This window comes from Variovorax boronicumulans (assembly GCF_030812215.1).
Lineage (GTDB): Bacteria > Pseudomonadota > Gammaproteobacteria > Burkholderiales > Burkholderiaceae_C > Variovorax > Variovorax boronicumulans_C.
Genome location: NZ_JAUSSG010000007.1, coordinates 57,672 through 171,092, shown reverse-complemented (window position 1 = coordinate 171,092; position 113,421 = coordinate 57,672). Strand labels below are relative to the sequence as shown.

Annotated in this window: 104 protein-coding genes (2 of these 104 running past the window's edge); 27 read left to right on the top strand and 77 right to left on the bottom strand. The window is 66.9% G+C overall.

The genetic code is table 11. From position 1 onward, the window contains the following. Positions 1-920: the 5' portion of a homoserine dehydrogenase gene (locus J2W23_RS19535; protein WP_307649907.1), read on the bottom strand. Its footprint begins 442 nt before the window's first position; 920 of the gene's 1,362 nt are visible here — the first part of the coding sequence; the start codon lies at positions 918-920; the stop codon falls past the left edge of the window. A gap of 299 nt (positions 921-1,219) precedes the next feature. Between J2W23_RS19535 and J2W23_RS19530 the strand changes: the two genes are divergently transcribed. After that, positions 1,220-3,919 carry a bifunctional acetate--CoA ligase family protein/GNAT family N-acetyltransferase gene (locus J2W23_RS19530; protein ID WP_307649906.1) on the top strand — a complete coding sequence of 900 codons (2,700 nt, stop codon included), beginning with the start codon at positions 1,220-1,222 and terminating at the stop codon, positions 3,917-3,919. Positions 3,920-3,937: 18 nt separating this feature from the next. Here the strand turns inward: J2W23_RS19530 and J2W23_RS19525 are convergent, their stop codons facing one another. Continuing rightward, positions 3,938-4,906, bottom strand: coding sequence for a hypothetical protein (locus J2W23_RS19525; protein WP_307649905.1), 969 nt, complete (start codon positions 4,904-4,906; stop codon positions 3,938-3,940). A 117-nt stretch (positions 4,907-5,023) separates the two neighbouring features. On the opposite strand from J2W23_RS19525, the gene J2W23_RS19520 reads away from it, so the two are divergent. From J2W23_RS19520 to J2W23_RS19510, 3 genes are read left to right on the top strand one after another with little or no spacing between them, the layout of a single operon-like run. Further along, positions 5,024-6,064, top strand: a complete 1,041-nt coding sequence (locus tag J2W23_RS19520) for an Lnb N-terminal periplasmic domain-containing protein (protein WP_307649904.1) — start codon at positions 5,024-5,026, stop codon at positions 6,062-6,064. Further along, positions 6,061-8,007: an esterase/lipase family protein gene (locus J2W23_RS19515; protein WP_307649903.1), complete on the top strand. Its 1,947-nt coding sequence runs from the start codon at positions 6,061-6,063 to the stop codon at positions 8,005-8,007. Before J2W23_RS19520 ends, J2W23_RS19515 begins: the two co-directional genes overlap by 4 nt. Positions 8,008-8,043: 36 nt before the next feature. Further along, positions 8,044-8,289 (top strand): hypothetical protein, encoded by a 246-nt coding sequence (locus J2W23_RS19510; protein WP_176657396.1) that lies wholly within the window; start codon positions 8,044-8,046, stop codon positions 8,287-8,289. Here the strand turns inward: J2W23_RS19510 and J2W23_RS19505 are convergent. The 11 genes from J2W23_RS19505 to J2W23_RS19455 all read right to left on the bottom strand — a co-directional run bounded on the left by J2W23_RS19505 (position 8,273) and on the right by J2W23_RS19455 (position 19,234). Then, positions 8,273-9,490: a YeeE/YedE family protein gene (locus J2W23_RS19505; RefSeq protein WP_307649902.1), complete on the bottom strand. Its 1,218-nt coding sequence runs from the start codon at positions 9,488-9,490 to the stop codon at positions 8,273-8,275. The two genes, J2W23_RS19510 and J2W23_RS19505, sit on opposite strands and share 17 nt — an antisense overlap. A 130-nt stretch (positions 9,491-9,620) precedes the next feature. Then, on the bottom strand, positions 9,621-10,571 hold the full coding sequence (locus J2W23_RS19500) for a sulfurtransferase (RefSeq protein WP_307649901.1): 951 nt from the start codon (positions 10,569-10,571) through the stop codon (positions 9,621-9,623). A 135-nt stretch (positions 10,572-10,706) separates the two neighbouring features. Then, entirely contained in the window at positions 10,707-11,750 is a 1,044-nt protein-coding gene (locus J2W23_RS19495) for an LLM class flavin-dependent oxidoreductase (protein ID WP_307649900.1), read from the bottom strand. Positions 11,751-11,770: 20 nt separating this feature from the next. Continuing rightward, the gene (locus tag J2W23_RS19490; RefSeq protein WP_307649899.1) at positions 11,771-12,697 is read right to left on the bottom strand and encodes an ABC transporter substrate-binding protein; all 927 of its coding nucleotides are present in this window, start codon (positions 12,695-12,697) and stop codon (positions 11,771-11,773) included. A gap of 13 nt (positions 12,698-12,710) precedes the next feature. Next, a complete protein-coding gene (locus tag J2W23_RS19485; protein WP_307649898.1) occupies positions 12,711-13,643 on the bottom strand; it encodes an ABC transporter substrate-binding protein in 933 nt (310 codons plus the stop codon). Positions 13,644-13,675: 32 nt separating this feature from the next. Beyond that, entirely contained in the window at positions 13,676-15,514 is a 1,839-nt protein-coding gene (locus J2W23_RS19480; RefSeq protein WP_307649897.1) for an amino acid ABC transporter permease/ATP-binding protein, read from the bottom strand. Further along, positions 15,511-16,047, bottom strand: coding sequence for a GNAT family N-acetyltransferase (locus J2W23_RS19475; RefSeq protein WP_307649896.1), 537 nt, complete (start codon positions 16,045-16,047; stop codon positions 15,511-15,513). The genes J2W23_RS19480 and J2W23_RS19475 overlap by 4 nt, the downstream gene beginning before the upstream one ends. Beyond that, positions 16,047-17,384, bottom strand: coding sequence for an LLM class flavin-dependent oxidoreductase (locus J2W23_RS19470; RefSeq protein WP_373423960.1), 1,338 nt, complete (start codon positions 17,382-17,384; stop codon positions 16,047-16,049). The genes J2W23_RS19475 and J2W23_RS19470 overlap by 1 nt, the downstream gene beginning before the upstream one ends. Positions 17,385-17,429: 45 nt before the next feature. Next, positions 17,430-18,434, bottom strand: a complete 1,005-nt coding sequence (locus tag J2W23_RS19465; protein WP_307649895.1) for an LLM class flavin-dependent oxidoreductase — start codon at positions 18,432-18,434, stop codon at positions 17,430-17,432. A 100-nt stretch (positions 18,435-18,534) separates the two neighbouring features. Further along, positions 18,535-19,035 carry an AAA family ATPase gene (locus J2W23_RS19460; RefSeq protein WP_307649894.1) on the bottom strand — a complete coding sequence of 167 codons (501 nt, stop codon included), beginning with the start codon at positions 19,033-19,035 and terminating at the stop codon, positions 18,535-18,537. Between the two features lies 1 nt (position 19,036). Beyond that, complete coding sequence (locus J2W23_RS19455; RefSeq protein WP_176657386.1) at positions 19,037-19,234, bottom strand: hypothetical protein; 198 nt, start codon at positions 19,232-19,234, stop codon at positions 19,037-19,039. 152 nt (positions 19,235-19,386) lie between these two features. Between J2W23_RS19455 and J2W23_RS19450 the strand changes: the two genes are divergently transcribed. After that, positions 19,387-19,593 carry a dodecin gene (locus J2W23_RS19450; protein WP_176657385.1) on the top strand — a complete coding sequence of 69 codons (207 nt, stop codon included), beginning with the start codon at positions 19,387-19,389 and terminating at the stop codon, positions 19,591-19,593. Between the two features lie 21 nt (positions 19,594-19,614). Here J2W23_RS19450 and mgrA read toward each other — a convergent pair whose 3' ends face one another. From mgrA to J2W23_RS19425, 5 genes are all read right to left on the bottom strand, one after another. Continuing rightward, on the bottom strand, positions 19,615-20,655 hold the full coding sequence (gene mgrA / locus J2W23_RS19445; RefSeq protein ID WP_307650072.1) for an L-glyceraldehyde 3-phosphate reductase: 1,041 nt from the start codon (positions 20,653-20,655) through the stop codon (positions 19,615-19,617). A 155-nt stretch (positions 20,656-20,810) separates the two neighbouring features. Beyond that, entirely contained in the window at positions 20,811-22,298 is a 1,488-nt protein-coding gene (locus J2W23_RS19440; RefSeq protein WP_176657378.1) for an MFS transporter, read from the bottom strand. A 251-nt stretch (positions 22,299-22,549) separates the two neighbouring features. Continuing rightward, positions 22,550-23,782: an SAM-dependent methyltransferase gene (locus J2W23_RS19435; protein WP_307649893.1), complete on the bottom strand. Its 1,233-nt coding sequence runs from the start codon at positions 23,780-23,782 to the stop codon at positions 22,550-22,552. Positions 23,783-23,905: 123 nt separating this feature from the next. Continuing rightward, positions 23,906-24,847: a cation diffusion facilitator family transporter gene (locus J2W23_RS19430; RefSeq protein ID WP_307649892.1), complete on the bottom strand. Its 942-nt coding sequence runs from the start codon at positions 24,845-24,847 to the stop codon at positions 23,906-23,908. Between the two features lie 22 nt (positions 24,848-24,869). Further along, entirely contained in the window at positions 24,870-25,862 is a 993-nt protein-coding gene (locus J2W23_RS19425) for an AraC family transcriptional regulator (protein ID WP_176657376.1), read from the bottom strand. Between the two features lie 236 nt (positions 25,863-26,098). Between J2W23_RS19425 and J2W23_RS19420 the strand changes: the two genes are divergently transcribed. After that, positions 26,099-27,133, top strand: a complete 1,035-nt coding sequence (locus J2W23_RS19420; RefSeq protein WP_307649891.1) for an aldo/keto reductase — start codon at positions 26,099-26,101, stop codon at positions 27,131-27,133. Positions 27,134-27,161: 28 nt separating this feature from the next. Here the strand turns inward: J2W23_RS19420 and bioD are convergent, their stop codons facing one another. From bioD to J2W23_RS19350, 14 genes are all read right to left on the bottom strand, one after another. After that, positions 27,162-27,893: a dethiobiotin synthase gene (gene bioD, locus J2W23_RS19415; RefSeq protein WP_307649890.1), complete on the bottom strand. Its 732-nt coding sequence runs from the start codon at positions 27,891-27,893 to the stop codon at positions 27,162-27,164. Next, entirely contained in the window at positions 27,890-29,122 is a 1,233-nt protein-coding gene (bioF, locus tag J2W23_RS19410; protein WP_307649889.1) for an 8-amino-7-oxononanoate synthase, read from the bottom strand. The genes bioD and bioF overlap by 4 nt, the downstream gene beginning before the upstream one ends. After that, positions 29,106-30,488 carry an adenosylmethionine--8-amino-7-oxononanoate transaminase gene (bioA, locus tag J2W23_RS19405; protein WP_307649888.1) on the bottom strand — a complete coding sequence of 461 codons (1,383 nt, stop codon included), beginning with the start codon at positions 30,486-30,488 and terminating at the stop codon, positions 29,106-29,108. The genes bioF and bioA overlap by 17 nt, the downstream gene beginning before the upstream one ends. A 306-nt stretch (positions 30,489-30,794) precedes the next feature. Beyond that, complete coding sequence (locus J2W23_RS19400; protein ID WP_307649887.1) at positions 30,795-31,661, bottom strand: NmrA family NAD(P)-binding protein; 867 nt, start codon at positions 31,659-31,661, stop codon at positions 30,795-30,797. A 10-nt stretch (positions 31,662-31,671) separates the two neighbouring features. After that, a complete protein-coding gene (locus J2W23_RS19395; RefSeq protein WP_176657371.1) occupies positions 31,672-31,983 on the bottom strand; it encodes a plasmid stabilization protein in 312 nt (103 codons plus the stop codon). A 156-nt stretch (positions 31,984-32,139) separates the two neighbouring features. Further along, complete coding sequence (locus J2W23_RS19390; RefSeq protein WP_176657370.1) at positions 32,140-32,775, bottom strand: ANTAR domain-containing response regulator; 636 nt, start codon at positions 32,773-32,775, stop codon at positions 32,140-32,142. A 4-nt stretch (positions 32,776-32,779) separates the two neighbouring features. Then, entirely contained in the window at positions 32,780-33,928 is a 1,149-nt protein-coding gene (locus J2W23_RS19385) for a transporter substrate-binding domain-containing protein (protein WP_307649886.1), read from the bottom strand. A gap of 98 nt (positions 33,929-34,026) precedes the next feature. After that, positions 34,027-34,746, bottom strand: a complete 720-nt coding sequence (locus J2W23_RS19380) for a branched-chain amino acid ABC transporter ATP-binding protein (RefSeq protein WP_307649885.1) — start codon at positions 34,744-34,746, stop codon at positions 34,027-34,029. Beyond that, complete coding sequence (locus J2W23_RS19375) at positions 34,743-36,536, bottom strand: branched-chain amino acid ABC transporter ATP-binding protein/permease (RefSeq protein WP_307649884.1); 1,794 nt, start codon at positions 36,534-36,536, stop codon at positions 34,743-34,745. The genes J2W23_RS19380 and J2W23_RS19375 overlap by 4 nt, the downstream gene beginning before the upstream one ends. 10 nt (positions 36,537-36,546) lie before the next feature. Next, positions 36,547-37,380, bottom strand: a complete 834-nt coding sequence (locus J2W23_RS19370) for a branched-chain amino acid ABC transporter permease (protein WP_307649883.1) — start codon at positions 37,378-37,380, stop codon at positions 36,547-36,549. Positions 37,381-37,416: 36 nt separating this feature from the next. Next, positions 37,417-38,577, bottom strand: a complete 1,161-nt coding sequence (locus J2W23_RS19365) for a substrate-binding protein (protein WP_373423957.1) — start codon at positions 38,575-38,577, stop codon at positions 37,417-37,419. 66 nt (positions 38,578-38,643) lie between these two features. Further along, positions 38,644-39,534: a nitrilase family protein gene (locus J2W23_RS19360; RefSeq protein WP_307649882.1), complete on the bottom strand. Its 891-nt coding sequence runs from the start codon at positions 39,532-39,534 to the stop codon at positions 38,644-38,646. A 201-nt stretch (positions 39,535-39,735) separates the two neighbouring features. Continuing rightward, positions 39,736-40,374 carry an alpha-ketoglutarate-dependent dioxygenase AlkB gene (locus J2W23_RS19355; protein WP_307649881.1) on the bottom strand — a complete coding sequence of 213 codons (639 nt, stop codon included), beginning with the start codon at positions 40,372-40,374 and terminating at the stop codon, positions 39,736-39,738. Beyond that, complete coding sequence (locus J2W23_RS19350) at positions 40,361-42,685, bottom strand: ATP-dependent DNA helicase (protein ID WP_307649880.1); 2,325 nt, start codon at positions 42,683-42,685, stop codon at positions 40,361-40,363. The genes J2W23_RS19355 and J2W23_RS19350 overlap by 14 nt, the downstream gene beginning before the upstream one ends. Before the next feature lie 145 nt (positions 42,686-42,830). Here J2W23_RS19350 and J2W23_RS19345 point away from each other — a divergent pair, with 145 nt between their 5' ends. The 6 genes from J2W23_RS19345 to J2W23_RS19320 all read left to right on the top strand — a co-directional run bounded on the left by J2W23_RS19345 (position 42,831) and on the right by J2W23_RS19320 (position 49,989). Beyond that, a complete protein-coding gene (locus tag J2W23_RS19345; protein ID WP_307649879.1) occupies positions 42,831-46,331 on the top strand; it encodes a response regulator in 3,501 nt (1,166 codons plus the stop codon). 86 nt (positions 46,332-46,417) lie between these two features. After that, complete coding sequence (locus tag J2W23_RS19340; RefSeq protein WP_176657683.1) at positions 46,418-47,200, top strand: CheR family methyltransferase; 783 nt, start codon at positions 46,418-46,420, stop codon at positions 47,198-47,200. After that, on the top strand, positions 47,197-47,805 hold the full coding sequence (locus tag J2W23_RS19335) for a chemotaxis protein CheB (protein ID WP_176657362.1): 609 nt from the start codon (positions 47,197-47,199) through the stop codon (positions 47,803-47,805). The genes J2W23_RS19340 and J2W23_RS19335 overlap by 4 nt, the downstream gene beginning before the upstream one ends. Beyond that, positions 47,795-49,012 (top strand): hybrid sensor histidine kinase/response regulator, encoded by a 1,218-nt coding sequence (locus tag J2W23_RS19330; protein ID WP_176657361.1) that lies wholly within the window; start codon positions 47,795-47,797, stop codon positions 49,010-49,012. The genes J2W23_RS19335 and J2W23_RS19330 overlap by 11 nt, the downstream gene beginning before the upstream one ends. Positions 49,013-49,085: 73 nt before the next feature. Continuing rightward, positions 49,086-49,448 (top strand): response regulator, encoded by a 363-nt coding sequence (locus J2W23_RS19325; RefSeq protein ID WP_307649877.1) that lies wholly within the window; start codon positions 49,086-49,088, stop codon positions 49,446-49,448. A 55-nt stretch (positions 49,449-49,503) separates the two neighbouring features. After that, positions 49,504-49,989, top strand: coding sequence for a hypothetical protein (locus J2W23_RS19320; protein WP_176657359.1), 486 nt, complete (start codon positions 49,504-49,506; stop codon positions 49,987-49,989). Positions 49,990-50,011: 22 nt separating this feature from the next. Here J2W23_RS19320 and J2W23_RS19315 read toward each other — a convergent pair whose 3' ends face one another. The 6 genes from J2W23_RS19315 to J2W23_RS19290 all read right to left on the bottom strand — a co-directional run bounded on the left by J2W23_RS19315 (position 50,012) and on the right by J2W23_RS19290 (position 55,976). Further along, positions 50,012-50,656: a CAP domain-containing protein gene (locus tag J2W23_RS19315; protein ID WP_307649876.1), complete on the bottom strand. Its 645-nt coding sequence runs from the start codon at positions 50,654-50,656 to the stop codon at positions 50,012-50,014. A gap of 52 nt (positions 50,657-50,708) precedes the next feature. Further along, entirely contained in the window at positions 50,709-51,044 is a 336-nt protein-coding gene (locus J2W23_RS19310; RefSeq protein WP_307649875.1) for a hypothetical protein, read from the bottom strand. Between the two features lie 23 nt (positions 51,045-51,067). Next, a complete protein-coding gene (locus J2W23_RS19305; RefSeq protein WP_307649874.1) occupies positions 51,068-52,543 on the bottom strand; it encodes a DUF1501 domain-containing protein in 1,476 nt (491 codons plus the stop codon). 21 nt (positions 52,544-52,564) lie between these two features. Further along, a complete protein-coding gene (locus J2W23_RS19300; protein ID WP_307649873.1) occupies positions 52,565-54,391 on the bottom strand; it encodes a DUF1800 domain-containing protein in 1,827 nt (608 codons plus the stop codon). Positions 54,392-54,602: 211 nt separating this feature from the next. Further along, on the bottom strand, positions 54,603-54,953 hold the full coding sequence (locus tag J2W23_RS19295) for a hypothetical protein (protein ID WP_176657355.1): 351 nt from the start codon (positions 54,951-54,953) through the stop codon (positions 54,603-54,605). A gap of 75 nt (positions 54,954-55,028) precedes the next feature. After that, entirely contained in the window at positions 55,029-55,976 is a 948-nt protein-coding gene (locus J2W23_RS19290) for an adenylate/guanylate cyclase domain-containing protein (RefSeq protein ID WP_176657354.1), read from the bottom strand. Between the two features lie 264 nt (positions 55,977-56,240). Here J2W23_RS19290 and J2W23_RS19285 point away from each other — a divergent pair, with 264 nt between their 5' ends. Then, positions 56,241-56,582, top strand: coding sequence for a hypothetical protein (locus J2W23_RS19285; RefSeq protein ID WP_176657353.1), 342 nt, complete (start codon positions 56,241-56,243; stop codon positions 56,580-56,582). Positions 56,583-56,625: 43 nt separating this feature from the next. Here the strand turns inward: J2W23_RS19285 and J2W23_RS19280 are convergent, their stop codons facing one another. The 8 genes from J2W23_RS19280 to J2W23_RS19245 form a co-directional block, all read right to left on the bottom strand. After that, positions 56,626-57,585, bottom strand: a complete 960-nt coding sequence (locus tag J2W23_RS19280) for an LD-carboxypeptidase (protein WP_307649872.1) — start codon at positions 57,583-57,585, stop codon at positions 56,626-56,628. After that, positions 57,582-58,661 carry a tRNA adenosine(34) deaminase TadA gene (gene tadA / locus J2W23_RS19275; RefSeq protein ID WP_444875749.1) on the bottom strand — a complete coding sequence of 360 codons (1,080 nt, stop codon included), beginning with the start codon at positions 58,659-58,661 and terminating at the stop codon, positions 57,582-57,584. Before tadA ends, J2W23_RS19280 begins: the two co-directional genes overlap by 4 nt. 31 nt (positions 58,662-58,692) lie before the next feature. Beyond that, positions 58,693-58,929, bottom strand: a complete 237-nt coding sequence (locus J2W23_RS19270; RefSeq protein WP_176657350.1) for a hypothetical protein — start codon at positions 58,927-58,929, stop codon at positions 58,693-58,695. Between the two features lies 1 nt (position 58,930). Further along, positions 58,931-59,575 (bottom strand): FMN-binding negative transcriptional regulator, encoded by a 645-nt coding sequence (locus J2W23_RS19265; RefSeq protein ID WP_176657349.1) that lies wholly within the window; start codon positions 59,573-59,575, stop codon positions 58,931-58,933. 45 nt (positions 59,576-59,620) lie between these two features. Next, entirely contained in the window at positions 59,621-60,316 is a 696-nt protein-coding gene (locus J2W23_RS19260; protein ID WP_176657681.1) for an ankyrin repeat domain-containing protein, read from the bottom strand. A gap of 5 nt (positions 60,317-60,321) precedes the next feature. Further along, complete coding sequence (locus J2W23_RS19255) at positions 60,322-60,816, bottom strand: GlcG/HbpS family heme-binding protein (RefSeq protein ID WP_176657348.1); 495 nt, start codon at positions 60,814-60,816, stop codon at positions 60,322-60,324. Positions 60,817-60,960: 144 nt separating this feature from the next. Continuing rightward, on the bottom strand, positions 60,961-61,599 hold the full coding sequence (locus J2W23_RS19250; protein WP_176657347.1) for a response regulator transcription factor: 639 nt from the start codon (positions 61,597-61,599) through the stop codon (positions 60,961-60,963). Further along, complete coding sequence (locus tag J2W23_RS19245) at positions 61,596-63,074, bottom strand: sensor histidine kinase (RefSeq protein ID WP_307649870.1); 1,479 nt, start codon at positions 63,072-63,074, stop codon at positions 61,596-61,598. The genes J2W23_RS19250 and J2W23_RS19245 overlap by 4 nt, the downstream gene beginning before the upstream one ends. A 61-nt stretch (positions 63,075-63,135) precedes the next feature. Between J2W23_RS19245 and J2W23_RS19240 the strand changes: the two genes are divergently transcribed. Continuing rightward, positions 63,136-64,215 (top strand): DUF72 domain-containing protein, encoded by a 1,080-nt coding sequence (locus tag J2W23_RS19240; RefSeq protein ID WP_307649869.1) that lies wholly within the window; start codon positions 63,136-63,138, stop codon positions 64,213-64,215. A 56-nt stretch (positions 64,216-64,271) separates the two neighbouring features. Then, positions 64,272-64,802, top strand: a complete 531-nt coding sequence (locus J2W23_RS19235; RefSeq protein WP_307649868.1) for a DinB family protein — start codon at positions 64,272-64,274, stop codon at positions 64,800-64,802. Positions 64,803-64,805: 3 nt separating this feature from the next. On the opposite strand, the gene J2W23_RS19230 is transcribed toward J2W23_RS19235, so the two are convergent. The 5 genes from J2W23_RS19230 to J2W23_RS19210 form a co-directional block, all read right to left on the bottom strand. Beyond that, positions 64,806-65,300 (bottom strand): RidA family protein, encoded by a 495-nt coding sequence (locus tag J2W23_RS19230; protein ID WP_176657343.1) that lies wholly within the window; start codon positions 65,298-65,300, stop codon positions 64,806-64,808. 92 nt (positions 65,301-65,392) lie between these two features. Beyond that, positions 65,393-65,713, bottom strand: coding sequence for a non-heme iron oxygenase ferredoxin subunit (locus tag J2W23_RS19225; protein WP_176657342.1), 321 nt, complete (start codon positions 65,711-65,713; stop codon positions 65,393-65,395). Between the two features lie 19 nt (positions 65,714-65,732). Further along, entirely contained in the window at positions 65,733-66,218 is a 486-nt protein-coding gene (locus tag J2W23_RS19220) for an aromatic-ring-hydroxylating dioxygenase subunit beta (protein WP_307649867.1), read from the bottom strand. Then, on the bottom strand, positions 66,215-67,474 hold the full coding sequence (locus J2W23_RS19215; RefSeq protein WP_307649866.1) for an aromatic ring-hydroxylating dioxygenase subunit alpha: 1,260 nt from the start codon (positions 67,472-67,474) through the stop codon (positions 66,215-66,217). Before J2W23_RS19215 ends, J2W23_RS19220 begins: the two co-directional genes overlap by 4 nt. 27 nt (positions 67,475-67,501) lie before the next feature. Further along, positions 67,502-68,491 (bottom strand): 2Fe-2S iron-sulfur cluster-binding protein, encoded by a 990-nt coding sequence (locus J2W23_RS19210; RefSeq protein ID WP_307649865.1) that lies wholly within the window; start codon positions 68,489-68,491, stop codon positions 67,502-67,504. 136 nt (positions 68,492-68,627) lie between these two features. Between J2W23_RS19210 and J2W23_RS19205 the strand changes: the two genes are divergently transcribed. Next, entirely contained in the window at positions 68,628-69,542 is a 915-nt protein-coding gene (locus J2W23_RS19205) for a LysR family transcriptional regulator (RefSeq protein WP_307649864.1), read from the top strand. Positions 69,543-69,572: 30 nt separating this feature from the next. Here the strand turns inward: J2W23_RS19205 and J2W23_RS19200 are convergent, their stop codons facing one another. From J2W23_RS19200 to J2W23_RS19170, 7 genes are all read right to left on the bottom strand, one after another. Beyond that, positions 69,573-70,073, bottom strand: coding sequence for a pentapeptide repeat-containing protein (locus J2W23_RS19200; RefSeq protein WP_176657337.1), 501 nt, complete (start codon positions 70,071-70,073; stop codon positions 69,573-69,575). Between the two features lie 95 nt (positions 70,074-70,168). Next, complete coding sequence (locus tag J2W23_RS19195; protein ID WP_307649863.1) at positions 70,169-70,831, bottom strand: Imm43 family immunity protein; 663 nt, start codon at positions 70,829-70,831, stop codon at positions 70,169-70,171. A 4-nt stretch (positions 70,832-70,835) separates the two neighbouring features. After that, the gene (locus J2W23_RS19190; RefSeq protein ID WP_307649862.1) at positions 70,836-75,713 is read right to left on the bottom strand and encodes an RHS repeat-associated core domain-containing protein; all 4,878 of its coding nucleotides are present in this window, start codon (positions 75,711-75,713) and stop codon (positions 70,836-70,838) included. A 52-nt stretch (positions 75,714-75,765) separates the two neighbouring features. Then, positions 75,766-78,864: a type VI secretion system Vgr family protein gene (locus tag J2W23_RS19185; protein ID WP_307649861.1), complete on the bottom strand. Its 3,099-nt coding sequence runs from the start codon at positions 78,862-78,864 to the stop codon at positions 75,766-75,768. A 221-nt stretch (positions 78,865-79,085) separates the two neighbouring features. Further along, positions 79,086-79,619: an endonuclease V gene (locus tag J2W23_RS19180; RefSeq protein ID WP_307649860.1), complete on the bottom strand. Its 534-nt coding sequence runs from the start codon at positions 79,617-79,619 to the stop codon at positions 79,086-79,088. Further along, entirely contained in the window at positions 79,616-80,221 is a 606-nt protein-coding gene (locus J2W23_RS19175) for a 2'-5' RNA ligase family protein (protein ID WP_307649859.1), read from the bottom strand. Before J2W23_RS19175 ends, J2W23_RS19180 begins: the two co-directional genes overlap by 4 nt. An 82-nt stretch (positions 80,222-80,303) precedes the next feature. After that, positions 80,304-81,206, bottom strand: coding sequence for a LysR family transcriptional regulator (locus J2W23_RS19170; RefSeq protein ID WP_307649858.1), 903 nt, complete (start codon positions 81,204-81,206; stop codon positions 80,304-80,306). Positions 81,207-81,337: 131 nt separating this feature from the next. On the opposite strand from J2W23_RS19170, the gene J2W23_RS19165 reads away from it, so the two are divergent. Next, positions 81,338-82,204: a pirin family protein gene (locus J2W23_RS19165; RefSeq protein ID WP_307649857.1), complete on the top strand. Its 867-nt coding sequence runs from the start codon at positions 81,338-81,340 to the stop codon at positions 82,202-82,204. Between the two features lie 139 nt (positions 82,205-82,343). Further along, a complete protein-coding gene (locus tag J2W23_RS19160) occupies positions 82,344-83,033 on the top strand; it encodes a hydrolase (protein ID WP_307649856.1) in 690 nt (229 codons plus the stop codon). A 172-nt stretch (positions 83,034-83,205) separates the two neighbouring features. Here the strand turns inward: J2W23_RS19160 and guaA are convergent, their stop codons facing one another. The 4 genes from guaA to guaB all read right to left on the bottom strand — a co-directional run bounded on the left by guaA (position 83,206) and on the right by guaB (position 87,150). After that, a complete protein-coding gene (gene guaA / locus J2W23_RS19155) occupies positions 83,206-84,822 on the bottom strand; it encodes a glutamine-hydrolyzing GMP synthase (protein WP_176657325.1) in 1,617 nt (538 codons plus the stop codon). 11 nt (positions 84,823-84,833) lie between these two features. Beyond that, complete coding sequence (locus J2W23_RS19150; RefSeq protein WP_176657679.1) at positions 84,834-85,253, bottom strand: type II toxin-antitoxin system VapC family toxin; 420 nt, start codon at positions 85,251-85,253, stop codon at positions 84,834-84,836. A gap of 11 nt (positions 85,254-85,264) precedes the next feature. Beyond that, positions 85,265-85,513 (bottom strand): type II toxin-antitoxin system Phd/YefM family antitoxin, encoded by a 249-nt coding sequence (locus J2W23_RS19145; protein ID WP_176657324.1) that lies wholly within the window; start codon positions 85,511-85,513, stop codon positions 85,265-85,267. A 167-nt stretch (positions 85,514-85,680) separates the two neighbouring features. Continuing rightward, on the bottom strand, positions 85,681-87,150 hold the full coding sequence (gene guaB / locus J2W23_RS19140; RefSeq protein WP_176657323.1) for an IMP dehydrogenase: 1,470 nt from the start codon (positions 87,148-87,150) through the stop codon (positions 85,681-85,683). A 128-nt stretch (positions 87,151-87,278) separates the two neighbouring features. On the opposite strand from guaB, the gene J2W23_RS19135 reads away from it, so the two are divergent. Continuing rightward, positions 87,279-87,800 (top strand): DUF4124 domain-containing protein, encoded by a 522-nt coding sequence (locus tag J2W23_RS19135; RefSeq protein ID WP_307649855.1) that lies wholly within the window; start codon positions 87,279-87,281, stop codon positions 87,798-87,800. A gap of 23 nt (positions 87,801-87,823) precedes the next feature. On the opposite strand, the gene J2W23_RS19130 is transcribed toward J2W23_RS19135, so the two are convergent. Both J2W23_RS19130 and J2W23_RS19125 read right to left on the bottom strand, forming a co-directional pair. Then, complete coding sequence (locus J2W23_RS19130) at positions 87,824-88,159, bottom strand: RnfH family protein (RefSeq protein WP_307649854.1); 336 nt, start codon at positions 88,157-88,159, stop codon at positions 87,824-87,826. Next, positions 88,160-88,606, bottom strand: coding sequence for a type II toxin-antitoxin system RatA family toxin (locus tag J2W23_RS19125; RefSeq protein ID WP_176657320.1), 447 nt, complete (start codon positions 88,604-88,606; stop codon positions 88,160-88,162). A gap of 62 nt (positions 88,607-88,668) precedes the next feature. Between J2W23_RS19125 and smpB the strand changes: the two genes are divergently transcribed. The 6 genes from smpB (at position 88,669) to J2W23_RS19095 (ending at position 93,052) form a co-directional block, all read left to right on the top strand. Further along, complete coding sequence (gene smpB, locus J2W23_RS19120) at positions 88,669-89,145, top strand: SsrA-binding protein SmpB (RefSeq protein WP_012747861.1); 477 nt, start codon at positions 88,669-88,671, stop codon at positions 89,143-89,145. Positions 89,146-89,242: 97 nt separating this feature from the next. Beyond that, the gene (locus J2W23_RS19115; protein ID WP_307649853.1) at positions 89,243-89,641 is read left to right on the top strand and encodes a COG4315 family predicted lipoprotein; all 399 of its coding nucleotides are present in this window, start codon (positions 89,243-89,245) and stop codon (positions 89,639-89,641) included. A 33-nt stretch (positions 89,642-89,674) separates the two neighbouring features. Next, complete coding sequence (locus J2W23_RS19110) at positions 89,675-90,190, top strand: sigma-70 family RNA polymerase sigma factor (protein WP_176657318.1); 516 nt, start codon at positions 89,675-89,677, stop codon at positions 90,188-90,190. Between the two features lie 16 nt (positions 90,191-90,206). Beyond that, positions 90,207-91,043 (top strand): anti-sigma factor family protein, encoded by an 837-nt coding sequence (locus J2W23_RS19105; RefSeq protein WP_176657317.1) that lies wholly within the window; start codon positions 90,207-90,209, stop codon positions 91,041-91,043. 81 nt (positions 91,044-91,124) lie between these two features. Beyond that, positions 91,125-91,517 (top strand): COG4315 family predicted lipoprotein, encoded by a 393-nt coding sequence (locus J2W23_RS19100; protein WP_176657316.1) that lies wholly within the window; start codon positions 91,125-91,127, stop codon positions 91,515-91,517. 86 nt (positions 91,518-91,603) lie between these two features. Continuing rightward, positions 91,604-93,052, top strand: a complete 1,449-nt coding sequence (locus J2W23_RS19095; protein ID WP_307649852.1) for a hypothetical protein — start codon at positions 91,604-91,606, stop codon at positions 93,050-93,052. 12 nt (positions 93,053-93,064) lie between these two features. Here J2W23_RS19095 and J2W23_RS19090 read toward each other — a convergent pair whose 3' ends face one another. The 12 genes from J2W23_RS19090 to J2W23_RS19035 all read right to left on the bottom strand — a co-directional run bounded on the left by J2W23_RS19090 (position 93,065) and on the right by J2W23_RS19035 (position 109,376). Continuing rightward, the gene (locus J2W23_RS19090; protein WP_176657314.1) at positions 93,065-93,988 is read right to left on the bottom strand and encodes a DMT family transporter; all 924 of its coding nucleotides are present in this window, start codon (positions 93,986-93,988) and stop codon (positions 93,065-93,067) included. Between the two features lie 85 nt (positions 93,989-94,073). Beyond that, complete coding sequence (gene typA / locus J2W23_RS19085) at positions 94,074-95,912, bottom strand: translational GTPase TypA (RefSeq protein WP_307649851.1); 1,839 nt, start codon at positions 95,910-95,912, stop codon at positions 94,074-94,076. Continuing rightward, positions 95,909-96,877, bottom strand: coding sequence for a tRNA pseudouridine(55) synthase TruB (truB, locus tag J2W23_RS19080; RefSeq protein ID WP_176657312.1), 969 nt, complete (start codon positions 96,875-96,877; stop codon positions 95,909-95,911). Before truB ends, typA begins: the two co-directional genes overlap by 4 nt. Before the next feature lie 2 nt (positions 96,878-96,879). Then, a complete protein-coding gene (rbfA, locus tag J2W23_RS19075; RefSeq protein WP_176657311.1) occupies positions 96,880-97,251 on the bottom strand; it encodes a 30S ribosome-binding factor RbfA in 372 nt (123 codons plus the stop codon). 21 nt (positions 97,252-97,272) lie between these two features. Further along, complete coding sequence (infB, locus tag J2W23_RS19070; protein WP_307649850.1) at positions 97,273-100,224, bottom strand: translation initiation factor IF-2; 2,952 nt, start codon at positions 100,222-100,224, stop codon at positions 97,273-97,275. A gap of 24 nt (positions 100,225-100,248) precedes the next feature. Then, positions 100,249-101,742, bottom strand: coding sequence for a transcription termination factor NusA (nusA, locus tag J2W23_RS19065; protein WP_176657309.1), 1,494 nt, complete (start codon positions 101,740-101,742; stop codon positions 100,249-100,251). A gap of 16 nt (positions 101,743-101,758) precedes the next feature. Continuing rightward, positions 101,759-102,406: a ribosome maturation factor RimP gene (gene rimP, locus J2W23_RS19060; RefSeq protein ID WP_307649849.1), complete on the bottom strand. Its 648-nt coding sequence runs from the start codon at positions 102,404-102,406 to the stop codon at positions 101,759-101,761. Between the two features lie 207 nt (positions 102,407-102,613). Beyond that, positions 102,614-103,810, bottom strand: coding sequence for a YbfB/YjiJ family MFS transporter (locus J2W23_RS19055; protein WP_307649848.1), 1,197 nt, complete (start codon positions 103,808-103,810; stop codon positions 102,614-102,616). Between the two features lie 19 nt (positions 103,811-103,829). Continuing rightward, positions 103,830-105,461, bottom strand: coding sequence for an ABC transporter ATP-binding protein (locus tag J2W23_RS19050; protein ID WP_307649847.1), 1,632 nt, complete (start codon positions 105,459-105,461; stop codon positions 103,830-103,832). A gap of 5 nt (positions 105,462-105,466) precedes the next feature. Then, positions 105,467-106,516: an ABC transporter permease gene (locus J2W23_RS19045; protein WP_307649846.1), complete on the bottom strand. Its 1,050-nt coding sequence runs from the start codon at positions 106,514-106,516 to the stop codon at positions 105,467-105,469. Beyond that, positions 106,500-107,540 (bottom strand): microcin C ABC transporter permease YejB, encoded by a 1,041-nt coding sequence (locus J2W23_RS19040; protein ID WP_176657304.1) that lies wholly within the window; start codon positions 107,538-107,540, stop codon positions 106,500-106,502. Before J2W23_RS19040 ends, J2W23_RS19045 begins: the two co-directional genes overlap by 17 nt. Before the next feature lie 24 nt (positions 107,541-107,564). After that, positions 107,565-109,376: an extracellular solute-binding protein gene (locus J2W23_RS19035; RefSeq protein WP_176657303.1), complete on the bottom strand. Its 1,812-nt coding sequence runs from the start codon at positions 109,374-109,376 to the stop codon at positions 107,565-107,567. A 37-nt stretch (positions 109,377-109,413) separates the two neighbouring features. Between J2W23_RS19035 and fabI the strand changes: the two genes are divergently transcribed. Together fabI and J2W23_RS19025 are read left to right on the top strand one after the other, a co-directional pair. Next, the gene (fabI, locus tag J2W23_RS19030; protein WP_176657302.1) at positions 109,414-110,196 is read left to right on the top strand and encodes an enoyl-ACP reductase FabI; all 783 of its coding nucleotides are present in this window, start codon (positions 109,414-109,416) and stop codon (positions 110,194-110,196) included. A gap of 63 nt (positions 110,197-110,259) precedes the next feature. Next, the gene (locus J2W23_RS19025) at positions 110,260-111,114 is read left to right on the top strand and encodes a DNA ligase (protein ID WP_307649844.1); all 855 of its coding nucleotides are present in this window, start codon (positions 110,260-110,262) and stop codon (positions 111,112-111,114) included. Between the two features lie 12 nt (positions 111,115-111,126). Here the strand turns inward: J2W23_RS19025 and J2W23_RS19020 are convergent, their stop codons facing one another. Further along, on the bottom strand, positions 111,127-113,421 hold the 3' portion of the coding sequence (locus tag J2W23_RS19020; RefSeq protein WP_176657300.1) for an arginine/lysine/ornithine decarboxylase. 3 nt of this gene lie beyond the right edge of the window; only the last 2,295 of its 2,298 coding nucleotides appear in the window; its start codon lies beyond the right edge, outside the window; the stop codon is at positions 111,127-111,129.

Genomic DNA, 113,421 nt, shown 5'->3' with positions numbered 1-113,421 from the left:
TCGCCCTTCACCATGACCGCGTTCATCGAGCCGTTCACATGCGCCATCAGGTGCGCGGCGGGCACGAGCGCGGGTTGCACGCGCAGCTCGACGCCCTCTTCCCGGCGGCGCGCGATGCCCAGCAGCTTGATGCGCAAGCCCAGCTGCTCGGCGCAAGCCACGTCCTCGCCCTGCAGCGCGGTGATGCCCTCTACCTGCACATCGGCAAAGCGCACCGGCGAGCCGAATGCATTGGCGGCAAGCAGCGTCAGCTTGTGCGCGGCGTCGATGCCCTCGATGTCGAAGGCCGGATCGGCTTCGGCATAACCCAGGGTCTGCGCCTGTGCGAGCGCCGCGGCGAAGTCCAGGCCCTCGTCGCGCATCTTGCTCAGGATGAAATTGGTGGTGCCGTTGATGATGCCCGCCACCCACTCGATGCGGTTCGCGGTGAGCCCTTCGCGCAGCGCCTTCACGATGGGGATGCTGACCGCCACCGCGCCTTCGTACGCCACCGCCACGCCATGCTGGCGCGCCGCGGCGAAGATATCGGCGCCGTGTTCCGCCAGCAGCGCCTTGTTGGCCGTGACCACGTGCTTGCCATGCGCGATGGCCGCCAGCACCCAGTCGCGCGCCGGGCCGGTGCCGCCGGCCACTTCGACCAGCACATCGACATCGGGGTGCGTGGCGACGTGCATCGGGTCATCGGTCAGCGGGACGCCGTCGCCCACGATGCCGGCCGCCCGCGGCAGGTTGCGCGCGGCCACCATCACCACCTCGATGCCCCGCCCGGCCCGGCCGGCAATCTCGGCCTGGTTGCGCGCCAGCACGCGGAAGGTGCCCGAGCCCACGGTGCCGATGCCGATCATGCCCACGCGCAGCGGGCGCATGGCCACGGGAACACCGTGAAGGGGCTGAAGGGACAGGACTGGATCGCGGTACATGGGACTTCTCCGAACAACTGACGAACAAACAAAAAACCCAGCTGCCAGAGCTGGGTTTCATTCGTTCGGGGAGAAGAGCGATTCACCAGGTGGCTGCCGGAACGGCCACCTGCGCGTGCTCAGGTGGCCGCGGTGGTAATGGAGGTAATCATTCGTGCACCCATTGCCTGCGGGAATGCAGGCGGCATCATCCGGCCCGTGCGGGCGGCGGCGAATGCGGTGTGGAGTGGGAGGCACGACATGGAGGCCGGAGTGTACAGGAGCTCCCACATCCCCCGGTGATCGGGGCACACTAAGCCATGGACAAGCACTTCCTGACCCCACTTTTTGCGCCTGCTTCCGCCGTGGCCTTCGTCGGCAACGCCAGCGACCCCGGCGGCCAGGCCGCATCGGGCCGCACGCTGCGCGAAGCCTTCCGCGCCGACCGCTTCGACGGCACGCTGCGCTTCCTGGACGTGCGCACCAAGGGCACGCTCGAAGAACTCGCGCAGACGCATGCCGACCTCGCCCTCATCGCGCTCGCACCGCAGGACGTGGCGGCCGCCCTCGAGATCGCCGGGCGCATCGGCTGCAAGGCCGCGGTGGTCATCTCCAACGGCATCACCTCGGAGCAGGCTGCCCAGTGGCGCAAGATCGCGCGCCGCGAAGGCGTGCACCTGCTCGGGCCCAACTCGCTGGGCTTCCAGCGCCCGCTGCTGCACCTGAACGCCAGCGTCGCGGGGCCGCTGGCCAAGGCCGGCCCGCTCGCGCTGGTGTCGCAATCGGGCGCGCTCACCGCCTCGATGCTCGACTGGGCACGGCAGAACGGCGTCGGCTTCTCGAGCGTGGTGTCGCTGGGCCCGCACACCTCGGTCGACATTCCCCAGGTGCTCGACTTCCTCGCGAATGACCAGGCGACGCACAGCATCATCGTGTACCTTGAAGGCATCTCGGACGCCCGCCGCTTCATGAGCGCACTGCGTTCGGCCTCGCATGCCAAGCCGGTAGTGGTGCTCAAGGCCGGTCGCAAGCCCGCCGGCAATGCGGCGGCGCAAACGCACAGCGCTTCCATCGTCGGCAGCGACGACGTGTTCGATGCCGCACTGCGCCGCGCGGGCGCCGTACGGGTGCGTTCTTTTGTCGAACTGTTCTCCGCCGCCAAATGCCTGGCCTCGCGCTACCGCCCCGTGGGCAAGCGGCTCGCCGTGGTCACCAACGGCGGCGGCCCGGGTGTGCTGGCGGCCGACTGGATCAACGAGATTGGCCTGGACCTCGGCAAGCTCTCCGCCCCCGCGCAGAAGCTGCTGCACCCCACGCTGCCGTCCCTCGCGACACTCACGGACCTGATCGACCTTTCCGAAGACGCCACCCCCGCCCACTACCGCGCCGCCATCGACACCGCGTCGGCCGACAGCCAGGTCGATGGCGTGCTGGCCATCTTTTCCCCGAAGGCCGGCGTCGATGCCGCGGCCACGGCCCGCGCCCTCGCCGACATCCCGCGTCCCATGAACAAGCCGCTGCTCGCCTGCTGGATGGGCGACTCTTCCGTCGGCAATGCGCGCGCGGTGCTGGCCGAGGCCACGATCCCGAGCTTTCGCACGCCGGAGGCGGCCGTGGGCGCGTTCGGCAACATCGCGGCTTTCTATCAGAACCAGCAGTTGCTGCAGCAGACGCCGCCGCCGCTCTCCGCGCTCGCCAAGCCCGACATCGAAGGCGCGCGCCTCTTGATCGAGAGCGTGCTGGCCGAGCGGCGCAAGGTGCTGACGGAAATGGAGTCGAAGTCGCTGCTGTCGTGCTTCCACATTCCGATCACCCGTACGCTGCTCGCGCGCAGCGCCAATGAGGCCATGATGATCGCCACGCAGCTGGGTTTTCCGGTGGCGCTGAAGATCGATTCGCCCGACATCAGCCACAAGTCCGACGTCGAGGGCGTGGCGCTCAATGTGCTCAACGGCACCAGCGCGCGCGACACCTACGTCGAGATGATGGAGCGCGTCGCCCGCCTGGCGCCCGAGGCGCGCATCAACGGCGTGACGGTGCAGAAGATGGTGAAGGCGCGGCGCGGCCGCGAAATCTACGTCGGCCTCGTGACCGACGAGCCCTTCGGCCCGGTCATCGTCTTCGGCGCGGGCGGCACCATGATCGAGCTCATGAACGACCGCGCGATGGAGCTGCCGCCGCTCAACCAGTTTCTCGCGCACCGCCTCATCGAACGCTCGCGCGTGGCCGAGACGCTGGGCGAATGGCGCGGCGCGAATCCGGTGAACATGGAGGCGCTCGAAGACGTGCTGCTGCGCGTGTCGGAGATGGTGTGCGAGCTGCCCGAGCTGCGCGAGATGGACATCAACCCGATCATTGTGGACGAGCACGGCGCGGTGTCGGTCGATGCGCGCATCGTGGTCGACAGCAGCCCGCAGGCGGTGGCGGGCCATGTGGGCAGCGGCTACCAGCACCTGGCCATCATGCCGTACCCCGCGCGCTACCGGCGCGAATGGCCGTTGCCCGGCACGGGCGGCGACCTCTACACCGTGCGGCCGGTGCACCCCAACGACGCGCAGATGCTGCAGGCGCTGGTGCAGGGCCTCTCGCCCGAGAGCCGGTGGTTCCGTTTCGTCTCGCGCTTCCGCGAGCTGCCGCCCTCGATGCTCTCGCGCTTCACGCTCATCGACTACGACCGCGAGATGGCGCTGGTGGCCGTGGTGATGGAGCGCAGCAATGCACCCGACGGCACGATTCTCGACAGCGAACGCATCGTGGGCGTGTCGCGCTATGTCACCAATCCCGACCAGACCAGTTGCGAGTTCTCGCTGGTGGTGGCCGACGAGTTCAGCGGCAAGGGCATCGGCTCGCGGCTGCTCGAAAGCATCATCGACGTGGCGCGCGACCGGGGCCTGGCGGAAGTCGACGGCCTCGTGCTCGCCAACAACCCCGACATGCTCAAGCTCGTGCGCCGGCTGGGCTTCACCGTGAAGTCGTTCCCCGAGGACCCCGACTTCAAGCTCGTGACCTACATGCTGTAGCCGGCCGCGTCGGTTCGCTCAGTTCGAATCGACCATGTAGAACCAGATCGGCTCCAGCCGCGCGGTGGCCGTGGGCCGGTGCAGGTAGATGTCGTAGATCAGCGTGCGGTCTTGCCTGAACTTCTTGTATGGCACCCGCAGCACGCCTTCGCCGAGGTTGGGCGCATCGGTCCGCTTCAGGCGAACCAGCTTGTTGCCCGACAGGGTCTCGACGGCGTAGTTCTCCAGCGGCGCCAGCGTCATGCCGCCGTCGTCCACAGAGTTCACCCACTGGTCGAAGCGGCGCCGCGCTTCATCGGGCGTCATGTAGTTGGCCTCGTAGGCCATGAACTCGGCCTTGGCCAGCGCCCCCATGAAGGCCGCGCCTTTCTTCTTTCGGAAGTCGTCCATCAGCCGTTCATAGGCCGCGACCACCTCGGTCTTGAGTTGCGCATCGCCCGCATCCAGCGGCACGCTGTGGTGCCAACCGGCGAGCGCATAGGGCACCGACGCATCGAAGCCGAGCGACTTCGAGGCCTCGCCGCCCTGCTTGAATTCGGGCTGCCTGCCGTCGACAAGCTTGGGCAATTCGTAGGCGGCCAGCGTCTTCGCCGGCTCGCGGCCGCCGCCCTTCATCCAGCCGCTCGCGATCACCTCGAGCTTGAATGCGTCGGTGTCGGGAAGACGCGCCTGGCCGGGCCCGGGCGCGAAGCGCACCGTCACCGTCTGCGGCCCGCTTTGCAGGATCGCCTGATTGACGAAGAACCTGAAGGTGCCGGCCCGCTTGAGCGGACCCTTGTAGAGCGGCAGTTCGTTGACGAACACCTGGTAGGCCAGCGTGCCGTCGCCGGTGACCGCCACCTCGTAGGTCGGCTTGCGGTCGTACTGCAGGAGGTTCTTGAACGCCTCTGCGGAGGGTGGGCGCGGCGCGGGGGGCATGGGTTGCGCGAATGATGCAAGTGCCTGCAACAGCGACAGCGAAACGGCGACACGAACGATCCTCTTCATCCCATGGCTCCTTTTTTTCTTCGAGGAGGATACAGCCGCCGCATCGTAAGCTCCGGCGTCGCGTTGCGCGCGCCGCGTAATGAATTCGTTGCAAGTCCCTGGTTTCCCTCTCCTTCCATGATTCGAACCTTCCTGCGTATCTCCGGCTGCCTCGTGGCCTCGCTCGCCGTGCTGCTCTCGGCGGCATGGGCCTGTGCGGCCCTGTGGTACCAGCTGCCGGCAACGCCCGCCATCAAGATCGCGGCCGGCGTGCTCTGGGCCGGCTTCGGCCTCGCGACGATCGCGCTGCTGTGGCGCGGCAGGGCCGCGCGCGCCCTGCTCTCGTATGTTGTGGGGTTCGCCATGGTGCTCGCGTGGTGGGGCACCATCCCGCCCTCGCAAAACCGGGTCTGGGCCGACGACGTGGCACGGCAGCTCATTGCGCGCGTCGAGGGAAACGTGGTGACCATGGAGAACGTGCGCAACTTCGACTGGCGCACCGACACCGACTACACCCCGCGCTGGGAAACCCGCCGCTACGACCTCGACCGCCTTCGCTCGGTCGACGTGTCGCTCTCCTACTGGACCGGCCCGGCCATCGCCCACACGCTCGTGTCCTTCGGCTTCGACGACGGCCAGTTCGTCACCTTCTCCATCGAGATCCGGAAGGAACGCGGCGAAAGCTTCTCGTCCATCGGGGGCTTCTTCAAGGAATTCGAGATGAGCCTCGTCGCGGCCGACGAGCACGACATCCTGCGGGTGCGCACCAACGTGCGCGGCGAAGACGTCTACATGTACCGCGTGCGCCTGCCCGAAGCCGAGATGCGCTCGCTCTTCCTCGGCTACCTCGGCGAAGGCGCGGCGCTGGTGCGCGCGCCGAGCTTCTACAACACGCTCACCGCCAACTGCACGACCATCGTCTACGCGCTCGCCAAACACGTCGTGCCCGGCCTGCCGATGGACTGGCGGCTGCTGGCCTCGGGCTACCTGCCCGAGTACCTTCACGACGTCGGTGCGCTCACGCCGGGCCTCGGCATGGCGGACTTGCGCGCGGCCGGACGCATCACCGAACGTGCGCGTGCATTCGACCGCAGCCCCGGCACGGAAAGCTTCTCGCGAGCCATCCGGAACGATTTGCCGGGTGTGGAAATGGCAGTCGATGCCGGGGCCAGGCCATGACGGTTTCGCGCTTCCTCGCACTGCAGTCCCTGCTCTGCGCCGCGCTGCTTCTGACCGGCTGCGCGGGCGTCACGGTCGGCTCGATCTCGCCCTCCGAGTACCTGGCGCAACGCCGCGGCGACGTGCTCATCACCGGCAAGCTCAGCACCTCTGCGGAGGAGGTGCTTCGCGTGATCGGCTCGGACGCCGACCAATGCACGGCGAACGGACCAGCCTGTCGCAAGGCCCTGGCCGACTCCACCGGCCTCAGCGACGAACAGCGCCTCTCCGCTCTCTCGGAAGTCTGGCTGCAGGTGGCGCTTGCAACGGGCAAGGCCAGCGGCGGCGCCGCCGGGCCTTCCGCGCCCGAAACCATCGAGGCGTACCTGGAGACCGCGCGCCATGCCTATGCCTACCTGTTCTTCACCGCGCGCAAGCCACGCGACCGGGCCTTCGAAGACCGCCAGACGCAGGTGCGCGACTACTACAACTACGCGGTGCAGCAGGCGATCACCGGCCTGTTCAGCCGCTACCGCCAGAGCGGCCGTGTGGGTGACGACGCGATGCCGCGCGTGCCGCAAGTGGGCGCCTGGCGCATCGACACCGATCTGTCCGCGCTCGAACTGCGTCCCGACGACCCGGTGCCGCAGGAACTGATTCCCGCCGCCTCGCTCACCTTCTCCGGCTTGCGCAACACCTACCGGCGCGACGGCTTCGGCGCCGAACTGGTGGTGGCGACCAACCAGCCGGCGCCCTCGCCCCCTTCGCCCCTCACCGCGGACAGCAAGACCGGGGACGACACGCCGCCCTACAGCGAAATGCCCTTCCCCGGCCTCACCGCGCTCCTGCGCTTCGAAGGCGCGGACCTGCGCCAGGTGCTCGCCACGCACACCGCCCGCATCGTGGTGTTCGACCCCTATCGCACCTCGACCACGCGGCTGGCCGAACAGGACGTTCCGCTCGCCGCCAACTTCACCTCCGGCTACGGCCTCTGGCTCGCGCGCTCCGACTTCGCGCGCCAGGCGCTGCGCAGCCTGTTCGGCAGCGCCGAGGGGCTCACCAAGCCGCGCATCTACCTGATGCAGCCCTACGACCCGAACCGGCGCACGGTCATCATGCTGCACGGCCTCGCAAGCAGTCCCGAGGCGTGGATCAACGTGGCCAACGAGGTGCTGGGCGACGAAACGCTGCGCCGCCGCTACCAGATCTGGCAGGTCTACTACCCGACGAACGCGCCGCTCGCGATCAACAACTTCGCGATCCGGCAGGCCATCACCGAGACGCTCGCGCACTTCGACCCGACGGGCAAGGCCGAGGCCTCGCGCAATATCACGTTGATCGGGCACAGCATGGGCGGCGTGCTCTCGCGCCTCCTGGTGTCCTCGTCGGGCGACAAGCTGTGGGACACGCTCCTTGCCAGCTACCCCATGCAAGGTGCGCAGCAGCAGCGCATGGAGCAGCGGCTTGCGCCTTACCTGCGCTTCGAGCCGCTGCCGCAGGTGAGCGACGCGATCTTCATCGCCTCGCCGCACAAAGGCACGCCCTTTGCCAACAACCGCATCGCACGCTGGGTGGCCAACCTCATCACGCTGCCGGTGGCGATGCTGGGGCAGCTGAACGATGTTTCGCGCGAGCTGATGCGCATCGCGCCCGGCAAGCAGGACATCGGGCCGCTGCGCATTCCCAACAGCATCGACAACCTGAGCGACCGCGACGCCTTCGTGCAGATGTCCTCGGGCCTGCCGATGAACCCGCGCGTGCGCTTCCACTCGATCATCGGCAACGACACGCCGGGCGTCGCGCAGGCGCTCTCGAGCGACGGCATCGTGCCTTACGAGAGCGCGCACCTGGAGGGCGCTGCGTCGGAGCTTGTCATACCGTCGGCACACAGCGTGCAGGAGAATCCGCTGGCCATCCTGGAAATCAGGCGAATACTCCGGGAACAATTGCAGCCTGTCCGGTAGTCAGAGCAGGCCCGTCCCACACCACCCCCACCCGCCATGGACAACTTGCAAGCACTGCAATCGCTCGGCATCACCCTGCCGAGCCCGGCCTACATCCTCGGTGCCGTGCTGTTCGGCCTCGCCGGCATCGCGGCGTACAGGTATGGCAAGCGTTCCGGCCGGCGGCGCAGCAAATGGCTCGGCGTGGCGCTGATGTTCTACCCCTATGCGGTGCCGTGGACCTGGTTGCTCTACGTCGTCGGCATCGCGCTGTGCGCGGGCGTCTTCATCGACCGCGATTGAGTGCACCCGCCGCGGCCCGGACCCGGCGTACGCGCAGTCCCGCCCACACCGCGAACAGCACGCTCGCACCGAACACCCAGCCCGACAGCGCACCGGCCATGGTGCCGGAAAGCAGGTTGCCGACCGTGCAGCCAAGGCCGGTCATCGCACCCCACCCCAACAGCACGCCACCGCCCAGGCCGCGCGCGACCTGGCCCGGCTTCGGCCATGCGGGCTTGAACTGTCCGCTTGCGAGCGCCGCAGCCAGTGCGCCGGCCACAATGCCGCCGATCAGCAATGCATTGGGCGTCTGCCAGAGGCTCTCGACCACGGCGGTGACGCAGCCGCCGAAGCCGTCGAGCCCGTCCAGCCGCTGCGGCAGCAGGCCTTGTGCATTTCCGAGATCACGCGCGGCGCTGCCCAGCGCGGCCGTCACGCCCAGCGGGCGCAGCCGCAGCACCACGATCACCGCGATGGCGCCGACCACGATGCCGCCCCATCCATAGGCCCAGCGTCCTTGCAGCAGGCCGCGCAGCGCCGCGGCAAAGCTGCGAGGCGTCGTTGCCGGTGCTTCGGGCGTGGGCAACCGTCGCCAGAGCACGGCGCTTAGTACGCCAAGCAACGCGAGCTGCAGCACCGCCGACCCCGCGTAGCCCAGGTGATGCGGCAGCCACACCACCGGCGCAGTGGCGATGGTGGCGCTGTAGAGCCAGTTCCAGCTGTTGAAGCCCAGCAGAAAACCACCGGCGGCCCCCAGCAGCGCGAACGGCGCGGTCGGCGAGCCTTCGCCCAACCGGTACCAGTGCGCGCTGATGCACGAGCCCGAAACCACCATGCCCGCGCCGAAGGCCAGGCCCGCGAGCACCAGCGCCCAGCTCACCGGTCCGATGTGCGCATCGGGCGGCAGGCGCCCCGGCTGCGGCACCGGCAGCCAGCCCGTCATGACGACGTGCATGCCCACCGTGCCGACCGCGAGCGCGGCCACGATGGCGAGCAGCCCGCGTGCATCGCCGCCCTCGAAGTAGTCGCGCGCATGGCAATAGAAGCAGAAGCGTGAACGCTGCAGCACCACGCCGAGCACGGCGCCCAGCCCGAGTGCGAACGCGAGCGCCCGGCCGCCGCTGCGTTCGCCGAGCAGGTGCACGCCGGCAGCGACGAGCAGCAGCGTCGCGGTTGCCGCGACGAGGCCGGCGCGGGAAAGTGAAAGCGATGAAGTAGTCATGTCCCCTCCGGCACATCCATAAAAAAAGCGAGCCCGAAGGCCCGCCCAAAAGTCGTCCGTCAAGTTGGCGATGAAGACAACCCGACTCCGACTCACCTCGAACTCATCCGTCAACCCACCTCGAAATCCATCACTTGGAAGCCCAGACCGTGCCGCTCGGGTTGTTGACCGGCACGCCGACGGCGTTGCCGTATTCGGTCCACGAGCCGTCGTAGTTGCGCACGTTCTTGTAGCCAAGGATCCTGTTGAGCGCGAACCAGGTGTGGCTCGAACGCTCGCCGATGCGGCAGTAGGTGATGGCCGGCTTGCTGCCGTCGATGCCCACGCCGGCATACAGCGCCTTCAGCTCGGCAACCGACTTGAAGGTGCCGTCTTCATTCACCGCGCGGCCCCACGGCACGTTGGCCGCACCGGGGATGTGGCCCGCGCGCACCGCCAGTTCGGCGGCTCCGGAGGGCGCGAAGATCTTGCCGCTGTACTCGTCGGCCGAGCGGATGTCGACCAGCTTCGTGTCGCTCTTGCCCTCGGCCACGGCCAGCACGTCGGCCAGCCGCGCGCGAATCTGCGGGTTGGGTTGCGTCACCTTGAAGCGGGTGGCGGCGTACTCGGGCGCGCGGTTGTCCAGGCCGCGGTTCTCGGCCTCCCATTTCTTGCGGCCGCCATCGAGCAGCTTCACGTTCGACAGGCCGTACTGGTCGAACACCCAGGCGCCCCATGCGGCGAACCAGTTGTTGTTGTCGCCGTACAGGACGATGGTGGTGTCCTTGTCCACGCCGGCGGTGGACAGCAGCTTCTCGAAATCGGCCTGGCTCACGATGTCGCGCCGCACGCGGTCGTTCAGGTCGTTGTGCCACGAGAAATTGACGGCGCCGGGGATGTGGCCGCGCTCGTAGAGGCCGGGGTTCACGCTGACCTCGATCACGCGCAGCTTCGGGTTCTTGAGATTCTTCTCGAGCCATTCGGTCGACACGAGCGGGCCGCTGCCGTCGGCCGATGCCTGCGCGAACGCAACGGGCGAGGTGGCCAGGAAGGTCAGCGTGGCGAAGGACGCGGCTCGCCACCATCTGCTGAGAATCGACATGCGGAACTCCTTGTAAATGAACATGAAAAACGAGACTGGACTCTAGGCAAGCGCGCGCCGATCACCAACGAAGCGTTTGCGATAAGTCCATAACCAATTCAGCGAATGCACCCAGCACAAAAAGGGGCAACGGCATCAATCGGCCAGCAGTGCGGGATCGCGCACCGGCTCGGACCTTGCATGCCATCCCAGCTCCGGCGCGATGCGGCGCGCGAGGTCGTCCAATATCTGCTCGTACTCTTCGCTCGCGAAGTTGTAGGGCAGCTCCACGCGCAGTTCGCGCACCTGCGGCAGCACCGGGTCCTTGCGCAGCCGCTCCAGGATTTCGTCGGACGAGCCTACGAGGTCCGTGGCGAAGAGCGTGCGCCGCTCGCCCTGCGGCGTGAGCGTGCGTTCGACGCGGCCCGCTGCGAACTCGCGGTAGCGCCTTCGCGTGGCCCCATCAGCGCCATCGAGCGGCACGATCACGCGGCCCAGCGCCACCCTGCCCGCGCGCAGCCCGGCCTCGCTCGCGCGGTAGCGCTCGATGAGGGCCGACTGCGCCTGCAGGAAATCGTCCGTGTGCTCGCCCGAGAGCACGTTGCCCAGCAGCAGGTTGAAGCCGTTGCGCCCCGCCCATTCGGCCGAGCGCGGCGATCCGCCGCCGTACCAGAGCCGGTCGATCAGCCCTGGTGCATAGGGCTGCACGCGCGGACGCACGCGACCGCCGGCCGACTCGACAAACGTGTTCTCGTCGCCGAGCAGCACGTCTTCGAGGTTGGCCCGCAGGCGCGCCACGCGCTTGTGCGTGAAGTCGATGGTGTTCGGCGCCGCGTCGTAGAGGCGGCTCCCCAGCAGCGCGCCATGTGGCGGCACGCCCGCGCTCAGGCCCACCTGCAGTCGGCCGCGCGAGAGCACGTCGACGGTGGCCAGGTCCTCGGCGAGGCGGAACGGGTTTTCATAGCCCATCTGGATCACCGCGGCGCCCAGTTCGACGCGGCGCGTGCGCTGCGTCGCGGCCGCCAGGATGGTCGTGGCCGACGACACGCCGCGCTCCAGGTGCCGCTGCCGCACCCAGGCGCTGTCGAAGCCGCGCCGCTCGCCGAACTCGAAGAGCTTCAGCGCCGCCTCGAGGCCGGCCAGCGGGTCGGCCTCGGCGTAGTTGCCGGGCGTCAGAAAACCGATGTGATGGATGGCCACGGTGCCGCCCTCCTTCTTCTTCAGAACTTGGGCAAGCCCGGGGGATTGATCTCGGACTTGGGCAGCGCCTCTTCCGTGAGGCTCCAGCGCGCGAGCGCCTTGCCGTAGGTGCCGCTGCGGATCAGGTTGTTGGCCGCAACGCTCAGCGCCGCCGCAAGGCCGCTGCCCTTGCGCGTGGCAATCGCCACGTCGGACTTCAGCGGCCAGCCCGCATTCACCGTGCCGACCAGCCGCAGCTGCCCGTTCTTCGCCGCCTCGTAGGCCTGCGGCGCGTTGGGGTTGAAGTTGGCATCGACGCGTTTCGTGGTCACCGCCAGCCAGCGGGTCACGTCGTCGTCGAAGTACTGGATCGCGACCGGCTTCAGGCCTGCGGCCACGTTCTGGCGGTCCCATTCGAGCAGGATGCGCTCCTGGTTCGTGCCGGCGCCGGTCGTGAGCTTCAGGCCCGCCACGTCCTTCGGCTCCCTGATGGACTTGATGGCGCTGTCGGTGCGCACATAGAAGCCGTGCAGGCCGAGCCGGTAGGTGGAGAAGTCGAACTTCTCCTTGCGCTGCTCGGTCACGCCCACGTTGGAGATCACCGCGTCGTACTTGCCTGAGGCGAGACCCAGCGGCCAGTCGGGCCAGGCGACGGGCTGCAGTTCGAGCTTCAGGCCCAGCGATTCGGCAATGAGGTGCGCGAAGTCGGGGTCGAAGCCGACGACGGTTTTCGCATCGGTGGCGTAGGTGGAGATGGGCGGTGCGAACGGCGCGATCGCGATGGTCAGCACGCCCTCCTTCATGAACTTGAAGCCCGGCGGAATGGCGCCGACCGCCTCGGCGTCCTTGGTCGTGTGCAGGCGGCCCTTCTGCTCGGGGCTGAAGTCGAACTTGTCGGCGGCATGCACCGTCGTTGCGGCGATCAGGCCGAAGGCGACCAGCGCGCCCACTTGGGTCTTGAAAGACATGGTCGCTTCGGCCTCAGTTCTTGGGCAGGCCCGGCGGATTGGTGCGGGCCACCTCGATGGCCTCGGAGCTCAGGTTCCAGCGCGACAGGGCCTTGGCGTAGTTGCCGTTCTTGATCTGCGCATTCAGCGCCACCGTGATGGCCTCGGCAATGCCCGAGCCCTTGCGGGAGGTGACCGCGATCTCGGCATTCAGCGGCCAACCACCGGAGACCAGGCCGGCAAGCCGCGTCTTGCCGTCGCGCGCCTCGTAGGCCGCCAGGGCGTTGGGGCCGACGTACGCATCGGCGCGGCCCGACTGGAGCGCGAGGCGCTGCACCACATCGTCGTCGTAGTACTGGATTTCCACGGGCTTCAGCCCGGCAGCGATGTTCTGCTTGTTCCAGCGCAGCAGGATCTGCTCCTGGTTCGTGCTGGCCGACACGATGAGCTTGAGCCCCGCGATGTCCTTCGGCTCCTTGATCGCGCCGAGCTTGCTGTCGGACTTCACGTAGATGCCCAGCTGGTCGTTGCGGTAGGTGGAGAAGTCGAATTTCTCCTTGCGCTCCTCGGTCACGGTCACGTTGGACACCACCACGTCGAACTTGCCCGACTGCAGCCCCAGCGGCCAGTCGGCCCAGACGGTGGAGACCAGCTCGAGCTTGCGGCCCAGGCTGTCGGCCACGAGCTGTGCGATGTCGGGGGCATTGCCCACGGGCGTCTTCGTGTCGGTGGCGTACGCCGCCAGCGGCAGCCGTCCCGTGGTGGTGCCGACGACCAGCACGCCCTCCTTCAGGAACTTGAAATCCTTGGCGAGCCTGACGGCCTCTTCCACCTTCTGCGAACGCGGGCGGCTGGCCTGTTCCGGGCTCAGGTCGTCGGCGGCTGCAGCTCGCTGGGCCGATGCCGCCAGGGGCAGCAGCATGACGGCGCCCAGGAGCGCGGAGAGGATGTTCTTGCGATGGATCATGGGAAGGACTTCGGTCAGGGGAAAAGAAAGAATCAGAGAACCTTGGCCAGGAACTCGGCCGTGCGCGGATGCGAAGGCGCGTTGAACACCTTGTCGGGCGTGCCGGTTTCGAGAATGCGGCCCTGCTCCATGAAGACGATGGTGTCGGCCACCTCGCGGGCAAAGCCGATCTCGTGCGTCACGATGACCAGCGTGGTGCCCGAGCGCGCAAGCTCCTTGATGACGGCCAGCACCTCGCCCACCAGCTCGGGGTCGAGCGCGGAAGTGGGCTCGTCGAACAGCAGCACCTTGGGCTTGAGCGCCAGCGCGCGGGCAATGGCCACGCGCTGCTGCTGGCCGCCCGAGAGCTGGCGCGGATAGGCGTGCGTCTTGTCGGCCAGGCCCACGCGCACCAGCAGTTCCGAAGCCAGCGCCTCGGCCTCGTCGCGCGCCAGGCCGCGCACGGACACGGGCGCCTCGACGATGTTCTCCAGCACCGTGAGATGCGGGAACAGGTTGAAGTTCTGGAACACCATGCCGACATCGACACGGCGCTTGAGGATTTCCTTCTCGTGCAGTTCGTACAGCGTGTCTTCGTCGCGCCGGTAGCCGATGAGTTCGCCGTCGATCGCGATGAAGCCGTCGTCCACGCGCTCCAGGTGGTTGATGGAACGCAGCAGCGTCGATTTGCCCGAACCCGACTGTCCGAGGATCACCGTCACGCTGCCCGGGGGCACCGCGAGCGTCACGTCGTCGAGCACCTTGAGCGTGCCGAAGCTCTTCGAGACGCCGTGGATCGTGACCTCGCCGCCCTGCGTGAGCGGATCGGTCCAGCGCGGCACGAGCACAGGTGCGGGCGGGGCAGACACCACCGGTTCTGCCGCCACGGGGGCCTTCGCCCGCCACAGGCCGCGTGCCACGCCGGCCAGCCGCGAGCGCGGCGGATTGCGCAGCGCGCCGCGCGAGAAATGCCGCTCGATGTAGTGCTGCGCCACCGACAGCACCGTGAGGATCACCAGGTACCAGACAGTCGCCACCATCAAGAGCGGGATCACGTCCAGGTTGCGCCGGTAGATGATCTGGATCGTGTAGAACAGCTCGGGCAGCGCGAGGATGTAGAGGTTCGACGTGCCCTTGGCCAGGCCGATGATGTCGTTGAACGCCGTCGGCAGGATGGTCCGCATCGCCTGCGGCAGCACGATGCGGAAGGCCTGCCGCTTGCGCGAGAGGCCCAGCGCGGCAGCCGCTTCGAGCTGCCCCTGCTCCACCGACAGGATGCCGCCGCGCACGATCTCCGAGGCGAAGGCCGCCTGGTTCAGCGTGAGGCCCAGCAGCGCCGCGATGAACGGGCTGATGAGCTGCGTGGTCGGGTACGAGAAGAAGGTGATGTCGGTGCCCGGAATGCCCAGCGCCACCGTCTCGTACAGGTAGCCGAGGTTGTTGATGATCAACAGCAGCACGATGATCGGCACCGAGCGGAAGAGCCAGGTGAACACCCATGACAACCGCGCCAGCAGCGGCGAGCGCGAGACCCGCGCCAGCGCCAACCCGGTGCCCAGCACGAAGCCGAGCACCGCACCCAGAGCCGTCAACAGCAGCGTGCGGCCGAGCCCGGCGAGCACCGGCTCGGCGAAGAACCATTCGGCGAAAACACCCCACCCCCAGCGCGGATTGGTCAGCACCGAGTGCAGCACGATGCCGATGAGCAGCACCGCGAACACGGTGCCCGCCGTGCGCGCAGGGTACTTCGCGGGCACCACGCGAAAGTGCGAGTAGTCGCCCTTCGCGGGCGCGACCTGCGGCGGCGCAGGAGGCTCGGGCCGTGCGACAGGACGCGCCGGTGCCGGGTTCCGCGGCTCGGGGCCGACGTCCAGGAGGGTGGTCGTGTTCATCGCTGTACCGCCTCGCTCAATGCCTCGGCGGCCCGGGCCTGATGGCGCGGCGCCACCAGGTGCTTTTCGAACGGCAGCTTGCGCGGCACCTCGGGGTCCGCCGCCTCTTCGAACAGTGCGGTGTAGCCATGGCCGCGGTACAGGCCCACGGCCTCGGGCTGGCGAAAGCCCGTCGTGAGGTAGATACGCTCGTAGCCCTGGCGCCGCACCTGGGCTTCCAGCTCCAGCAGCACCTTGCTCGCGAGGCCCTGCCGGCGCAGGTCGGTGCGCGTCCACACGCGCTTGAGTTCGGCGGTGCGCTCGTCATGCCGCATGAAGGCGCCGCCGCCGATGGCGATGCCGTCGCGCAGCAGCAGCACGAAGTTGCCGTGCGGCGGTGCGAACACCTCGGGCGGATAGCGGTCCATCTCGCGCGGTGCGCCGGGCTCGCGCAGCACATCGCCGTAGCGGCTGTCGTACTCGAAGGTCAGGCCCTCCACCAGCGGCTGGGCAAGGGGATCGAGCGGCGTGGTGTAGACGAACAGTTCGCTCATCACGCGGCCTTTCGCGTGGTGTCGGCATCGCTGGCCGCTGCATAGCGGCTCGCCTTGCGCGGCAGCCCGAGGTGGTCGCGCAAGGTCTGCCCCGGCAGCTCGCGCTGGTAGCGGCCGCGTGCCTCCAGGACGGGAATCACGAACTCGATGAAGTCGTCCAGCCCCTGCCCCAGCACCGGGAAGCCGAGGATGAAGCCGTCGGCCGCGCCCTCGTCCACCCACCGGATGATTTCATCGGCAATGCGCTCGCCGGTGCCCACGAACTGCGTGCGCGGCGTCGCGACTTCGAGCGCCACCTCGCGCAAGGTCTGGCCGCCGGCCTTCGCCTTGGCCTTGATGCGGTCGGTGGTCGAGCGGAAGCTGTTGCGGCCGATCTCGCCCAGCTCGGGGAAGGCTTCGTCCAGCGGGTACTGGCTGAAGTCGTGGTGATCGAAGAAGCGACCCAGATAGGCCAGCGCCTCCTCGATGGTCAGCAGTTCGCGGATGGCGCGGTACTTGGCCTCGGCCTCTTCCTCGGTGGCCGCGACGACGGGGCCGATGCCGGGAAAGATCTTCACGTCGTCGGCCTGACGGCCCTGCGCCACCGCGCTGGCCTTCACCTGCTTGAGAAAGGCGCGCGTTTCTTCGATCGAGGGCGAATGGGTGAACACCGCGTCCGCGTATTTGCCGGCAAGGCCCACGCCCGCATCCGAGGAACCGGCCTGGAAGATCACCGGCTGCCCCTGCGGCGAGCGCTGGATGTTCAGCGGCCCCGCCACCTGGAAGAAGCGGCCCTTGTGGTCCAGCGTGTGCAGCTTCTCGCGGTCGAAGAACTGGCCGGTCTCGCGGTTGCGCACGAAGGCATCTTCGTCCCAGCTGTCCCACAGCCCTTGCGTGACGGCGAGGTACTCGTCGGCGATCTCGTAGCGCAGCGCATGCTCGGGATGGTTGCGGCTGTAGTTCTTCGCGCTGCCTTCGAGCGGCGTGGTCACCACGTTCCAGCCCGCGCGCCCACCGCTGATGAGGTCGAGCGAGGCGAACTGGCGCGCCACCGTGAACGGATCACTGTACGAGCTGGAGACGGTGCCCGCGAGGCCGATCTTCGAGGTGACGGTCGCGAGCGCCGACAGGATCGAGATCGGCTCGAAGCGGTTGAGGAAATGCGGGATCGACTTCTCGTTGATGTAGAGCCCATCCGCCACGAAGGCGAAGGCGATGCCGGCGTCCTCGGCCTTCTTCGCGGTGCGCACGAAGAAGTCGAGGTTGACGCTGGCATCGGCCGGACCGCCCGGATGCTTCCAGGAATTCATGTGGCTGCCGGCACCTTGCAGCATGACGCCGAACTTGATGTTGCTCATCGCGATGTGCTCTTCTGGAGGTGGAAAGGAAAAAAGAGAAAAAGCTCAGGCCAGCGCGGGTTCGCGCGCCTGCGCCAGCAGCTCCACGGCGGTGGCGCGCTCGGCGAAACCGGCCACGGGGATGTCGATGACGAACTCCTCGATGCCGTAGCGCTCGCTCAGCGCATCGAGTTCGTCGCGCACCTCGTCGGCCGTGCCCGCGATCACATGCGGGCGCCGCTCCTCGGTGCGGTAGTCGGTCACGCCGGCCTGCCGCGCGAATTCGGCGGCGGCCTCGAGGCTCCCGAGGTTCACGCTCTGGCCGCTGGGCAGGTGCACCTTGAAGCTGCGCAGCGCACCGACGAGTTCGGCGGCCTTCTCATGCGTCTCGGCCGCGAAGGCGAAGAGCGCGAGCAAGGGCGCGCGGCCGGTGGCCGAGCGGTAAGCCTCGATGGATTGCCCGATGTTCACCGGGTCGCCGTTGAAGTGCCCGGCATAGACGAACTCCCAGCCGAGACGCGCCGCGAGCAGCGCACTCTCGGGCGTGCCGCCGAGCAGCACACACTGCGGCAACTGTGGCGGGTTCGGCGTGGCGACCGCGCCGGCCAGCGCATGGTCCGCGGCAACGCCGTCATGCAGGAACGCATCGAGCTCGGCGAGGCGGACTGCGAAGTCTTCCTTCTTCTTCACCGGATCGTGCAGCCACTGCAGCGCCTTGCTGGTCAGCGGCAGCCCGCCGGGCGCCTTGCCGACGCCCAGGTCCACGCGGCCCGGTGCGAGCGAGGCCAGCACCCGAAAGGTCTCCGCGACCTTGAAGGGGCTGTAGTGCTGAAGCATGACGCCGCCCGTGCCGACGCGGATGCGCGAAGTCTTGGCAAGCAGGTGCGAGGCCAGCACTTCGGGCGCCGAACCCGCATAGCCGCGATTGCCGTGATGCTCCGCGAGCCAGTAGCGGCGATAGCCCAGGCGCTCGGCGCTTTGGGCGAGCGCAATCGTGTGCTGGAACGCTTGGGCGGCATCGGCGCCCTCGGGGATCAGGCTCTTGTCGAGCAGGGACAGCGAATAGGACACGGTGTGCAGCAATGACGCCTTTGAAGGAATTGCTGCGAATTCTCTTGGGCATCGTGCGCACCGCTTGCGCTGATTTCCTATATCGATATCTGCATACTGTTCAGGCGCGGGCCGCTGCTGCGATGCGCTGCGCCGCATCGGCTGCGCTGACGATGGCCGTATCGATGAGCAGGCGTTCCGTGGTCCATGGCGCGTAGTCGTGCCGCAGCACCGACGGCCAATCGGGCAGCACGTGCCCCGGAATGTCGGCCTCGCGATGCGCTATGCGCCGACGGTGTTCCGCTGTATCCGAACAGACGATCTCCACCTCCAGCAGGCGCGACGAGGCGCCTGCCGCGACCGCGCGCCACGCCTCGCGCGTGACTGGCAACGGGTTGACGCAATCGGCCACCACCGTGAGGCCAAGCGCAAGGTTGGAGCGCGCAAGCGCATAGGCGACCTCGTAGCCCGCGGGCCCGACCTCCCCGGCCAGCACCTTCGCCGACACCAGCGCCTGCTCGATGGCATCGATGCGCAGATAGACGGCCGAAAGCCGCGCCACGAGTTCGCGCGCGACCGTGGTCTTGCCCGAACCGGGCAAGCCTGAAAGAACGATCAGCATCTCACCATGAATGCGGCAGCAGGGCCAGCGCCGTTGCCGCGTGGAAGCGCCGCATGGCGCGGATGGGCACATAGCCGTGCGGCGCACGCCGTGCCACTTCGTGCGGCGAAGACGGCGCGATGCGCCACGCTGCGGTGGTCAGCGCGAGAACATGGCGGGCCTGGGCCGCCGGGGAAACATAGGGACTGCGCTGTGGCATGAGAGGGGACTTCCGGTGAACGCTGCGGCGATTCTGCGCAACCGCCCTGCTTTCTCAAAGAAGGATTGCGAGTTACCTGATGCAGAAAATTCCACCCGCCGCCGCACGCCATGACTACGATGCCCTCACACCCATTCACAAGGAGCACGCACATGTCGAACCACGTCTACAAATCCCTCGAGCTGACCGGCTCGTCGCCCATCGGCATCGAGGACGCGGTACAGACCGCCATCGCCAAGGCGCACGAGACGGTGCGCAACATCCAGTGGTTCAACGTCACCGAAACGCGCGGCCATGTGGTGGACGGCAAGGTCGCGCATTGGCAGGTGACGGTGAAGATCGGGTTCACGCTGGAATAGCCGCGGCACCGAGAGCCGTTGTCACGCGAAGTCGGTCGACGGCTTTTCCCACAGATTCACGCCGCCTTCCACGGCGTACTTGTCGATCTCTGCGAGTTCTTCGGCACTCAGCGGCGCGTGGCGCAGGGCCGCGACGTTGTCGATGATCTGCTCGGGCCGGCTCGCACCGATCAGCGCCGAGCTGACGCGCGGATCGCGCAGCGTCCACGTGAGCGCGAGTTGCGCGAGGCTCTGGCCGCGGCGCCTGGCGATCTCGTTGAGCGCGCGTGCGCGTTCCACGTTGTCGTCCGACAGGTGCTCCTGCTTGAGCGAGCCGCCGCCGGGCCGGTTGATGCGCGCATCGGCCGGAATTCCCTTGAGGTACTTGTCGGTGAGCAGCCCTTGCGCGAGCGGCGTGAAAGCGATCACGCCCGCGCCGAGTTCGCCGGTGGCATCGAGCAGGTCTTTCTCGATCCAGCGGTTGAACAGGTTGTAGGCCGGCTGGTGGATGAGCAGCGGCACCTTCCATTCGCGCAACAGCGCGGCAATCTCGCGCGTCTTGCCGGCGGAGTACGACGAGATGCCGATGTAAAGCGCCTTGCCCTGCTGCACGGCCTGCGCCAGCGCGGAGGCGGTTTCTTCCAGCGGCGTGTGCGGATCGAACCGGTGCGAATAGAAGATGTCGACATAGTCGAGGCCCAGGCGCTGCAGGCTCTGGTCGAGGCTCGCGAGCACGTATTTGCGGGAACCGCCGCCCTGGCCGTAGGGGCCGGGCCACATGTCCCAGCCGGCCTTGCTGGAGATGATGAGTTCGTCGCGGTAGGCCTTGAAGTCTTCTCGCAGCAGGCGGCCGAAATTGGTTTCGGCGCTGCCGTACGGCGGACCGTAGTTGTTGGCCAGGTCGAAGTGGTTGATGCCCAGGTCGAAGGCCGTGCGCAGCAGCTTGCGTTGCACGTCGATGGGCGTGCTGTCGCCGAAGTTGTGCCACAGGCCGAGCGAGATGGCGGGCAGCACGAGCCCGCTGCGCCCGACGCGGCGGTAGGGAATGGCGTCGTAGCGCTCGGGGGCGGCAAGGTAGGTCATGAAGTGCGGTGGGAAGTGAAAAGGGATCGACATGATGCCCGCGCGTTTGCGCATATGCATGCGCGGTTTTCTTCGTTGGTGACGCTGGCAGGGCTTTCCAGGATCGTCGCTTGTCCGTGACGCCTTGGGCCATCGTCACGCTTCTGAACCGAGCCCTACTTCTGCGCCGCCTTGGCATCGCTGGCGGCCGAACTTTCCAACCCTTCCTTCGGCAGCCACAACGCCAGCGCCACCACCCCCAGGCTCACCACCAGCATCATCAGAAACGTGAGGTGCAGCGAGTTGCCCAGCGCGAGCCGAATACCCGCATCTCCCGCCACAGAGCCGTGCACGCCCTGCAGCAACAGTCGCAGCTCATCGTCGGTGAACATCATGCTGCCGTCCCCGCGCGTCAGCCCGAAGTTGAAGACAGCGCCGAAGAACGCCGCGCCCAGCGCGCTCCCGAGGTTGCGCGAGAACACGTTCGAAGCCGTGGCGATGCCGCGCTGCGAGAGCTCCACGCCCTCCTGGATCAGGATCAGCGAAGCCAGGCTCATCACGCCCATGCCCAGGCCGATGATGAACGAGCCGATGGCCGGCAACACCGGCGAACTGCCGGCGCCGAGCAAGGCGAAGGTCGATGTGCCCACCGGAATCAGCGCCGCACCGACGACCACCATGCGCCACAGCCCGATGCGGTGAAAGGTGCGCGAGGTCAGCGTCGCACCGATGGGCCAGCCGAGCATCACCATCGTGAGCGTGAGCCCGGCCGTGACCGACGAGCGCTCCAGCACCACCTGCACATACATCGGCAGGAAGGTCGTGATGCCGATCAGCACCATGCCGGCCAGCATCGCCGCGCCGTTGACGGTCGCGATCATTCGTGCGCCCCAGAGCTTGAGCGACACCATCGGGTCGGCCGCCCGGCGCTCCTGCGCGATGAAGAGCGCGAGCGTGACGACGAAAAGCGCCGTCCATGCGAGCGCGACGCCCGAGTTGCCGACGCCGAACTCGGTCAGCGCGATCATCAGCGACGCGATGCCGACGGTGAACAGCACCGCGCCCACCATGTCGATGGACGAGCGGCGCACCGTCGGCGCCTCGTGCAGGAAGAACCAGAAGCCCGCCGCGGCAGCCAGGCCGATGGGCACGTTGACCCAGAAGATCCAGGCCCACGACAGTTTCTGCACGATGAGCGCGCCGATCATCGGCCCCACGACGGCCGAAACCGCCCACACGCTCGCAAGGTAGCCCTGTACCTTGCCGCGTTCGCGCGCCGGATAGAGATCGCCCACGATGGTGAGCGACACCGGCTGGATCGCCCCCGCGCCGATGCCCTGGATGAGACGGAAGCAGATCATGGCCGGCATCGACCACGAGAAGCCCGCCAGCACCGAGCCAATGACGAAGATCGCGATGCCCACGAACATGATGGGCTTGCGCCCGTACAGATCGCTGAGCTTGCCGAACACCACGGTCATCGCGGTCTGCGCGAGCAGGAACGAGGCGAAGACCCAACTGTAGAGATGCAGCCCGCCGAGCTCGGAGGCGATCTGCGGCATGACGGTCGAGACGATGGTGGCTTCGATGGCAACCATGGCCATGGAGGCCATGATCGACGCGATGACCAGGGGGCGGTTTGTTGTTTTGTTGCTGGCGCTCATGGGGTTCTTCGCGGGCCGGAAAGGCTGCCCCGAACAGGGTGTCCGGTGAGCGCCGAGGTGGTGTGAAGCCGCGAGCCCGTGATGCTATCGGGCCGTGCGAATCCGTGCTGGCACTCGGGCTTGCGCGTTGTCTTGTTCACGCGATCGCGTGGGCTTGCGATGTCGTCTTGAAGCCATCCGTGGATTTGATCGCGGCGATTACGTCCTCGACCTGGACAGCAGCAACATCGAAGCCGGACTCCGCGCGTGGCTTAACCAGCGTTCAGCGCCGAAGTGCCGTCGTAGATGTAGCGGCGCGACCACGGCAGCGTCTTCGCCGCGCGGCCCGCCTTGCGCCCGACGATCTGGTAGATCGCCACGTCGTCGTTCTCGAACGCATAGGCGCAACCTGCGAGGTACACGCGCCAGATGCGGAATTTCTCCTCGTCGACCATCGTGTGCAGCTTGTCGCTGTTGGCCTCGTAGCTGTCGCTCCAGTAGCGCAGCGTCTGGGCGTAATGGCGGCGCAGGTTCTCGACGTCGAAGGCTTCGAGCCCGCCCTGCTGCATGGCCTGCAGCGCGAGGCTGATGTGCGGCAGCTCGCCATTGGGGAACACATAGCGGTCGATGAAGTCGCCGCCACCGTACGAAACGCCGCCGCCCTCGGGGTCGGACGAAGTGATGCCGTGGTTCATCACCACGCCATCGTCGGCCAGCAGTTCGCGCACGCGCTTGAAATACGCAGGCAGGTTCTTGCGGCCCACGTGCTCGAACATGCCCACGCTCGTGATGCGGTCGAACTGCCCGGTCACGTCGCGGTAGTCCTGCAGGCGGATCTCGATGCGGTCCGAAAGGCCCGCGGCCTTCACGCGCTCGGTGGCCAGGTCGAACTGGTTCTGCGAGAGCGTGACGCCCACACAGCGCGCGCCGAACTTCTGCGCCGCGCGAATCACCAGCGCGCCCCAGCCGCAGCCGATGTCCAGCAGCGTCTGGCCTGGCCTGAGGTCGATCTTGGTGAGGATGTGGTCGATCTTCTTCAGCTGCGCGGTGGCGAGGTCTTCGTCGCCGTTCTCGAAGTAGGCGCACGAATAGACCATGTTCGGGTCCAGCCACTGCTGGTAGAACTCGTTGGAAACGTCGTAGTGGTACTGGATCGATTTCTTGTCCGACGACTTGGTGTGCGTGAAGTAGCGCGCCATGTTCTGCAGCGCCCCGCCTTGCTTGTCGATCGATGTCTTCGCGAGGCCATAGGCGATGTCGATCACGTCGCTGAGCTTGCCCTCGATGTCGATCTTGCTCTTGACGTAGGCCTCGCCCAGGTTGTCGAGCGTGGGCTGCAGCATCAGCGACAGCGCGGCGGGCGATTTGACGTGCAGCGTGACCGAAGGCCCGCTGAAATTGCCGAAGTCATAGGACTGCCCGTCCCACAGCGTCAGTCGTGCAGGCAGGTTGGCCCGGTCACGAACGGCGGCGCTCCACTGCGCCAGCTTTTTTTCCCAAAGCATGCATCTCTCCGTGTTGTTTGGTTCACCCGGCGCGAGTGCGCCGGGGTGCTGCAGCGAGCAAAACAATAACGAAAAAATTTGAAACCTGCATGGTCGTGACGACGCAAGAAATTGCAGCAAGTGCTACAAGGCGCCTTCGTCTTTTGCCAGTGCGGCATCGGCCTGCGGCGCCTCGGTCGCCTCGATGAAGATGCGCTTGATCGTCGGGAAACGCGCACGCACCTGTTGCTCGATGGCCGCGATGGCCTCGCCCGCCTCGCCGGTGGAAATGTCGTCCTTGAAGTTCACATCGACGATCACCAGCGCCTCGTCGGCGCCGATGTACATCGACAGCACATGGCCCACGTCTTCCACACTGGGCTGCTCCATCGCGATGGCGCGGATGGCGCGCGCCGTCTCGGGCCGGATGCCCTCGCCGATCAGCAGGCCCCGCGCCTGCGCGATGAGCAGCACGGCCACGCCGGCCAGCAGCACACCGATGACCACCGAGGCCACGCCGTCGAGCACCGGCATGTCCAGCGTGTGGCCAAGGTAGATGCCGAGCGCCGCCACCAGCAGGCCCACCAGCGCGGCGGAATCCTCGGCCAGCACGGTGTAGGTGGTCGGGTCCTTGCTGCGGTCCAGCGCCTGCCAGAACGGCGTGCCCTTGGCCTGCGCGCGGAACTGCTTGAGCGCAATGAGAAAGCTCGTGCCCTCGAACACGAAGGCCGCCGCGAGCACGACGTAGTTCCACGTCGGATCGCGCATCGGCTCCGGCGCGCGGATGTGCTGGATGCCCTCGTAGAACGACACCCCGCCGCCCAGCCCGAAGATCAGCACCGCCACGATCAGGCTCCAGAAATAGAGTTCCTTGCCGTGGCCGAACGGATGCTCGGGCGTGGCGGGCCGCTTGCTGAGCTTCAGGCCCACCAGCAGCAGCACGCCGTTGAAGGTGTCGACCGCCGAGTGGATGCCCTCGGACAGCATCGCCGAGCTGCCGGTGATGCCCGCCACGACGAACTTGGTGGTGGCGATCGCGACATTGGCGCCGATGGCGCCGTAGATCGCGACTTTCGATTCGGCCATGCGGCTTGCTTGCCCCGGCGACTCAGGCCGCTTCCATCGAAGCCGCCCCCATCGCATCGTTGCCCGCTTCCGAGAGCCAGCGCTGCTTGTCGCGCAGAGGCGGCGCACCGAACATGCGGCCGTATTCGCGCGCGAACTGCGAGGGACTTTCGTAGCCCACGCTGTGCGCCGCGCTCGCCACGTCGACACCGGTCACCAGCATCTGGCGGCGCGCCTCCTGCAGGCGAAGCTGCTTCTGGTATTGCAGCGGGCTCATCGCTGTCACGGCCTTGAAATGATGGTGGAACGACGACACGCTCATGTGCACCGCGCGCGCCATGTCTTCCACCCGCAGCGACTGCGCATAGTTCACGCGCAGCGCGCTGATGGCCTTGGCGATGCGCTGGGTGTGGCTGTCCTGCAGCGCGATCTGGCGCAGCCGCGCGCCCTCGCCGTTCACCAAGAGGCGATACATGATCTCGCGCTTGATGAGCGGCGCCATGATCGGCACGTCTTCGGGCGTCTCGACCAGCCGCAGCAACCGCAGCACCGGCTCCAGCACCGGCATCGCGATGCGGTTGACGTACATGCCGCGGGAAGCCGGCGCGTTGGCCTTGGCGGGCAGCTTCTCGTCGCCGATGAGTTCGCCGATCTCGTCGAGCGCCAGCTCCAGCCGCAGGCCCAGGTAGGGCTCGTTGTCGCTCGTCAGGCGCACCTGGCCGCACACCGGCAGGTCGACCGAGGTCACCAGGTAGTGCATCGGGTCGTACACGTAGATGTCGTCGCCCACGATGATCCGCTTGGAACCCTGCGCGATCAGACCGAGCGCCGGGGTGGCGAAGGCGTGCTTGGGGCGGTCGGGCTTGCTGATGCAATACACCTGCAGGCCGGCCACCGGTGTTTCCACGGTGCCGTCGCGCCCGCCGGTGATGCGGTTGATGAGCGCCACCAGTTCCTTCCTGGCTTCGTCGAGTTCGGGCTCCAGCGGCATCGGCTGGGCAATGGCTGCAGCGATTTCGGGTGTTTCGTCGGACATGTAGAGGGCCTTGTCGCGGTTGGAATCACGGTGGCGGGCACCGTGGAGGATCGGGTGGTTTGCAGCTTAGCGCCGCTCCCAAGGATCTGCACGGGTCTGGAACGAGGTCTGGAGAAATAGGCAAAGACTTTGCAGAAACGCGCTCGCCGCGCCGGGGGCCGCGGGCGGATACTTTTTACCGACGCGCCTCCCGGCATGCGCCCAACACACCGCTCCCAACCCAAAGGACTTACTCCATGCAGTACCGCAAATTCGGCCGCACCGGCCTCCTTGTTTCCGAACTCTGCCTCGGCACGATGACCTTCGGCGGCGCCTCGGGCATCTGGAGCCAGATCGGCGATCTCCAGCAGAGCGAGGCCGAAGGCCTGGTCGGCCGCGCCATCGACGCCGGCATCAACTTCATCGACACCGCCGATGTGTACTCCGAAGGCCAGTCGGAAGTCATCACCGGCCAGGCGCTGAAGAACCTGAAGATCCCGCGCGACAGCGTGGTGGTCGCCACCAAGGTGCTCGGCGAAACCGGCAGCAAGGGCCCGAACGCGAGCGGCGCCTCGCGCTATCACATCATGGACGGCGTGAAGGCGAGCCTGAAGCGCCTGCAGCTCGACCACATCGACCTGTACCAGATCCACGGCTTCGATCCGCTCACGCCCATCGAGGAAACCGTGCACGCGCTGGACAACCTCGTGCAGCAGGGCCACGTGCGCTACGTGGGCGTGTCCAACTGGGCGGCCTGGCAGATCGCCAAGGCACTGGGCATCGCCGAGCGCGACCGGCTCGCGCGCTTCGAATCGCTGCAGGCCTACTACACCATCGCCGGGCGCGACCTGGAGCGCGAACTGGTGCCGATGCTGCGCAGCGAGAACCTCGGCCTCATGGTCTGGAGCCCCCTGGCCGGGGGCCTTTTGAGCGGCAAGGTCGACCGTCACACCGAAACCGAAAAAGGCACTCGCCGCGCCACCTTCGATTTCCCGCCGGTGAACCGCGAACGCGCCTACGACTGCATCGACGCGATGCGCGTGCTGACCGAGGCCCGCAAGGTGTCGGTCGCGCAGATCGCGCTGGCCTGGCTGCTGCACCAGCCGGTCGTCACCAGCGTGATCATCGGCGCCAAGCGCGTCGATCAGCTGGACGACAACATCGCGGCCACCGCCATCAAGCTCTCGGCCGACGAACTGGCCGCGCTCGACAAGGCGAGCGCGCTGCCGGCCGAGTACCCGGGCTGGATGCTGGAGCGCCAGCGCATCAACCGCGACAAGCACCTGGCCTGAGAAGGTGTGAGTAAACCTTCTGAGCGGCTCAGGCCGCCAGGGCCAATGCGGCCGAGCGGCGCGCCGCGTGGCCTGCGGTTGCGCGAAGCGCGCGCAGATCGAGGTGCTGCGCGGCGCCGGCCGCATCGGGCGCGGCCAGGTGCGGCACCACGCCGAGCAACGGCGCACCGAGCCGGTCGCGCAGGGTCTGCAGATTGGCCTCGGGCGACAGCATCTGCGGCTCGATGACGCTGGCGACCCAACCCGCGAGCACGAGGCCCCGCGCGCGAACCGCCTCGGCGGTCAGCAGCGCATGGCTCAGGCAGCCGAGCCGCAGGCCGACCACGAGGATCACCGGCAGATCGAGCGCCACCGCGAGGTCGGCGCTGTCGAGGTCGTCGCCGAACGGCACGCAGAACCCGCCCACGCCTTCGACGACCACCGCATCGGCGCGCCGCGACAACGCCGCAAAGGCCGACAGCAGCGGCGGCAGTTCGATGCGCACGCCCTCCTCCCGCGCCGCGAGATGCGGCGACATCGGCGCGCGCAGCAGGTAGGGGCAGCACAAGGCCCGCGGCGCATCGACGTTGCCGGCCGCACGCAGCTGCTCGACGTCTTCGTTCAGCCACGCACCACCGACACGTTCCAGGCCTGCGGCCACCGGTTTCATGCCGACCGCGCGCAGGCCCGAGGCGGCCAGCAGGCTCAGCATCGCGCTGCTGACCAGCGTCTTGCCCACCCCCGTGTCGGTGCCCGTGACGAACCAGCGGCGTTGCGTCATGCGGCCTCCTTCCACGGCTGCGCCAATGCCTCGCCAAGCGCATCGACCAGACGGGCCACGTCGGCCTCGCTGTGACTGGCCGACAGCGCAATCCGCAGCCGCGCGGTGCCGGCAGGCACGGTCGGCGGGCGGATCGCCCCGACGCGAAGGCCGCGTGCATCGAGCTGCGCCATCGTTCGCATCGCGCGCGCGTTGTCGCCGAGGATCAGCGGCTGGATCGCAGTGGGCGAATCGGGCAGCCACGCGCTGCCATCGGACGGGAGGATCGTTTGCAGGCCTCGGCGCAGTTGTGCGATGCGCGCCTTCAATTGCGCACGGCGCTCGGTGCCCTCCTCGCTCTCGATCAGCGCAAGGCTCGCGAGCAGCGCATGCGCAATGGCCGGCGGCGCAGCCGTGGTGAAGATGTACGGCCGCGCCCGCTGCACGAGGTAGTCGATGACGGTGCGGTGCGCCGCCACGAACGCGCCCGACACACCCGCCGCCTTGCCCAGCGTGCCGATGAGCACCAGCCGCTCCGATCGCAGCGCCATCGCCTGCAGCACGCCCCGGCCGGTGGCCCCGAGCACCCCGAAGCCATGCGCATCGTCCAGCACCAGCCACGCGTCGTGGCGCTCCGCGAGCGCGAGCAGCTCGGCCACGGGTGCGACGTTGCCGTCCATGCTGAAGACCGCATCGCTCACGATGAGCTTCACCGGCGCGTCGCAAGCCGCAAGCTGCGCATCGAGCGCCGCCACGTCGCAATGCGGATAGCGCTCGACACGCGCCTTGGCCAGCCGCGCCCCGTCGATCAACGACGCATGGTTGAGCGATTCGGAAAAGATCACCGCCTCCGCGCCGCCCAGCGCGGACAGCACCGCGAGGTTGGCCATGTAGCCCGTGCAGAAGAAGAGGCTCCGCGCCTCGGGAATGAATGGCGCCATCCAGTCGGCCAACCGCTCCTCGAGTTCGGCGTGCGCGCGCGAGTGGCCCAGGATCAGGTGCGACCCGCCGCTGCCCGTGCCGTAGCGCGCTGCGCCTTCGGCCAACGCGGCGGCCAGCGCCGGGTGCGCGGCAAGGCCCAGGTAGTCGTTGCTGCTGAAGCCGAGCATGGTGCGCGACGCGCTCGCGCCGGCCAGCGTCAAACGCTGCTCGGGCGCGCAGGCCGTCTCGGCGATCTGCCGGCGGCGGCGCAGCGCCTCGGCGTCGAGCGCGGCGATCTCGTCCTGCAGGCGTTCAAGCAAGCGCGACATCATGGGCTCCTTCTGCGTGCGCTGGCTCGGCCACGGCTTGCAGCGTGGCGAGCGTGCCGTCGACCAACAGATCGATCTCGTCGTCGCCGATCACATAGGGCGGCATCAGGTAGACGGTCGAACCGATGGGGCGCATCAGCAGTCCGTTCGCACGGGCTGCGAGGTGAAAGCGCTCCGCGAACCGAGCACCGGTCTCGCGCACATCGAAGGCCGTGATCATTCCGCGCTGTCGCAGGTGATCCACCGGCATGCCGCGGAGGCCTTCGCCCAACCGGCCGATCAATCGTTCGGCGCGGCCGAGGTTGCGCTGCAATGCGTCTTCGCGCTCGAACAGGTCGAGCATTGCGAGCGCCGCGCGGCAAGCCAGCGCGTTGCCGGTGTACGAATGCGAGTGCAGGAAGCTGCGTGCCACGTCGTCGTCCACGAAGCCTTCGTAGATCGCATCGCGCGTCATCACCAACGCAAGCGGCAGGTAGCCGCCGCTGATGCCTTTGGAGAGGCACAGGAAATCGGGCCAGATGCCGGCCTGCTCGCATGCGAAGAAGGTGCCGGTGCGTCCGCATCCGACTGCGATTTCATCGGCGACCAGATGCACGTCGAAACGGTCGCACAGGGCGCGCACGAGGCGCAGGTAGTCGGGGTCGTGCATGGCCATGCCGGTGGCGCATTGCACGAGCGGCTCGACGATCACGGCGGCGATGGTTGCGTGCCGTTCGGCCAGGAGCGCTTCGAGTTCTGCGGCAGCACGCCGCGCCACGGCAACCGCATCCTCACCTGGCAACGCGGTTCGCGCATCGGGCGATGCGACGAGGTGCGCATTCGCCAGCAGCGGCGCATAGGCGTCGCGGAACACCGGCACGTCGGTCACATGCAGCGCACCCAGCGTTTCGCCGTGGTAGCCGTGCCGCAGGGCGACGAAGTTCTGCTTGCCGCCGCGTCCTGCGTTTCGCCATGCGTGGAAGCTCATCTTCAACGCGATCTCCACGGCCGAGGCGCCATCGGAGGCGTAGAAGCAATGGCCGAGCGCGTGGCCGGTCAACGCCGACAGGCGCTCGGCCAGTTCCACGGCCGGCGCATGCGTGCAGCCCGCGAGCATCACGTGCGAGAACGCGTCGAGCTGGTCCTTCAGCGCGGCGTTGATGGCCGGATGCGCATGGCCGAAGAGATTGACCCACCACGAGCTCGTCGCGTCGAGGTAGCGGCGGCCGTCATGGTCCACCAGCCACACGCCCTCGCCCCGCGCGATCGGCAACGGCGGCACCGCCTCCAGGCGGATGCTCTGCGTGCACGGATGCCACACGTGGCGCCGGCTGCGCTGCTGCCAGCTGGTGTTGGCGGAGGTGGAAAAAGCAGTCGATGGCGGCATCCGCGCATTCCTTTGAAGGGGCAAGGCGCGGGATCGTATCGACGCTTGGCAGGTGCGACAAACCAGGTCGGCACCGGTGAATTGCCATGCGCTTGAACGACGAAGAACGGCGTAGCGCTCGCGTTGAGGACAAGCTCGCTCAACGCGACAGCATTGGGCGAGAGGGAGCTTCTCGGGCGGATTGCAAGTTGTCCGGTCAACGCCAAAGAAAATCGCCGAATGTCGGATGTGCGCCAGACATAGGCTCTATTGCGCCTCGCCGGACACATCGATGTCCGATTCAGGCAATCCACCGCTTCCCGGCGCTCAGGCGGTGCTCTTCCTCACCAACGCCGAGATGTATTCGTCCAGCGAAGTCGCCCCGCGCTCCGGCTTCTCGGGCTCCTCCTTGTTCTCCAGCGTGATGCGCGTCATCGCCGCATACGACTTCGCCCCAGCCTCCGAAAACCCCAGCGACCGGAACGCCTGCTCCCACTGCTCGGGCGGCGTCACCGCCACCTGAACCGGCCGCCCCAGCGCCTCTGCAAAAGCGCGCGCGACATCGCCCGGCGAATAGCGCTCCGGCCCCTCGACATAGTGCGGCCCCGACGCCTCGGCCGCACCCAGCATCAGCCGTGCGGCGAACTCCCCGAGGTCGCGCGGCGCCACCATCGGCAGCTTGAAGTCGGGCGGGTACATGCTGTGCACCTTGCCTTCTTTCTGCGCGGTTGCCAGCGAGGCGTCCCAGTTGCTCATGTAGTAGGCCGCGCGAATGGCGCTGACAGGCGCCGCGCCGGTTTGCCGCAGCGCCTGCTCCATGTCGTACAGCACGCCGAGGTCACCGATGCCGTCGCCGGGCTGCGCGCCGTAGGTCGATTCGCAGACGATCTTCTCCAGCTTGCAGCCTTGGAGCGCGGCCACGATGGCGTGCAAGCTCTTGCGCTCTTCGGCGACCGTGTCGGTCGATGGCGGCGCCGGCGGGTTGAGCACGAAGAGCCGGTGTCCGCCTTCGATCACGCGGTGCAGCGCGGCGGTGTCGAACACGTCGACCTCGGCCACATGCGCGCCCTTGGTCTTCAGCGATGCGGCCTTGCCGGCATCGCGCGTAACCACGGTGACCGGCTCGTTGCGCGCAAGCAGCGCCTGCGCCAATGCCGAACCGACGTGGCCGGTGGCGCCCAGGATGATGTGCATCGCCATCCCCCTACGACCGCTTCTCGGCGTTCCGCCTGCGCGTGGCGGCCCCCTTCTTCGCGGAAGCCGATCGCTCGGCTGCCGTGCGCGATGCCGCAGCCGCCCCGCCCTTGTGACCGCCCTTGCGGGAAGGCGCATGGTTCTCGGCCTTGCCGCGGCCCGATCCGCTCTTCTTGCCGCCGCCGGTCTCGGCATTCACCGTGGCCCACGCGCGCCTTTCGGCTTCGGCCTTGCCGACACCGCGGTGTTCGTAGCCTTCCTCGATGTGCTCGGCCTTGCGTTTCTGCTTGTCCGTGTAGGACGACTTGTCGCCTCTTGGCATGGTCATCGCTCCTTCAGGTTGAGAGGAGCTTTCATGCTGGGCGCACGGCCCGCGCCGTGGGTAAGAAGACGCACGCGATGCGCGTCAGCGTTGTCTGGCGCGGACCCCGGACCGGCGTCGACTGCACGCAACGGCGCGTCAGCGCGTCGGCACCGTTCAGCTTCCGCTTGCGCCCCCGCCCTCCCGCAAGCGCCCGAGGCCCAGCTTCTCCATCGCCTCGTGCGCCTCCACCACCATCAGCGCCACTTCCGCCACCGTGACCCGCAGCGTCGTGGCGCGCGTGCGCATGTGCTCATAGGCTTTGGCCTCGGTCAGCGATTGCGTTTCGGCCAGCATGCGCACGGCCTTCTCGATCTGCCGGCGCGACTTGATCGTTTCTTCGAGCTTGCTCACCTTGCTCTGCAGCCGCTCCTGGTAGCCGCGCGACGACCGCGCCAGCACCAGCGTGCTCAGCACGCCCGACGAACGGAACGGGCGGGTCAGCACGCCGTGCGCGCTGGTGTCCAGCAGCAGCTTGAGCGTGGTCGGGCTCTCGTAGTCGGACAGCGCGATCAGCGTTGCCTCCACCGCACTGGCACACCAGCTGGTGCTGTCCTGCAGTTCCTGCGAGACCTGAAAGAAGATCACGTCGCATCCGGTGGGCGGGGCGGCGGGAAAGGGCCAGATGATCTTGAGCCGGCAGCCGATGCGCTTGAGCTGGTCGAGAAGGATGTCGCGGTCCTCGCCCGGCGGGTACACCACCGCGACGCAGATGCTGCGCAGGTCATCGTAGAGGCGGCGCAAACTGCTCATGACATCAGCTCAGCCAGAACTCGGAGAACCCGAAGGTTGACAGGTACGGGTCGGGTTTGACCGGCCCCGCGCCCTCCCACAGCAGGTCGAACTGCCCGTCGCTGCGGCACACGGCGATGCGAGGCGTGAGAAAGGTGTGGTTGTTCTCGGCATCGATGGACAGCGGCCCCTCCGGCGACTCGAAGCGCACCGAGCGCACGGCGTTGACGAGCTTGCGCGTGTCCAGGCTGCCGCTGCGCTCCAGCGCCCGCGCGAACAGGTGGACCTGGCTGTAGGCCGCCTCGGACCACATGCTGGTGGGCCGGTCGCCATAGCGCTTGCGCCACAGCGCGATGAAGCGGTCGTTGCATTCGTTCTTCAGCGAACTGAAGTACGTGGCCGAGGTGATGTGCCCCGCGCAGGCGTCGGCGCCGGTCATGCGGACTTCTTCCTCCACCATCGACAGGCTGGCGATGGGCATGCGCTGCGGGTCGAGCCCGTGCTCGCGGTAGATCTGGTACAGGCGCCGGGCCGACTGGCCGACGATGGTGCAGAAAATGACGTCGGGCTGCGCGTCGGCGATGTCGCGCATGACGTCCTGCAGTTGCGTCTCGGAGGCCTCCAGCGGCACGTAGACCTCGTCGAGGATCTCGCCGCCGTGCTGCTCGACCATCTCGCGCATCACGCGGTTCGATTCGCGCGGAAAGATGTAGTCGGCACCGATCAAAAAGAAGCGCCGGCCCCGGTTCTTCAGCAGGTACGCCGCGAGCTGCACGCTGTTCTGGTTGGGCACAGCGCCGGTGTAGATGACGTTGGACGAATATTCGAAGCCTTCGTAGAACGAGCAATACCAGAGCAGCGCGTTGTTGCGCTCGATCACCGGAAGCACGGCCTTGCGGCTGGACGAGCGCGAGCAGCCGAAGATCACGTTGACCTCGTCCTCCAGCAGCAGCCGGGTCGCGAGCCGGCGGTATTCGTCGGCATCGCCCTTGGGGTCGTAGGCCACCGGCAGCAGCGGGCGGTCGAGCACGCCGCCCAGGCCGTTGATTTCCTCGATGGCCAGCGCGGTCCCGAAGAAATGCTCCGACTCGGTCACGCCGGTCGCGCCCGAGCGCGAATGCAGCACGCCGATGCGCCAGCCGTCTTCGGCGGGGGCGGGTTTCTCAGTGGTCATCGGCGTTCTCCATCGTCGCTATCGTCATTCCAAAAGGCATGAGCAGAATCCGTGCCTTCCCTCCCCTGCGCGCCCTCTTCGGCGCAGCGGGCGCCAGGTCAAACCCGCAGGTGGTCGAACACGGATGCCGCGGCGCCCGGGGCCTTGGCATTGCCTTCGTCGACCAGCTCGCCTTGCTTGAGCACCACGTAGCGGTCGGCCACCTGGAGCGCGAACGGCACGTTCTGCTCCACGACCAGCATCGCGGTGCCGCGCCGGGCGCGTTCGTCCAGCAGCGCGCGGGCCAGCCGGTCGATGACCGAGGGTTGCAGCCCTTCGGTGATCTCGTCCAGCAGGATCATCGTGGGCCGCATCATCAAGGCACGGGCGAGCAGCAGCATTTTCTGCTCGCCGCCCGAGAGCGTGCCGGCGTCCTGCTTCAGCCGGGTCTTGAAGACCGGAAACAGCGGCTCGATGTCCGCGAAGCGCTCGTCGAACACCGACTCTTTCGCGAGGCCGAGCCGCAGGTTGTCGCGGATGCTCAGGTCGGCGAACAGCGCCTGCTCCTGCGCCGCATAGGCGATGCCCTGGCGCGCGATGCGGTGCGGCGGCTGCCGCGTGATGTCGTGTCCGTTCAGGCGGACGTGTCCGCCCTTCTTGGGCAGGTAGCCCATCACGGTCTTGAGCAGCGTGCTCTTGCCCATGCCGTTCTTGCCCAGCAGCGCCACGGCCTCGCCGGCAGCGATGTCCAGCGACAGCCCGCGCAGCACCACGGAGGCGCCGTAGCCGCTGCTCAGGCGCTCCAGCCGCAATGCCTGTTGGCTTTTTTCATCGCTCATGCGGCCTCCTCGGGTGCGTGTGCGCTGCCGGCGTAGATGGTCTTGACCAGCGGCGAATTCACCACCTCCTCGAAGCTGCCCTGCATCACGATGGTTCCCTGGTGCAGCACCACGATGCGGGTGGCGATCTGTTCGACGAAATCGAGGTCGTGCTCCACCAGCAGGCAGCACAGGCCATGCCGGTGCGCGAGTGACGAGAGCACTTCGCCGATCTGCGAACGCTCGGTCTTGGTGAGGCCCGCGGTCGGTTCGTCGAGCAGCACGATGCGCGGCTCCAGCGCCAGCACCATCGCGAGTTCGAGCGCCTGCTGCTCCCCGTGCGAGAGATCGCGTGCGACGGTGGCGAGCTTGGCGTCGAGCCCGGTGGTGCGCACCACGTCGAGCGCATAGGCCGGCAGGCGCAGCACGGCGTCCTGCCGCACCAGCGAGGGCTTCTCGAGCAGCGTGCCCGCAATGCGCAGGCACTGCGCCACCGTCAGCGACTCGAAGATGTTGGCGTTCTGGAACTTGCGCCCCAGCCCGAAGCGCACGCAGGCCTCGGGCGGCAGCTCGCGGATGTCGTGGCCGCAGAGCTTCACGGTGCCGGCGCTGCGCTCCGCGCCGTCGCTCATGCAGCGCATCAGCGTGGTCTTGCCGGCGCCGTTCGGACCGATCAGCCCGACCAGCTCGCCGGCGCGCGCTTCCAGGTCGATGCCCTGCAGCACCTTGAGCGCGCCGTAGTGCTTCGCCACCTGCTGCATGGAAAGGGCCGGCCCGGCGGACTGTGCCGCCTTGCTCCTTGCCTCGCGTGCCTGAAGCACCGGAACGCGCGCGGCGATGCGCCCCAGCCCGAAGGGCTTGAGCAGCAGCGGCACCAGCCCCTGCGGCAACAGCACGATGACAAGCACGAAAGCCACGCCGACGATCAGTTGCCACGCGAACGGCATGCTGCCGCTCAGGTAGGCGGTGGCCACATTGATCAGCACCGCGCCGACGAGCGGCCCCCACAACGTGCCCCGCCCGCCCAGCGCGACCCAGATGATCAGCTCGGTGCCCAGCGCGAAGCCGGTGAGCTCGGGCGCCACCACGCCGCTGAACGCGCCGTAGCCGAAGCCCGCGATGCCCGCGACCAACGCCATGACGGTGAGCAGCGCGATCTTGACCATCGCGGTCGGAATGCCGAGGTAGGTGCAACGCGATTCGTTGTCGCGAATCGCGGCCAGCACCCGCCCGGCATCGCTGCGCACCAGCAGCCAGCCCAAGAGGCCGAACAGCACGAGCATGCCGCCGGCGACCCAGTACCAGGCCTCGATCGAAAGATCGAAGCTCTCGTAGCCGGTCAGACCCGAGCTGGAGCCCGTCCACTGGCCGCCCGACAGCAGCAGTTGCGTCAGCACGATCGGCAGCACCAGCGAAATGACCGTCGCGAAGAACGGCGAGGCGCCCCGGTAGAACGACAGCCAGCCCACCAGCGCCCCGACCGCCGCGCTGACGGCGATGGCGGCGCCCAGCGCCAGCAGCGCCGTCGAAACGCTGAAACCGCTGTGCGTGAACACCAGCCCCGCCGCATAGGCGCCGATGCCGAAGAAAGCCGACTGCCCGAAGCTCAGGTAGCCGGTGTAGCCCCACAGCACATCGACCGTGATCGCGGCGATGGCGAAGAAGAAGGCCTTCACGAGGATGTTGAGCAGGTAGGTGTCGAACACCCATGGGCCGGCCACGATCAGCGCCAGGCCGATGCCGCCCAGCACCGTGAGCCCACGGCCCGAGTGCAGCGTGGCGCGCAGCGAAGAAGGCGCAGCAGAAGCCATTGCAATGTTCTCAGCCACGGGCAAACCCCTTCGGACGGATGCGCAGCGTGACCGCCGCGAGCACCGCGATGGTGAGCCCGCCGAGCACCGGATTCGCATAGGTGCTCACCAGCACCTGGCAGGCACCGAACACCACGCAGGTCAGCAGGAGGCTGGGCATCGAGTGGCCCGACACCATGACCAGCATGAAGGCGCTCACCAGCCAGGGCAGCCCCATGTTCGGATCGACGCTGGACAGCGGCGTGATCATCGTGCCCGCCAGCGTGCCCAGCCCCGCACCGAGGCTGAAGGTGATGAAGCGCACGCGCCCCGCATGGATGCCCAGGCCGCTGGCCAGCTCCTCGTTCATGATCACCGCGCGTGTGCGAATGCCAAAGCGCGTGCCGTTCAGCAGCGCGGTGAGCAGCAGGCACAGCGCGATGGCGATGGGCACCAGCAGCAGTCGGTAGGCCGAGTAATCGACGCCGCCGAGCGACCAGGTGCCCGCGAGCGGCGCATCGACGAACTGCACTTCACGCCCGAACGCCATCACGATCGACTGCCCGATGACGATGCCCAGTCCCCAGGTCGCGAGGATGGCGTCGAGCGGACGTTTGTAGAGCGGCTTCACGATCAACCACTCCACCGCCATGCCCGCCACGACGCCGACCGCCAGCGACAGCGGCCAGCTCAGCCACGGATCGAGCTTGAGCTGGGTCACCACATAGCTCGCATAGCCGCCCAGCGTGAGCAGCGCGCCGTGGGCGAAATTGACGATCTTCATGACCCCGAAGATCATCATCAGCCCGGCGGTGACGATGAAGAGCATCGCGGCAGTCGTGAGCAAATCCAGCAGCAGCACCATGTAGAAGCCTTTGTCCGAGACGCTGTTTCTGCGACGTTATTTCAGGTTCGGGCACTGCGCGCCGGGATCGACGCTCGCGAAGGTTTCCAGGATCTTGATCGATCCATCCGCCTGCACCTGGCCGAGACGCATCGACAGTGGCGTGTGGCGGCTCTTGTTCATCGACACCGCACCGCGCGGGCCGGTGAACGACACTTCGCCGAGCGCCTTGACCACCTTGGCCGCATCGACGGAGCCGGCCTTTTCAACGGCGGCCTTGTAGAGGAAGAATGCCTCGTACTGCGGCTCCGACAGCTCGTTGGGCGTTTTCAGGTCGGCGCCGAACTTCTTCTTCATCGCCTCGAGAAACTTCTTGTTCTCTGGAATGTCGATGCTCGTCAGGTAAGAAGCCGACATGTACATGCCGCTGGCCACGTCGCCCATCGTCTTGGCCGTGCCCTCGTCGATCGCGAGGTTGCCATAGGGCAGCGTGAGGCCCGCGCCCTTGAGCTGCTTGGCGAGCGACACATTGGGCGCGCCGCCCGCGGTGGCGCTGACGAGCGCGTCGGGCTTGGCGGCGCGCAGCTTGGAGATCACCGAGGTCCAGTCGCTGCCGTCGATCGGCAGGTATTCCTCGCCCACCACCTTGCCGCCCTTCTGCTCGATGTACTTGCGGGTGAAGTCGAGCATGCCGCGGCCGAAGGCGTAGTCGTTGCCGACCAGGAAGAAGGTCTTGGCGCTTTTGCTCTTGAGGAAGTAGTCGACCACCGGTGCGACCTGCTGCTCGGGCACCCAGCCGTTCACGTACATCCAGTTGTTGCACGAGCGCCCTTCGTAGAACGAGGTGTAGATGTAGGGCACCTTGCCCTTGCTCACCACCGGCAGCGCGGCATTGCGGGCCGCGCTGTTTTCCATCGCGATGATGGCGGCCACCTTCTTCTGGAACACCAGCGTATCGAAGGCCTTCTGCGCGCCGACGGCGCCGGAGGCGTCGTCCACGATCTCCAGCTCGACCTTGCGGCCGAGGATGCCGCCGGCGGCGTTGATCTCGTCGACAGCCAGTTGCGACGACTGCACCGCGGCCGGCGCCACGACGCTGTTGGCGCCCGACAAGCCGACCGCCACGCCGATGCGGAGGGGGTCGGCGGCCTGGGCGTGCGCGCCCAGCAAGGTGGCGGCCGTCATGGCGCCGAGGCGCAGGAGAGAAGCGATCTTCATGTTCAGGGTCCTCTTGGGGTCGATGGAAAAGTTGAGTGGGTGACAGCGAAAAAAGAAACCGTAAGTTCAGTGCCGCGGCAGCGGCCAGCCCGTGCCCAGCATCGGGTCGTAGATGTCGTCGCGGCGGTCGCGCAGCACATCGTTGAACGCGTTCAGGTGGCGCGCCTGGCGCGATGCCTTGAGGTTGATGCGGGCGAAAAGAATCTCCTCGCGGTCGTGCGAGGCGGGCCCGGCCAGCGGCCAGCCCTGCGCGCCCACGATGAGGCTCTGCCCGACGAAGGGCTGGCCCCGCTCGGTGCCCGTGCGGTTGGCGCAGACGATGTTCATGCCGTTGCTGTGCGCGCTGGCCATCGCGAGCGTAGTGGCCATGGCCGGGCGGTCGGCGGGCTGCTGGGGCATGGGCACCCAGTTGGTCGGCATGCAGACGATGTCGACGCCCTGCATCGCGAGCAGGCGATAGGCCTCGGGGAACCAGCCGTCGTAGCAGATCATCACGCCCAGCCGGCCGAGCTCGGTGTGGAACACCGGCAGCCCCTTGTTCCCGGGTTCGAAGAACAGGTGTTCGTCGCCCCAGAGGTGCAGCTTGCGGTAGGTGCCGAGCCAGCCGCGCGGGCCGAGCACCACGGCCGCGTTGTAGAGGCGGTCGTCCTCGCGCTCGGCGATGCCCGCGACCACGTGCACGTTGCAGCGCCGGGCCGCATCGGCCCAGGCCTGCGTGCTCGGCCCGTCGGGCACCGGCTCAGCCAACGCGAACGCCTCGGCGCGGCTGGCGAACACGTAGCCGCTGTTGGCCAGCTCGGGCAGCACGATGATCGATGCGCCCTGCGCGGCCGCTTCTTCGATCAACTGCACCGACCGCGCGACGTTGGCCGCCGTGTGGCCCACGTGCGGTTCCATCTGCACGCTCGCCACGACGAGGTCCGGAAAACCCAGGCCTTCTTCTTCCTGCACTGTCATTCAAGCTCCAAAAAGCAAAAAGCCCTCGACCCCGCTTGCGCGTTGTTCGAGGGCTTTCATAGCCGGTATGTGAAGCAGCGATGTTGCTGCCCGACGCGCACTCAAGAGCGAGTGCTGTCGTGGGGCCGGAGATTAGAAGAAGGTATTCGCGGTGTCAATTGGAATTTTCTGCGGCGTGCAGAAAAGCGCGATGGCTCGCCATCAGCTTGCGCGTGATACGCCCGGGCGCCTGCGCGACGGTGTGCGCAGCGTGATTGAGTAGCGCAGTGCCTCGGTCGGCGCAATGGCGTGCTGCCACGCCCAACGCGCCGGACCGCGCAACAGATAGATCGAGCGCGGCTCGACAAGGAACTGCACATTACCCGCCTCGGAGGTCGATGCCCCGCCCGGCCGGTACGGCTTGAACTGCATCACCGCATCGCCGAGCAGCGAGACGCCCAGGATCTCTTCGAAGTCCGGCACGTCGCGGTGCCAGCCGAGCGGCGTGCCGGGCTGGTACTCGGCGATCAGCATGTGGGAGAGCGCCTCGGGCGCAACGCCGAGCCATGTCGCCGCCCTCGCCCGCAGCGGATGCAGCGCCTCGGGCAGCGGCGCACCGGGCTTGAGCCGGTTGGTGTCGAAGTCGTAGCTGCCGCCGAAGCCGATGCCGCGGCGGCGCGCGGTGTATTCCTTGTAGCGCATCTCCTTGAGCGGCAAGGCCTGCACGATGCGCAGCAGCCCGGCCTCTTCGTCCCGCGACAGGAACTCGCGTTCGTAGCGCAGGCCCTCGATGACGGGCGTGGGCGTTCCGCCGAACAGGTCGTCCTGCCCGGCGTGTTCGAGGCGCCTAGCGGATCGCATCGCTGGCCCTCCCCACTTCCACATGCCACCAACGCGGCAGCAGCTCGCGAATTTCCGTCCGTGCAAAACGATCGTCGAGCAGATGCAGCACGCCGCGGTCTTCCTCGGTGCGGATCACGCGCCCGGCCGCCTGCACCACCTTCTGCAGCCCCGGATAGAGATAGGTGTATTCGTATCCCTTGCCGAAGCGCGACTGCATGCGCTCGCGCGTGATCTCGTTGAGCGCGTTGTATTGCGGCAGCCCCAGGCTCGCGACAAAGGCGCCCACGAGGCGGCTGCCCGGCAGGTCGATGCCCTCGCCGAACGCGCCGCCGAGCACGGCGAAGCCGATGCCCTGCCCACCTTCCTCGAAGCGCGCGATGAAGCCGTGGCGGTCGGCTTCGCGCATGCCGCGCGTCTGCGTCCACACCGGCACGCCGGGGTGCCGCGCCGAGAAGGCGGCGCAGGCGCTCTCCAGGTAATCGAAGCTGCTGAAGAAGGCCAGGTAGTTGCCGGGCATGCGCTCGAACTGGGCGCCGATGATGCCCGCCACGTTGTGCAGCGACCCGGCGCGGTCGCGAAAGCGCGTGGAGACATCCATCGCCACTTCGACGCGCAGTTGCCGGCTGTTGAACGGCGAGGCCACGTCGAGCAGCGCGGTGTCCGGCGGCAGGCCGAGCGCATCGCGGTAGAAGGCGAACGGCGAGAGCGTGCCCGAGAAACAGGTGACCGACACCGCATCCGCGAACCGGCCTTCGAGGAACGGCGCGGGCACGAGGTTGCGGATGGCCAACGTGCGGTCTTGTTGGGTGATGCCGAGGGTGCGCTCGAACACCGAGTGGTCGTCGAACACCTCGGCGAGCCGGGCGAAGTGCAGCGCATCGAAGAAGAAGCGTTGCAGCGGACCCTGCGCGGCCTCGGGCTTGGCGGCGAAGTACTCGGCCATCGCGGTGTTGGCCGCCTGCAGCGCGCGCACGAAGCGCTCGGGAATCTCGTCGGCGGTTTCGTAGTTGTCGGTCTGCGACTGCTGGACGGTGTCCCACTCGCGAAAGAGCCGCGCGAGCGGGCCGCGCACCGGCGCGGGCGCGATGCGGTGCGCCTCCTCGAGCGCCCCGCCCTCCAGCGCTGCCGTGTACATGCCGCGTGCGCGCTCCAGCAGGTTGTGCGCCTCGTCCACGAGCACCGCGACGCGCCAGTCGGCGTCCTTCATCGTCGCGAAGAGAAAGGCGCTGCCGTCGAAGTAGTAGTTGTAGTCGCCCACGATCACGTCGCTCCAGCGGGCCATTTCCTGCGCGAGGAAATAGGGGCACACCGTGTGTTGCAGCGCGACCCGCCGCAGTGCCTGCCGGTCGAGCCAACCGGTTTGCGCGGCTTCGATGCGGGCGGCGGGCAAACGGTCGTAGAAGCCCTTGGCGAGCGGGCACGAGTCGCCGTTGCAGGCAAGGTCGGGGTATTCGCAGACCTTTTCGCGCGCGGCGAGTTCGAGCACGCGCGGCTGCGCGCCATTTGCTGCGCAGCCTTTGCCCAGCACCCGCAGCGCATCGAGCGCCACCGGCCGGCCCGACGTCTTGGCGGTGAGGAAGAAGACCTTGTCCAGCTTCCCCGCCGCGCGCGCCTTGAGCAGCGGAAAGAGAGTGGCCAGCGTCTTGCCGATGCCGGTCGGCGCCTGCGCCATGAGGCAGCGCCCGCCGACGGCGGCGCGGTAGACGGCTTCGGCCAGTTCGCGCTGGCCGGTGCGGAAGGACGGGTGCGGGAACGCGAGCTGCGCCAGTGTTCGGTCGAGCGCGCCGTGGTGATCGGCTTCCTGCTGCGCCCACGCGCTGTAGCGCTCGCACAGCCCTTCGAAATGTTCGCGCAGCGCCTCGCGCGTGTGATGTTCCTCGAGCAAGGTTTCCTCGCCTGTGGCGAGATCGAGATAGACGAGCGCGACCGTCATCTGCGCATGCCCGTGCTGCTCGCACAGCATCCAGCCGTAGATGCGCGCCTGCGCCCAGTGCAGCGCGCGGTGGTTGCCGCGGATGGCGTCGAAGTCGCCGCGGAAGGTCTTGATCTCTTCCACGCGCGGTGAATCGGGCGCGTAGCCGTCGGCGCGGCCACGAACCCGCAATGCGCCATGCCGGGCGTCGAGCGACACCTCGCTCTGGTAGTTGCCGCCGCGCCGCCCCTGCACCAGTGCGTGGCCGGCCATGCCTTCGAGCGCGCTGGGCGCGGGCACGAAGCGCAAGTCGAGGTCGCCCGCCTTCGCGCCGAAAGCGCAGAGCGCCTTGACGGAAACGACATAGGCGGCCGAAGCCGCATCTGTATCTGGCGGGATGGAGGAATCCGGGGTCATCTCTCGATTGACTGTATGGAACCACAGTATATCGAGCGACGGAATGTTAACGTTGAGGGTCCATGTGTCCGTCTCGGGGCCTTCTCCGACAGGATGACCCTCCCTTTTCGGCAAAACTTGACAAGTTTTGCTTACAAATGTGCCGATGAAAACTCCTGCCGCCATCGATCCCGACGACTTCGACCGCCTGCTGAGCCGCAATCTCAAGCTCCCGATGCTCGGAGGACTGTTCGGCGCCGTGGTATTCGTCGGACTGATCGTCTTCCTGCTCTCGACCATCGGCTGGGTGGAGCACACCGACCGCGTGACCCGCTCGGCCAGCGAGCTGCAGCGCCGCAGCATCGACATGGAAACGGGGCTGCGCGGCTTCCTCCTCACCGGCGACGAGACCTTTCTGGAGCCCTACCAGAGCGCCCTGCCCCGCCTGAAACCCGACACCGATGCCTTGCGCAGGCAGGTGTCGGACAACCCGCAGCAGGTCGAGCGGGTAGACCGCATTGCCGGCCTGCAGGACGCCTGGAACGAATTCGCCCGCGACATGATTGCGGCCCGCCGCGCCGGCGGAGACATGCAGGCCGCGGTTCGCCTGGGCCGCGGCAAGCGGCTGACCGACGACATGCGCGCCGAATACACCGCGTTCATGGACACCGAGCAGACGCTGCGTTTCCAGCGCAACAACGATGCCAACCGCACCAGTTGGTGGACGGTCGGCCTCTTTCTGCTGTTCACGCTGACGCTGACGGGGCTGATCAGCTTCTTCGGCCGCCGCCAGCTCGTGCGGCTGTCCGACAGCTACGACGTGGTGCTCAAGGAGCAGGCGGAGCACACCCAGCGGCTCTCCGAAGAAGCGTGGCTGCGCGGCGCGCAGACCGAGCTGGTGGGCGAACTGGTCGGCGAGCTGACCGCGCCGGACATGGGCCGCAAGATCCTCGCCTTCTTCTCGCGGCACCTGGGCAGCAGCGTCGGCGCGATGTATGTGCGCGAGCGCCACGGTCCGCTGCGCCGGGCCGCAAGCTACGGTTTCTCGGCCGATGCGGAAGCCTCGCCGCAGGTCTTCTCGCCCACCGAGAGCCTGGTGGGCCAGGCCGCGGCCGAGCGCCGCCGCATGCTGATCGACCCGATCGATGCCGACTACCTCAAGGTCAATTCCGGCCTGGGCGCGATGGCGCCCCGCACCGTGCTCCTGCTGCCGGTGATGAGCGACGGCATCGTCAACGGCGTGGTCGAGCTCGGCCTGCCCGGTGCGCCCGACGAGCGCGCGAGCCAGTTGCTGGATGTGGTGTCCGACGACATCGGCACCTCGCTCGCCGCGGCGCGCTACCGCGAGCAGCTGCAGGAGGTGCTGGCCGAGACCCAGCAACTCAACGAGGAACTGCAGGTGCAGCAGGAAGAGCTGCGCACCGCCAACGAAGAGCTCGAAGAGCAGTCGAAGGCGCTTCGCGCCTCGCAGGCGATGCTGGAGAACCAGCAGGCCGAACTGGAGCAGACCAACAGCCAGCTCTCCGAGCGCACCGAGGCGCTGGACCAGCGCAACACGGCCCTGCGCCGCGTGCAGCGCGACCTGGAAGACCGCGCCGACGAGCTGCAGCGCGCGAGCCGCTACAAGTCGGAGTTCCTTGCGAACATGTCGCACGAGCTGCGCACGCCGCTCAACAGCGCGCTCATCCTGGCCAAGCTCCTGGGCGACAACCCGCAGGGCAACCTCACGCTGGAGCAGGTGAAGTTCGCCGAGTCGATCTATTCGTCGGGCAACGACCTCCTGGTGCTGATCAACGACATCCTGGACATCGCCAAGGTCGAGGCGGGCAAGCTCGAAGTGGTGCCCGAGGATGTGTCGCTCGCGCGTCTCGCGCAGAGCCTGGAGAGCACCTTCAGCCCGCTCGCGATGCAGAAGAACCTGAACTTCCGGCTCGAAGTGCAGCCGGGCGCGCCGGTCTCGCTGGTCACCGACCGGCAGCGGGTCGAGCAGATCCTGAAGAACCTGCTGTCGAACGCGCTCAAGTTCACCGACAAGGGCGAGGTGGCGCTGGTGGTTTCCGCCACGGCCGATGGCGGCGCGGCCTTCGCGGTGTCCGATTCGGGCATCGGCATCGACCCGCAACAGCACGAACTGATCTTCGAGGCCTTCCGCCAGGCCGACGGCACCACCAGCCGGCGCTACGGCGGCACGGGCCTGGGGCTGTCGATCTCGCGCGACCTCACGCACCTGCTGGGCGGCACGCTCACCGTGCAGAGCGAGCCCGGCAAGGGCAGCACCTTCGTCCTGCAACTGCCGGCGCTGGCGCCGCAGGCTTCGGGCCAGCAGGCCACCGCGCCGCGCAACGTGGCGACCTATGCGCCCGGCAACCGGAACTCCGCCGCCCCCGCGCCCGCCCCCGTCGCACCGCAGGCGCCCGCGCCACGGGCCGTGGTGCCGGCGCCGCAGTTCGATGACGACCGCGCGATCCCGCGCGACCAGGTACGCCGCGTGCTGGTGATCGAGGACGAGCCGCAGTTCGCGCACATCCTCTACGACCTGGCGCACGAGCTGGGCTACCGGTGCCTGGTGGCGCACGGCGCGGCCGATGGTTTCGAGCTGGCCACGCAGTTCGTGCCCGACGCCATCCTTCTGGACATGCGCCTGCCCGACAGCACCGGCCTGGACGTGCTGCAGAAACTGAAGGATTCGCCGCACACGCGCCACATCCCGATCCACGTGGTCTCGGCCGCCGACAACGCGCAGGCCGCCGCGCTGCACATGGGCGCCATCGGCTTCGCGCTGAAGCCGGCCACCCGCGACGAACTGATGAAGGTGTTTGGCCGTCTGGAGGAAAAGCTCACGCAGAAGGTCAAGGTCGTGCTGCTGGTGGAAGACGACGAGCTGCAGCGCGAAGCCGTGATCAAGCTCATCGGTGACGACGACATCGAAATCGTGGCCGTCGGCTCCGGCGAAGAGGCGCTGGAGCTGCTGCGCACCCGCGTGTTCGACTGCATGGTCACCGACCTGCGGCTGCCCGACATGCAGGGCAGCGACCTGCTCAAGGCCATGGCGGCGGAAGAGATCGTGTCGTTCCCGCCGGTCATCGTCTACACCGGGCGCAACCTCACGCGCGACGAAGAGACGGAGCTGCAGCGCTACTCGCGCTCGATCATCATCAAGGGCGCCCGCTCGCCGGAGCGGCTGCTCGACGAGGTGACGCTCTTCCTGCACAAGGTGGAAGCCTCGCTCTCGACCGAGCGCCAGGGCATGCTGAAGACAGCGCGCGGGCGCGACCGCATCTTCGAGGGCCGCACCATCCTTCTGGTGGACGACGACGTGCGCAACATCTTTGCCCTCACCAGCGCGCTGGAGCAGCGCGGCGCGGCGGTGGAAATCGGCCGCAACGGCCGCGAGGCGCTCGAAAAACTCGACCAGGTGCGCGAGATCGACCTGGTGCTGATGGACGTGATGATGCCGGAGATGGACGGCCTGGAAGCCACGCGGCGCCTGCGCGCCGACCCGCGCTTCGAGAAGATGCCGGTGATCGCCATCACCGCCAAGGCCATGAAGGACGACCGCGACCAGTGCCTCGCAGCCGGTGCCAACGACTACCTGGCCAAGCCGGTCGACCTGGAGCGGCTGTTCTCGCTCCTTCGTGTGTGGATGCCCAAGATGGAGCGCCTGTGACCGACAAGCCGCCCTCATCCCTTCCGTCATCCCCGCCCTCGCCGCTTCAGCCGCTGAGCGACACGGAGATCGAGCTGCGCCTGCTCATGGAGGCCATCTATCTCAAGTACAGCTACGACTTCCGCAACTACACCACGGCCTCGCAGAAGCGCCGCGTGCTCTACGCGCTCGACCAGCTCGGGCTGCCGAGCATCTCGGCGCTGCAGGAAAAAGTGCTGCGCGACGCGGGGCTTTTCGGCCGGCTGCTGCAGTTCCTGACGATCCCGGTGAGCGAGATGTTCCGCGACCCGGCCTACTTTCTGGCGCTGCGCGATCAGGTCGTGCCGATCCTGCACACCTACCCGTCGGTGAAGGTGTGGGTGGCGGGCTGCAGCACGGGCGAGGAAGTGTTTTCTCTCGCGATCCTGCTGCGCGAGGAAGGCCTGCTCGAGCGCACCCAGATCTACGCCACCGACATCAACCCGGCCTCGCTCGAGAAGGCGCGCCAGGGCATCTTTCCGCTGGAGGCGATTCGCGGCTACACCACCAACTACCAGCGCGCGGGCGGACGCAGTGCGTTCTCCGACTACTACACCGCCGCCTACGACGCGGCGCGCTTCGACCCCTCGTTGTGCGCCGACGTCATCTTCGCGGACCACAGCCTGGCGACCGACAGCGTGTTCGCCGAGACGCAGCTGGTGTCGTGCCGCAACGTGCTCATCTACTTCAACCGGCTGTTGCAGGACCGCGCGCTCGGGCTCTTTCACGAGTCGCTGTCGCACCGCGGCTTCCTGGGCCTCGGATCCAAGGAAAGCATCGACTTCTCCGGCTACGCAGACCGCTTCGCGCCGCACGCCCGCGCCGAGCGCATCTACCGCAAGGCGACATGACGACGACGCTGCCTCGCCCCTACACCCGCAAGCGCGTGGACATGGTCGTGCTCGGCGCCTCGGCCGGCGGCATCGACGCGCTCATGGTCCTGCTCGACGGGCTGCCCGCCGGCTGGCGCCTGCCGATGACGGTGGTGCTGCACCTGCCCGAGAACCACGACAGCCACCTCGCCGAGATCTTCGCGCTGCGCGTGCCGTTCTCCGTGTGCGAGGCCGCCGACAAGATGCCGGTTGCAGCCGGCACTCTTTACTTCGCGCCGCCCGGCTACCACCTGTCGATCGAGCGGGAGCGTTGCTTCTCGCTCAGTTGCGAGGCGCCGGTGCTGTTCTCGCGGCCGTCCATCGACGTGCTGATGGCCTCGGCCGCCGACGCCTACGGCCCGATGCTGGCCGGTTTTCTACTGACCGGCGCCAACGACGACGGCGCCGAAGGCCTGCATCGCATTCACCTGGCCGGCGGACTCACCGCCGTGCAGGACCCCAAAGAAGCCCTGATTTCCATCATGCCCAACGCCGCCCTCGCGCGACACGCCCCCGACCACGTGCTACCGCTGCGCGAGCTTCGCGCCCTGCTCCTGCAACTGGAGGCCGTCCATGCCCATTGACGTCCAAAGCAAGCTGCTGATCGTCGATGACCTGCCGGAAAACCTGCTGGCGCTCGAGGCGCTGATCCGCTCGCCCGACCGCGTCGTGTACCGCGCCGGCTCGGCCGAGGCAGCACTCTCGCTGCTGCTGGAGCATGAATTCGCGCTCGCCATCGTCGACGTGCAGATGCCCGGCATGAACGGCTTCGAGCTGGCCGAGATGATGCGCGGCACCGAGCGCACGCGGCACATCCCCATCATCTTCGTGAGCGCCGCGGGGCGCGAGCTGAACTACGCCTTCCAGGGCTACGAGAGCGGCGCGGTCGACTTCCTGCACAAGCCGCTCGATCCGCACGCGGTGGTCAGCAAGGTGAACGTGTTCGTCGACCTCTACCAGCACAGGAAGGCGCTGCGCCACGAAATGGAATTGCTCGCGGCCGCGCACCGGAAGCAGGAAGAGCTGGTGCAGCAGCTGCAGCACACCCAGCTCGAGCTGGAGCGCGCGGTGCGCATGCGCGACGACTTCATGTCGATGGTCTCGCACGAGCTGCGCACGCCGCTCAATACGCTCTACCTGGAGGCCCAGCTGCGCCAGCTGCACCTGGCCAAGGGGAACCTCGCGAGCTTCTCGCCCGAGCGGCTGCCCGCGATGATCGAGCGCGACCAGCGGCAGATCCGCAACATGGTGCGCCTCATCGACGACATGCTCGACGTGACGCGCATGCGGCGCGATGCGCTGTCGATCCAGACCAAGCCGGTCGACCTCGCGATGCTCGCCCGCGCCGTGGTCGAGAACCTGCGCCAGCAGGCCGAGGCCGCGGGCTCGACGATCGCGCTCGAAGCGCCGGCCGAGCTGCTCGGCGTGTGGGACGAGTTCCGCATCGAGCAGGTGCTGACCAACCTCTTGACCAACGCGCTGCGCTATGGCGGCGGCAAGCCGGTGGAGATGGTGGTCGAGCGGGCCGGCGACATGGCGCGCGTGCGCGTGCGCGACCACGGCATCGGCATCGCGCCCGAGGACCAGGCGCGCATCTTCGAGCAGTTCGAGCGCACCGAGCACAGCCGCCAGCATGCGGCCGGGCTGGGCCTCGGGCTCTACATCACACGCAAGATCGTGGACCTGCACGCCGGGCAGATCGGCGTGGAAAGCGCGGCCGGCCAGGGCGCGCGCTTCACCGTCGAGCTGCCGCTGGAGGCCACCGCGGCAAACCCCGCGCCCCAAGCGTAGGAACAACCTTACGCCGCTCAGGACACATTCCGTTGATACTGCATCTTTCGACCTACTCAAGAGACAAACCGCCGTGAACGTGCTGATCGTCGACGACAACCAGGCCGCTGCCGACCTCCTGCAGGAACTGCTCACGCTGCAAGACCACACCGCCCGCTGCACCTACACGGCGCAGCAGGCGATGGACGCGGCCGCCGAGGAGCACTTCGATGCCGCGCTGATCGACCTCACCCTGCCCGACTTTCCGGGCTCCGAGGTCGCGCGGCGGCTGCGTGCGAGCACGGCCGAAGGCACGCCGCGGCTGCTGGTCGCGATCTCGGGCTTTTCGGCGCAGGATGCAGCGGGCGAATCGGCCAAGGAGCTGTTCGACCATCACCTCCAGAAGCCGATCGACATTGCGCAGCTCGATCGGATCCTGGCCCAACCGGCGCGCTAGCCAGGACCGGAGGCTTGTGCCGATGCGGCGCCTCTTCTTTCTGCTTGCTGTTCTCATGCCGCTCGCGTCGACCGCGGGATGGACCGACAGCACCGGCAAGCCGATTCCCGACACCGAGTCGATGCGCAGCGACGGCGACCTTCACGTGCAATTGCTCATCACCCCGGACGAGGCCGAGCTGCGCACGGCCTGGAACACCGCCAGCCGCGCACCGACATTGCGGGTCACCGACACCGTGAAGCGCGGCATCCGTTCCAGCGCGATGCTGTTCTTGCGCGGCTGCGCGCCGAATGCCATTGGCCAGTGCGATGTGGTGGTCGAGTTCTTCGTGATCACCCCCAGCGGACAGCGCGTGCCGGCCGGAGGCGGCCCACTCTGGACTTCGGAGCCGCCCCGGGCCGCGCTGGTGCTCGGCTCGGCCAGCATGAACTTCAGCTTCGGCCCGACCGACGAAACCGGGCTCTACAGCGTGCAGGCCAAGGTGGTCGACCGGATCGGCAAACGCACGCTCGAACTGTGGGACCGCATCCGGCTGGACTGACGCGTGAGGTCGTGGATGCCGGTCAGGGCGTCCCGAGCACCATCGTCCAGTAGTACGGATAGGCATTGCCCGCGCCGCCGCGCACGCATGCCAGCGCAATGTGCTTGTAGTTCGCGCCCATGAGGTTGCGGCAGTGGCCCTCGCTGCCCTGCCACGAGTTCATGGCCGAGGCGACGCTGCTCTGCCCGGCTGCGATGTTCTCGCCGACGCCCGACCACTTGTAGCCCGCGTCGGTGGCGCGGGTGCCCACGGTGCTGCCGTCCGAGCCGGTGTGATCGAAGTAATTCTTGGCGACCATGTCGCGCGAATGGCGTGCCGCGGCCGCATCGAGCTGCGCGTTCCATGCAATGGGCCCGGCGGCCGGATACTGCGTGGCGCCGCAGGTGCGCGCCTCGCTGCGGAACTGGTTCACGCGGGTGATGGTGTCCTGCACGAAGTCCGGCAGGCCGCAGCTTTCCAGCGCGGTGGGGCTGGGCGCCGGTGCTGGCGCAGGTGCTGCGGCGGGGTCCGGTGCGGGCGCCGGTGCCGGAGCGGCTGCAGGCGGAACGCCCAACCCGAGCGGCAACGCACCGCCACCGCCGCCACCTCCTCCTCCTCCCCCACCGCAGGATGCAAGCAACAGGGTCGCGAGGGTGCCGATGGCGGCGGTCTGGAATTTCGAACGCATGGTTTCCGGGGGGCCTTGTGAAAGAGAAAAGACAAAGGAGAAAAGCGACGGTTCAGGCCCGGCGCATCGCCTTGAAGCGATAGCGCCGGAACCCATTCTTCTGCATGAAGCTGATGGGCTCCCAGCCACGCGCCAGCGCGCGATCGGTGATCTGCGCCATCTGCACGCCGAGATAGTCCTGCAGGTTGTCGGACACCGACAGCTCGAACTCCCGCAGCCCGCGGTCCAGCGCGTCGATGGCCGCGATGGCACCTTCGACGCTGGTGAAGGGATGCATCGGCGTCATGTCCGCATTGCGAATGTGGGAGGACGTCTTCCTGCCGCCATTGGACGGAAAGGACACGCGCGTGCCGCCCTCCTCGCCATTCAAGCCGATCATTCCCTTCATGCCGTGCGCTCCATTCGCGTCGTTCATGCCATGAACCCCACGTTGCGCGGATACGCGATGCCGCTGGGCGCCGTCACGCCGAAGTTCTTGAGGTTGGGCAGGATGCCGTCGAGCTGCTCGTCGGGCACGCCGAACCAGCGCGCCAGGGTGCCCGCGTACTGGTCGACCGAGGTGGTGGGCAAAAGGCGGCCCTGCCCCACGTGCCACTGGTCGATGTCGCTCGCCGTGTTGGTGATGCTCACCGGCGGCGCCGTGCCGTAGATCGCCTTGCCCTTCACCGCACCGCCGACCACGAAGTGGTGGCCGCCCCAGCCGTGGTCGGAGCCATTGCTGTTGCTCGAGAGCGTGCGGCCGAAGTCGGACGCGGTGAACGCGGTGACCTTGTCGGCCACGCCGAGCACGATCATCTGGTTGTGGAAGGCGACCAGCGCTTCGGACAGGTTCTTCATGAGCCCCGGCTGGCGCGCGATCAGGTCGTCGTGCAGGTCGAAGCCGCCCATCGAGACGAAGAACACCTGGCGCTTCACGCCCAGCGCCTCGCGCCCGCGGATCAGGCGCGCCACCATCTTGAGTTGGTCGGCCAGGTAGTTCTGCTGCGGGAAGGTGCCGGACGCGAAGTCCGACTGGATCGCCTCGGTGATCTTTCCCTCGGCCGTGACCGCGCGCCGGATGACCTTGGTGTACTCGTTCTCCAGCGTGTGGCCGCTCTCGCGTTGCGCGATCTGCTGCATGGCCGCCTTCACCGTCGCCGAGCCGAAGAGATTGCCGCCGGTGCCGCTCACCGCGCCGATGCGCACCGCCCCGCCCGTTCCCACCTGGTACTGCAGCGCCTGGTCGCCCGAGAGGAACACCGCATTGCCCGACACCGACATGCAGGTGAAGAGCGAGCCCATGTTCGGCCCGAGCGCCAGGTCGCCCAGGTTGCCGCCCCAGCCGACGGTCGAGCCTTCGGGCGAAGACGATTGCCATACCGACTGCTGGTCGTTGTGCGAGAAGAGCTTGGGCGGAATCGGGAAGTCGCGGCGGTTGCTGCTGTTGTATTGCGCCCGCGTCAGCGGCTTGATGAGCGGGCCGACGTTCAGCTGCACCGCCACCTTGCCCTGGTTGTTGAAAAGGTCGGCCAGCCCCGTCATCGACGGATGCAGCGCGTACACGCGCCCGTCGGGCAGCGCCTGCGTCGGCTTGAGCTCGGTCGCGGCCAGCGCGGCGCGCGCGATGGCGATGCCGCCGCCCGCCTCGCCGTTGCCGCCGCGGATCAGGCTGTACTTGCCGTAGCTGTCGGCGTCGTAGGTGACGACGGTGTTCGCATAGTCGTTGCCGCCGAAGAGAAACACGCACACCAGCGCACGGTAGTCGTCGCCGGGCGCGGCCTGCGCGGCGGCCTCGCCCATGGCGGCGAGGTTGAGCGCGAACGGCAGCGCGGTGCCGGCCATCGCGAGCTGGCCCGTGCGGCGGAGGAACGCGCGGCGGCTGTGCCGCGCGGGGTCGATCAGGTACATGGACGAAAGGCTCCGCGTTGTTTATTTCTGCACAAGGTATTCGGGCGACCCCATCACCAGGAGGACGGCGGCGCAGATGCGATTGAGCTTTGCGCCATCGCTGCTCGCCGCCGTGAGGTTGGGCGTGGCCAGCGCGGTGGTGATGAGGTTGACGGTGGCGGGCAGCAACTGGTTGCCGGTCAGCACCAGGTTGAGCCGCCGCACCAGCGCGGCGGGGTCGAGCACCAGCGCCTTCTCGGCCGCGTAGCTGGCCATCACGTCCTTGCCGTTGAAGCCGTTGGGCAACACGCTCTGCATGAAGTTGAGATAGCCGCCCACGCTGCTTTCGTTGACCAGCTGGAACTCGGGGGCCACCAGCTTGTTGCTGGCGATGGCGGTCGATGGCGGCACGTAGCCGGGCCGGAAGAAGTTGAAGACCGAGGGCGAGCGCAGCGGGCTCTGGCCGAGGCCGTAGCTCGCGTCGGCAAGGATGCCGATCTTCCAGGCGTCGGTGGCCGAGGCGATGCCGCAGGTGCGGCCCCATTGCACGAAGCGCAGCATCGGCTCGCGCAGGCGCCCGAAGTTCGGGTCCGAAAGGCCGGCCGGGCCGCGCGCCTCGTCGTCGAGCAGGATGGCCGCGAACACGCTCTTCATGTCGCCGCGCACGCCGCTGCCGTTGTTGGCAAAGACATCGGCCACGCGCTTCACGTAGGCCGGGCTCGGGTTGCTGGTCACCAGCCGCTGGATCAGCTGCTTGCCGATGAAGGGGCCGACGTTCGGGTGGTTGAAGAGCGCGTCGAGCGCGATCTTCAGCGCCGCGGGCCCGGGCGTGCCGCCGGGCACGGTGGTGCCGAGGAACTTCGCCTCCAGCATGGAGTGGTTCGCGGCCAGGTAGGCCATGGGGCGCGTGGTCCAGTCCTTGGTGTCGAAGGCGCCGCCGCCGTTGGGTGGCCTGAAGCCCTCGCGCTCCCCGGTGCGGATATCGAGCACGTAGCCGGTGAAGACGCGCGCAAGGTTCGTCACATCGTCCTGCGTGTAGGTGTCCAGCGGCTGGCCGTCGGCGCCGGTCTTCACCGTGCCGTCGGCGTTGAGCTGCGACAGGCCGATGGTCATGAGCTGCATGACTTCGCGCGCGTAGTTCTCGTCGGGCTGCCGGCCCCGGCCGTCCTCCTTGCGGTTGTCGCGGGTGTTCAGGTAGAAGCCCATCGCGGGGTTGAGCGTCACGTCTTCCAGCAGCGTGCGGAAGTTGCCGGTGACGCCGGCCACCAGCGTGTCGAAGTACTGGGCCATCATGAGATGCGGCCAGTTCGAGCCGATCTCGTTGGCCGAGACCACGAAGATCTCGCTGAGCGCCAATGCCAAGCGCTTGCGCACCGGATCGGCCGACGCCATCAGCTGGCGCCAGACGGCTGCATCGATCGTGGTGGAGTCGAAGGGCTTGCTGTCGATCCATTCCCAGGCCGACTGCGTACGCGGTGCGCCGAACTGCTCGCTGAGCCAGGGCAGGTAGCCCTTGTTGCGCACGTCGGCGATCTCCGCGTCCGAGGCCGAGAACTGGGCCTGCAGCAGGAAGCGCGCGGCTTCGTCGTCGGTCTTGGCTTGCGTGTAGCGGTAGGGGCCCGCGTCCGATCCCGCGCCGGGGCCCGGTGCCGGCAGGCCGCCGATGCCGCCGCCGAATCCGCCCCCACCGCTGCCGCCGCCTCCTCCACCACCGCAGGCCGCGAGCGCGGCCGCGATGGAAAACGTCGCCAGGGCCTTCATGGGCCTGAGCGACGCCTCGGTCTCGGCTGTGTCTGTTGTTGCCGGCGCATCGACGTACGCCAAATCGTCGGCCACGCTCGCGCAGCCGGCTTCTGTCCGTTCCACCATGTTTTCCTCGCTCCTGCGGCGTTCCTGCGCCGGGAGCGATCAAGGCAAGTGCCGTGCCCTGTGGATTTCGCTGGTGAGAACCTTTGACGACAGGGTCGTCAATCCAATATTTGTGACTTTATGTGACTTTTTCGTCACTTGTGAAACAAAATTGGCACCTTCAGAGACCCGCTCAAGCAGGTCTTCAGTTACCGCGCCTTGGGTGAGGACGTCAGTCCTGCTCGTCTTCCCATTCGTAGCCGTTCGGCGGGCGATATGGATAGCCGGGCCCGTAATAAATGCGTCCGGGCGGCGGGCTGTAGATGGGTGCCGGGCGGTAGTACACCGGCGGCGGCCGGTAGTAGACGGGCGGCGCGGGCTGGTAGTAGATCGGTGCCGGGTAGTAAACCGGCGGCGGCACGTAGTACGGCGCTGGATAACCGCCGCCCACATAGCCGGGGGTGCCGATCTGCACCGACCAGTGGCCGCGCGCATTGGCGGCGCCCGCGGCGAGCAACGCACCGGCCGCGATCGCGCCGAGGGTTGCCCATTTGAAAACAGAAGAATGTCGTTTGAAGTTCACAGCGGCTCCAGGGCCAAGGGCGAACAGCGCCCGGTCTGACAGACAACGCCCGACGCAGGTCACCGGTGCACCCGGTCAGGGTCCCACTTCGCGGCGCGAGAGCATCACCTCGCCGCCGGTCGTACTGAAGGCGATGGTGGGGGCGCTGAAATCGCTCAGCGGCGCGCCCAGGCCGATTTCGCCGCGGCCGTGCAGCACGCATTCCTCGCGACGCAAGGCGATCTCGGTGCTCGGCCCGCCGTTGCCATGAAAGCGCACCCAGGTCCCATAGGTGCTGATGTCGATCAGCACGCAACTGCCCTGCCGCATCTCGATGCGCGCATGCAGCCGCGAGACGCGTGGGTCGTTGACCACGAACTGCGCGTCGTCCACGCGGCCCAGGTGGATCGGCAACTGCTCGCTGCTGAACATGGAGCGCACGTCGAGCCAGGACAGCTCGATCTGGCCGAACGACGAATCCGGAATCCGCACCGGCGCCAGCGCGGCCGGCACGGTGAGGAAGGTGGTCACGTCCTCCTGCCAGTCGATGCGGTGCACCACCGACATCTCGCTGCGGCCGCGGATATTGATGAGCCCGAGGTCGCGATGCTGCACGCTGCCTTCTCGCAGCTGCGAGATCACCGCGTCGGTCACCCAGATCTGCCCGGGGCCGGCGAGGTCGCTCAGCCGCGATGCGAGGTTGACGGCGTCGCCGAAGCAGTCGCCCTCCACCTCGACCACTTCGCCGCTGGCCACGCCGATCTGCAGCGCCATGCGCAAGGGCGCGGGCCAGACCTGAAGACGCTTCTGGTGGTAGCGCTGGAGTTCGATCACCGCGTGCGTGGCGGCCGCGCCGCTCGAGAAAATGGCGAACACGCCGTCTCCCAGCGACTTCACCACCCGGCCGCCGTGCGCCTGGCAAACGCCGCCGATCCACTGGGTCAGGCGCGTCACCGTCTCGGTGGCACGTGCATTCCCCATGGCCTCGAAGACCCTTGTGCTCCCTGTCAGGTCCGCGAAAACGACTGTGGCATTGACACCCATACTGTCTTGTACTCGGTAGCGATCGCTGGTTGATTATGGTCAGGAAGCTCTTCAGCCTCTTGTCCGTGTTTTGTCTGACGTATGCCCAAAACCGAGCCCACCAAAGGATTTAGTACTTTTGATAACAAACTTCAATAAGTGCTGAAACTGATACGTAAAGCTTGTTGTTTGCAAACAAGAAACACTGTTTAACATCTTGTGTAATGACGAACGCAAGCTTAAGGTAGCGGCCGTCCTGGCTTCCGGCAATACGCTATTCGTCACATGGTGCTCTTCCGCCGCATTTTTCGTCTGCTGAACTTGCCCGGTTTCGGCTCCCGCCAGGCGGCTGAGAGCCAGTTGGGTCGGATTCGCACGGCCATGCTGTCGGTGCTCCAGGCCCATGGCGGCCATTCGATCCAGCGTGTCAGCCAGCGCGTGCGCTTCGCGGTCGACGTCGAGGCCCTCTGGTACCTGCGCCAGGACGTGATGACCGCGCTGAGCGCCATCGACGGTGAATCCGCCGCCCGCCGCCAGATGAAATCCATCAACAGCATGTTCAAGGGCGGCCTGCCCGGCTCGATGGGTCCGCGCGCCCATCAGCGCTTCACCAACAACAACAGCTGAAGGCAAAGCGGCTTTCGAGAGCCGCCGCCAACCCCGCCGGCATTCAGTGCGGGTGCGCGTGGCCATGGTCGTGCGAATGGGCATGCCGATGCCCCCACACGAGGAAGACATCGCGCCCTTCGGCCGCCATCGCCACCTTCGCCCCCACTGGCAGCAGCACCTTCGTCGGTACATGGCCGAACGGCAGGCCCGTGAGCACCGGGACCTTCTTCAATGACGCGCGGAGGCGATCGACCACCGTATCCAGCCCGAAGCCGCGGTCGTAGCCCGGCACCTTGCGGATGCCGGTGAACTGGCCGAACACGATCGCCTTCTGCCTGGCCAGCACGCCGGCCATCTTCAGCTGGTCGAGCATGCGTTCGATGCGGTAGGGGTGCTCGTTGGTGTCCTCGATGAAGAGGACGCCCTTCTCGATCGCCGGAAAGTACGGCGTTCCGAGCAGGCTCGTCAGCACGCAGAGGTTGCCGCCCCAGAGCACCGCGTCTTCCACGGGCTTGAACTTCAGTTCGGCATCGCGCGCCGGCATGCGCCAGCCGGTGCCTTCGCCCTGCCCGCTCAACAAATCGTCGAAGCAGGCTTCCATGATGTCGTCGGCACCGGCTTCGGCGCCGAAGTCTTCGCCGACCGCGGGGCCGGACCAGCTGACGCCGCCGGTCTTCGCAAGCAGTGCGTTCTGCAGTGCGGTGAAGTCGCTGCAGCCGACGAACTCGGTGCCCTTGTCGATCGCCTTGGCCACGGCCTTGTACGGAATCTGGTCGAGGATGCGCGTGAGCCCGTAGCCGCCGCGTGCGATGAGCGCGATGTTCGCGCCGCTCGCGGCGGCCCGCGAAATGGCAGCCAGCCGGGTGGCATCGTCGCCCGCAAAACGCTGATGCACCGAGAGCGCATCGGCGTCGATCTCGACGTCGTGGCCGAGGGCCTGGAGTCGTTTCACGCCGCGCCGGAAGGCGGCCTTGTCGCGGATTGCGCTGGACGGGGAGTAGATGTAGATGTGTTTGGTCACGAGGTCGAGTATCCCATTGCGTTGCGCACGAGGCGGGCAAGCAGCGAGGCCTCCGCGGCCGTCGGGCCCGAGGACGAGGCGATCGGTCCGAGTGCGCGCAGCGCGGCTTCGTAGCCGCGGTCGGGGTACGGCGCGCGCCATGCGTCCTTGATGCGCTCGCCGCCATCGGGAGCGACGATGGCGGCCGCGAAACGATCGCCAGCCGCGGCTTGCAACAACGATGCAAGCCCGCTGGCCGCGGCACTGTGCACCAGCACCACGGGCTGCGACTGCGGCTGTACGCGATCCAGCCATTCGAGCAGCACGTCGCGGTGCCACTCGAGGCGGTGCACGGCTTCGCGCTTGGGCTTGTCGCTCTTGCCGAAGCCGATGAGGTCGGGCACCAGCGTGCGCAGCCCTTGCGCGCCGATGAAGTGACGGAAGAAGTAACCCCATTCGCCCGGTCCGTGCAGACAAAGGCAATGCGCCGATTGGCCGTCGCTGCCCGGTGCGCCCTCTTCGTCCACGTAATGCAGGCGCCAGCCCCGCAGCCCCGGCAGGTCGTGCACGTAGTGCGGCGCGAAGGCGCAGTCGTTCAGCGAAGCGAAGCGCTCGGCCGGCGTGCGCAGCGCGTCGTCGCGCAAGGGCTCGGCCTGCTCGCGCGCCATGCTGCGGCGCTGCTGGAAGAAGCCCTGCAGTACCGCGCCGCACTCCTCTGCCAGCACGCCGCCTCGCACTTGCGTGCGGTGGTTCAAGCGCGGCTCCGCAAAGAGATCGAGCACCGATCCCGCCGCGCCCGTCTTGGGATCGGTCGCGCCGAACACCACCCGGGCCAGCCGCGAGTGCAGCATAGCGCCTGCGCACATCGCGCAGGGTTCGAGCGTGACGAACAGTTCGCAGCCGTCGAGCCGGTAGTTGCCCAGCGCGGCGGCACCGGCGCGCAGCGCGTTGATTTCTGCATGCGCGCTCGGATCGTGCTGCGCCACGGGCGTGTTGCGGCCGGTCGCGATGACCTGCCCGTCCTTGACCAGCACCGCACCCACCGGCACCTCGCCCGCCTCGGCGGCAAGGCGCGCCTCGGCCAGCGCGAGCGCCATCCAGTGCGCGTCGTTTGTCTGCGATGGCAACTCAGTTCTCATCGGGCATCTTGCGCGCCTGCGCCGCGGCGTCGAGCGCGTCCTTCACCTGCTGCTGGACCTGCTGGCTTTGCGTGCGCACATCAGCCGGCGCCTCGCCGGTTGCGGGTGCCGCGGCGCCAGGCACCGATGGCAATGCGGGCGCCGCAGCCGTCGTCAGTTGCTTCTTCGCGATCAGCCCGACGATCACGAGCGCCAGCACCAGGCCGAGCAATCCGAACACGCGCATTTCAGCTCCCTTCCGCCACGGACGCCTCGGCGTTCATGCCGAGCCGGTCCATCCACACCGCCAGCGCCTGCTCGTCCGGCGTGCCGGCGCCGTACATGGCGCGCATGGCGGCATGCGATTCCTTGCGGTGCTGGTTGATCTTGACCTTGCACTGCAGCGCGGTCACCTTCAGTTCGAAGCCGACGATCCCGCTCAGCATCTTGAGCTGGAACTCCTCGCCCAGGTCGCGCCACTGCTGCGCGTAGGCGGGCTCGTGGTCGCCGATGAGCTTCTTGAGCAGCACGTCCTTCTCGGCCGGCTCCTCGACCAGGCGGGCCTCGACCGTGCAATGCACGGCCAGGTAGTTCCACGTCGGCACCCGCGCCAGGTCAGGGTAGACCTGGGGCGACAGGTACGCATGCGGCCCGAGGAAGGTCGCGACCGCCCGCGGCCGCGCCTGCAGATAGCGCCAATGCGGGTTCGGCTTGGCGCAATGCCCCCACAACACCAGTTCGTCGCCCTCGCCCGGCTCCGCCACCAGCGGCAGGTGCGTGACGAACGGCAGGCCGTCGTTGTCGTTCGAGATCAGGCTCGCGAACGGGTGCGAGCGCATCAACTCCAGCGCGATCGCCGGGTCCTTGGCATTGAACTGCGGGGGCATGTACATGGGTTGTCTTCCTCGTGGGCGAACCCTGATTGTCCCCGAGCCGACCTACCTTGCGCGGGGAGTCTCCAGGAGCTTGACCATCGCCGTGTAGCCGCGCGCCTTGGCCAGTTGCAGCGGCGTGCTGCCCTGCCGGTCGGTCAGCTTCTGGCTCGCGCCCGCATCGAGCAGCGCGGCCAGCGTGCGCTGGTGGCGCGGCCCTCCGTCGCCGAGCACGATCGATTCGATCACCGCCGTCCAGTGCAGGTTGTTCACATGGTCGAGCGGCGCACCGGCCGCGATGAGGCGGCGCACGACGTCGTCGTGGCCCAGGTGCGCGGCGGCGATGAGCGCGGTGCCGTCGTAGCGGCTCGTCGTCTGCCCGGGGTTGGCGCCGAGCGACAGCAGCAATGCAAGGGTCGCGGTATCGTCCGCGACCGATGCGATGGTCACCGCGTCATAGCGGTCGTCTTCGAGTTGGTCGATGTTCGCGCCCGCCTTGGCGAGCAGCTTCACCGCTTCGCGTTGCCGCGCGTAGGTGGCGACATGCAACGGCGTCCGCCCCCTGGCATCGCGGGCATCGAGCTTCGCGCCCGAGGCAATCAGCGCCTTCAGCTTCGGCAGATCGCCATGCCAGGCGGCGCGGTGCAGTCCTTCATAGGCCAGCACCTCGGCCGCGAGCGGCGGCACCTGGGCCGACACGCCGGTCGAAGCACCCAGGCCGAGTGCACCAGCCAGAACGAGAGACCAGACACCGCGCCTCATCGCCATCAGCCCAGCAGGCCCTTGACCTTCTCGATCGCCGCGTTGGCGCACTGGTCGTCCAGGTGGCCGCCCGGCGCGCCGCCCACGCCCACGGCACCGATCACTTCGTTGCCCGACTTCACCGGCACGCCGCCGCCCAGCAGCAGGAAACCCGGCAGGTACACGAGGTTCGCAGCGCCCGGGTTCTTCTGCGCGCCTTCCATCATGGCTTGCGTCGCGCTCTTGGCCGATGCCGAGGTCCAGGCCTTGCGCTCGCTCGAGGCCAGCGTGTGCGGGCCGGCGTTGTCGGCGCGCTGCACGGCGCGCACGGTGCCGGCGCGGTCGACCACGGTGGCGGCCACGTTGTAGCCGTTGGCGGCGCAGGCGGCCACCGCTTCGGCCGCGATCTGGTTGGCAAGCGCCAGCGAGATGTTCTTCTCGGTGCGCACGGCGGGCGCCGGCGTCTGGGCTTGTGCAGCCGATGCGGCGAGCAGGACGGCGAGGCAAAGGGTGGAACGCATTGTTTGATTTCTCCAGTGGATGCAGGTGAATGCGCCGGCCACTCTCTGTTATGGCCGACGGCTGCGTCACTGTAGAAAACGCCGGCCGCCGCGACCATTCGTACGGCTACGCCCGGCGCTCCGTAGAACTACGGAGCGCGCACCTCAGTCACCGTCGCTCACCAGCACCGCGTAGCGCCGGATCAGCTGCGCGAGCGAATCGCAGTCCAGCTTCGCGAACAGGTTGGCCCGGTGCGTCTCGACCGTGCGCGGCGACAGCGCCAGCGTGCGCGCGATCTCCTTGTTGGTGAGCCCCTGCACGATGAACGCCAGCACCTCGCGCTCGCGCTCCGACAGCTGTGCCACCCGCTCGCGTGCGGCGTTGTCGGCCTGCGAGCGTTCGCGCGTGCGCACATGCTGGCGCACCGCGTGCTGCAGCGCCTCGAGCAGTTGCTCGTCGTCCACCGGCTTTTCCAGGAACTCGGCCGCGCCCGCCTTGAAGGCACGGCGGCACATCTCGACCGTGCCGTGGCCGGTCAGCATGATCACCGGCTGGTCGACGCCCTGCGCCACCAGCCGGTCGAGCACGGTGAGCCCGCTGATGCCGGGCATGCGCACGTCGAGCACGATGGCGCCGACGCTCGCGCGGTCGAAGCCGTCGATGAAGGCCTGCGGATCGGCCCAGCCCTGCACGCGCAGGCCGACCGTTCCGATGAGCAGCGAGAGGCCGTCGCGCACCGCCTGGTCGTCGTCGATCAGGTGGATCAGCGGGGACTGGGGTTGATGCGTGATCGAGGTGTTCATGTCGACGGCGCCACCAGCGGCAGCAGCAAGGTGAAGCGCGCGCCGCGCGGTGCCGCGTTGGCGGCCGCGAGGCTGCCGCCCATGCCGCTCGCCAGCGTCTCGCTGAGGCTCAGGCCCAGGCCGAGGCCGCCCTCGCGCGTGCTGAAGAAAGGCTCGAAGAGCCGCGGCATCGCCTCGGGGGCAATGCCGCGGCCGTTGTCGGTCACCGTCAGCACGCCCTCCTGCCCGTTGCGCCCGACCGACACCACCAACCGGCGCTCGGCCGCGGGCACGAGGTCCAGCGCCTGCAGCGCGTTCATCAGCAGGTTGTGCACGATCTGCTCCAGCGCCACCGCCTCCGCCTGCACGCGCACCGGCGCCTGCGCGCCCGCGTCGAACTGGGCAGCGACGCCGCGCTGCGCGAACTCGGGCGCGAGCAGGTGCATGGCGCTGCGCACCACCTCCTGCAGCACCAGCGGCTTCACGTCGCCGCCGGCTTCGGGCCGCTCGATCACGCGGCGCAGGCGGCCGACCACACCGGCCGCGCGGCGGGCCTGCTCCACGGCCTGCCCCATGGCGTCGCGGGCGGTGGCGAGGTCGGGTGGATCGTCGTCGAGCAGGCGGCGCGCGGCCTGCGCATTGGCCAGCACGGCCGTGAGCGGCTGGTTCAGTTCGTGCGCCAGGCCCGCCGACAGCTCGCCCAACGCGTTGAGCCGCGCGACCTGCCCGAGCCGCAGCAGTTCTTCGGCGCGGCGGCGTGCGATGCGCTGCCGCTGCGCCATCCACAAGCCGGCCATCAACACCGCCATCGCCACGGCCCATCCGGCGATGCTGCGCCACGGCAGTTCGCCCCAGCCGACCTGCCGCTCCGCCACCAGATCGAAGGGCTGGCTCGGGGACGCGAGTGCCTTGGCGAGACCGAAGCGCCAGCCGCCCTCGCCCGACCGGCCGGGCTGCAGCACCAGTTGTTGCCCATCCCGCTGCAAGCTCAACCGCACCGGGCTCGTCTGCGGATTCATTGGCCAGTCGCGCCACGGCACGGAGCCGGCCAGGTCGATTTCGAGCGCATAGCTGGAAGGCGTGGCGCCCATCACAAGCTGGTAGCGGCCGTGCGCGAGGTCGAGCGATGCGAGTTCCGCGCGCTGCTGGCTGCGCGACCTGGCCTCCGCGGCGGCCAGCGCATCGGCGTGCTTTTGATCGGGCCATGCCTCGTCGCGCGCCCGCCGCTGCACCTTCAGGATCGACGCGTACACGGAGGGCAGGCGCTGCTCCGGCTGCCCGGCATCGGCGCCGGGCTCCAGCAGCGCGAGCGTGGCGAGCACCGCGTCGTACTGCACCACCTGCTGGCTCATGAGCCGGTGCGCGATGCGCGCGTCGGTCTCGAAGTCCTGCTGCAGTTGCGCGAGCTCCGCGCGCGCCAGCCACACCGCGCCCGCGGCCGTGAGGACCAGCCATGCCAGCCACCAACCACCCTGCGAGCGCAACCACTGTTTCATGGCGCGGATTGTGCCCGCCGCTGCGAGGCGCCTCGATGTTGGCCGAGAATGCGGCCCCAGCATGAGCGACGTACAGGACTCCCTCTTTCCCGACCTTCCGCGCCCGCAAGAGGCGTCCGCGGCCCCGCCGCCACCGGAAGCCGAGCCGCCCGCAAAGAAGAAGTCGCGCGGCGCCACCGTGGCCCCGGCGCCGGCCGACCCGGCGCTCGTCGAGCTGGCCTCGGCGCTCTCGCCCAACCTGCGCCTGGGCACCTCGTCATGGAGCTACCCCGGTTGGGCCAACCTCGTGTGGGACGGCGACTATGCCGAGACCGTGCTCTCCAGGAATGGCCTCTCCGCGCTGGCGCAGCATCCGCTGTTCCGCACCGTGAGCCTGGACCGCAACTTCTACCGCGCCCTCACCGCGAGCCAGTACGCCCGCTACGCGGCCATGGTCCCCGCCGATTTCCGCTTCGTGGTGAAGGCGCCGAGCCTGGTGACCGACGCCACCGTGCGCGACGAAAGCGGCCGCGGCACGCAGGTCAACCCCGTCTTCCTCAACAGCGAGATCGCGATCCAGGAATTCGTGCAGCCCGCCCTCGAAGGCCTGGGCGACCGCATCGGCGCGCTGGTGTTCCAGTTGAGCCCGATCCCTTCGCAACTGCTCGCCGACCAGCCCGCCCTGCTCGCGCGCATCGGCGAAATGCTCGAAGCACTGCCCGGCCTCAAGCAAACCGCGCCCGACGCCGTCATCGCTGTCGAGGTGCGCGACCCGCAACTGCTCTGCCCCGCCTTCGCCGACATGCTGCGCAGCGTGGGCGCGACCTTCTGCATGGGCCTGCACGCCAAGATGCCGCCGATCGAAGACCAGTTGCCGATGCTTCGCGCGCTGTGGCCCGGACCCCTGGTGTGCCGCTGGAACCTGCATCGCCGGCATGGCCGCTTCGGTTATGAGGACGCGGAAAAACTCTACGGCCCGTTCGACAAGATCGTCGACCCCGACCCCGAGACGCGCGCGGCGCTCGCCAAGGTGATTGCCGGCACCACGCGCGCGGGCCAGAACGCCTTCGTCACCGTGAGCAACAACGCCGAAGGCTGCGCGCCGCTGACCATCGCCTCGCTCGCGCGGGACATCGTCGATCTGCAAGCGCGTTCGGGGTAGACAGGAAATCCTATTCACGTAGCATGGCCGCGCCTCCCCCACAGGAACACCCGGTCATGAGCTCTCTCTCATTGCTTCGCACCCTCTTCGGCTACCGCGCCTGGGCCAACGACGAACTGCTCGAAAAGATGGAAGGCTTCGATCCGGAGCGACACCAGGACGCGCGGCACGATGCCATTCGCCTCATGAACCACTGCCACGTGGTGGACCAGATCTTCGCGGCCCATCTCACCGGCAAGCCGCACGGCTTTGCAGCGGACAACACGCCCGATACGCCGTCGCTGCGGGACCTTCGCGCCGCCGTTGCCAGGCTCGACCGCTGGTACCTCGACTACATCGAGACCGCGACGCCCGAGCAGCTGGCCGAATCGGTGCCCTTCAGCTTCACCGATGGCGACAAGGGCTTCATGACGCGCGAGGAAATGCTGGGCCATGTGGTCACGCACGGCGGCTACCACCGCGGCGAGGTCGGGCGGCTCATGCGGCAGCACGCGGTGGGCCTGCCGTGGGACACCTTCGCGGTGTACCTGCACAGCACCGCCCCGTCGCGCCGGCTGCAGGGACAGGGTCGGCTGCAGGCCGCGTAGGCCTCAGGCTTTGCTGTCCTTGGCCGCGACCGTCATCTCCAGCTCGACACTCGCGTTCTTGGGCAGTTGGTAGACGCCGACCGCCGTACGCACATGCACCCCGGCATCGCCGAAAACCCGGTGCAGCAGGTCGGAGGCCGCATCCGCCACTTCGCTTTGCTGCGTGAACTCCGCCGTGCACTGGATGAACACGCCCACGCGCAGCACCTTCTCCACGCCGTCGAGCGAACCGAGCTCGCGGCGCAGCAGCGTGAGGCAGCGCAGCGCGCAGATCTGTGCGCCTTCGCGCGCCTTTTCCAGCGACACCGCATCGCCCACGCGGCCTGTGACGACCACCGTCGTCCCCACGCGCGGCACCTGCCCGCTGGTGTAGAGCGTGCGGCCATCGCGCACGATGGGCACGTAGTGCCCGCCCGCAAGCATCTCTCCGGCGAAGCTGTGGCCCAGCTCGGCGGCAATCTGGTCGGCAATCTGGTCTCGGCTTGGCGCTGTCGTCATATGTGTTCCATGAAACGGGGGGCCATTGTCGCCAACCGAGCGCGGGAAAAACAGATACAGATCGCGTGGACAAGAGGCGCAACAGATGGCCGCTACGCCTCGAACGCCAGGAACACCCGCCCGCCCTCGATCTTCACCGGATAGCTGCGCAGGTCTTCCGTCAGCGGCGCGCACATCGCCTTGCCCGTGCGCACGTCGAAGCGCCCCTGGTGCAGCGGACATTCGATCTCGTGCCCTTCGAGAAAGCCATCGCACAGCCGCGCATGCCCGTGCGTGCAGATGTTGTCGGTCGCGTGGATGCCGTCCTCGGTGCCGTAGAGGGCGATGTCGCGGCCCTGCACCTCGATGCCCACCACGTCGTCGGCGGGAACGTCGTCGACCGCGGCGGCGTCGATCCATGTCATCGTGTTCATGTCGTTTGTCCTTCGCGTCTCAGATGGGGTAGATGATGGAGTTCGGGATCATTTCGCTGTCGAAGACGCACAGGCGCGAGGCGAACTTCAGGCCTTCGGGCGTGGGCACGACCTTGTCGATGTAGCGGCCGACGTTGAATACGGTCGAAGGCCCATCGAGCTTGGTGCGGAACACCGCGTAGTTGGCTTCGCTGTAAATCGCGCCGTCGCCATCGACCTTGTGCACCACAGGAAGACCAACGACATGCCGCTGGTAATACGGGTCATGGAACAGCGTCTCCTTGATCCCGTAGACCCGGTCTTCCAGCATGCCCCGGCTCTCGAACGACAGCGTGGCCAGCGGCAGCTTGCGTTCGTGGTTCTCGCGCGGCTGCAGGCGGTAGCTGCATTCCTCGATGAAGAACGCGGGCCACAGGTCCCACTGGCCCGAATCGACCGCATGGGCGTAGGCCGCATAGAGCCCGGCCAGTTCGAGGTACGCGTCGGCGTCGAGCTTCTTCGTCATGCCGCCTCCATCACTTCGCGCCAGTAGCGGTACATGCCGCGGATGAGCGTCTCGGTCACCATGTGGTCGGTGTTCTCGACCTCGCGGCCGCCCAGTTCGGCGAGCGTGCGGTGGTAGGGCTTCTGCTCGAAGCCTTCCTGCGAGAACTCGATGACCTCGCCGTCGTCGGCGGAGACGAAGCCCGCGGGCCCGAACAGGTTGGCCTGGCGCAGACGCCGCTGCGTCATCTCTTCCGTGTCGTCCTCGAAGCCGAAATGCGTCCACACGAAATCGAAGGCGTCGTGCCCCACCGGCTGGATGTGCCGCGTCGACACGCTGTTGACCTGCTGCTGCAGGATGAGGCTCGGGAACAGCGTCATCATCACCGCCGTCGGCCCGCCCCACCAGGGCTCGGGCACGATGTCCAGGAAGCGCGGGTCCTTCAGCTGCATGCTCTCCTTGAAGCTCGCGACCTGCGTCACCTGCGCGGCCTTGCCCGCATTGCCGCGCGTGGAGATCATCGCGGCGTGGCGGCTGCGCGCGTCCATCTTGAGCTCCGACTTGTTGTCCGCGCGCCAGAGCCCGAAGGTCACGAACCAGGTGTGCAGGAGGCCCGGGTGGTACGGGTCCTTGATGTTCTCCTGCATCAGCTTCCAGTTGCCCGGAATGCGCTGCCGGCTGTAGCCGAGGATGGTGAGCTTGCGGCCGTCGAAGAGGCGGTCGAAGTAGTGAAGGATGTCGGGGCCGAGGAAGTCCTCGAACGACTCGACCTCATGGTCGAACGACGCGAACACCACGCCGCCGCGCGACGCCACCTTGAGCTTGTTGAGCCCGTGTTCCTCGGTCTTGAAGTCGGCCGGCATGCCGCCGTGGACCTTGCCGTCCTGCTTCACGCCACGGCGGAACGGCACGCCCTGCAGGTCGCCCTTGAGCGTGTAGTTCCACTGGTGATACGGGCAGACGAACTCCTTTTTGTTGCCATGGCGCTCGCGGCAGAACTGCATGCCGCGGTGCGCGCAGACGTTCTCGAACACATGGATCGCGCCCTCTTCGTCGCGCGACATGACGACCGAGCGCTCGCCGATAGCCGTGCGCTTGAAGTCGCCCGGGTTCGGAATCTCGGCTTCCAGGCCGACGTAGCACCAGTGCTTTTCGTAGAAGAAGCGCTGCAGCTCCTTCTTGTGCAGCGCTTCGTCGGTGTAGGCCATGAAGGGAATGCGGCTGGTCTTCTCGCTCTCCCAGTGCAGTTCGATGGGGAACACGGGTGGCGTGGTCATCGCGGGTCTCCTTGTCTTGTGGGTTCTTCAGGTGCCTTGCAGGTAGAAGGCATCGGCATGGGTCTGCTCCGGCGCGAGGCCGCGGGCGCGCACCAGTTGCGTCGCGGCCTCGACCATCGGCGGCGAGCCGCAGAGGTACGCGCGCCAGCCATCGAGGCTGCCGGGCCAGTCGGCACGGATGGCATCGGTGATGAGGCCCAGCCGCTGCCCCTCGTGCGCGGGACCCGTGACGACCACCACGTGCACCTTCAGGCCCGGGTGCTGCGCCTGCAGTTCACGCAGTTCGGCGAGGCCGTACACGTCCGCATCGGAGCGCACGCCGAGGTACAGATGGATCGGCTGCATCAGCCCGCCCGCGATGGCGCCGCGCACGATCGAAAGAATCGGCGCGAGGCCCGTACCGCCCGCAGCGCAGAGCATCGGCCCGCGGTGCTTCGTTCTCAGGTACGCGGTGCCGAGCGGCCCGCTCACCCGCACAGCATCGCCGATGCGCAGTTGCTCGAAGATGTGCGCCGTCACGCGCCCGCCGGGCACCTTGCGCACATGGAATTCGAGTTCCGCATCGCGGCTCAAGCCGGCCATCGAATACGGCCGAGCCAGATCGGGCGCGAACTGCAGCTGCGCGTACTGCCCGGGGGAAAACTCCAGCGGCTTGTTAGGCTTGAGCCGCAGGCGGCGGATGTCGTGCGTGAGCACGTCGATGCCCGTGACCGTCGCCTTCAGGATGCGCGCCGGATGCACCACCACCTCGTCGGGCTCGGGGATCTCGATGGTGCAGCTTTCGGTCAGCGTGCTCTGGCAGGCCAGCACGTATCGCTCGCCTTGCCCGTCGGGCCGGATCGCGTCCTGCCCCGCGTCGAGCACCTGGCCCGACACCACCTTGCACCGGCAGGTGCCGCAGCGCCCCGACATGCAGCTGTACGACACCGGCACATGGTGTTCGCGCAGCACTTCCAGCAGGTTCGCGCCGGGGCGGACCTCCAGGGTGCGGGCAAGGGGGTGAATGTGCAGGTCCATCGTGGGCTCTCGCTTTTTTTCGGCGCCGGCGTCGAGGCCGGCCTGTCTCTCGAGGACGGATGATGCGTGGCCCCTGCAGATTGACCAATAGAATTTGGTGAATCGACTCCATCACCGATCTGAATAAAGGTCCGGCATGCAACTCAAGGACATCGACCTCAACCTGCTCCTGGTGTTCGACCGCATGCTGGCCGAGAAGCGCGTCTCTGCGGTGGCCGAATCGCTCGGGCTTTCCCAGCCGGCCATCAGCAATGCATTGGCCCGCTTGCGCAAGCTGTTGGGCGACGAGCTGTTCCTGCGCACCGCGCGCGGCATGGAGCCCACGCCCTTCGCGCTGCAGCTGGCCGAGCCGGTCGCCTATGCGATGGGCGCGCTGCACACCGCGCTCAACCAGCAGGTGGTTTTCGACCCCGCCACGAGCACGCGCAGCTTCACGCTCGCGATGACCGACATCGGCGAGATCTACTTCACGCCCCGCTTGATGGAAGCACTTTCGGTTGCCGCGCCCGGCGTGACGATCAGCACGCTGCGCAACAACACCGCAAGCAACCTGCGCGACGAGCTCGAAGCCGGCCATGTGGACATCGCCATCGGCCTCCTGCCGCAGCTGAAGGCGGGCGTGTTCCAGCGCCGGCTCTTTCTGCAACGCTATGTATGCCTCTTCTCGGGCACGCATCCGCTCGCACGCAAGCGCAGCGTGTCGCTCAAGGACTTCAGCGCCGCCGACCATGTGCTGGTGCAGGCCGCCGGCACGGGCCACGGCAAGGCCGACGACGTGATGGCCGCGCAGGGCATCCACCGGCGCATTCGCCTGAAGGTGCCGCACTTCGTGGCGATCGGCCACATCCTGCGTTCGAGCGAAATGATCGCGACCGTGCCCGAGCGCCTCGCCGAGAGCATCGCCGAGCCCTTCGGCCTCGTGTGGCGCCCTCACCCGGTGGCACTGCCGCAGATCGCGATCAACCTGTTCTGGCACGCGAAGGTGCACCGCGATCCTGGGAACCAGTGGCTGCGCGGGTTGTTGTTCGACAGTTTTGCGGACAAGGACTGACCGGTCGGCCAGGCGGCTGCGCAAGCCGCGTCAGACCGTGTTGATTTGCGCGTTGCGGAACTCGAGCTGCTCGAAATGGCTGCCGGTGAAATCGACCATCTCGCCGCGAAGGCCATCGGCTCGGATCTGGTTGCCATTGCAATTCAGCACATCGACCCGCGTCCAGCGGCCGTTGTCGAAACCCAGGTTGTTCCAGGTGCAGCGGTTGAAGGTGCAGCCGCTCAGCTGCGCGGCGCCGAACTGCGAGTTGCTGAAGGTGCAGCCTGTGAAAGTGCAGCCCGTGATGGCGATGTTCTGGAAGTCGCACGCGGTGAAGATGCAGGCGTTGAACTGGCAGGCGGTCCAGCCCGCGTTCTGGAATGTCGTGGCGGTGAAGCTGGTGCCGGTGAAGGCGCTGGAGGCGAACTGGGCAAGGTTGAGATCGAGGCCCGCATAGGCGAAGGTGTCCGCCTGGCCGATGAGGCCGGCCGGGGCGCCGCCTGCGCCTTTGCGCCAGAGGTTGTGGTTGAGGAGGATGAGTTGGGAGGTCACGGGGTCACCTGACCGGGAATTCTTGGGAATTGGAATAAACCACGATTCGACCCTTCGGCAAAAATCATTGCTTCTTGAAGCCGCCCCCTTCTTTGTTAAAGAATTGCGAGAATTTCCTTGGGATCGTAGGAAAATGAATTCACATCCGGCCATTTTGCGACGTCCAGGTCGACAAAATCCACGCCTTTAACGCCTGATTTATTTGCTGCAACCACGAACCTTTCAGAGCAAATAATTGTATTGTGCTTTGGCTCGAGATTTTGAATTCCAAAAACATCCGCCTCCACATCTTTATTGATTTTCAACTTCTTCAGCGCCAAAAAATCAAACTCATCCTTCTCCAGGTCGGAGGCTGGAAAATCGATTGCATTGGATTCGCTCAAATAAAATTCACGGGAAAATATTGACGCAAAGTATTTTGCCTCCGTGATTTCATTTTTATGAGCACTCGAGACAACAAGGATTTCCTTGAAATCCTGTATGCCCGCTCCGAAATCCTGCAAGAGATGAAAAAAATCTTCTCTCAGGTACTGATGCGAGGCATCCGATCTGATCGAAAAATCAATCAGCTTCTCCTTCACCACCAAGCACATTCCCGACGGAAACGATTTCAGATTTTTCTTGTCCGCATACCACGGGTAGACCATTCCGTGCTGAATGGACTCGGGGTGCTCCGGACAGTGATCGTAGAGAACTGCATTCAAGTAACCGATCGGGCAGCCTCGTTCTTTCTTTTGCGTTACGGCGTAGTACTTCATTTCTTCACATCAGCCTTCCCGTTTTCGGATTTCGAGGCACCGCCCCAAGAAGAATTTCGGCTCTCAAGCTGGTTTGCAGCGCCGCAATTCTGGATTTTGCCTGACCCGCATCGATCTTCTCGGCATCGTACAGTTTTTCAATTTTCGTGATTCTTGCACCAACTTCAGCCGAATAAAGTGCATGAGAGCCGCAGTGATAGACTTTCCTCTTCATCTGCTTCATTTTTTTCTGGTTGCTCGGCATCAGAAGGCCATTTTCCGAATTGTCTTTTTGCCCGCTCAATCCTATTTTTCCCAGGAAGGCGGCATTCTTGTCCCAGATCTCTTCCGGAATAAGGTGATGCGCCTGCATCTGGTCGCCGGTGGCGCCGCCCAGATTCCTGTCCAAGGTGGTGCTGCACAGGCCACCGGGATCAATCCAGCCCGTCGGATTCGGGGCATAGGCCTGCAAATTTATTCCGCCGAACAATCCAATCGGGTCCTTGCTCACAAACCGCCCACTGTGCGGATCGTAATACCGGTGCCGGTTGTAATGCAGCCCCGTCTCCTCGTCGAAATACTGCCCCTGGAATCGGATCGGATTCCGGATTCCCGCGTTCTCCGCCGCCTGCGCGATCGCTTCCCGCGCTTCGCCCCACGCCCGGTACTGCGCGGACCACGCGATGCGGCCTTCGTCGTCGGTCAGTTCCTGCGGCGTGCCGAGGTGGTCGCACTGGTAGTAGCAGATCTCTTCTTTCGCAAAGGGCTGCGCCACCGGCTCGGTCGTCCATAGCGGGTCTCGCGCCACGTCGTAATCGCCCTCCTCGGCCACCATCGCCGCGTAGTCTGGCGTGGCGTGCAGGGCAATGGCCTGCTGTTTCCTGGCCTGCAGCAGCGGCCTGAAGCTGCCGGGCTCGTAGAGGTAGTGAACGGTGCGGGCCTGCGCTTTGACGGACTTGCTGTCGGCGGCTCTCTCCACGCTTTCATACGCGAGCACGTCGCCGTCCCAGCCGTACACGGTGCGGGCCTTCGGGCTGTGCTTGGCGACGCGGCGGCCCAGTGCGTCGTAGGCGAAGGTGGTCGTGCCCTGCTGGTGGCTCCTGGCCGCGACCATGCGGCCGAAGCCGTCCCACTCGAAGCTGGTGCGCTCGCCGTTGCGCACGCGCTCGACGAGGTTGCCCTGCACGTCGTAGCGGTAGGTGGTGCCGGCGTAATCCTTGAGCAGGTTGTCCAGCAGCTTGTGCGCGGCGACGTGGCTCGTGCGCGATTCAGGCAACGGCTCGTCGCGAAGGCCCGTGCCGCGCGCTGTCGCGGCCGGTTGCCCCGGCGCCTCGGGCCAGCCCGGCGCGGCGATGTTGCCCGCGGGATCGAAAGCGAAGACTTCCCGGCCCAGCGCGCTGTTGGCCTGGATCAGCCGGCCCACCGGGTCGTAGCGGTAGTCGAGGCGGCCGCGCCGGGTGTCGCCGATGCCGACCAGTTGCCCGACCTTGTCGTAGGCGTAGCTGCGGCGGACCAGCACGCCGCCGGCGTTGCCCGTTGCGGCGGCAGCGGCGGCCGTCGTGGTTTCCGCCATGGACGCGACCCGCTGCTCGAGTAGCCGCCCCATCGGGTCGTAGTCCAGGCTCTGGGTCAGCCCGTTGCCCTGTTCCCGCGCGACTTCGCGGTGCAGGTCGTCGCGCTCGAAGGAGACGATGTCCTGCCCGTCGAGCATCAACCCGTGGACATGGCCCGAGCCATAGGTGAGAAGGCGCACCTCGTGGCCGTCGGGCCGCGTGCTCGCGGTGCGGTTGCCCAGTTCGTCGTACTGGTGGCGCCACACGGCGGTCATCGGTTTTTCCGACGCGCCGCCTTCGTGATGCAGGTAGTGCAGGTGCTCGCGCACCGCGTTGCCCACCGGGTCGTAGAACCACTGCAGCCGCGCATCGCGGTTGTTCGCGGCCACCAGCCTTCCGGTGGCGTCGTAGCCGAAGGTCTCACTGGCCTCGCCCGCGGTGCGCTCCAGCAGCCGGCCCATTGCGTCGAAGCGCATGCCGATGGACTGCAGCGGCTGCTCGATCTTCTCCAGCACCCCGTTGAATTCGGCGTACGCGTAGCCGGTCTTCTGGCCGTCGAAGCCGACCTCGGCGAGCAGGCGGCCCACGGGGTCGTAGGCGAAGGTGTAGCTGCTGCGGTTTTCGTTGTCGAGCTGCACGAGGCGGCCGAGCTTGTCCCAGCGGTAGGCCAATTGCCGACCCGCGGCGTCGGTGCGCCGCGCGATCAGGCCGGCTTCGCTGTAGCCGTAGCGGGTCGTGCGGCCGAGCACGTCGGTGTGCGCGAGCAGGCGCCCTTCGGCATCGTGGGCGAAGCGCTCGGTGCTCTGGTCGGGGTTGACGATGGCCTCGAGCTGCCCACGCGCATAGCGGTAGTGCGTGGACTGGCCGGCGGCATCGGTGCCTTGAACCAACCGGCCGCGCGCGTCATAGGCCCAGGTGGTGGTCTTGCCCGAGCAGTCGGTGCGCGACAGCAGCTGGCCCACGGTGTTGTAGGCCATGCGGGTGATGCCGCCCTTTGCATCGGCAATGCGCACGGGCAGTCCGGCCTTGTCGTACTCGTACCTTGTCTTGTGGCCCAGCGGATCGGTTTCCTCAATGAGGTTGCCCTGCACGTCGTACGCACGCAGCCACACCTGGCCCTCGGGGTCGAGGACTTTCACGAGGTTGCCGCTGTCGTCCCAGTCCAGGTAGATCTCGCTGCCGTCGGCACGCGTCTGGCTCACGAGCCGGCCCTCGGCGTCGTAACTGAAGTGCTCGACGCCGCCGTTGCTTTGGATGTGGCGCACGATGTTGCGAGCCTCGTCGCGAAAGAACCATTCCTCGCGCAGGTCGGGGTGGATCACGCGGTAGGTGTAGCCCAGCTCGTCGTAGTAGTAGCGGGTCTCGTGGCCCAGCGCATCGGTCACGGTCGTGAGGCGGATGTGCTCGGCCCAGCGCACGCGGGTGTCGAAGCTGCCGTCGTCCATCCACTCGCGCACGGCGCGGGCGTTGGGGCCGGTGCCGTCGTAGGCGAGGTTCACGCCGCGCCCGGTGCGGTCTTCGTAGCGGGTGAGGAGGTGGTGGTCGTACGCGTAGTGCCAGGCGGTGGAGGTGCGTTGCTGCTGCTGCGTCTCGTCGGCGAGCGGCTCGGTCACCGCAATGGGCGCGAGGGGCCCGTTCTCGTCCTGCGCCTGGACGAGGTCGCCGTTCGCGTCGTAGGCATAGGCGGCGAGTTGCCGCACGAGCTGCCCTTCCTTGATTTCCCACACGCCCGCAAGCCGCCCCGCCTCATCGATGCGCGTGCCCGCATGGGCGATGGTCTCGGCGCCCTGCTTGACCATGACATCGCTGAGCACCGCATGCGCCGGCCACAGCGGGTGCGCATGGTCGTAGCGCAGCGCCACGCTCGCGCCGGCGCGCATCTGCATGAGCGCGAGCCGGAAGAAGCCGCGCCGGCCGTCAAGCGCGGGAATGCGCTCGTAGGTCTGCATCCAATCGCGGCCCTGGTTGATGGTCAGGAGGTCGGGCGAAAGGCGCACGAGGGTCAGGTCCTCGATGACGTCGCGGTGCGCCTGTCCCACGGCGAGCGCGGGGTAGCGCTTCGTGCGGCCGTCTTCCGCGTGGTGGAGAAAAGCGCCTTCGCTGCCGTCATCGAGGAGCTCGATGTCCAGCTGCGTCGTGTAGGGCGTGATCCAGCGCGCGCCCAGCACGCCCAGGTCATACGCGCCGAGGTCCGAACGGTAGGTACGGCTCCAGGTGATCGGCAAGGCGCCGGGCAATTCGAAGTCGGTGTGCGTGAGCGTTTCGGCGCCCAGGCTCAGGGAGATGGAGCGCGCCGTCGCCGAGCCGGGGCACTTGCAGGGGCGGCCATCGGCGGTGCTGCGCTTCTGGCGCCTGCGCGGCTCCAGGGTGCCGGGGCCGCGCTTGTCCTTGACGTTGTTGACCCTGCGCGGATGCACCGTGCCGCCCCGCTTGCGCTTGAGCTTGGGCGCGACCTCCAGGATCTTCATCAGCAGCCAGCCGATGCTGAACATCGTGCCCGGGTCGACCAGCTCGAGCATCTTCCTGGCGGCCAGCTTCCCGAGCGCGCGCATGGCCTTGGCGAGGGACTGGATGTGCGTCCTGAATTCGGGCGAGATGTAGGTGGCCACGCTGGAGGCACCGCCCAGCGCCATGTTGGCGGCCTCCTTGTTGCTCGCCACGAACATGTTCTTGGCCGCGCGCAACAGGTGCTCCGATTTTTCGAGCGGGTTCCACCAGGAGGTGCGATCCGCGGCCTTGAGCGCGACGTTTGCCGAGCGCACGCTGGTGTTGGGGTTGAACAGGTGCCCGTCGAGCGCCGAGAGCAGCGCATCGGCCAGTGCGTTGGCCAGCTTCTCCGCGAACTTGCCGCACTCCTCCAGCATGGCTTTCAGCTGGCTCTGCGCGGTCTTGATGAACTCCTCGAGCTCGCCCTTGATGGCGTTCGCCAGGTGACCCGCGATGAGGATGAGGAAGTCTTCCGCGAGGTTCTTCGCGCCCTGCTTGAGCTTCTGCTTGGCCAGTTGCAGCGGCGCGCGCAGCGCCACGCGCGCCGGCCCCGTGCCGGGCATCGGGATCACGCCGATGGCGTCGACGCCCAGGTTGACCCACGAGATGAATGTCACCTCCTTGCCGGCTTGCTTCAGGTCGTTGATCTCGATGATGTCGTAGACCACATCGGAAAACGCGATGAGGTTCGAGACACCCGGAATCGCGTTGCCGACGGTCTTGAGGCGGTCGAGCGTGACGATGCCGTCGGTGTTCTCGCGCAGCCACTTGTCGAAGGGGCTGAAGCCCTCGGCCACCTCGGAGGCGTTGATCCGCTCGAGGGGTTCGATCGCGTATTCGCCAGCGTCGGCAGATTCGGCCATGAAATGGGGTCCCTGGAATTCGGTTGTTCGTTGTCGATTGCCCGCGCCCCGCTCAGCCCACGAAGCCGGGGATCTTGAGACCCGCGATCTCGGGCTGTACCCCGGTGGCGGTGGTCGCGCGCGGCAGCAGGTTGGCGGCGGCATCGGCCAGCTTGGGAGGCAACAGCTTGCCCACGGAAGAACCCGCAGCCTGCACCGCCGCGCCCGTGAGCGAACCCGCCGGATTGCCCAGCAGGCTCGCGGCCCCGCCCGCGAGGCCCGCCAGATCGCCCTTGCCCACCGCCTGCAAGGTGCGCGCGGCCTGCAGGCCCGATTGCACGGTCTGCGCGAGGCTGGCAAGTCCGCCCGCATCGGCCGCGATGCCGCTTTTTCCGAGCACGCCGGCGATCTGCCCCATCGCGGCCTGCGCTGCCCCGCCCAGACCTCCTGCGCCTGCCGCATCCGCGCCGCCGGCCGCATCGTTCCTGGGCTTGCCGAAGTAGCTGCCCTCCTCCCACGTCCGGCTCGGGTCGTCGCCGAAGGTAACGCTCGCGGGCCCGGGGAACAGCCCTGCGACGCTGGCGAAACCGTTCGCATCGAGCTTGCCGGTCTTGACCGTGCCCAGCGCATCGACGACTTCGTAGTCGCCGCCCTTCACGCCGCGCTGGTCGGCCACGTACTTGTTGAAGAGTTCGAGCGTGCCGTTGCCCGGTGCGGGCGGCGAGGGGAACGAGGCGGGTCGCGTGTCGGGGCCGATCAGCGAATGCGATGCCGCGTGCGCGACCCACGCGCCGCTGGTGCCGCTGCGGATGCCGTCGGCGCTCCAGTGCGTATAGCTGCCCGCACCGACGATGGTGACCTTTTGCTTGGCGGTGATCACGATCTCGTCGGCGGTCTGCGTGATCTTGAGTTTCGCGAGCAGGTTGATGTTGTCCTTCAGCGCCTGGATGTCGATGTCGCCGTTGGCCGCGACCAGCTTCATGCCGAGCTTGTAGGCAAAGATGCGCACCGACTCGATGGCGCTCGCGAGCAGCCGCTTGCCCACCGAAAAACTCATGTGCTGTGCGCTGGTCAATGCGACGTGTTCCTCGCTGTGCAGGTGCGTCGACTTGACCGAAGTCGCGGCGATGCCGGCCGGGCTCGCGAGCACCATGTGCGGCTCGCTCAACTCCGGAAACTCGCCCTGCTGCGGGTTGCCGCCCGAGCCCTTGACCGCCTCGCTCTGTGCCTTCAGGGCCTTGCCGACTTCGTCCTGATCGCCGCCCTTGTCCTGCGCCTGGTGCTGCTGCGCGAGGTCGGCCAGGCTCTCCTGCTGGTCGCCGGCGTTCGCGAGCCGCGCCACGGTCTCGCCCATGTCGGTGATGTGCGCTTGTGCGTTGGGGCGCGGCTCGGTGCTGATGAGCAAACCCGCCATCGCGCGGATCGCGCCGTGGCCGTCGGTGCGCAGCTCGAAGCCCTGGCCGCGCTCGTCCTTGCGGCCCGCGTTGTCCTCGATGCGCGCGATGTGGCCCAGGCTCAGCTGGCTTGCGTCGTGGTCGCTTCGCAGCTGCGCCTGGATCTTGCCCGGCGTGTCGTCCAGAAGCAGGTGATTGCTCTTGCCGCCGGGCTCGTTGCCCGAGCCCTCGGCGAGCTCGCGGCTGCGCAGGCCCATGAGCGCCTTCTGTCCCGGCAGCGCCCACGGCGGCATGCGCCGTGCGTTGTAGACCACGCCCATCACCACCGGATGGTCGGGGTTGCCATCGAGGCACTGCACCACCACCTCGGAGCCCACGCGGGGGAACGACACCATGCCGGTCTCGCCGCCGGCCCAGTTGCTCAGCACCCGCACCCAGGCCGAGCTTTTTTCGTCGTTCTGGCCTTCGCGGTCCCAGTGGAACTGGATGCGGATGCGCCCGAACTCGTCGGTGTGGATGCTGCCCTCGCTGGCCGGGCCGACCACGGTCGCAGTCTGCGGCGCCAGCACCCGCTGCTCGACGCTGTGAAAGCCCCGGCCCGGCATCCACGCGACGAAGCGGCGGCTGCAGGTGAAGCTGTTCCTGTATTCGGCCCGCGTCCCCTTCGGCCGGATTGCCTCTGCGCCGGCGCCGGGCGCCTGCAGGTAGTTGTTGGTTGCGCGGTGCTCTACCGAGAGGATGAGGAATTCACTTTCGGAGCCATCGCCCTGCGTGCGCCCGAAGTGGTCGATCAGCCGGAACCAGCGGCCCGGCAGCACGAAGCGGTTGTTGCCCTCGGCCTCGAAGCGCTTGGCCTTCGCCTCGATCTCGCCGATGCGCCGCCGCGCCACGCCCTCGCCTTCGATCGAGGTCTTGAAGTGACGTGCGCCGCCGTATTCGTGCACCTCCAGCTGGGGCACGTCGCCCTGCTGGTTGTTGCTGGGCATCTCGGCGTGCTGCGGGCGCGGGCTCTTGAAGTCGAAGGCGCTCACGGCCGTTTGCGCCGGTACCAGTTCGCGCACCGCGCGCCATTGGCCGATGGCGTCTTCTTCCTCGGCGCCGCCTTCGTCCTGGAAGCGGATGCCGGAGGACGAGCCGTCGACGGCCTTGGCGAGCGTGCTGTCGTCGCACACATGCAGCGTGTGGCCTTCGGCCGAGTGCTCGTACCAGTAGCTGTAGCCCGCCGCCTCCCAGCGGCGGTGCAGGTAGTTGTGGTCGCTCTCGCCGCCGGCGCCGCCGCCCTGCACGGCCATCGTGCGGGGCGGATCTTCGCCGCGGACGAACCACTCCCACTTGGGCAGCACGCCGTAGTCGTTGAAGATGGCCTCGGTCTGCGCGCGCAGCGTCTGGCGATGAAAGAGGCGGTTGTTCGCGCGCAGCCGCAGGTACTGGAGCCACGGGCCGAGGCGGGCTTCGTAGAAGGCCAGGTTGCCGTCGGTGCGCACGAGCCGGAACCCGAAGACGATGCCGGTGAAATGGCGCAGCGTGCCGTCGGGCCGCACGAGTTCCACGCAGAGCATCTTGCCCTGCAGGTCCTTCAGGGACAGCCCCGCGTTGCTGCTGAGCAGCCCGGCGGTGAATTCGAAATCGCGCGAGAGGCCTTCGGACGCATGCAGCGTGTCGACCACGAGGTCGGCCCCCGCCGGCTCCCCGCCCTGGGGGAACGACAGCCGCAGCAGCCGGTCGTGCTGCCGGTCGGCGACAAGCTCCGCGAGATGACGGCCCGGCGGGCCGCTCATCGGATGCGCCCGTGCAGGAACGATCTCGCCACGATGTGGTTCACGCTGACTCTCCCTCCTGTCGGCTCTTGAAAAAAATGCCGTCCTGGGGAGCTTCGACGCCAAATATGTCGTCAGCTTGACAACTGTTCGGGGAACTCGGGAACGCTGGGGTTCCTGCGTTCAGGCACGAATGAAAAAGTCGTCAACAGGAAGAACAGGAAAGACCGGAAGGAAGTTTCCTAGCCGGCCGGGTCGATGCGCACCGGCATTTCCGAGCGGCGCGCAAGCTGGTCCACCGCACGCAGCAAGGTCGGCACGCGGTACTCGCCATGCATGCGCTTCACCTCGGCAGCCGCGGCGGCGAGGTCGATGCCGATGGCCGTCACGAACAGCGGCGACGTGCTCTGGCCGCGCAGCACCTCGACCACATCACTCGCGCTGCGATAGGCGGTCTTGGCAACGCCGACCACGGGCACCTGGCGATCGAGCGCGTCGTGCAGATGCGCGCCCAGGCCCGCGTGGCCCAGCTCCAGCGACACATAGCCATCGACGATGACGATGTCCGCCGCGGGCCCTTCGCGCAGCACGCCGAGCAGGCACGGCAACTCGCGGCGATAGAACTCGCCCGGCTGGTATTCGGCCACTTCGCGAAAGCCTGCGACGGCCTGCGTCTCTTCGCGCGCCGCCGTCCACCCGCGAAACCAGAGACCCGCGGCCACCGCCATCTCAGCGCGGTAGTCCACGTCGAGACAGACGATGAGCGGCTCGCTCATGCAGGCCACCGTCCCAGCACTTCGTGCACGCCCTCCCCGACATGGCTGTCGATGAGCGCAAAGGAGCCCGCCGTCCAGCGGATCGGATCGATCGCATGCTTTTCGATCTTGCGGCGCGTGTACGCGAGGGTCATGTGCGGCGTGAAGCTGCGGTCGGGCTTCAGCCCCGCGTCGGCGAGCGCTTCACCGAGGCGCTGCCGGAAGTCGGCCAATGCGGCAACACCCTCTTCGCCGCACAGCACGAAGGCCTTGCCATTCGCATAGCTCATGGCATGGTCGAAGACGACCTCGAACGAAGGCGGCGAGACGGTTGCGGCGGCCTCCAGCGCGGCCTGCACTTTCTTGCGCGGCACCGTCTCGTAGCCGCCGAGATCGTGCAGCGTGACATGCAGGCGATGCGGCTCGCTCAGCATTCCTTTCAGCGCATGGCGGTCGTTGAGTTGCGCACCGAGCGCCGCAATCGATGCGGCGTCTTCGGCACTCGGAAAGATCGCGAGGAAAAGCGTGTGCGGCAGCGGCTCCTTGCGGCGTGCCTTGGTTCGGGGTCGCGGCAGAGGCCGCGGCGGGGGATCGATTCCGGGAAGAAGAAGCTGTTCTGACATGCGTCGATCATCGCGCACGAGCTACTCTCTTCACGCGGCCTTCAGCAACGGCAAAGGCCAGTGAACTGGCCGGCAAGAACGATCAGTCTTCGTCCAGCGCCTGGAACCGATCCGCCAGAAAGTCCACCAGCGCCCGCACCGCCGGCAGCAGCCCGCGGCGCGAGGCGAACACCACATGGACGATTTCGCGCTGCGGCGCCCAGCCCGGAATCACGCGGACCAGTTCGCCGCGCTCGATCTGCTCGCGCACCATCATCGAGGGCAACTGCGCCACGCCCACCCCGGCAACAGCGGCCGCGCGCAGGGCCAGCATGCCGCGCGTAATGAAGCGCGGCTGGTGGCGGATGGCCGCCTGCGTGCCGTCCGGGCCGATCAGGTTCCACACATGCTCGTGCGCCGGCAGGCCCAGGTCCATGCTCGGCAGGCCCGCCAGGTCGGCGGGCACCTGCGGGATGCCGTTCGCCAGCAGACGCGGGCTGGCCACCAGGCACTGCCCGCGCTCGGCGAGCACGCGCATCACGAGGTCGCTGTCCTCGATGGGCGGCGGGCGCACGCGGACGGCCACGTCGATGCCCTCGCCCACCACATCGACGCGGCGGTTGGTTTCTTCCAGGTGAATCTCCACGCGCGGATTCGCGACCATGAACGCCGCCAGCATGTCGGCGATGCGCGCGTCGAGCAGCGCCACCGGGCAGGTCATGCGCACGATGCCGCAGGGCTCGGCATGGGTCAGCGCGATGGCTTCGTCGGCGGCGTCGGCCTCCACCAGCATCGCCTTGCAGTGGCCGTAGTAGGTCTGGCCGACCTCGGTGACGGCAAAGCGCCGCGTGGAGCGCTGGATCAGGCGCGTGCCCAGGCGCTCTTCCAGCAGCGCAATGCGTCGGCTCAACTTGGATTTGGGCATGCCCAGCGCTCGCCCGGCCGGTGCGAAGCCGCGGTGGTCCACCACTTGCACGAAGTAGTAGAGGTCGTTCAGGTCTTTCATGGCAAAGCGCCCTCATCGTTCCTTGAATAGGACTCTGATGGCAAATAGCGCTGGCTACCGCCTTCATCGTTCATCCCATATTCTCTATGCATCGGCCAGGAGCTTCCTCCTGGCGACGCAAGGAGATGAAGATGAAGAAAGTCCTCGGTGTCTACAGCGCCCCCCGTCCGCACTGGGTGGGCGACGGTTTTCCGGTGCGCTCGCTGTTCGGCTACGACGGCCTGGGCAAGCACCTGAGCCCGTTCCTGCTGCTGGACCACGCGGCACCGACGTCCTTCGAGCCGACGGTGCGCCCGCGCGGCGTCGGCAAGCATCCGCACCGCGGTTTCGAGACCGTGACCATCGTCTACCAGGGCGAGCTGGAACATAAGGATTCCACCGGCGCGGGCGGGCTGATCGGCCCCGGCGACGTGCAATGGATGACCGCCGGCGGCGGCATCCTGCACGAGGAGTTCCACTCGCGGGCCTTCACCGAACGTGGCGGCACCATCGAGATGGTGCAGCTCTGGGTCAACCTGCCTGCAAAGGACAAGATGGCCGAGCCGGGCTACCAGACCCTGCTGGATGCGCAGATCCCGTCGGTGGACCTGCCCGAAGGCGCAGGCCGGGTGCGCGTGATCGCCGGGGAATTCGACGGGCATCGCGGCCCGGCGCGAACCTTCACGGCAATGGACGTGTGGGACCTGCGCATCGGCCAGGGCGGCGTCGGACGCTTCGAGGCGAAGGACGGCCATACGCTGGCGCTGGTCGTTCTGCGCGGCACGGTGCTGGTCAACGGCGCGACCGTTGCGCGCGAAGGGCAACTGGTGCATCTGGACCGTGCCGGCAGCGGCGTGGAGATCGAAGCCAACAGCGACGCGACCGTGCTGTGGCTGTCGGGCGAGCCGATCGACGAGCCCGTGGTGGGCTACGGCCCGTTCGTGATGAACAGCGAGGACGAGATCCGCCAGGCCGTGGCCGACTTCAACAGCGGCCGCTTCGGGCGGATGGCGGCCTGAGCGTTCGGGGCCTCCTGCAAAGGAGGCTCCCCTGTTTTCTTCAGCACAGCTTTCGTCCACCAGGGCTTGCCGCCCCGGTGGAAGACGGCTGTGCCCTGTCCGCCCATCCCGGGCACTTTGCAATCTCCAGGAGATGACCATGAGCACACCCAACACCATCGCCAACTTCAACGGCGCCCGCCCGATCATCGATCCCGACAACGCGGCGATGCTGCTGATCGACCACCAGAGCGGCCTGTTCCAGACCATCAAGGACATGCCCTTCACCGAGGTGCGCAGCAATGCGACGACGCTGGCCAAGGTCGCGACCCTGGCGAAGATTCCGGTGATCACCACGGCCTCGGTGCCGCAAGGCCCGAACGGGCCGCTGATTCCCGAGATTCACAAGTACGCCCCGCATGCGCAGTACGTGGCGCGCAAGGGCGAGATCAATGCTTGGGACAACCCCGAGTTCGTTGCCGCCGTGAAGGCGACGGGGCGCAAACAGCTCATCATCGCCGGCACCATCACCAGCGTGTGCATGGCCTTCCCGAGCATCGCGGCGGTGCACGAGGGCTACCAAGTGTTCGCCGTGATCGACGCCTCCGGAACCTACTCGAAGATGGCCCAGGAGATTACGCTGGCGCGCATTGTGCAGGCCGGTGTGGTGCCGATGGACACCGCCGCCGTGTGCTCGGAAGTGCAGAAGACCTGGAACCGCGAGGATGCGCTGCAATGGGCCGAGGCCTACAGCGCGGTCTTCCCGCCGTATCAGTTGCTGATCGAGAGCTATGCACGGGCGCAGCAAGTGGCGAAGAACGACGAGCAGCTGGATTCACAGCGCGTCTAGTCCGGTCGGGTTCTTCCAAGACGCCCATTCCTCGCGGCGCTGGAGCGCTCCGCCGATGGCCACCGCTTCCAGGCCGGCGCATCGCGATCAAGAAAGCAGCGCTCGGCGTCTTCCTGCCGCTACGGCGTGCTGGGCGCAGGCACTGAGCATGGGCAGGCACCCGGCAGATCGATCACTCCCACTCGATCGTCGCCGGCGGCTTGCTCGACACGTCGTAGGTCACGCGGTTGATGCCGCGCACCTCGTTGATGATCCGCCCCGACACCTTCTTGAGCAGCGCGTACGGCAGCTCGGCCCAGTCGGCGGTCATGAAGTCGCTGGTCTGCACGGCGCGCAACGCAACGACATAGTCGTAGGTGCGGCCGTCGCCCATCACGCCCACGCTCTTGACGGGCAGGAACACGGTGAAGGCCTGGCTCGTGAGGTCGTACCAGGTCTTGCCGCTCTCGTCCTTGAAGTTGCGCAGCTCCTCGATGAAGATCGCGTCGGCGCGGCGCAGCAGGTCGGCGTATTCCTTCTTCACTTCGCCCAGGATGCGCACGCCCAGGCCCGGGCCGGGGAACGGATGGCGATACACCATCTCGGGCGGCAGGCCGAGCGCCACGCCGAGTTCGCGCACTTCGTCCTTGAAGAGATCGCGCAGCGGCTCGAGCAGCTTCAGGCCCAGTTGCTCTGGCAGCCCGCCCACGTTGTGGTGGCTCTTGATGGTGACGGCCTTCTTGCTCTTGGCGCCGCCCGATTCGATGACGTCCGGATAGATCGTGCCTTGCGCGAGGAAGGTCGCGCCCTTGTGGCCGCCATCTCCCGCCTTGAGCTTGGCCGCCTCCTGCTTGAACACGGTGACGAACTCGCCGCCGATGATCTTGCGCTTGGCTTCGGGGTCGCTCACGCCGGCGAGCTTGCCGAGGAACAGGTCGCTGGCATCCACCCGGATCACCTTCGCGTGCAGCTTGCCTTCGAACATTTCCATGACCATGTCGCCTTCGTTCAGGCGCAAGAGGCCGTGGTCGACGAACACGCAGGTCAGCTGGTCGCCGATGGCGCGGTGGATGAGCGCTGCGGCCACGCTCGAATCGACACCGCCCGAAAGGCCGAGGATGACTTCTTCATCGCCCACCTGTTCGCGGATCTTCTCGACGGCTTCGGCGATGTGGTCGCGCATGACCCAGTCGGGCTTGGCGTTGCAGATGCCGAGCACGAAGCGCTCGATGATCGCCTTGCCCTGCACCGTGTGCGTGACTTCGGGGTGGAACTGCAGCGCGTAGTAGCGGCGCGCCTCGTCGGCCATGCCGGCGATGGGGCAGCTGTCGGTGCTCGCCATGAGCTTGAAGCCCGGGGGCAGCTCGGTGACCTTGTCGCCGTGGCTCATCCACACGTTGAGCATGCCGTGGCCTTCGGGGGTGGTGAAGTCGGCGATGTCCTTCAGCAGCGCGGTGTGGCCGTGGGCGCGCACGGCCGCAAAGCCGAACTCGCGCTTGTGGCCGCCTTCGACCTTGCCGCCCAGCTGGTGCGCCATGGTCTGCATGCCGTAGCAGATGCCCAGCACCGGCACGCCGAGGTCGAACACGGCCTGCGGGGCCTTGTCGGTGGTTTCCTCGTACACGCTCGCGTGGCTGCCCGAGAGGATCACGCCCTTGAGGTGGCCGTCGGCCGCGTATTCGCGCACCCATTCGTCGGTGACGTCGCAGGGATGCACTTCGCTCAGCACATGCGCCTCGCGCACGCGGCGTGCGATGAGCTGCGTGACTTGCGAGCCGAAGTCGAGGATGAGGATCTTGTCGTGTTGCATGGCGAGAGGACTCAGAGCGTTGAAATGTCGAACAGCTTCACGCCCGCCTTGGGCGCTGCCTGGATGAGGTGCTCGTCGAAAGTGGCGAGCGGAAGATTGAGCGACTTGGCGAGCCAGAGATAGCCCGCGTCGTAGGTCGAGATGCCGGCGTCGATGGCCACCGCGAGCACGGCCTTGTGCTGGGCGGGCGCGAGTTCGTGCAGCTCGACGCGGTGGCGGATGGCGTCGAGCACGCTCCACAGGCCTTCGACGGCAGACGTCGGAATGCGGCCGCTGCGCACGCCGTTTGCGAGGATGTTGGCGCACTCCCATTGCCAGGCGTTGGGCGCCTGCGGCTCGACCTCGTCGCGGCGGATGGCGGCGTAGAGCTTGCGGGTGTGTTCGCTGGCATGGTCGGGCAGCAACCAGGCGGCGGTGACGGAGGCATCCATGACGAAGGCTGTCACGATTGGCGCCCTTCGCCCCGCAATGCGCGAAGAGAGAGACCGGGCTGGATGGTGGCGTGCAGCGCGTCGATCTGGCCGAGTTCGCGGGCGATCTGCTCATCGGTGATGACGGGCTTGCGGCGCACCGGCAGCATGCGCACAACTTCCTTGCCGTGGCGGGTGATGCGAACCTCCTCGCCCTTTTCGACCGAGTCGATCAGGGCCGAGAAGTTGTTCTTGGCTTCAGCGATGCCGATGGATTGCATTTGGGCCAGAAAATTTGAATCTGGCCCAAATTCTAAACCAAGTCTGGCCTGACTTTCAAGGTCTGGCCAGATTGGGCTTCAGGCCGGCGCCGGGCCGCCCCAAGGCGGCCTGCCGCCCCCTTGGGGGGCAGCGCCCCACACGCAGTGGGGGCGCGTGGGGGGCCACATTACTCAGCGCGGTAGTTCGGCGCTTCTTTGGTGATCTGCACGTCGTGGACGTGGCTCTCACGGATACCGGCCGTGGTGATCTCGACGAACTCGGCCTTGCTCTGCATGTCCGCGATGGTCGCGCAGCCGCAGTAACCCATGCTGGCGCGCACGCCCCCGGCCATTTGATAGACGATGGAGACGATCGAGCCCTTGTAGGGCACGCGGCCTTCAATGCCTTCGGGCACGAGCTTGTCGGTGTTCGGATTGCCGGTGGTCGATTCCTGGAAATACCGGTCGGCACTGCCCTGCTGCATCGCGCCGATGGAACCCATGCCGCGGTAGCTCTTGTAGCTGCGGCCCTGGTACAGAACGATCTCTCCGGGAGCCTCTTCGGTGCCGGCGAACATGCTGCCCATCATCACGGTGCTGGCGCCTGCGGCGATCGCCTTGGCGATGTCGCCCGAGTAGCGCACGCCGCCGTCGGAGATCAGCGGAATGCCGGTGCCCTGCAGCGCGGTGGCCACGCTGTCGACCGCCATGATCTGCGGCACGCCCACGCCTGCCACGATGCGGGTGGTGCAGATGGAGCCAGGGCCGATGCCGACCTTGACCGCATCGGCGCCGGCATCGGCCAGCGCGCGCGCGGCGTCGCCGGTGGCGATGTTGCCGCCGATGACGTCGACCTGCGGATAGTTCTTCTTGACCCAGCGCACGCGCTCGATCACGCCGGCACTGTGGCCGTGCGCGGTGTCGACCACGATGGCATCGACGCCGGCCTTCACCAGCGCTTCGACGCGTTCTTCGGTGCCGTCGCCCACGCCCACCGCCGCGCCCACGCGCAGGCGGCCATTGGCGTCGCGTGCGGCATTGGGGAAGCTGGTTTGCTTGGTGATGTCCTTGACGGTGATGAGGCCCTTGAGCTCCCAGTCGCCGTTGATGACCAAGAGGCGCTCGAGCTTGTACTTGTTCAGCAGCGCCTTGGCTTCGGCCAGCGTGGTGCCGTCGGGCACGGTGATGAGCTTGTCGCGCCGCGTCATGATTTCGCTCACGGGCACGTCGTAGCGGTTCTCGAAGCGCAAGTCACGGCCGGTGACGATGCCGACCACCTTGCCCGCGTCCACCACCGGGAAGCCGGAAATGCCGAGCTGGTCCGACAGCGCCATCACCTGGCGCACCGAGTGCGTCGGCGTGATCACCACCGGGTCGCGCAGCACGCCCGATTCGTAGCGCTTCACGCGGGCCACTTCGGCGGCCTGCTGTTGCGCGGTGAGGTTCTTGTGAACGATCCCGATGCCGCCCTCCTGCGCGATGGCGATCGCGAGGCGGGCTTCTGTCACGGTGTCCATGGCCGCCGAGACGAGCGGCAGGTTCAGCGTGATGTTGCGGGAGAGTTTGGTGGCGAGGGAGGTGTCCTTGGGCAGGACCTGGGAGAACGCTGGCACCAACAACACGTCGTCGAAGGTGAGCGCTTTGCCGAGAAGGCGCATGGGTGAAGCTCCAAAAGATGGATTGTAACGAGGCTCCCGGGCCGTCTGCCGGGCCGGGCTTTTCGAGACCGTTGCAAAAGCACCCACCAAGGATGTTGCAAGAAGTAAGGCGCGGCTAAACTTCGGGCATGAAATTCATGCACTGGCTGCTGGTGGGATGTGTCGTGGCGCTGCCGCTCTCGGCGAGCGCGCAATGGCAATGGATCGATAACAACGGCAAAAAAGTCTTCAGCGACCAGGCGCCGCCACCGGATGTTCCCGAGAAGAACATCCTGCGCCGTTCAGGCACACCGCCGCAGCGGCCAGCCTCAGGCATCGACGCTCCAGCCGCCGAAGGCACCGAAGCCGCAACACCCAAGGCGCGCGAAAACGCCGCCGCGCCGAAGCCGAGCGGCGTCGACAAGGAACTCGAGGAAAAGACAAAGAAGGCCGAGGCCGAAGAAAAAGCCAAGCGCGCCGCCGAAGAGGCAAAGGTCGCCAAGGCCAAGGCCGACAACTGTACGCGCGCCCGCGAAGGCAAGTCCACGCTGGACAGCGGCATTCGCATCGCGAAGGTGAATGCCAAGGGCGAGCGCGAGATCATGGACGACACCGCGCGCGTGGCCGAGCAAAAGCGGATCCAGTCGATCATCGACAGCGACTGCAAATAAGAAAACCGGCGGAACCGGCTGCCTCAGTAGCCGGTCTTGCCGCCCTTGCGCTGGCTCGCGAAGAGGCCGGTGCCCCGCGCGCCCTGGCGCTTGAAGCGCTCGCGGCGCGCCACCTTCGGATCGACCGTGAGCGGCCGGCACAGCTCGATGCGATCGCCGTCCTTCAGCACCTGGCTCCACTCGACCGCCCTGCCCCAGACACCCGGTGTCATGGCATGCCGCCAATCGAGATCGGGAAAGCGCCGCGACAACCCGCTCGCCTGCACCGCGTCGCTCAGGACGATGCCTTCTTCAAGCTGCAGGACCTGCTCGAACACCTCGCGTGCCGCGGGCGAGCAAGTCAGCGTGACCTCGATCATTCAGGGGCTGCCGTAGACCTGCTCGGCGCGCTTGACGAAGGCTTCGACCAGGCTCGATGCAACGGTGTCGAACACCGGCCCCACGAGCGCCTGCAAGGCGAAGTTGCTGAAACCGTAGCTCATGTGCAGCTCGACACGGCAGGCGCGTTCGCCCGCTTCGCCCACCGGTACGAACTTCCAGTTGCCGTCGAGGTTGGAGAACGGGCCATCGACCAGTTTGAGTTGCACTTCCCGGCCGGGAATGTGGGTGTTGCGGGTGGTGAAGCTCTGGTGCAGGCCGGCGAAAGCGAGGCCGACTTCGGCGGTCATGCCGGCTTCGTCCTCTTCGAGGATCCGGGCCTTGTCGCACCACGGGAGGAACTGCGGATACTTCGCCACATCGGTGACGAGCGCGTACATCTCTTCGGCGCTGTACCAGATGAGGACGGACTTGTTGACTGTTTTCATAGAATCGGTGCAGCGTGCGCGACGGATTGTATTGAAGCCATGCGTCCCCATCTTCCCGAGCCATGGCCACAAAGAAACAAGATACCTCCTCCCGCATTGCCGACAACAAGAAGGCCGCGTACAACTATTTCTTCGAAGAACGCTTCGAGGCCGGCATCGTGCTCGAAGGCTGGGAAGTCAAGTCGCTGCGCGAAGGCAAGGTGCAGCTCACCGACGGCTACGTGGTCATCCGCGACGGCGAACTGTTCGTCGTGGGCCTGCAGATCAACCCGCTCAAGAGCGCTTCGACGCACGTCAATCCGGACTCCATCCGCACCAAGAAGCTGCTGCTGCACAAGGAAGAAATCCGCCGGCTGGTCGGCAAGGTCGAGCAGAAGGGCTACACGCTGGTGCCGCTCAACCTGCACTGGAAGGCGGGCAAGGTCAAATGCGAGATCGCGCTGGCCAAGGGCAAGGCCGAGCACGACAAGCGCGACACCATCAAGGACCGCGAAGGCAAGCGCGAGGTCGAACGCGCGATGAAGAGCCGCAGCCGCTAGTCATTCTTTTTTGCGCGGCATGGAATAAAAAGCACTCTGCGGGCGTTTGTGCAGTGTCATCGGATTGCCGATGCCATCCAACCTCAGGAGTCCTTCCATGTCGCCATTTCGCACTTCCCGCGCTTCTCGCATTTCCTCCGTCGGCATCGCCGCTGCCCTGCTCGGCAGCCTGCTCGCCCTCCCCGCATTCGCCCAGCCCAAGACCGCCGATGGCGTGTTGGTCGGCGCGAACGGCATGACGCTCTACACCTTCGAGAAGGACACGGCCGGCAGCGGCAAATCGGTCTGCAACGGCGGCTGCGCCACCAATTGGCCGCCCTTCATGGCCGCCGACAGCGACAAGCCGAGCGGCGACTTCACCATCGTCACCCGAGACGACGGCAAGAAGCAATGGGCCGCCAAGGGCTGGCCGCTCTACTACTGGGTGAAGGACACCAAGCCGGGCGACAAGACCGGCGACGGCGTGGGCGGCAACTGGAAAACCGCCAAGCCCTGACCCTGACCCGGACGCACATCCCCCCATTCCCCCATGGACGCCCGCCTGCTGGTCGACCACATCCCGAGTCTGCGCCGCTATGCGCGCGCGCTCACGGGCAACGCGTGGGCGGCCGACGACCTGGTGCAGGACACCCTCGAGCGAGCCTGCAGCAAATGGCGGCTCTGGGTGGTGGGGAGCGACCTGCGCGCATGGCTCTTCACGGTCATGCACAACATCTTCGCGAGCCAGGTGCGGCGCACGCCGCCGCCGCACGCCGTGGTGCCGCTCGACGACGCCACGCACGAACTGCATGGCGGCATCGACCCGGGCAGCGACCAGGGCACGGGCCTCGACCTGCAGCGCTGCCTGCTGCAGTTGCCCGAGGAGCAGCGTGCCGTGCTGCTGCTGGTGACGCTCGAAGACATGTCCTATGCCGAAGTGGCGAAGGTGCTCGGCATTCCCGCCGGCACCGTGATGTCGCGCCTCTCGCGCGCCCGCGTGCGGCTGCAGGAGCTGCTCGACGGCGCCACGGCGCCGCACCGTCCGGGCCTGCGCCGCCTCAAGTGAAAACCGCCGCCGCACCATGAACCGCCCCGCCCCGCCCTCCCGCGACATCACCGACGACGAACTGCACGCGCTGGTCGATGGCCAACTCGCACCGGATCGCCGGTCCGCCGTCGAAGAAGCCCTGGCGCACGATCCCGCCATGGCCGCGAAGGTCGCGGCCTGGCACACGCAGCGCGATGCCCTGCGCCGCCTGCATGGCGAGCTGCTGCACGACCCCGTTCCCGCACCGCTGACGAGCGCGCTCGACCGCCACCTGCCCCGGCAGGCCCGACGCAGCAGCTGGATGCGCTGGGGCGGCATGGCCGCCGGCGTGCTCGTCGCGTTTGCCGCGGGCTGGCTCGGCAACGCGCAATGGTCGGCATCGCGCAGCCCGGCGGCCGTGCTGGCCAAGGCGCCCGCGATGCGTGAGTTCGTGCACGACGCATCGATCGCCCATGTCGTCTACGCCCCCGAGAAAAGACACCCGGTCGAAGTGGCCGCCTCCGAGCAACAGCACCTCGTGCAGTGGCTTTCCAAGCGCCTGGACCGCCCGCTCAAGGTGCCCGACCTGAGCACCCTGGGCTACACCCTCGTCGGCGGCCGCCTGCTGCCCGGCGAAACCGGCGCGCGCGCCCAGTTCATGTTCGAGGATGCGGTGGGCGAGCGCGTCACGCTCTACATCGGCACCCTCGATGCCCGGGCCGCGGGCTCGCCGCCGGACGCGTTGAAGGAAACCGCCTTCCGCTTCGCCTCCGAAGGCCCCGTGCCGAGCTTCTACTGGGTCGACCAGGGCTTCGGCTATGCCGTTGCTGGCAAGCTACCGCGCGATGTTTTGCTCAAACTCGCGACCCTCGCCTACCGGGATTTATCGTGAGGCCGGCATAAACTGCCGGCTCGCGCAACAACCCGCTTGCCTTGTTTGTTTTCGCGATTTTTCAACCGAAGGAGAAACTGCATGAAATTGCTCAGCGCCTCGATCCTCGCGGCGGCCCTGCTCGCCGGCTGCGGCGGCATGTCCAACAAGACCGCCAGCGCGCCCGACACCCCCACCCGCACCGCCGACGGCGTGCTGGTCGGACCGAACGGCATGACGCTCTACACCTTCACCAAGGACACGGCCGGCGCCGGCACCTCCGTCTGCAACGCCCAGTGCGCCGCCAACTGGCCGCCGCTCCCCGTGGCCGAAACCGCCAAGCCCATCGGCGGCTACACCATCATCATTCGCGAAGACGGCAAGCGCCAATGGGCCTACAAGGGCTGGCCGCTGTACTACTGGGCCAAGGATGCCAAGCCGGGCGACAAGACCGGCGACGGCGTGGGCGGCAACTGGAAGATCGCCCGTCCCTGACCCGCACGGTGGTCACCTGATCGCAAAGGCTCCGGTTCACGCCGGAGCCTTTTTTGTTGGCGCATGCGCCACGGCAGAATCGCCGCATGAATCCTGCAGCAGCGAATCCGGATGCGTTCCTCGCCCTTCTCTCCTACGGCCTGATCACCGACGCGCAGCACGACGCCGTGCTCGCCCATCCCGAGACCGCCACGCTGCCGCCGATTCCCGGCCCCGCGCACGCCCTGGCCTGGATGTGCGCGAAGGGCCTGGTCACCCAGGAAGAAATCGATGCCGCCGTCGAACGGCTCGAGGAGGCCTCGCCGCCTGCTGCCACCGCCGACGATGCGGCCTACGTTGCTTACGACGCCGAGGAGCTCGTCGAGCTCGGCGACCGCGGCATCACCCACGAAGCCGTGAGCGCGCTCTTCAACGACGGCCTCGTCGATGCCGAGACGCGGGACATGGCCCTCGAGGAAACGCCGCTGGTCGGCAGCGTGCCCTCCGCACCGGCCGCGACGCTGGCCTGGATGGTGATCGACGGCCCGCTCGAGAAAGAACTGTTCGAGGCCACGCGCGCCGAGGTCGCGGCCGAGCCGGCCTTTGCCATGGCGGCAGAGCGGGCCCGCATCGTGGCCGAAGCGCAGGAGGAGATCGCGGCCGACGAAAAGTCGACCGGCGCGTGGCGGGCCGCTGCTCAAGGCAAGCGCCGCCGGGGCGCGTGGCTCTCCCGGCTGGTCGTGCTCGCGGTCGTGGGCGGCCTCGGCTGGTATTTCTTCGCGCCGGAAGGCGTGCCGGCCTGTAACGCCGACACCACACGCAAGACGCTGCAGGGTCTCATGCTCCGTGTGTCGATCGACGCGCGCACCCAGGGCCTGCGCGAAGTCGGCATACCGGCACTGAGCGGGCTGCGCGAGGTCGGCTACCGAAAGGACGAGCGCATCCGCGGCTGCATGGCGACGATGACCCGCGGCGGCGAGACCCAATCGATCGCGTACACGATCGGCCCGGACTCCGCCAAAAACAGCAACGGCCAGATGACGGTGCGCGGCGCCCACCCGGTCATCGTGGAGGCCCGCTTCGGCAATCTGGATGCCAAGGGCAAGCCGCTCTACAACGCCGAGCCCATCGGGCGCGCGGCGGCGGAAAAAGCCTTCCGTGACGGCGTGGCCGCCTTGCAGTCGAGCTCGCCCGCCGCGGCGATGCTTCAGCGCCAGCTCGAACGCCAGCGCGCGCGCCAGCGTTCCACCGCCGGCCTCGTGGTCACCGACGCCGACCGCGAGCGCGAGATCGCCGACTTCGAGCCCACCGGCCCCTGCCGCGTGCATGAAGAGGGCGTGAGCCGGGTCTGTCCGCTGGTCGTCGAATACAACGACAGCCTGCTGGCCACCATCGGCCGCGCGCGGTCGCTGCCGCTGACCGGCGAATTCACCTTCGTGCAGGACAACGGCGACTGGCGCATGAGCGACGACTTTGCAAAGCGCTTTACCCGGGCAGTCACGGAAGCGCGGCTGATCGGCCTCGGTGCAACAGACGCCGTTGCCGAGCCCGAGTAGATATTCGGGCGCCTAGTGCGCGCCCGGCAATGCGGTATCTGCCACCGTCGCGCGGCGCCCGCGCAGCGCCAGCAGTTCGTTGAACACCAGTGCACCGATGACCAGTGCACCGCCGGTCAGCACGCTGGCAGCCGGCTCCTCGCCCGCGCCAATCCACGCCAGCGCGATGCCGAAGATCACTTCGAGCAAGGCCAGCAGCGCGACCTCGGGCGCCTTCAATACCTGTGCGCACAGCACCGACAGCACGCACGGAATCGCGAGCTGGAACACGCCCAGAAAAGCCAGCAAGCCGAGATCGTGCGCACTCGCCTGGAACGGCAAGGCAAAGGGCAAGGTGAACAAGGCAGTGAGCACGGCGCCGATCAGCACGGCGGGCACCAGGTCGATGTCATGCCCCTTGGCGTGCGCGTGTTGAACCACGGTCCAGTTGGTGGCGCCGGCCAGCGGCACGCACAGCGCGACCAGGGTGCCGAGCAGCGAACTGCCGCCCGCCCCGCCCTGCATCAACTGCGTGCCGTACATCCAGCCGATGCCCAGCCCGGCCACCACGATGGCCACCCAGGTGCGAGCAGGAAGACGGTGGCCGATGAAGATGCGCGCCGCAAGCGCGGTGAGCAGCGGCCCGAGCGACATCGTGACCAGCACGCTCGCCGTCGAAGCCATCGTGAGCGCCACCATGAAGGCGGTGAACATCACGGCCCAGCAGACGCCAGAGATCCAGAGTTCGCGCCCGCCGCTGCGCAGCTGCGAGAACACGGCACGCCCCCGCCAAAGCGGCAAGATCACCAGCAGCGCTAGCGTCGTGAAGAGGCTGCGCCAGAAGGTGATCTCGAAACTGTGCGCCTGTGCAAGGTGCCGTGTGACGACGCCCGCCGTGCCCCACATCAGGGTCACGACGACCATCAGCCACACAGCCCTGCCGTGCGTCAGGCGCATGGAATCCTCAGAAGGTGTGAATGAGTTTGGCGTGCCCGAACGGGATGAGCGGGCATGCCGGGTTCGTTCACACCCTTCTCGAGGGTCAGGCCGATTGCGTCTCGCGACCGGCGCGCTTGCGATCGCTTTCCTTCAGGAAGCGCTTGCGCAGGCGCACGCTCTTGGGCGTGATCTCGACCAGTTCGTCGTCCTCGATGAACTCGACGCCGTATTCCAGCGTGAGATCGATCGGGGGCGTGATCTTGATCGCGTCTTCCTTGCCGCTCACGCGGAAGTTGGTCAGCTGCTTGGTGCGCGTGGCGTTCACGACGAGGTCGTTGTCGCGGCTGTGAATGCCCACGATCATGCCTTCGTACACCGGATCGTTCGCCTTCACGAACATGCGGCCGCGGTCGTCCAGCTTGCCCAGCGCGTAGGTGAAGATCTCGCCGTCGTCCATCGAGATCAGCACGCCGTTCTTGCGGCCGCCGATGTCGCCCTTGTGCGGCTCGTAGCTGTCGAAGATGTTGCTGATGAGGCCCGAGCCACGCGTCAGGTTCAGGAATTCGTTGGTGAAGCCGATGAGGCCGCGCGCCGGAATGCGGTACTCCAGGCGCACACGGCCACGGCCGTCCGGTTCCATGTTGACCAGCTCGCCCTTGCGCTCGCCCAGTGCCTGCATCACGCCGCCCTGATGGCCTTCTTCGATGTCGGCCGTGACCATTTCGATGGGCTCGTGCTTTTCGCCGTTCACGGTGCGGAACACCACGCGCGGCTTGGACACGGCCATTTCATAGCCTTCGCGGCGCATGTTTTCCAGCAGGATGGTCAGGTGCAGTTCGCCGCGCCCCATGACTTCGAAGATGCCTTCTTCGTCGGTCTCGCTCACGCGCAGGGCCACGTTGTGCTGCAGTTCCTTTTGCAGGCGGTCCCAGATCTGGCGGCTGGTCACGAACTTGCCTTCGCGGCCGGCCAGCGGGCTGGTGTTCACGCAGAAGTTCATGGTCAGGGTCGGTTCGTCGACCTTGAGCATCGGCAGCGGCGCAGGGTTGTCCTTGTCGGTCACGGTGACGCCGATGCCGATGTCGGCGATGCCGTTGATCAGCACGATCTCGCCGGGGCCGGCTTCGGTCGATTGCACGCGGTCCAGGCCCTGGAAGGTCAGCACCTGGTTGACGCGGCCCTTGACGGTCTTGCCGTCCGGGCCTTCCATGACCAGCACGTCGGTCATGGGCTTGAGCGTGCCCTGGCTGATGCGGCCCACGCCGATGCGGCCGACGAAGGTCGAGAAGTCGAGCGCGGAAATCTGCAGCTGCAGCGGCGCGTTCGGGTCACCCTTTTGCGACGGCACGTGCTTCAGGATGGTGTTGAACAGGGCCGACATGTCGGGACCCCACTGCTCGCCGGGAGCGCCTTCTTCGAGCGACGACCAGCCGTTGATGCCCGAGGCATACACCACGGGGAAGTCGAGCTGTTCGTCGGTGGCGCCGAGCTTGTCGAACAGGTCGAAGGCGGCGTTGACCACCTTGTCGGGGTTCGCGCCGGGCTTGTCGACCTTGTTCACGACCAGGATGGGCTTCAAGCCGAGCGCCAGCGCCTTCTTGGTCACGAAGCGCGTCTGCGGCATCGGGCCTTCCTGCGCGTCGATCAGCAGCACCACGCCGTCGACCATCGACAGCGCGCGCTCCACTTCACCGCCGAAGTCCGCGTGGCCCGGGGTGTCGACGATGTTGATGTGCGTGCCTTCCCAGGTCACGGCGCAGTTCTTGGCCAGGATCGTGATGCCACGTTCCTTTTCGATGGCGTTGTTGTCCATCACCGTGTCGACGACCTTCTCGTGCTCGGCGAAGGTGCCGGACTGGCGCAGCAGTTGGTCAACCATGGTGGTCTTGCCATGGTCCACGTGGGCAATGATGGCGATATTGCGGATTTGCTTGGTACTCATGGTGTCGCTTCTGTCTGTTGTGCGTTCAAAAGAATTTGCTGAATTTCGATGGGGTTCAGCAAGCGCCCCGGGATCAGTTCGTTGGCGGCGATGTGCGCCGTACCCAGGAAGGCAGGCGGCGTGTCGCCAAACACGGCCACATGGTCCGCATCGGCCCACGTTCCACGACGGCGCAGGCCGGACAAAAAGCGCCCCGCATCTTCGCTGCCGAGCGTGACGATCGTGTGGCCCTCGACCAGGGATTCGGCAGGCAACAACTGGGCCAGCCGCTCGTCTTCGTCCATGGCTTCGAGCGCCTCGAGCGTGATGCACTGCGCCGCGCCGAAACCGCCGGTGGCCGTGCGGCGCAACGACGTGAGGTGCGCGCCGCAGCCCAGTGCCTCGCCGATGTCTTCGCCCAAGGTGCGGATGTAGGTGCCCTTGCTCACGGAGGCCACGATGCGGATGGCGTGGCTTGCCGATTCGGCGGCCGCCTGGGTGATCTTCAATGCATGGATCACCACGTCGCGCGGGGCGCGTTCGATCTCGATGCCTTCGCGGGCGTATTCGTAGAGCGCCTTGCCGTCCTTCTTGAGGGCGCTGTGCATCGGCGGAACCTGGCGGATCGGGCCGGTGAACTGCGCCTCGACGCGGGCCAGGTCTTCGGCAGTGACGTGCACCGGGCGCTCGGCGATCACCTCGCCCTCGGCGTCGCCGGTCGAGGTCTTGATGCCCAGGCGTGCCGTGGCTTCGTAGGTCTTGTCGGCATCGAGGTGCAGCTGGCTGAACTTCGTGGCTGCACCAAAGCACAGCGGCAGCACGCCGGTGGCCAATGGATCGAGCGTGCCGGTATGGCCCGCTTTTTCGGCACGCAGCAACCACTTGGCCTTCTGCAAGGCCTGGTTGCTGGAGAGCCCCAGCGGTTTGTCGAGCAACAACACCCCATGCACAGGGCGCCGCTGCACCCGTGTGCGTGGCGCATTCATCGCTAGTCGTCTTTCGAGCGCGAAGCGACGGCCTGCGCGATGAGCGCATTCATGTCGGCCGCACGCTCGGTGGTGCGGTCGAACAGGAAGTGCAGCGTCGGCACGGTGTGGATATGGAGGCGCTTGAACAGGCCGTTGCGGAGAAACCCCGCGGCCTGGTTGAGCGCTGCGGTGGTCTCTTCAACGTCACCCGTGAGCATGCTGAAGTAGATCTTCGCGTGCGCATAGTCGGGCGTGACCTCGACCGCCTGGATCGTGACCATGCCCACGCGCGGGTCCTTCAACTCGCGCGCGATCAGTTCCGTCAGATCCCGCTGGATCTGGTCGGCAACCTTGAACGCGCGGTTGGGGGCGGCGGCTTTTCTTTTCGGCATGGACTCGGTCGCTTCGAACGCTTACAGCGTCCGGGCGATTTCCTTGATTTCAAAGAATTCCAATTGATCGCCTTCTTTGATGTCGTTGTAGTTCTTGAGCTTGATACCGCACTCAAAACCTTCGCGGACTTCGCGGACATCGTCCTTCATGCGCTTGATCGAGTCGACTTCGCCGGTGTAGATCACCACGTTGTCGCGCAGCAGGCGGAAATGCGCACTGCGGTTGACCGAGCCCGAGGTGATGTACGAACCTGCGACCGTACCGATCTTCGAAGCCACGAACACCGTGCGGATTTCGGCCGAGCCGATGATCTCTTCGCGGCGCTCCGGTGCCAGCATGCCCGACATCGCAACCTTGATCTCGTCCACAGCGTCGTAAATGATGCTGTAGTAGTTCAGTTGCACGCCGTTGCTCTCGGCCAGCTTGCGCGCACCGGCATCGGCACGCACGTTGAAGCCGATCACGATGGCCTTGGAGGCGATGGCGAGGTTGATGTCGCTTTCGCTGATGCCGCCGACGCCGGCGTACACCATCTGGACCTTGACTTCCTCGTTCGCCAGCTTGAGCAGCGACTGGGCCAGCGCTTCCTGCGAGCCCTGCACGTCGGCCTTGATGATGATCCGCAGCGTCTGCACTTCGCCCGCCGACAGGTCGGTGAACATGTTCTGCAGGTTCGCGGCCTGGGCCTTCGCCAGCTTCGTGTTGCGGAACTTGCCGGCACGGTAGGTGGCGATTTCGCGCGCACGGCGCTCGTCGGCCATCACCATGAACTCGTCGCCCGCTTGCGGCACTTCAGTCAGACCCTGGATCTCGACCGGGATCGACGGACCCGCGGTCTTGATGGCCTTGCCGTCTTCGTCCAGCATGGCACGCACGCGGCCATAGGTGGAACCCGCCAGCACCACGTCGCCGGTCTTGAGCGTGCCGGACTGCACCAGCACGGTCGCGACCGGGCCGCGGCCCTTGTCCAGCTGCGCTTCGATGACCAGGCCCTTGGCGGCGGCATCCACCGGCGCCTTGAGTTCCAGCACTTCGGCTTGCAGCAGCACCTGTTCGAGCAGGTCGTCGATGCCCTGGCCGGTCTTGGCCGACACCGGCACGAACGGCACGTCGCCGCCGTACTCTTCGGGCACGACCTCTTCGGCCACCAGTTCCTGCTTCACGCGGTCCAGGTTGGCGTCGGGCTTGTCCACCTTGTTGATGGCAACCACGATCGGCACACCCGCAGCCTTCGCATGCTTGATGGCTTCCTTGGTCTGGGGCATGACGCCGTCGTCGGCCGCCACCACCAGGATCACGATGTCGGTGGCCTGCGCACCGCGGGCACGCATGGCGGTGAACGCCTCGTGACCCGGGGTGTCGAGGAACGACACCATGCCGCGTTCGGTTTCGACGTGGTAGGCACCGATGTGCTGCGTGATGCCGCCGGCTTCGCCCGCAGCGACCTTGGCGCGGCGGATGTAGTCCAGCAGCGAGGTCTTGCCGTGGTCGACGTGACCCATGACGGTCACAACCGGTGCGCGTGGCAGGGCTTCCGCCGTTTGCGCCGACACGTCCTCGTCGGTGAAGGCTTCCGGATCGTCCAGCGCGGCAACCACCGCGTTGTGACCCATTTCCTCCACCAGGATCATGGCGGTGTCCTGGTCGAGCGACTGGTTGATGGTCGCCATCTGGCCCAGCTTCATCAATTGCTTGATGACTTCGCCAGCCTTCACGGCCATCTTGTGCGCGAGCTCGGCGACCGTGATGGTCTCGGGAACGTGCACTTCCAGAATGCGCGCCTCGACCGGTGCGGCCGGTGCGTGCTCTTCATGACCGCCGCGGTCGTTGCCGCGACGGCCGCGCGGGCCTCCGCGCCAGTTGCCGCGACCGACACCACCGCTGGCATCGCCGCGGGTCTTGATTTCCTTCTTCTTGGCAGGATCGCCCGCCCAGCTCGAGGAGAGCTTGGCCGACTTGACTTCCTTGCCAGCGCCGGCTGCTGCGCCAGGGGCTGCAGCAGCACCCGGAGCGGCCGGCGCACCGGGACGCGCAGCGGGCGTGGCCGGCTTGTGCAGCGTGCCCTTGACCGCGGCCTTCTCGGGCTGCGGCTTCTCGGGCGCCTTGTGCGGCACCAGCACGCGGGCCGGTGCATTCATCATGGCGCGAATGGCTTCGGCCTCGGCGAGGGCCTTGCGGCGACGCTCGTCCAGGTCCTTGGCGCGGGCGGCTTCCTCGTCGGCGCGGGCCTTGGATTCGGCGGCGGCCTTGGCCTTCGCGTCTTCCTTGGCTTGCGTGGCGGCGGTCTGGGCGGCCAGCTTGGTATCGGCGGCTTGCTGTTCGGCGGCAGCAGCAGCGGCTGCAGCAGGCGCTGCAACCGGCTTGGCGGCTTCCTTGGCAGGCGCGGCGGCGGCGGCTTCGGCAGCAGCCTTCTTTTCGGCGGCGATGCGTGCAGCTTCCTGTTCCTGCTCGGCGCGCTCGGCCTTTTCGGCCTGCTCGCGTTCGCGGGCTTCCGCTTCTTCACGCAGGCGGCGCTTCTCGGCCAGTTCTTCTTCCTGGCGGCGGATCAGCTCGGCCTGGCGGCGCGCCTCTTCCTCGCGGCGGGCCAATTCGGCCTCGTCCACGCGGGGTGCAGCCGGCGTGGCGGCGGGCGCCTCGGCAGCTTGCTGCACGGGCTCGGCCGGGTGGCCTTCGTCGCGCTGGATGAAGGTGCGCTTCTTGCGCACCTCGACCTGGATGGTGCGGGCGCGGCCGGTGGCGTCGGCCTGCTTGATCTCGCTGGTCGACTTCTTGGTCAGCGTGATCTTCTTGCGCTCGGGCTCGGCGGTGCCATGGCTGGCTTTGAGAAAGCCGAGCAGGCGCTGCTTGTCAGCCTCGGTGAGTGCATCGGTGGGTGCCGCTTTGGGCACGCCTGCGCTCTTGAGCTGGTCAAGCAAGGTTTCGGGAGTCTTCTTGAGCTCGTTCGCGAACTCGGCGACAGTGGTACTGGACATATTGGTTTCGTGCCTCCATGACCATCACTCTTGGCCGGCGAACCAGTGTTCGCGGGCTTTCAAGATGAGGGCTTTGGCGTCATCGGCGCTCTGGCCGGTGATCTCGGTGAGTTCATCGACCGCGAGGTCGGCGAGGTCGTCGCGGGTGTTCACACCCGCCTCGACCAGTTTGGGAATCAGCTCGGGGTCCAGGCCTTCGAGGTCGCGCAGGTTCTGCGACACCGACGATTGGGTCTCGACGCCCTCTTCCTTGGCGATTTCCATGGTCAGCAGCGCATCCTTGGCACGCGAGCGCAGCTCATTGATGGTGTCTTCATCGAAAGCTTCGATCTCGAGCATTTCGGAAATCGGCACATAGGCGACTTCTTCCAGGCTGTTGAAACCTTCGGAGATCAGGATGTCGGCGATTTCCTCGTCGACATCGAGCTTTTCCATGAAGAGCTTGCGGCTGGCATCCGTTTCGGTCGCCTGCTTCTGGGCCGACTCGTTGGCATCCATGATGTTGATCTTCCAACCGGTGAGGTCGGAAGCCAGGCGCACGTTCTGGCCGCCGCGGCCGATGGCGATGGCGAGGTTTTCCTCGTCGACCACCACGTCCATGGCGTGCTTTTCTTCGTCCACCACGATGGACGACACGTTCGCCGGCGCCAGGGCGCCGATCACGAATTGGGCCGGGTCTTCGCTCCACAGCACGATGTCGACGCGCTCGCCGGCGAGCTCGTTCGTCACGGCGTTGACGCGGGTGCCGCGCACGCCGACGCAGGTGCCGATCGGATCGACGCGCTTGTCGTGCGAGAGCACGGCGATCTTGGCGCGCGAACCCGGGTCACGGGCGCAGCTCTTGATTTCGAGCAGACCCTGTTCGATCTCGGGCACTTCCTGGCGGAACAGCTCGATCATGAATTCAGGCGCAGAGCGCGACAGGATGATCGGCGCGCCGCGCAGCGTCAAGTCGACTTCCATGATCATGGCGCGCACGCGGTCACCATTGCGCAGGTTTTCCTTGGCAATCATCTCGCTGCGGCGCAGGCGCCCTTCGACGCGGCCAGCCTCCACGATGATGTCGCCCTTGTCCAGGCGCTTGACGGTGCCCACGAAGATCTTGTCGCCACGCGACATGAAGTCGTTGAGGAGCATCTCGCGCTCGGCGTCGCGGATCTTCTGCAGGATCACCTGCTTGGCGGCCATGGCGCCGATGCGGCCGATCGGCACCGAGTCCACCGCTTCTTCGATGTACTCGCCGACCTCGATGTCCGACATTTCTTCCTTGGCTTCGAACAGGAGGATTTCCTGGTCGGGCAGCTGCAGGCCGGCCTCATCAGGAACGACGTGCCAGCGACGGAAGGTTTCGTAGTCGCCGCTGTCGCGATCGACTGCGACGCGGATGTCCACGTCGCCCTGATGGAGCTTCTTGGTGGCTTGCGCCAGTGCGGATTCGACCGCGCCGAAGACGACGTCACGCTCGACGTTCTTCTCGCGCGAGATCGCATCCACCAACATCAACATTTCGCGATTCATGCCACCACTCCTCTTGTCAGTCAGGAACGTTCGTTCCGTCGTCAATATCCGAAAAACCCGGTTGGGTTTTGGCCTTGCGGCCCTTGAAATCCACAATCGGCGCGAGCCGCGCATCGCGTAGCTCGTCCAATACGAAGCCCAGCGCATGCAACGGTGCAGGCGCGCGCTTCTTGCTCACTTTTTGACCTGGCTTGGGCTCGGGCGCATCGCTCCAGACGATTTGCCAGCCCGGGGCCGCGTCAGCCCCTTCTGCCTTTTCAGCACGCTCCAGCGTGCCGCGAAATTTCTTGCGGGTGGCAGACACCTGGCCTGCCGCCGCCGCGCCCATGGGGGCCTTGAGCGTGATGTCGATCACCTCGCCCACGAAACGCTCGAAATCCTGCTCGTTGCGCAACGGCCTGTCGATACCGGGCGAGGACACCTCGAGCCGCTTGTAATCGACGCCATCGACCTCCAGCGCGAACTGCAGTTGCCGCGTCACCTTCTCGCAGTCTTCGACCGTCACGAAGGGCTCCGGCACGCCTGCAGCCACAGCCTCAGAGGTGGGGGCCGTCCAGGGCAAATCAATCGTCACGCGCAGCAATCCCCCGGCCGAGCGCTCGATCTCGACCAGGTCGTAGCCAAGACCGGCCACGGTTTGTTCCACTATTTGCTGCAATGCCACGTGTTCGAAAGTGCCTTTTAAATACTCAATTCGCCGAATTCGCGATATCCGCCACTGCACGAATGCAGCGAATACCTGAACCTCAGCGAACGCAACGAATGATCAAGAATGCATAGACCAAAAAAAACGGGCGGTTGGTACCCGCCCGTTTGGTCGTGAGCCTCGAATTATATGCTATTCGTGTGATAAATGAAGGGGCTTTGGTGCTCAGCCGGCATTCAGGCGGCGAGATTTCGACCAGACCGCCGCAAACAGCACCGCGCCGAGCGCCAGTGCCACCGCCGCGACCAGCAACGGCTGCTCGAAAGAGCCGGTGCGCTGTGCCAGGGGCGCTGCGAACAGCGGGCCGATGATCTGCCCCACCCCGTAGGACGCCGTGGCATAGCCGATCAGCCCAGCAGCCGCATTGCCACGCAGCCGGCGCGCCTCCCGCATCGCGAAAAGCGTGATCGCGGTGAACGGCATGCCCAGCAGCAGGCTCCCCAGCGCAAAACCAATGATCGTGGGCCATGCCACGGAGAGCACCACGCCCAGCGCCTGCAATGCATAGGCGGCCGCGAGCAGCAGCCGGTTATCCCAATGGACGGGAGCGCGAGCGCCGATCAGCGCGCCCGGGATGATGGCCGCGCCAAACAGCGGCCAGAAGAAATCGGGCCAGGACGATCCCGGCAGTGCCTGGCGCGCGATCACCGGCAGGAAAGTGGCAGTAATGATGTAGCCGAAGCCTGCCAGCCCATAGAGCGCGACCAGCCAGATCGCGTCGCTGCGATCAGCGCCAGATGCTGCAGCACTGCTCGCGCTGACAGGCGCCTTTGCGCTGCCGCCCTGCGCGACCTCACCGTCATCGAACACCCGCCAGATCACAGCGATGAGCACCACGGCCAGCAAGCCCAGCCCGATCCAGCCCACCTCCGAGCCCCAGCGTCCCAGCGCCCCGCCGAGCAGCCCGGTCATGGCAATCCCGATGCCCGGCCCCGTATAGATCACGCCAGCCAGCGTTGGCGAATTCGTTTCGGCCAGCCGCCGAAGGCCCCAACCCGAGGCGAAGACGAAGACCCAGGCGCTCATCACGCCAGCCGCTGCGCGCAGGATGCCCCAGCCCGTGAAGCTGTGGAGCAGGCCCATGCCGATCAGCAAGGCCGCAGTCGCAACCAGCCCGCCCCGGACCATGCTCGACGCCTTGATCCCGATGGCCGCGCAACTCACCGCCCCGAGGAAATAGCCCAGGTAATTGAGCGACGCCAGCACGCCGCCCCCGGCCAGTTCCAGCTTTTCCTCGCCCAACATGATGGGCAGCATGGGCGTGAAGGCGAATCGTCCGAGGCCCATGGCCACCGCCAGCGTGACCATGCAGGCCAGCGCGGCGCGCCAGGCACCGCGGCGGTCCTGTCCGTTTACCGACATTTCTTCGTCTCTTTTCGTTTTATTCCAGCAGCGCCGCAGCCACCAGTTTCTGCGTATAGGGATGCGTCGGTGCATCGAGCACCCGCTCGACCGACCCGGTTTCGAGGATGGCCCCGTCCTTCATCACGATGACCTGGTGCGCCATGGCGCGGATCACCTCGACGTCGTGCGTGATCAGCAGATAGCTCAGCCCCCGCTCGCGCTGCAGGCGCTGCAGCAGGCCCAGCACCTGCTTCTGGATCGTCACATCGAGCGCGCTGGTCGGCTCGTCGAGCACCAGCAGTTGCGGATCGACGATCAAGGCCCGCGCGATCGCGAGCCGCTGCCGCTGGCCGCCCGAGAACTCATGCGGATAGCGGTCGAGCAGCGCGGGAAACTGCGCCTCGGTCAGCCCTACGTCCGACAGCGCCGCGAGCGAGCGGGCCCTGCGCGCCTTCGTGTCGAGTTCCGGCGCGTGGACGCGCAGCCCCTCCCCCACGATCTGCTCGACCGTCATGCGCGGCGAGAGCGAGGAGAACGGGTCCTGGAACACCACCTGCATCGTGCGGCGAAGGGCGAGGTCCGATGCGCGATCGACCGCCCACCCCTTGCCATCCACCTTCAGTTCACCCTGGTGCTTCAGGAGTCCGAGCGCCGCGAGGGCCAGCGTCGACTTGCCCGAGCCCGATTCGCCGACCACGCCCAGCGTCTCGCCCGGCACGATGCGGAAATCGGCGCCCTGTACCGCGATGAATTCGCCCTTGCGGAACCAGCCGGCAAAGCCGGGCCTCGGCACCGGATAACTCACGCGCAAGGCCTTGGCTTCGAGCACCGGTGCGGTGTCGGCCCTCGCCGCCACCGCCGCGACATCGCGCTCCGGATGGCTGTCGATCAGCTTGCGGGTGTAGGCGTGCTGCGGAGCGTCGAACACGGTGGCCACGGCGCCGTGCTCGACGATGTGGCCGTTCTCCATCACCGCCACGCGGTCGGCGAAGCGGCGCACGAGGTTCAGGTCGTGGGTGATCAGCAGCACGGCCATGCCGTACTTGCGCTGCAGATCGGCCAGCAGTTCGAGGATCTGCGCGCGCACCGTGACGTCGAGTGCGGTGGTCGGCTCGTCGGCCAGCAGGAGGCGCGGCTTGCAGGCGAGCGCCATGGCGATCATGGCGCGCTGGCGCTGGCCACCCGAGAGCTGGTGCGGGAACGACCTCGCCCGCCGTGCTGGCTCGGGAATGCCGGTGTCGGCGAGCAACTGGACGGCAGCCGCTTGCGCCGCGCGAGCCGACAGACCTTCGTGCAGCTCGAGCACCTCGGCGATCTGGTCGCCCACGCTGTAGAGCGCGTTGAGGGCGGTCATCGGCTCCTGGAAGATCATCGCGATCTCCTTGCCGCGAATGCCGCGCAGCTCGCGCTCGGGAATCGACAGAAGATCGCGCGCGCCCTGCGAGGGATCGGGGCCGAAGAGCTTTGCGACGCCGCCGAGTTCGGCGTTCTGCACCAGGCGCAGCAGCGACAGCGCCGTGACGGTCTTGCCCGAGCCCGACTCGCCCACCAGCGCGAGCTTTTCGCCGGCGGCGATCTGGAAGTCGATGCCGTGCACGACCTCCTTGCCGCTGAAGGAGACGCACAGCCCCTTCACGTCGACCAGGGGCTTCTTGGGTGGATGCTGCATATCGCTCACTTGTCGGCCTTCCGCGGATCGAGCGCATCGCGCAGCGCGTCGCCCATGAAGGTCAGCAGCATCAGCGTGATGACCAGCAGGCCGAAGGTAGAGAGCGAAATCCACCAGGCGTCGATGCTCGACTTGCCCTGGTTCAGCAATTCGCCCAACGATGGCGTACCCGGCGGCACCCCGAGGCCGAGAAAGTCCAGTGAGGTCAGCGCCAGGATCGCCGCACTCATGCGGAACGGCAGGAAGGTCACGACGGGCACCATGCTGTTGGGCAGGATGTGGCGCCACATGATCTGCAGGTTGCTCACGCCCAGGGCGCGCGCGGCGCGCACGTAGTCCATCTGGCGGTTGCGCAGGAACTCGGCGCGCACGTAGTCGGAAAGGGCCATCCAGCCGAACAGGCTCAGCAGGATGAGCAACAGCGTCACGCTCGGCTTGAAGATCGCGCTGAAGATGATGAGGAGGTAGAGCTCCGGCATCGAGCCCCAGATCTCGATGAAGCGCTGGAACGCGAGGTCGATCCTCCCTGCGAAGTAGCCCTGTACCGCGCCGGCCGCCACGCCCAGCACCGTGCCGATGACCGTGAGTGCAAGCGCGAACAGCACGCTCACGCGAAAGCCATAGATCAGCTGGGCCAGCAGGTCTCGGCCGCGATCGTCGGTGCCCAGCCAGTTGTCGGCCGAGGGCGGCGCCGGGCTTGGCGCCTTGGCGAAGTAGTTCAGCGTCTTGGCGCCATAGGTGTTGGGCGCGAAGACCGCCCAGTTGTCGCCGGCAGTGATCCGGTCGCGAATGAAGGGATCGAGGTAGTCGGCCGGCGTTTCGAAGTCGCCACCGAACGTCTTCTCGGAATAGTCGCGCAGCACGGGGAAATAGGTCTGGCCCTGGTAGCGCACGATCAGCGGTTTGTCCGTGGACAGCACCTCGGCAAAGAGGCTCAGCACCACCATCGACGTGAAGATCACCAGGCTCCAGTAACCGAGCCGGTTGCGCTTGAAGCGCATCCAGGCACGGCGGCCGGGCGAGATGTGCGGGGCCGTCTCAGTCGAATTTGACACGCGGATCCACCCAGACGTAGCAGAGATCGGAGATCAGCTTGGTCACCAGGCCGATCAGCGTAAAGATATAGAGCGTGCCCAGCACCACGGGATAGTCGCGGCGGATCACGCTTTCGTAGCCCAGCAGGCCCAGCCCATCGAGCGAGAACAGCGTCTCGATCAGCAGCGACCCCGCAAAGAACGAACCGATGAAAGCCGCCGGCAGCCCGGTGATGATGGGTATGAGCGCGTTGCGGAACACGTGCTTCCAGAGCACCTGCCGCTCGCCCAGCCCCTTGGCACGCGCGGTCAGCACATATTGCTTTCGGATCTCCTCGAGAAACGAGTTCTTGGTCAGCATGGCCGTCACCGCGAAGCTGCCGAGCACCATGGCCGTGACAGGCAATGTGATGTGCCAGAGGTAGTCGACGATGCGGGCTCCCCAGCTGAGTTCATCCCAGTTCGAGGAGGTCAGCCCGCGCAGCGGGAACCACTGCAATTGCCCCCCGAAGATCACCAACAGCGCCACGCCAAGCACGAAGCCCGGAATGGCATAACCGATCAGCACGATGAGCGTGGTGATGAGGTCGAAGCGCGAGCCGGCCCGCACCGCCTTGGCCACGCCCAGCGGCACCGCCACGCCGTAGCTGATGAAGAAAGTCCAGAGCCCGAGGCTGATCGACACGGGCAACTTCTCGAGGATCAGCGTCCACACATCCTTGTTCTGGAAGAAGCTCTTGCCCAGGTCGAAGCGCGCGAACTGCCCGAGCATCTGCCAGAGGCGCTCATGCGGCGGCTTGTCGAAGCCGTACAGCGCCTTGATCTGCTCCAGGCGCTTGGGATCGACGCCCTGGTTACCCCGGTAGGAGCCACCACCCGACTCGAAACCACCGCCCCCGCCACCGACGCCCGCGGTTTTCGCTTCGGCCAGGTATTGCTCCACCGGCCCTCCGGGCACGAACTGGATCACCAGGAAAGTAACCAGCAGCACGCCCAGCAGCGTAGGAATGAACAGCAGCAGTCGCTTGATGACATAGGAGAGCATTGCCTGGTTCTTTCTCTTCTATGACTATCGCTTCGGGGACTTGGCCCACCACGTTCCCATGATCCAGCCCTCGGCCGCGGCATACGGCGGCATCGGCGCCTTGAACGCCAGTCGCCAGTCGTCGTACACGACACGGTGCGAGCTCAGCGTCCACTGGGGAATCAGGTAGTGGCTGTGCATGATGACCCGGTCCAGCGCCCGACAGGCAGGCAGCAGTTCGGCCTTGGTATCGGCATCGACGATGTCCTTGAGCAGGGCATCGACTGCCGGCGTGGACACGCCCATGTAGTTGCCCGAGCTCTCCGTCTTGGCGGCCTTGCTGCCGAAGATCTCGAGCAGTTGCTGGCCCGGGTTGTTGGTGCCGGGGAAGTTGATGGTGGTGATGTCGAACTCGAACCGATCCAGCCGCTCCTGGTAGAGCGCGAAATCGACGGACGAGAAATTGAGCGCAATGCCGAGCTTCTCGAGGTTGCGGACCCACGGCGACACCGTGCGCACGCCGCCTTCCCTGCTGTCGAGGTACTCCAGCGTCATGGCCTCGCCCTTGGCGTTGCGCAGCGCGCCGTCGCGGTATTCCCAGCCGGCCTCCTTGAGCAGTTCGCGCGCGCGGCGCAGGTTGTTGCGGAGCGACTGGCCCGCGCCCTCGGTCGTGGGCGGCGTGTACATCGGGCCGAAGCTGGCGTCGGGAATCTTGCCGCGCCAGCGTTCCAGCAAGGCCTTCTCCTCCGCCGAGGGCAGGCCCTGCGCTTCACAGTCGGTGTTGCCGAACAGGTCTTTCACGCGCGGATAGCCGCCGTAGAACATCTGGCGGTTCATCCATTCGTAGTCCAGCGCCAGCCCGAGCGCTTCGCGCACGCGTGGGTCTTTGAGCTTGTCCCGGCGGCTGTTGAGCACGTAGCTCTGGAAGCCCGCGGGCTTCTTGTGCTGGAACTCATACTTGATGAGCTCGCCAGTATCGAAGCGCTTGCCAGTCACCCGCCGCGCCCAGTCGCCGGCCGAGTAGAAGCTCATCGTGTCGAATTCTCCGGCCTTCAGCGCCTCCAGGCGGGCCGTGTTGTCCTTGTAGATCTTGACGGTGATGCGGTCGAAGTTGTAGCTGCCGCGGTTCACCGCGAGGTTGCGCCCCCAGTAGCCCGGATCACGCACATAGGTGATGTCCTTGCCGAAGCGCACGGGCCCGACCTTGTAGGGGCCGCTGCCGATGGGGATGTCCATCACGACCTGGTCGAAAGGCTTGGCCTTGCCGTTCTCCATGCCCCAATCGCGGCTGAAGACCGGCAAGCTGCCCACAGTGAGAGGCAACTCGCGGTTCGGGGTCTTGAAGCGAAACCGGATCGTGCGCGCATCGATCACGTCGGCACCGTCGACTTCCTGCAGCAGCGTCTTGTAGCCTGGCGAAGTGAAGGGGCCTATGAGCGTGTCGTAGCTGTGCTTCACGTCGGCCGCCTCTACCGGCTTGCCGTTGTGAAACTTCGCCTCGGGCCGCAGGCGGAAGGTCACGCTGCGGCGATCGGGTGCTACCGCCACGTCTTCTGCCAGCAGGCCGTAACCGGAAGCGGTTTCGTCCATCGAGCCGGCCAGCAGCGTCTCGAAGATCAGGCTGTCGAGGTAAGCCGGCGCCGTGCCCTTGATGGTGAACGGGTTGTACTTGTCGAAGGTGGAAACGCGCAGATTGCTGACCAGGCGCAACTCGCCGCCCTTGGGCGCATCGGGGTTGACATAGTCGAAGGCGGTAAAGCCGGGGGCGTACTTCAGGTCGTCCCAGAGTGCATATCCGTGCGCCGCCCACACAGGAGCCGCACACACCAACAACCACCAGACCCGAAGAAACCGCATGCGAGAATTCTGCCCAAGATTTTCACAAGGCAATTTCATGGGCTTTCTTTCCGGCAAAAAACTGTTGATCACCGGTGTGTTGAGCAATCGCTCGATCGCTTACGGCATCGCCAAGGCGTGCCACGAACAAGGGGCGGAACTCGCCTTCAGTTATGTCGGCGAGCGATTCAAGGACCGTATCACCGAATATGCCGCAGACTTCGGCTCGAAACTGATTTTCGATTGCGACGTGGGCGACGACGCCCAGATCGACAAGCTCTTCGCCGACCTCGCACAGGCTTGGCCCAAGTTCGACGGCTTCGTGCACAGCATCGGCTTCGCACCGCGCGAATCCATCGCAGGCGACTTCCTCGACGGCCTCTCTCGCGAAGGCTTCAAGATCGCGCACGACATCAGCGCCTACAGCTTCCCGGCCATGGCCAAGGCCGCCCTGCCCTACCTCAACGATAAGTCGGCCCTGCTCACGCTCACCTACCTGGGCGCCGAGCGGGCGCTGCCCAACTACAACACCATGGGCCTGGCCAAGGCCTCGCTCGAAGCCTCGGTGCGCTACACCGCCTCGTCCCTCGGCCCGAAGGGCATGCGTGTGAACGGCATCAGCGCCGGCCCGATCAAGACGCTGGCCGCGAGCGGCATCAAGGGCTTCGGAAAGATGCTGGCGGCGGTGGCCGATGCCTCGCCGATCCGTCGCAACGTGACGATCGAGGAAGTGGGCAACGTCGCCGCCTTCCTGCTGAGCGACCTGGCCAGCGGCGTGACCGCCGAGATCACCTACGTGGACGGCGGCTTCAGCAACGTCGTCGGGGGCATGGCGGAATAAGGTCCACCGGGCCCGGCAAGCGGCTGCCCTGCGGCCGTTTTTCGCTATCCATTTCATAGCATCGTGCTGAATCGACGCTCCCTTTTGCTGGCAACGCTGGGCCTGGCCCTGGTCCAGCCGGCATTTGCGCGCAACACCGCGCCCCCGCTGATGCTGGCCGACGTCTACCGTCCCGGCATGTCGCTGGCCGACTACTGGGTCAGCGAAAAATACGACGGCGTGCGCGGCTACTGGGACGGCAAGCAGCTCTGGACACGCGGCGGCGAGCCCGTCGCAGCACCCGCATGGTTCATCGCGTCGCTGCCGAAGCAGCCGCTCGATGGCGAGTTGTGGGCAGGCCGCGGCCGCTTCTCGCACGCGGTGTCCACCGCACGCAGCCAGACGCCGAACGACGTTGCCTGGCGCGAGATGCGCTTCATGGTGTTCGACATGCCGGCCCAGCCGGGCGACTTCACCACCCGTTTGGCGGCATTGCGCAAGCTGCTCCCGATCACCGATGCACCGTGGGTCATCCTCGTCCCGCAGGAACGCGCCACCACGCACGCCGAACTGCAGGCCTTGCTCGACAAGACGGTGAAGATGGGCGGCGAGGGCTTGATGCTGCATCGCGGCAGTTCGCTCTACCGCGGCGAGCGCAACAACGACCTGCTCAAGGTCAAGCCCTACGACGATGCCGAGGCTCGCGTGGTCGGCCACGTGACCGGGAAAGGCCGCAACAGCCACCGGCTCGGCGCCCTCGTCGTCGAGACGCCCGAGGGCAAGCGCTTCAAGCTCGGCAGCGGCTTGACCGATGCCGAGCGCGAGAACCCGCCCGCCATCGGCGCCTGGGTCACCTATCGCTTCAATGGCACCAATGCCAGCGGCCTGCCGCGTTTTGCGCGATTCATGCGGGTGCGCGAAGACGCCCCGCACTCCTGACCGGCCAATCGATCAGCCGGCCTTGCGAACGCAGTCGGCGTAGTAGCGCTTCTTGCCCGTCTCGTCGATGCGCGCCACCAGGCCGTGGATGTCGGTCTCGAAACCCGGGCACTGCAGGTTGAATTCGCGCGAGAACTTCAGGTAGTCGACGATCTTCTTGTTGAACACTTCGCCCGGAATCAGGAGCGGAATGCCCGGCGGGTACGGCGTGATCAGGCTGGTCGTGATGCGGCCTTCGAGCTCGTCGATTTCCACCCGCTCGGTCTTGCGGTGCGCGATGTGGGCGAAAGCGTCGCTCGGCTTCATGGCCGGCGTGAGATCGCTCAGGTACATCTCGGTCGTCAGGCGCGCCACGTCGTAGCGGGCGTAGAGCTGGTGGATGTGCTGACACAGGTCGCGCAGGCCCAGGCGCTCGTAGCCCGGGTGCTGCTGGCAGAACTCGGGAAGGATGCGCCACATCGGCTGGTTGCGCGCGTAGTCGTCCTTGAACTGCTGCAGCGCCGTGAGCAGCGTGTTCCAGCGGCCCTTGGTGATGCCGATGGTGAACATGATGAAGAAGCTGTACAGCCCTGTCTTCTCCACGATCACGCCGTGCTCCGCGAGGAACTTGGTCACCACGCTGGCGGGGATGCCGGTTTCGGCGAAGTTGCCTTCGAGGTCGAGGCCGGGCGTGACGATGGTCGACTTGATCGGGTCGAGCATGTTGAAGCCGTCGGCCAGCTCGCCGAAGCCGTGCCAGTTGCGCGGCGACTTCTTGTTCTTCGGCTTGCCGTTCTTCTCGCCCGTCATGATCCAGTCTTCGGCGCGGCCGATGCCTTCGTCGACGAGCTTCTCGGGGCCCCAGACCTTGAACCACCACTCGTCCTTGCCGAACTCCTCCTCGACCTTGCGCATGGCGCGGCGGAAGTCGAGCGCTTCGAGGATGCTCTCCTCCACCAGCGCGGTGCCGCCGGGCGGCTCCATCATGGCGGCGGCCACGTCGCAGCTCGCGATGATCGCGTACTGCGGGCTCGTGGACGAGTGCATCAGGTAGGCTTCGTTGAAGAGGTCACGGTCGAGCTGGCGGTTCTGCGAGTCCTGCACCAGCACGTGGCTGGCCTGGCTGATGCCGGCCAGCAGCTTGTGCGTGGACTGGGTGGCGAACACCAGCGATTCCTTCGGCCGCACGCGGCGCTTGCCCATCGCATGGTAGGCGCCGTAGAACGGATGGAAGGCGGCGTGCGGCAGCCAGGCCTCGTCGAAGTGCAGCGTGTCGACGTAGCCGTCGAGCATGTTCTTGATGGTCTCGGTGTTGTAGATCACGCCGTCGTAGGTCGACTGGGTGAGCGTCATCACGCGCGGCTTGACCTTGTTCGGGTCCACATCGGCGAGCAGCGGGTTGGCCTTGATCTTGGCCTTGATGGCGCTCTGCTCGAATTCGCTCTTGGGAATCGGACCGATGATGCCGAAGTGGTTGCGCGTGGGCTTCATGAACACCGGAATCGCGCCGGTCATGATGATCGCGTGCAGGATCGACTTGTGGCAGTTGCGGTCGACCACCACCACGTCGTCGGGCGCCACCGTGTGGTGCCACACCATCTTGTTGCTGGTGCTGGTGCCATTGGTCACGAAGAAGCAATGGTCGGCATTGAAGATGCGCGCCGCATTGCGCTCGCTGGCCGCCACCGGGCCGGTGTGGTCGAGCAACTGGCCCAGCTCTTCCACGGCATTGCAGACGTCGGCACGCAGCATGTTCTCGCCGAAGAACTGGTGGAACATCTGGCCCACCGGGCTCTTGAGGAACGCCACGCCGCCCGAGTGGCCCGGGCAGTGCCAGGAGTACGAACCGTCTTCGGCGTAATCGATCAGCGCCTTGAAGAACGGCGGCTGCACGCCCTCCAGATACGCCTTGGCCTCGCGGATGATGTGGCGCGCCACGAACTCGGGCGTGTCCTCGAACATGTGGATGAAGCCATGCAGCTCCCGCAGGATGTCGTTCGGGATGTGGCGCGAGGTCTTGGTTTCGCCGTAGATGTAGATCGGCACGTCGGCGTTCTTGCGGCGCACCTCGCCGATGAAGCTGCGCAGGCTCAGCACGGCCGGATCGAGGTCGGGGCCGATGGTGAATTCCTCGTCGTCGATCGACAGGATGAAGGCGCTGGCACGGCTTTGCTGCTGGGCAAACTGGCTCAGGTCGCCGTAGCTCGTGACGCCCAGCACCTCGAAGCCCTCCGTCTCGATGGCCTGCGCGAGCGCGCGAATGCCGAGGCCCGAAGTGTTTTCGGAGCGGAAGTCCTCGTCGATGATGACGATGGGAAAGCGAAATTT

Coding starts and splice junctions, on each gene's coding strand:
- J2W23_RS19345 (WP_307649879.1), top strand. CDS start 42,831: ATGAAAACTCCTGCCGCCATCGATCCCGACGACTTCGACCGCCTGCTG.
- J2W23_RS19520 (WP_307649904.1), top strand. CDS start 5,024: ATGATTCGAACCTTCCTGCGTATCTCCGGCTGCCTCGTGGCCTCGCTC.
- J2W23_RS19340 (WP_176657683.1), top strand. CDS start 46,418: ATGGAGGCCATCTATCTCAAGTACAGCTACGACTTCCGCAACTACACC.
- J2W23_RS19455 (WP_176657386.1), bottom strand. CDS start 19,234: ATGCCACAGCGCAGTCCCTATGTTTCCCCGGCGGCCCAGGCCCGCCAT.
- J2W23_RS19105 (WP_176657317.1), top strand. CDS start 90,207: ATGAACCGCCCCGCCCCGCCCTCCCGCGACATCACCGACGACGAACTG.
- J2W23_RS19035 (WP_176657303.1), bottom strand. CDS start 109,376: ATGCGGTTTCTTCGGGTCTGGTGGTTGTTGGTGTGTGCGGCTCCTGTG.
- J2W23_RS19235 (WP_307649868.1), top strand. CDS start 64,272: ATGAGCTCTCTCTCATTGCTTCGCACCCTCTTCGGCTACCGCGCCTGG.
- J2W23_RS19175 (WP_307649859.1), bottom strand. CDS start 80,221: ATGTCAGAACAGCTTCTTCTTCCCGGAATCGATCCCCCGCCGCGGCCT.
- J2W23_RS19485 (WP_307649898.1), bottom strand. CDS start 13,643: ATGATCCATCGCAAGAACATCCTCTCCGCGCTCCTGGGCGCCGTCATG.
- bioF (WP_307649889.1), bottom strand. CDS start 29,122: ATGTCGCGCTTGCTTGAACGCCTGCAGGACGAGATCGCCGCGCTCGAC.
- J2W23_RS19160 (WP_307649856.1), top strand. CDS start 82,344: ATGAGCACACCCAACACCATCGCCAACTTCAACGGCGCCCGCCCGATC.
- rbfA (WP_176657311.1), bottom strand. CDS start 97,251: ATGCCGAAAAGAAAAGCCGCCGCCCCCAACCGCGCGTTCAAGGTTGCC.
- J2W23_RS19225 (WP_176657342.1), bottom strand. CDS start 65,713: ATGAACACGATGACATGGATCGACGCCGCCGCGGTCGACGACGTTCCC.
- J2W23_RS19250 (WP_176657347.1), bottom strand. CDS start 61,599: ATGAACACCTCGATCACGCATCAACCCCAGTCCCCGCTGATCCACCTG.
- J2W23_RS19390 (WP_176657370.1), bottom strand. CDS start 32,775: ATGAGCAGTTTGCGCCGCCTCTACGATGACCTGCGCAGCATCTGCGTC.
- J2W23_RS19310 (WP_307649875.1), bottom strand. CDS start 51,044: ATGAAGGGAATGATCGGCTTGAATGGCGAGGAGGGCGGCACGCGCGTG.
- J2W23_RS19400 (WP_307649887.1), bottom strand. CDS start 31,661: ATGCACATCATCCTGGGCGCCACCGGCCACGTCGGTTCGGCATTGGCG.
- J2W23_RS19220 (WP_307649867.1), bottom strand. CDS start 66,218: ATGACGAAGAAGCTCGACGCCGACGCGTACCTCGAACTGGCCGGGCTC.
- J2W23_RS19385 (WP_307649886.1), bottom strand. CDS start 33,928: ATGACCACTGAGAAACCCGCCCCCGCCGAAGACGGCTGGCGCATCGGC.
- J2W23_RS19255 (WP_176657348.1), bottom strand. CDS start 60,816: ATGCGTTCCACCCTTTGCCTCGCCGTCCTGCTCGCCGCATCGGCTGCA.
- J2W23_RS19245 (WP_307649870.1), bottom strand. CDS start 63,074: ATGAAACAGTGGTTGCGCTCGCAGGGTGGTTGGTGGCTGGCATGGCTG.
- J2W23_RS19305 (WP_307649874.1), bottom strand. CDS start 52,543: ATGTACCTGATCGACCCCGCGCGGCACAGCCGCCGCGCGTTCCTCCGC.
- J2W23_RS19330 (WP_176657361.1), top strand. CDS start 47,795: ATGCCCATTGACGTCCAAAGCAAGCTGCTGATCGTCGATGACCTGCCG.
- J2W23_RS19355 (WP_307649881.1), bottom strand. CDS start 40,374: ATGCGATCCGCTAGGCGCCTCGAACACGCCGGGCAGGACGACCTGTTC.
- J2W23_RS19480 (WP_307649897.1), bottom strand. CDS start 15,514: ATGAACACGACCACCCTCCTGGACGTCGGCCCCGAGCCGCGGAACCCG.
- J2W23_RS19260 (WP_176657681.1), bottom strand. CDS start 60,316: ATGAGGCGCGGTGTCTGGTCTCTCGTTCTGGCTGGTGCACTCGGCCTG.
- J2W23_RS19425 (WP_176657376.1), bottom strand. CDS start 25,862: ATGTCCGACGAAACACCCGAAATCGCTGCAGCCATTGCCCAGCCGATG.
- J2W23_RS19210 (WP_307649865.1), bottom strand. CDS start 68,491: ATGGACCTGCACATTCACCCCCTTGCCCGCACCCTGGAGGTCCGCCCC.
- J2W23_RS19180 (WP_307649860.1), bottom strand. CDS start 79,619: ATGAGCGAGCCGCTCATCGTCTGTCTCGACGTGGACTACCGCGCTGAG.
- truB (WP_176657312.1), bottom strand. CDS start 96,877: ATGAATGCGCCACGCACACGGGTGCAGCGGCGCCCTGTGCATGGGGTG.
- J2W23_RS19205 (WP_307649864.1), top strand. CDS start 68,628: ATGCAACTCAAGGACATCGACCTCAACCTGCTCCTGGTGTTCGACCGC.
- J2W23_RS19195 (WP_307649863.1), bottom strand. CDS start 70,831: ATGAAGTACTACGCCGTAACGCAAAAGAAAGAACGAGGCTGCCCGATC.
- J2W23_RS19115 (WP_307649853.1), top strand. CDS start 89,243: ATGTCGCCATTTCGCACTTCCCGCGCTTCTCGCATTTCCTCCGTCGGC.
- J2W23_RS19165 (WP_307649857.1), top strand. CDS start 81,338: ATGAAGAAAGTCCTCGGTGTCTACAGCGCCCCCCGTCCGCACTGGGTG.
- infB (WP_307649850.1), bottom strand. CDS start 100,224: ATGTCCAGTACCACTGTCGCCGAGTTCGCGAACGAGCTCAAGAAGACT.
- J2W23_RS19190 (WP_307649862.1), bottom strand. CDS start 75,713: ATGGCCGAATCTGCCGACGCTGGCGAATACGCGATCGAACCCCTCGAG.
- J2W23_RS19350 (WP_307649880.1), bottom strand. CDS start 42,685: ATGACCCCGGATTCCTCCATCCCGCCAGATACAGATGCGGCTTCGGCC.
- J2W23_RS19370 (WP_307649883.1), bottom strand. CDS start 37,380: ATGGTGCTGCTGCTGGATTTGCTCACGACTGCCGCGATGCTCTTCATC.
- J2W23_RS19125 (WP_176657320.1), bottom strand. CDS start 88,606: ATGAAAACAGTCAACAAGTCCGTCCTCATCTGGTACAGCGCCGAAGAG.
- bioD (WP_307649890.1), bottom strand. CDS start 27,893: ATGACGCAACGCCGCTGGTTCGTCACGGGCACCGACACGGGGGTGGGC.
- typA (WP_307649851.1), bottom strand. CDS start 95,912: ATGAGTACCAAGCAAATCCGCAATATCGCCATCATTGCCCACGTGGAC.
- J2W23_RS19430 (WP_307649892.1), bottom strand. CDS start 24,847: ATGGCCGAATCGAAAGTCGCGATCTACGGCGCCATCGGCGCCAATGTC.
- J2W23_RS19270 (WP_176657350.1), bottom strand. CDS start 58,929: ATGCGCGTGTTCGGATTGCTCGGCCTGGTGCTGGCGCTCGTGATCGTC.
- J2W23_RS19130 (WP_307649854.1), bottom strand. CDS start 88,159: ATGATCGAGGTCACGCTGACTTGCTCGCCCGCGGCACGCGAGGTGTTC.
- J2W23_RS19215 (WP_307649866.1), bottom strand. CDS start 67,474: ATGACCACGCCACCCGTGTTCCCCATCGAACTGCACTGGGAGAGCGAG.
- J2W23_RS19510 (WP_176657396.1), top strand. CDS start 8,044: ATGGACAACTTGCAAGCACTGCAATCGCTCGGCATCACCCTGCCGAGC.
- J2W23_RS19170 (WP_307649858.1), bottom strand. CDS start 81,206: ATGAAAGACCTGAACGACCTCTACTACTTCGTGCAAGTGGTGGACCAC.
- J2W23_RS19095 (WP_307649852.1), top strand. CDS start 91,604: ATGAATCCTGCAGCAGCGAATCCGGATGCGTTCCTCGCCCTTCTCTCC.
- guaA (WP_176657325.1), bottom strand. CDS start 84,822: ATGCAACACGACAAGATCCTCATCCTCGACTTCGGCTCGCAAGTCACG.
- guaB (WP_176657323.1), bottom strand. CDS start 87,150: ATGCGCCTTCTCGGCAAAGCGCTCACCTTCGACGACGTGTTGTTGGTG.
- J2W23_RS19450 (WP_176657385.1), top strand. CDS start 19,387: ATGTCGAACCACGTCTACAAATCCCTCGAGCTGACCGGCTCGTCGCCC.
- tadA (WP_444875749.1), bottom strand. CDS start 58,661: ATGGCGCTCGCGCTGGCCGAGGCGCGCCTTGCCGCCGAGGCGGGCGAG.
- smpB (WP_012747861.1), top strand. CDS start 88,669: ATGGCCACAAAGAAACAAGATACCTCCTCCCGCATTGCCGACAACAAG.
- J2W23_RS19375 (WP_307649884.1), bottom strand. CDS start 36,536: ATGGCTTCTGCTGCGCCTTCTTCGCTGCGCGCCACGCTGCACTCGGGC.
- J2W23_RS19475 (WP_307649896.1), bottom strand. CDS start 16,047: ATGAGCGAACTGTTCGTCTACACCACGCCGCTCGATCCCCTTGCCCAG.
- J2W23_RS19055 (WP_307649848.1), bottom strand. CDS start 103,810: ATGTCGGTAAACGGACAGGACCGCCGCGGTGCCTGGCGCGCCGCGCTG.
- J2W23_RS19515 (WP_307649903.1), top strand. CDS start 6,061: ATGACGGTTTCGCGCTTCCTCGCACTGCAGTCCCTGCTCTGCGCCGCG.
- J2W23_RS19150 (WP_176657679.1), bottom strand. CDS start 85,253: ATGGATGCCTCCGTCACCGCCGCCTGGTTGCTGCCCGACCATGCCAGC.
- J2W23_RS19420 (WP_307649891.1), top strand. CDS start 26,099: ATGCAGTACCGCAAATTCGGCCGCACCGGCCTCCTTGTTTCCGAACTC.
- J2W23_RS19395 (WP_176657371.1), bottom strand. CDS start 31,983: ATGCCAAGAGGCGACAAGTCGTCCTACACGGACAAGCAGAAACGCAAG.
- J2W23_RS19505 (WP_307649902.1), bottom strand. CDS start 9,490: ATGACTACTTCATCGCTTTCACTTTCCCGCGCCGGCCTCGTCGCGGCA.
- fabI (WP_176657302.1), top strand. CDS start 109,414: ATGGGCTTTCTTTCCGGCAAAAAACTGTTGATCACCGGTGTGTTGAGC.
- J2W23_RS19525 (WP_307649905.1), bottom strand. CDS start 4,906: ATGAAGAGGATCGTTCGTGTCGCCGTTTCGCTGTCGCTGTTGCAGGCA.
- mgrA (WP_307650072.1), bottom strand. CDS start 20,655: ATGACCTACCTTGCCGCCCCCGAGCGCTACGACGCCATTCCCTACCGC.
- J2W23_RS19240 (WP_307649869.1), top strand. CDS start 63,136: ATGAGCGACGTACAGGACTCCCTCTTTCCCGACCTTCCGCGCCCGCAA.
- J2W23_RS19135 (WP_307649855.1), top strand. CDS start 87,279: ATGAAATTCATGCACTGGCTGCTGGTGGGATGTGTCGTGGCGCTGCCG.
- J2W23_RS19500 (WP_307649901.1), bottom strand. CDS start 10,571: ATGTCGATTCTCAGCAGATGGTGGCGAGCCGCGTCCTTCGCCACGCTG.
- J2W23_RS19185 (WP_307649861.1), bottom strand. CDS start 78,864: ATGAGCGGCCCGCCGGGCCGTCATCTCGCGGAGCTTGTCGCCGACCGG.
- J2W23_RS19285 (WP_176657353.1), top strand. CDS start 56,241: ATGGTGCTCTTCCGCCGCATTTTTCGTCTGCTGAACTTGCCCGGTTTC.
- J2W23_RS19300 (WP_307649873.1), bottom strand. CDS start 54,391: ATGGTGGAACGGACAGAAGCCGGCTGCGCGAGCGTGGCCGACGATTTG.
- J2W23_RS19440 (WP_176657378.1), bottom strand. CDS start 22,298: ATGAGCGCCAGCAACAAAACAACAAACCGCCCCCTGGTCATCGCGTCG.
- J2W23_RS19530 (WP_307649906.1), top strand. CDS start 1,220: ATGGACAAGCACTTCCTGACCCCACTTTTTGCGCCTGCTTCCGCCGTG.
- bioA (WP_307649888.1), bottom strand. CDS start 30,488: ATGCCGCCATCGACTGCTTTTTCCACCTCCGCCAACACCAGCTGGCAG.
- J2W23_RS19230 (WP_176657343.1), bottom strand. CDS start 65,300: ATGACGACAGCGCCAAGCCGAGACCAGATTGCCGACCAGATTGCCGCC.
- J2W23_RS19100 (WP_176657316.1), top strand. CDS start 91,125: ATGAAATTGCTCAGCGCCTCGATCCTCGCGGCGGCCCTGCTCGCCGGC.
- nusA (WP_176657309.1), bottom strand. CDS start 101,742: ATGAATCGCGAAATGTTGATGTTGGTGGATGCGATCTCGCGCGAGAAG.
- J2W23_RS19490 (WP_307649899.1), bottom strand. CDS start 12,697: ATGTCTTTCAAGACCCAAGTGGGCGCGCTGGTCGCCTTCGGCCTGATC.
- J2W23_RS19110 (WP_176657318.1), top strand. CDS start 89,675: ATGGACGCCCGCCTGCTGGTCGACCACATCCCGAGTCTGCGCCGCTAT.
- J2W23_RS19145 (WP_176657324.1), bottom strand. CDS start 85,513: ATGCAATCCATCGGCATCGCTGAAGCCAAGAACAACTTCTCGGCCCTG.
- J2W23_RS19265 (WP_176657349.1), bottom strand. CDS start 59,575: ATGTACATGCCCCCGCAGTTCAATGCCAAGGACCCGGCGATCGCGCTG.
- J2W23_RS19335 (WP_176657362.1), top strand. CDS start 47,197: ATGACGACGACGCTGCCTCGCCCCTACACCCGCAAGCGCGTGGACATG.
- J2W23_RS19470 (WP_373423960.1), bottom strand. CDS start 17,384: ATGAGCAACATCAAGTTCGGCGTCATGCTGCAAGGTGCCGGCAGCCAC.
- J2W23_RS19090 (WP_176657314.1), bottom strand. CDS start 93,988: ATGCGCCTGACGCACGGCAGGGCTGTGTGGCTGATGGTCGTCGTGACC.
- J2W23_RS19050 (WP_307649847.1), bottom strand. CDS start 105,461: ATGCAGCATCCACCCAAGAAGCCCCTGGTCGACGTGAAGGGGCTGTGC.
- J2W23_RS19380 (WP_307649885.1), bottom strand. CDS start 34,746: ATGAGCGATGAAAAAAGCCAACAGGCATTGCGGCTGGAGCGCCTGAGC.
- J2W23_RS19040 (WP_176657304.1), bottom strand. CDS start 107,540: ATGCTCTCCTATGTCATCAAGCGACTGCTGCTGTTCATTCCTACGCTG.
- J2W23_RS19315 (WP_307649876.1), bottom strand. CDS start 50,656: ATGCGTTCGAAATTCCAGACCGCCGCCATCGGCACCCTCGCGACCCTG.
- J2W23_RS19460 (WP_307649894.1), bottom strand. CDS start 19,035: ATGCTGATCGTTCTTTCAGGCTTGCCCGGTTCGGGCAAGACCACGGTC.
- J2W23_RS19360 (WP_307649882.1), bottom strand. CDS start 39,534: ATGACAGTGCAGGAAGAAGAAGGCCTGGGTTTTCCGGACCTCGTCGTG.
- J2W23_RS19290 (WP_176657354.1), bottom strand. CDS start 55,976: ATGGGTGTCAATGCCACAGTCGTTTTCGCGGACCTGACAGGGAGCACA.
- J2W23_RS19320 (WP_176657359.1), top strand. CDS start 49,504: ATGCCGCTCGCGTCGACCGCGGGATGGACCGACAGCACCGGCAAGCCG.
- J2W23_RS19365 (WP_373423957.1), bottom strand. CDS start 38,577: ATGAAGATCGCTTCTCTCCTGCGCCTCGGCGCCATGACGGCCGCCACC.
- J2W23_RS19435 (WP_307649893.1), bottom strand. CDS start 23,782: ATGCTTTGGGAAAAAAAGCTGGCGCAGTGGAGCGCCGCCGTTCGTGAC.